This window comes from Saccharospirillum sp. ABV4_185 (assembly GCF_056159245.1).
Map to the genome: position 1 here is coordinate 3,426,680 of NZ_JBSWUW010000001.1, position 115,343 is coordinate 3,542,022.

Sequence of the window (115,343 nt, forward strand, 5' to 3'; positions counted from 1 at the left end):
TGGCGCTGGCCTTTATGGGCTTTTCCGGCCTGGTTGCGGTGGGTTAGGACGATGTGGACAGCGGTTATTACTCTGTTGATCGTGGCAGCCATTCTTGGCGCGGCGCTCGGTTATGCCTCGGTCAGGTTCAAGCCTGAAGGTAATCCCATCGTCGATGAAATCGATAACGTTCTGCCGCAAACCCAATGCGGCCAGTGCGGTTACCCCGGTTGCCGGCCCTATGCCGAAGCCATCGCCGGCGGTGACAAGATCAACAAGTGCCCGCCCGGCGGCGAGGCCACCATACAATCACTCGCCGATCTGCTCGATGTCGAACCCGAGCCGCTGGATGCCGAACACGGCGTCGAGAAAGCCAAGATGGTGGCGGTGATCCGCGAAGACGAATGCATCGGCTGCACCAAGTGCATTCAGGCCTGCCCCGTTGACGCCATTCTCGGTGCCGCCAAACAGATGCACACCGTGATCGAAAGCGAATGCACTGGTTGTGACCTTTGCGTGGAACCCTGTCCGGTCGATTGCATCGATATGGTGGAAGTCGGTACTGACCTCGACCACTGGCATTTAGATAAACCCGCCAACCTGATTGCCACGGACCGGGAGCAGGCCGCATGAATGCTCCGCTGATCATCACCGACCGGCCGCATCGTTTTCACGGCGGCGTGCATCCGGCCGACAACAAGGCGCAATCGAACGGTACCGCCATCGAAACACTGCCGCTGCCGCCCGTGCTGGTGTTGCCGCTGCGCATGCATCTGGGCGCACCCGCCGAACCACGCGTCAGCGTCGGCATGACCGTGCGCAAAGGCGATATTCTGGCCGATGCCGATGGAGCCATCAGCGCCGCCGTCCACGCCCCGACCTCGGGCCGCATAGTCGCCATCGAAGAACGCATCATTGCGCACGAGTCGGGGCTGAGCGCGCCCTGCATTGTGCTCGAAGCCGATGGTGAAGACGCCTGGCGTGAGCGCCAGGGCTACCCGGACTGGCGCCAACGCGATACCAGCGAACTGATTCAACGCCTGCGCGATTGCGGCCTGGCCGGTCTTGGCGGCGCTGGCTTCCCGACCGACGTCAAATACCGCAACACCCACCACGCCATCGATACGCTGATCATCAACGCCGCCGAATGCGAGCCCTATATCACCGCCGACGACCGGCTGATGCGCGAACGCGCCAGTGAGATTCTCGAAGGCGCTGCCATCGCCGCCAGCCTGGTCGGCGCTACCACGATTCGTCTGGGCATCGAAGACAACAAGCCCGAAGCCCTGGCCGCCATGACGACTGCGGCCCAAGCGCTCGAGCTGTCATTAAGAGTCACGGTAGTGCCCACCAAGTACCCCAGTGGCGGTGAAAAACAACTGATACAGTTGATTACTGGCCAGGAAGTGCCGGCCGGAGGCCTGCCTTCCGACCTCGGCATCATCTGTCAGAACGTCGGTACGCTGGCCGCCATTCGCGCCGCCGTGATCGACGATGAACCGCTGATCCGTCGGGTCACCACCGTCACCGGCGCTGCCGCCGATCGGCCCGGCAACTACGAAGTTTTAATCGGCACGCCCATCGAAACACTGCTCAACCAGGCCGGCGTCCATCTGAAAAAAGCCGACCGCGTCATTATGGGTGGTCCGATGATGGGCTTTGCATTGCCTGACATCACCGCGCCGCTGAGCAAAACTACCAACTGCCTGCTGGTACCCAGCAAAAAAGAGTTGCCACCGAGCCAGATTGACAACCCCTGCATTCGCTGTGGTCAGTGCGAACAGGTGTGCCCGGCCGGCCTGCTGCCGCAGCAACTGTTCTGGACCGCCAAAAGCCGCGATCTGGACAGCGCCGAGCTGCATTCCATTGGCGATTGCATCGAATGCGGCGCCTGCGCCTGGGTCTGCCCTAGCCACATTCCGCTGGTGCACTATTACCGCTACGCCAAGGGCGAAATTCGCCAGGAGCGCGAAGAGCAAATTAAGTCCGAACGCGCCCGGGCGCGCTTTGAAGCACGCCAGGCGCGGCTGGAAAAAGAACAGCAGGAAAAAGAAGCTCGCCGGGCAGCACGGGCCAAAGCCGCCGCCGAAGCCCAGGCGCGCAAACAGACCGAAGCCGGTGAAACTAGTTCGGATCCGGTCCAGGCAGCGCTCGAACGCGCCCGTGCCAAGCGCGCCGAACGCCAAACCGGCGCTGGCGATAACAGCCAACCGACGCTGGCAGACCTGGAAAAAGCGCTGGAACTGGCGGCCGCCAAGGTCAAAAAAGCCAACGAACGACTGGTCGCCGCCGAGCAGGAAGCGCCGGATACCGTGCCTGCTTTGCAAAAGGCCATCAGCAAGCTGGAAGAGAAACACCGCCAGGCCCAGCAAGCGCTGGAAACAGCACGCGATCAGGGTAACGTCTCATGATAAACAGCACGCCAACAGCGCCCCATATTCAGGGCCCGGTCTCCGTCAGTCGCGTGATGGCCTTAGTGCTCGCTGCGCTGATTCCAGGCTGGGTGGTGCTGATTGCCTCCTTCGGCTGGGGCTACCTGATCAATCCGCTAGTGGCTGGCGTAACCGCCATCCTTACCGAAGCCGCTCTACTGAAAGCCCGCGGTCGACCAGTATTGTTCTTCCTCAAAGACCTCAGCGCTCTGGTCACCGCTGCTTTGCTGGCTTTGGCGCTGCCACCGCTGTCGCCCTGGTGGATGACGGTGCTGGGCACGGCGTTGGCACTGATTTTTGCCAAGCATCTGTTTGGTGGCCTGGGCAACAATCCGTTTAATCCTGCCATGGTGGCTTACGCTCTGCTGCTGGTGTCGCTGCCGCTCTATATGACCACCCGCTGGGCCAACCCGGATCAGTGGTTGTCATTCGCCGACACGCTGTCGGTGATCTTCGCCGGCGGCATACCGATCGATGCCGCCACAGCCGCAACGCCTTTGGATGTCTACAAGCTCAATATCGCCAACCAGACCGCCAGCGAAGTGCTGCGCGCGCCGATCTTCGGCAGCTTTGTTGCTCAGGGCTGGGACATCGCCAACCTCGCCTTTCTGATCGGTGGCGTCTTGCTGATCTGGCAGCGCATCATCAGCTGGCATATTCCGGTTGCCCTGCTCGGTGCCCTGGCAATGATGAGCCTGCTGTTCGGCTCCGATGCTGATCTACGCGTGCCCTTGTCGCTGCATCTGCTCGGTGGCGCCACCATGCTGGGCGCTTTTTTTATCGCCACCGATCCGGTCAGCGCAGCCACTTCCAACAAAGGCAAGCTGATTTATGGCGCCGGTATTGGTGTGCTGATCTACCTGATTCGTACTTGGGGAAACTACCCGGATGCGGTTGCTTTTGCGGTCTTGCTGATGAACTTTGCCGCGCCCTTGATCGACCATTACAGCCGACCGCGTGTTTATGGCCACCGCAAAGCCGTCAAAGGATTCAAGCGCGATGACTGAGCCGACCGACACCATCACCCTGAGCAGCGCCATTCGCCGGGGCGCCATTGGGCTGGGGCTTTTTGCTGTGTTGACGGCAGGGCTGATCGCGCTCACTCAGCAACTGACTGCCGAGCGCATCGCAGACAACAAACGCGCTTTCGAAGCCCAAACACTGCTGGCGCTGGTACCGGCCGATCAGCACGATAATGAATTGCTGGATACCGCCTACCCCACGGATTTAGCCGGTTTAACCCAAACCGAATTGCTGCGCCTGCCCGAGCCGACACTCTGGTATCAAGCTCAGCAGAACGACGATGTGGTAGCGGTGATTTTGCCGTTAGTCGCGCCGGAAGGTTATACCGAAGCCATCCGCTTAATCATGGCCGTCGATCACGACGGCACCCTGATGGGCGTGCGCGTAGTGCAACATCGCGAAACACCCGGCTTGGGCGATCAGGTTGAGGCCACTAAATCCGACTGGATTCACGGCTTTGATGGTCAATCTCTGGGGCAGCCACCGCTGGAAGACTGGCAAGTGAAAAAAGACGGCGGCGCTCTCGATCAGCTCACCGGCGCCACCATCACCCCAAGAGCCGTGGTGCGCGCCGTCGCCCGGGGTTTGCAGTTCTTTGAACGCAACCGCTCCGTGTTACTGGCCATCAACCCAACGCAGGAGCCCACCGAATGAGCGATGCCCGTGAACTGACCCGCAACGGTCTGTGGAGCAACAACCCGGCGCTGGTGCAGCTACTCGGCCTGTGCCCGCTGCTGGCCGTTACCGGCACGGTGGTTAATGCGCTGGGCCTGGGACTGGCAACCCTGGTGGTTCTGGTGGGCTCCAATACCGCGGTGTCGCTGATTCGCAATTACGTGCCCGATACCGTTCGGCTGCCCGCCTTCGTGATGATCATTGCGTCCTTCGTCACCTGCGCTGAATTGCTGATGCAGGCATTCACCTACGAGCTCTATCAGGTGCTGGGTATCTTTATTCCGTTGATCGTCACCAACTGTGCCATTCTCGGTCGCGCCGATGCCTTTGCGCGCAAGAATCCGGTGCTGCCTTCGATGCTCGATGGCTTGATGATGGGCCTTGGTTTCCTGGCGGTATTGCTGGTGCTCGGCGCACTGCGCGAGATCATCGGCCAGGGCACGCTGCTGACCCATATGGAACTGATCTTCGGGCCAGCTGCGGCCAGCTGGGAACTGACCCTCTTCCCGGACTATCCGGACTTTCTGTTTGCCGTTCTGCCGCCCGGCGCCTTTGTCGGCTTAGGCTTGTTGATTGCGCTGAAAAACCGCATCGACACGGGTATTGAAGCCCGTCGCGCGGCCAAGGCTGATCGGGTTGTGGCCGGTTCCAAAAGAGTTCGGGTCACCGGCCATATCAGTTAACACAACCTGACTCTTCGAGTAGCCTTGCTGATCGACCACCGTTGGAGACGAACGCTTGAACAAAGCCAAACGCATCGAGATTTTCACCCGCCTGCGTGAGGCCAACCCCTCGCCCAAAACCGAGCTCGAATACAGCAGCCCCTTTGAGCTGTTGGTCGCTGTGGTGCTGTCAGCCCAGGCAACCGACAAGGGCGTCAATAAAGCCACCGCCAAACTGTTTCCGGTCGCCAACACGCCCCAGGCGATTTACGACCTGGGCGTCGAGGGTCTGAAGGGCTACATCAAAACCATCGGGCTGTTTAATTCCAAAGCCGAAAACGTCCATAAGCTGTGCCGGCAACTGCTCGATCTGCACGCTGGCGAAGTGCCGCAGACGCGCGAAGCGTTGGAAGCGCTGCCCGGCGTCGGTCGTAAAACCGCCAATGTGGTGCTGAACACCGCCTTCGGCCAACCCACCATGGCGGTCGATACGCACATCTTCCGGGTGGCCAATCGCACCCGCCTTGCCCCGGGCAAGAACGTGGTGGAAGTCGAACAACGGCTGGTCCGGCTGATTCCCAAGGAATTTATGATGGACGCCCATCACTGGCTGATTCTGCACGGTCGCTATACCTGCACCGCTCGCAAGCCCCGTTGCGGCGCCTGCCTGATTGAAGATTTGTGCGAGTACCGCGACAAAACAGAATGAGTGGATAGCCGTGCATGGATTGCTGATTACCGACGCCAACTGCCATCTGCCCAAGGGCGTGCTGAGCCGATTCCCGATCGACCGTTTGACGGGTGCGGACGGCTTTGCTGATCGTCTGATCAATGATTGGCTCTATCAGTGTGACGCCTTGCTGGCGGTGGGCTCGAAGCGACCGGTGGAGCGCTGGCAAAGGCTGGTTGCACAACACCAGACCGAGTTTGCAGACCGGCGTCTCAGTGCCCAGCTAAAACAACCTTTTTATGTGCGGCTGTTTGGCAGTCGGCATGACTACGCGGCCTTGGGCGTTGTGGTCAGCACGGCGGCCGACTTGCTCGAAAGGCAATGGCATCCCGATGCAATAAGAGCGCAGCTGGCGCGGACGGAGACGCTGGTTCAGCACTATCTGGCTTTGCCTGCTGGCTCAGCTCAGTGGCATGAACACAGACCCTCTTGGATTCGGCGCTGGCGTCGCAGCACCGCTGGCGTGATGCAATACCAGCCAGGCCGGACGGGACGCCGCTTATCCAGTGACAACCCGGTTCAGGCCCTGCTGGAACTCAGCAACGACCTGGCGCCGTCGAAGGCTTTATTCAACCTCAGTTACGCCGGGGATCCGGCCTCACTGCAAGCACAGACCACTTTCCGGGACTGGCTTCAGGGAGTTCATGAGCGTGGTAGTCGCTGCTGGTTAAGCGCTATGGATGAGGCCAGTGCCCGGCAGTGCGGGGTCGGCGCTTTGAGTCTGGCCTGGATCAGCGCACCCGCTCGTCGCGAAATGCCTTGAGGTTTTCTTCGTTGCGCAGAAAACGCGCAAAGGCGCGACCCAGCTGGATGTCCGGTTCGCCATTACGCTGGCGGTTAACGCGCAAGTATTGATAGACCGCGACGGTGCGTATCAGACCATCGTCTTCCGGCACTTCCTCTGCTTCCAGGCCCGCTTCCTGACGCATGATCAAAATGGCCGCTTTCATCGCCACCAGATCGACGGCATCGACCGGATAATCCGGCGTGCCCCGGCCAGTGGCCAGCCATTCCAGCGAGCAGCCGGTGATATCAGCAATCTGGTTAGCCCGCGATAAGGTCGGCTCCGAGCCTTTGAGGTATTTGCGAATCAGACTTTCACCCAGATCAACGCGGCGGGCAAAGGCGCTGACAGAACTGGTGCCAATCAGTTCGCGCAAGCGATCAGCAAAGCTCATAGCGGGAAATCGTCATCGCTCGGTGCAAAGGCTGGCAGCGGCCAGTCGGTGCCTTCGACCAGGTTAATCAGTTCCAACAGAATCATGGCGGTCAACCCCCAGATATGGCGTCCCTGGTAATGATAATGCGGAATCTGGAAATCGACGCCATGACGATGCACCAGCATTAGTTCCGGCGCGGTATCGGCAAAGTAGGCCCAGGGGACAATAAACCAGTCAGCAATTTCATCCGGGCTCGGCCGGCAATCATCCAGATGCTCAACCCAGCCAACGTAGGGAAACACCTGGACCCCCGACTTGGACAAACCGGTCGACAGCGGGCCCAGCACTTCGATGCGCGACGGCGGTAAGTTGAGTTCTTCGTGGGTTTCACGCAAGGCAGTCGCAGCGAGATCGCTGTCTTCGACCTCCCACATACCGCCGGGAAAGGCCACCTCGCCAGGATGACTATTGAGATGCGCCGCGCGCACCGTCAGCAATACGCCCACCTCATCGGTTTCAACCAAAGGCACCAGCACACCGGCTTTGGGTGTGGTAAGTGTCAACTGACGTGGGCGATGTGAGCGCAGCGGCTCAATAAAACGGTTTTGATGGGGACTGACAGGCTTCATGGGTACAGCATCTCATATTTCGATAGCCGTGGCTTGACCTCGCCGCCGGGCTTAACCTCGTTGTATCGGCAGCAGACCAGCGTTCTGAATCACAATTTGGCCGTTTAACGTTGATAGAGATTGCCATACGGGTACCCAAATCGGTTTTTCGATGCTAGCTTTATCAGCGGCTGGGAAAGGGAGCACAAGGATTCCAGCCGAAGTAAAGAGCCTCTGAACAACTCGCGCAAGGCTCCTAAATGATCGCGGCGCTGCGGTGTCGCCCGAACAACCCCAAGGAAGTGGGTGAGGAAGTCGCTCATGGCGGAACTCCAAAAAGAACTACCAAACTTTGATACCTTGATGGACTTGGCCAATCGCGATCCAGACGGCCTGGAACACCTTCGTACTTCATTGATTCGCGATTTCATTGATCGCGCTCCGGATAATCAACGCCAGCGTCTGCAAGGCTTGCAGTTCACCATCGATATGGAACGCCGCAAAGCCAAAAACCCGGTCCAAAGCTGCATGCGCATGTCGCAGATGATGCACGAACGCGTCACCGACCTGTGCGACAGCCTGAACGACTTCTCCACTCTGACCGTCGTTTCCGAGCCGGTTGCATCGCGGCCCACCAATGTTATCCCACTGCGCCCGCGTTCTTGGGAAGACGAAGCCGACGAGTCCTGATAGGCTGGTCGTTCCAGCCACCACCGCTTCAATTCAATGAATTTTTGCAGTCATTGCGGCCAACCTCTGCGGTTCGCCATTCCCGATATGGACAACCGCCCGCGCTATCTGTGCGACCATTGCGGCAGCATCCATTACCAGAACCCACGCCTGATCACCGGCACCCTGCCGGTCGCTCCCGATGGTCGTATTCTGTTGTGTCGGCGCGCCATTGAACCGCGTCTGGGCTACTGGACACTGCCTGCCGGCTTTATGGAAAACGGCGAAACCGTGGTGGAAGGCGCACTGCGTGAGACGTTGGAAGAGTCGATGGTTAAGGCGCACAACCCGGTGCTGTTATCGATGATCAGCCTGCCCGAGTTCGATCAGGTGCACGTCTTTTACCGTGTCGATATGCCGGATTTTGAATTTTCCATTACCCAGGAAAGCAGCGAGGTCGCGCTGTTTGAGCTCAACGACCTGCCCTGGCAGGAAATCGCCTTCCGCACCATCACCGCGACTTTAGAGCACTACCTGAAGGTCCGTGACCAGGAAGTACCAGCCGTGCTGACCGGCGCCATTGAGCCGCGCTGAACCTGGTCCTGGAAAAACCCGGCCATAAAAAAACCGGGTAAGATTCCCTACCCGGTCAAAAATTGCTCCCTAACGGAGCACTGACTGTACTCAAGCTTGCTCGCACAGACCGGGCAACACCCGGCCCAGCCTGTTAAACGTTACGCGTCACCGGCGCACTGAAGACGGCGCGGATGGCGTGAGCGGCGCTGCTGCGCCAGGACGCAAACATCTGCGTCAGATATTCGCTGCGCATTTCCACAGCCTTGGCTTCGTAGTGAGCAACGTCGATATTGCCCCAATCATCCAATACCACTCCGGCTTCTTGCAGAGCGAGCGTGGTGCTATCGGTCATCTTGCTATCCATAATATTGACCCCCTTTGGGTTTGGTCATTCGGACAGCACACAGAGTAAGCAGCTGACTGCCGCCTCACAAACGATGCTTTTTCACGCTATGAGTGAATATTTTTCACTCGTTAAAGTACTGAACCTGACCGCGCATCAGCGCAGCAACCCCGTCCTGACCGAGCTCGACGCCCCAACCCGATGAGCCGCGACCACCAAAGCTAACGTCAATGCGACTGCGCATCGGTCGATTAATGGCCAGGTTGGCCGTGTGCAGGCGCAGGCCCAGTTCCGATGCCCGTTGTGGATCGGCATCCCAGACCGAGCCACCGAGCCCGTAGCGGCTGTGATTGGCCCAGGCGACGGCCTGATCCAGGTTGTCGTATGCGGCCAGCTGAATCACCGGACCGAAGACTTCCTCCGGCCACACCTGGCTGGTTAGTGGATTATCCAGCACTGCCCAGGCCGGCGACACAAACTGACCATCGACTACTGGGTCGGCACTGCGACGTCGCGCCTCGCCACAAAGCTGGCGCCACTGGAGCAGCAACTGATCGCGCAAATCGGCACGCGCCAATGGCCCCAGACGTGCGTCCGGATGCTCCGGCGACATCGGTTGATAAAGCGGTAATTTGGCGTCGAGTAACGCCAAAACTGAATCCAGCGATGCTTGCGGCACCAGCCAGCGTTTGGCACACAGACAGCTTTGGCCGCTGTTGTTCAAACGCGAGCTCAGTGCCGCCTCGACAAAAGCGCTAACATCACCGCTGTCAGTCAATAACCAGGCATCATTACCGCCCAGTTCCAGGGTAGTGGGTTTCAGACGCTCACCACAGGCTGCGGCAATCTGCCTGCCAACATCGCGACTGCCGGTAAAGTGCACCTGGCGCAGATGCGGATGATCGTACAGCAACGGCAGTTGGTCGATATCAGCACGCACCAGCCGCAAAGCCGACTCAGGAAAGCCCGACTCGGCAATCCATTGCTCCAACAAAACACTCGATTGCCACACATTGGGCGCTGGCTTTATGGTCACACTGTTACCCACTGCCAGAGCCGGCAGCGCAAATCGCGCCAACTGCCACAGCGGGTAATTCCACGGCATGATGCCCAGCACGCCACCCAAAGCAACGGCTCTGCGCGCCACACCCTGAGTCAACGAGTGCGCTGCAAATGCTTGGGGAACTTCCACGCACAAATAATCGATCAACGCGCGGGTCTTATCGATTTCGGCTTCCGACTGAGCCAGAGGCTTGCCCATTTCCCGGGTCATGCACAGCGCCAGAGTGTGACGTTGCTCAGCCAGACGATCACAGAAAGCGGTTAGCCAGTTAAGGCGTTGTGATAAAGGCGTAGCGGCGAAGCTCGGCCAGTGACCGGCCTGTTCATCGATCACCGCCAGCAGTTGCTTATCTGTCCATATCGGCCATTGCCCCAGTGTTTCACCTGTGGCTGGATTAACCGAATGGAAGACAGTCATGTAGGAACCTTTCATTTTGAGGCAAAAAACGCCCATAAATGAGCGGATTTCACAGATAGGTGGCAGTTTTTTTGTAATTTAACCACAATATAGACTTGGCCCAACTCGAAGGCCGGGCACTGTTAATTATTATAACGCGCCGATTGAGGCTGCACAGGCCGATGGCGCTTCGGCACAACATGCGCACTCCGACTATGCTTGGACGCTGCGGGCCGACTACGCATCCAGAGGGAGCATCCATACCATGACCGTTATCCCAGAAACCCTACGCGACAACGTTCGAATGCTGGGCGAATTGCTGGGCGACACCCTACTCGAGAACCAGGGTCCAGAATTGTTTCGCAAGGTGGAAGACATCCGCCGCCTGGGCAAGGCCGTTAACGCCTCCGAAGATGGCGACCCACAACCGTTAATTGATGAACTGGCGCACCTGGAAGACGACGATATCCTGCCCATCGTGCGGGCGTTCAGCCAGTTTCTAAATCTCGCCAACATTGCTGATGAACAATATTTTTCCAGCGCCGAAGCGCAACAGAAAATCAGCCTGGAATCGACCCTGGACGAACTGGTCGACACCCTGGGCAAAGACGACGTCGCCGGCGCGCTGAAGAACCTCAACATCGAACTGGTGCTGACCGCTCACCCGACCGAAGTCACCCGCCGTACGCTGATCCGCAAATACGAGCGTATTGCTCAGGCACTGGCCGAACTCAAGCGCACTGACTTATTGCCGCACGAACGCAACGAACTGCAATCGGGCCTCAAGCGCACCGTCGATGAAATCTGGCACACCAACGAAATTCGCGATGAGCGCCCGACCGCGGTCGATGAAGCCAAGTGGGGCTTTGCGGTGATCGAGAATTCGCTGTGGCAAGCGGTACCGCAATTTATGCGCGAACTGGACCGCGCCGCGCGTCATCGTCTGGGCCAGGGTCTGCCCGTCGACGCCTCACCTTTCCACTTTTATTCCTGGATGGGTGGCGACCGTGACGGCAACCCCAACGTCACCCACACCGTCACCCGCGAAGTTATTTTGTTGGGTCGCTGGATGGCCGCCGATCTGTACCTCAAAGACATTCACGATCTGGCCGGCGATCTGAGCATGAGCGAAGCGTCCGACGAACTGCTGGCACGCTCCGGTGACGTGCGCACGCCCTATCGCGCCATTCTGCATAGCCTGCGTGACCGCCTGCAGCGCACCCTGGAATGGGCCGATGCCTGTGTGAATGGTGAAACCCCGACGCCACCAGACGACGTCATCACCCGCCGCGATGACCTGCTCGAACCGCTGATGCTGTGTTACCGCTCGCTGACCGACTGCGGCATGAAACGCATCGCCCGTGGCAGCCTGCTCGACACCATTCGCCGCGTGCATTGCTTCGGCATCAACCTGGTGCCACTCGATATCCGCCAGGACAGCGACCGCCACGTCCAGGCGCTGGATGAAATCACCCGTTATCTGGAACTGGGCGAATACGGCGACTGGTATGAAGCCCAGCGTCAGGCCTTCCTGCTCGAACAACTGGCCAGCAAACGACCGCTGTTGCCACGCAACTGGCAACCCAGCGCCGATACCCAGGAAGTGCTCGATACCGCCCGTATTCTGGCCGAAGAACCGCCGGAAACGCTGTCCAGCTACATCATCTCCATGGCCCGTCAGCCGTCCGATGTGCTGGCCGTGGCGCTAATCCTGAAAGAAAGCGGCCTGACCTGGAACGTACCCATCGTGCCGCTGTTTGAAACCCTGGATGACCTGGACCGCAGCTTCGATGTGATGGAGCAACTCTGGTCCATGCCCCCCTATCGTCAGTACTGCGATGCGCGTCAAACCGTGATGATCGGCTATTCCGACTCCGCCAAAGACGCCGGCAAACTGACCGCCACCTGGGCACAGTACAAAGCGCAAGAAAAACTGGTCGCTCTGGCACAACAGAACAACATTCATCTGATGCTGTTCCACGGCCGCGGCGGCACTGTCGGTCGCGGCGGCGGCCCGGTCGAAAAAGCCATGGCATCGCAACCACCCGGTTCCGTCCAAGGCGCGATTCGAGTGACCGAACAAGGCGAGATGATTCGTTATAAGTTTGGTCTGCCCCGCGTTGCGGTGCGCAGCCTGGGCATCTATGTGGCCGCCACCCTGCGCGCCACGCTGGAGCCCAACGCCGCACCGAAACAGGAATGGCGCGACCTGCTCGAACAGATGTCACAGGCCAGCCTGACCGCCTATCGCGATACCGTGCGCCACGATGAACGCTTCGTGCCCTATTTCCGCAGCCTGACACCGGAACAGGAACTCGGCCTGCTGGCGCTGGGCAGTCGGCCGGCCAAACGTAAGGCGACCGGTGGCGTGGAAAGTCTGCGCGCTATTCCCTGGGTGTTCGCCTGGATGCAGGTGCGTTTGAACCTGCCCTCCTGGCTGGGCGCGCGCCAGGCGCTGGAATACGGTTTGGAAGAATCGCCGGATACGCTGCAGGAAATGGTCGATCATTGGCCCTTCTTCAGCGCCTTCCTCGACCTCTTGGAAATGGTTTTGGGCAAAGCCGACCGTTCCATCGCGGCTTACTACGAAAAGCAGCTGGTGCCTGAGGAACTGCACAGCCTGGGCGAGCAACTGCGTGACGACCTGCGCGTCAGCGAAGAACTGATGAACCGCATCAAGCGCCAGAAAGAACTGCTGGCCAGCGATCCACTGCTGGCGCAGTCGATTCAGGTGCGCAACCCTTACACCGACCCGCTCAACTACCTGCAAGCCGAGCTGCTCAAGCGTGAACGCAAGGCCGGTAACTTCGACGCTCAGTTGGAAAGAGCGTTGAAAGTGACCATGGCGGGCATCTCAGCAGGTATGCGCAATACCGGCTAAAAGCGGCGCTTTCGACACCCGAGGGAGCCTATTCGACGGAAGTCGGATAGTGTTGGGCTCCCATTCGGGTTGAGCTTATTCAAACGGGCAGGTATCTTACGGGCTGGCAAAAACAGGCCTCGGGCCTGGCGGCATAAAAGGACAACAGTAACCCGCACGCCAAAGATTCCGGGCCAGCCCAGCATTAGGAGGCTGGCCAATCCCCACTAAGTTAGCCAAGGCCAGAGCCTTTAACATGTTCCGGCTGGCCCCCCATTTGAACCGTTTTTGAATTTCATAGAACTGAGGAGCTTTTCGTCAATGCGCATTATTCTGCTGGGCGCACCTGGTGCCGGTAAGGGTACTCAAGCCCAATACATTACCGAGAAGTACGACATTCCACAGATTTCCACCGGCGACATGCTGCGCGCCGCTGTTAAAGCGGGCAGCCCGCTGGGTTTGAAGGTCAAGGAAGTCATGGCCTCCGGTGGCCTGGTCTCCGATGAAACCATCATCGCGCTGATCAAAGAACGCATCGCCGAGCCGGACTGCGCCAATGGCTGCCTGTTCGACGGCTTCCCGCGCACCATTCCGCAAGCCGAAGCGTTGAAAAACGAAGGCGTGCAGATTGATTTCGTGGTGGACATCGATGTCGACGACAGCGAAATCATCAAGCGCATCAGTGGTCGCCGCGTTCACGAAGCCTCTGGCCGCGTTTACCACGTCGACAACAACCCGCCCAAGGTGGCTGGCAAAGACGATGAGACCGGTGAACCGCTGATCCAGCGCAGCGACGACCAGGAAGAAACCGTCGCCAAACGTCTGGAGGTGTACCACGCCCAGACCAAACCGCTGGTGGGTTACTACAAAGACCTGGCCGAGAAAGAACCGGAAAACGCCCCGAGTTATATCTACATTCCGGGCGTCGGCGGCGTTGAAGATATCCGCGACAGCATTTTTAAAGCCATCGATGGTTAAGCTGCCGTGAAATGAAAAGGGAGGCTAACGCCTCCCTTTTTTTGTGCTCGAGCATAGCGATCAGGCATTACGCAACAGCCTATGCGCCAGCGGCGGCCAACAGCGCAGCAACACTCGCAGCAGCTTGGTATTGGCCACCCAAAGCTGAGGCTGACGTTGCTCAATCGCAGCAACAATGGCCTGCGCCGCTTGCTCCGGCGTCAACTTGCCGCGGCCGCGACCTGCAGTCATCTGGGTTTCCACCAGCGCCATCATCACATCCATCACCGCCACCGACGGCGCGGCGTCCTCACAGCGATAACGCAACGCCCGACTGAACTGACTCAAGCCCGCCTTCGTCGCGCAATACACCGGCGCCGTGCGCTTAGGCGCTAACGCCAAACCGGAAGAGACATTCACAATGCTGGCTTCCGGCTGCTGCGCAAGTCCAGGCAGCAACCCAAAACACAAGGCAATCGGCGCCGCCAAATTCAAGGCCTGCTCAGCACGCATGGCTTGCAGCAAACCGGCATCATCAACACCCTTATGCGGCAAATTGATCTGCACACCGGCGTTATTAATCAGTATCGATAACTGCGGCCACTGCTGCTTAACCTCGGCGACCAACCGATCCTGCTGCTCCGGTTGCGTTAAATCAACCACCCGATAGTGAATACGCTGCGGATATTGCCCGGCGGTTTCGCGCAACCGCTGTTCGTCCCGGCCAACAATAATCACCTCAGCGCCCTGCTCCGCCAGCATCAACGCCAGCGCCCTGCCAATGCCGGCACTGCCGCCGGTCACCAAAGCGGTTTGTCCCTGGATATTCATACGCTCAGCGCTCCACCGGCCAGTTGTTCGTAATAGCGAAAGCCGTCTTGCAGCGCCGGCAGAATCTGCACCAGCTCAAAATAAGGCACGCTGAACAACGGCGAGTCGCGCAAGCGTTCCATCACGCAATAGAAATCGAGCAAACTGTGGGTTTCAAACACCGAGATATCGGAGCAGTAACTGGAAAACGCTTCAGCATCAAAGTGCTGCAAGGTCACCGCCTGGCCGTCAATCGCCGAACTCAGTGACGATTCAGCGATATCGTTACGCTGCTCGCGCGAAAGCCCCAGCCAGGCAGGCAAAGCCCGCAGCAAAACAAAAACAGTAAACATCGGTTCAGCAGTCGTCAGGGTAGACATAGTCATAGCCTCTTGTGTCACTCAGGGAGTAAGACTATGTTATGAGCAATTACTCAGGTTCCGTACTCGCATTCATGAGCCAGCCCCCAAAAGCCATCAACCCTCGCAAAAAGCCACGCCAGGCGCGCTCGGCCGCAACCATCGACGTCATCCTCGAAGCCGCTGCTCGTATTTTGGAAAGTGACGGCCTGGCCGCTTTTAACACCAATGCGGTGGCCGCCAAGGCCGGCGTCAGCATCGGCAGCCTCTATCAGTACTTTCCATCCAAAGAAGCTCTGCTGGCCGAACTGATTCGAATTGAGCGCGCCAAGCTGCGCGACGCCATCAGCGCACACGCCCAGACAATAGAAACCGACGATTTTGCCAAGATGGTCGACGGCTTTATTAACGCCGCCATCCAACACCAACTGGAACGGCCGCGTCTGGCAAGCACCCTGGAATACATCGAAAACAGCCTGCCAATCAGCGAAGAAACCGCCGCCATCAAAGCTGACATTAACAGCCAGGTTGCCGCCACCCTGACCCGTTTTGGCATTGAACAGCCAGAACTGGCCGCTCAGGATTTAAGCGCCCTAACACGCGGCATGGTCGACACCGCAGGTATGTTAGGAGAAACCGACCGAACCTCCCTCGCCAACCGAGTGCGCCGCGCCATCTATGGTTATTTGGGACGGCCGTTACCCGACGCAGAGACTGCGCTTACAGCTGCAGCTAAAAATTGATACTCACAATCCAAAGTCACGCCGACTAAGAACCGGCAATAAATGATGCGCCGGCTCTTCATAAGGATGCGACGCCACAAGCGCCGCCAACACAGCCGGAATCACCTCGTCTTCACAGACCATCTCGACTTTATATTCCGCCACCTGCTCCAACTCTCCAACCGCACCAATATGCGGCTGCGCACCATCCAAAGGCCGAAACTGCCCCTGCCCCAAGGTCGACCAGGCACAGGCTTCATAATCCCCAATGCGACCCGCCCCAGCCTGAGCCAACGCCTCGATCAGCGCGTCTTTATGAGACTGAGGCACATAAACCGCCAACAAATGCATACCGCCTCCAAGTGACTTTTCTCGTTGAATTTCAGCAGCTTAGCAAGATTCCAGTTGACACCCAAAGTCAGTCCGGTAAACTGCGCCGCGTTATGGAGAGTTGGCAGAGCTCGGTTGAATGCAGCTGACTTGAAATCAGCCGTAGGTTTGCGCCTACCGGGGGTTCGAATCCCTCACTCTCCGCCAAATTGAACGAAAAAGGGGACCCAACTGGGTCCCCTTTTTCGTTCAACCTCGCAAAGCGAGGAGGATTGGTTCGTGGCCCCCGCGGGTTCGACTGAACGCTCCGCGTTCAGGGCCGCAAAAGCGCCTGGCAAAGCCAGGTTGCGTGCAAAGCACGCAAGCCTATCCCGAACGGACTAGCCTCTACCACCTTCACATACCAACCCGCACCAGCACTATATTCGCAAAGCAGGGAAGCCGTTCGCGTCCTCCGCCGGGTGATGGCCGCCATCCATGGCAGCCACCCTTCGGGTTCGCTTCGCTCATGCAAAATTGCTCCCGACAATTTTGTCGACTGAACGCTCCGCGTTCAGGGCCGCGAAAGCGCCTGGCAAAGCCAGGTTGCGTGCAAAGCACGCAAGCCCATCCCAAACGGAACTCGCCTCACCAACCGCGCTAACCAATCCAGATTCAGATTCCTACCAAAAATAGCCAGATATCTTGGCTCTATTCTCATAAACTCTCTGGCGGCGAAGGTTGCAACGCTCAGTCGTCACGAATGCCCTAACTGCCCATCTTTGCCAAACAAACCAGAATGTAATTTTAGGATATATTCATGCATCGCTTTTTAGGTTTTATCCTTTGCGCCGCGCTCGCAGGCTGCCAATCCAACGCCACCAACACAGCGTCGGACATACCACCCAAAACTACGTCCACTGTTGAATTAGAGAAGCTAACCAAACTGTCCATTTCGGCTTATGCCGATTGCTTGGAATCGGCGACTAACACTCTGGCGCGCAGCGGTGAAGCCGCTTCGGTCGTTGCAGATAGGGCACATTCAGATTGCGAAACACAGTTCAATGTATTTCACGACACCATTAAAGAACTGTATCGATCTACTGTTCAGCCGTCCGAATATCAACAAGCTGATGATCTGGCAGATTCAGTGGCGTTAGAAACTCAAGAAAGCTTTAAAGCCAGGGTCATAGAGATTGTGAATTACCAGCGGTTTCAATAATTAGAAAGGTATAAATAATAAACTAGGGACGGTATTCACCCGACAACACTCAACCAAGGTTTTCACTTAAAGTCCGAGAAAGCTGACAGATAAACTTACCAGCCTTTCCATTAGGGCTATTTTTTCACAACCACCGCCAAGGTCCCCGATCCAACAACCGCTCCTCCAACATCTCCGCTAAAGCTTCAACCGCCGGCCTGGATAGCTCATCAATATGCGGCGCTAAATGCAGTCGCGCCTGACAGCGTGGCAAGGCTGGTAAGCCATCGTCAGGTTCCAATTCAACCATCGCCGATGTCATCCGCTCCCGATCAATCACACTCACGGCCATCCCGGCTTCTACTGCCTGCTCTATTGCATGAATACTGGTGGAGGTGAAAACGGCGTGCCAGGGACGTTTGGATTTTTCCAAGGCTTCGACGGCCAACTGGCGATAGGGACAGTCGGCGTCGTGCACGGCCAACGGCAAGCTGGCCAGGTCATCAAAGCGGGTGTGACGAGCACCGACCCAGACCGGCTTGGTATGCCATAGCGGCCGTCCGCCGGACAAGGCAACCGGCCGATCCAACACTACGGCAATCGATAACTTCGACGCCTGGATCTGACGCGCCAGGTCACCGCTGTTGGCGGTCACGGCTTCGAGCAAGACGTCTGGGTGACGACTGACGAACTCTGGCATGACGCCCTTGAGCAGTTCTCGGGCATAGTCTTCCGGTAAACCCAGCCGTACTTTGCCGGCCAGACCACGGCCGGTGAAACGCGCCAGGATACCATCGTGCTGACGCAGCAGTTCGCGGCTTTCATGCAACAGCGCCTCGCCCGTTGCAGTCAGGGTGACGCCACGCGGACCGCGCTCCAGCAACTGGCTGTCCAGCACCGCTTCCAGCCGTTTGATCTGCATGCTGATAGCACCCAGCGTTCGATGTCGTTGTTCTGCGGCCGCGGCCAAGGAACCCAACTGTGCCGCCGCCTGAAAGCTGCGCAACAACTCCAGATCCAGTGCTGCCGTCGAGACTTCAGACATATTGAATCCTCAATACATTATATTTCGATTTATTTAATACTCTTCGCAGTGCAACCTCAAGTCCACTCATTCGCCGGCTCAGAGGTTCACCATGTCCCTAGGCTTTTCTTCCGCGCTGATCGCCGCCGGTTTTGTCATCTGCTGGAGTTCCGGTTTTATCGGTGGCGAACTCGCCACTCAGTCACCTGTGCCGGTGCTGGCACTGTTCGCTTGGCGCTTCCTGTTCGCGTTCGCTCTGGCCGCGCTGGGATGGTTGTTATTGTCCAGCCAGCGCCCGCCGCTGGGCGCTCTGTTAAAAGAGGCGGTCATTGGTTGTTTAACCGTGGGCGGTTATCTGCTCGGGGTGATTCTGGCGCTTAATCAGGGTGTGAGCACCAGCCTGACAGCGCTTATCGCGGCGCTTCAACCTTTGCTGGCAGCGGCCCTGGCTGGCCCCGGGCTGGGAGAGCGATTATCGAAACAAGGCTGGTTTGGGATGGGTGTCGCCAGCATCGGCGTTTTGCTTTGTGTTGCCAGTGATATGCAATTGAACCCGGGCACGCCGCTTTGGGCTTACAGCCTGCCGCTGCTCGCCGTGCTCAGTGTCACCCTGGGTAGCTTGCTCGCGAACCATTGGTCGACCGGCACAGCCATGCTGCCGACCCTGACCGTCCAATTGCTCGGCGCTACCTTGTTGTTTACCGCAGCGGCACTCATAGCGGCGCAACCGGGTTCTACTACTGCGCCGTTCGATAACAGCAGCCTGGCTGCGCTCGGTTGGCTGATTGTACTGTCGACCTTTGGCGGTTATGGCTTTTTTGTGAGTAGCTTACGTCGTTTAGGTGTTACCAGAACCTCGACGCTGGTCTATCTGACACCCGCGGTCACCCTGATCTGGGCAGCCTGGTTGTTTGAGGAGTATCCGGGTATCTGGGGTTTAGCAGGCGTTATAGTAGTCAGCACAGGCGTTGGGATTACGCTGCTAAAGCGTATCTCATTGCCCAAGCTAACAACTGGGCGTTTTCCTGGAATCTGGATGACGAAGTAATTTGCAGCAGTTCTTCTCGAAAGAGCTTCGTTTTATCGCTCAAAAACCAGAAGCGGTCCCTCACTCCGCCAAATAAAAGACGGTACCCTAGAGTCCCGTTCTTTTACTGCACCTCTTCCCACAAAAGAGTTTCGTTCGTAATGAGATGATTCTATTGAATAAACCTAACGCCCATTTCCAGAAGTATTTTTCGGCGCAACGTCGCCAGCATTAACAGTAATTAACCTAACATCCTGGATAAAATGGAAGAGAAATCTTTGCAGCTGTTCGGGAAGCAATATCTGAGCTGAATACTCAAACAGGCGATCCAGGTAGCAGTCATAACAGAAAAATGCGCGCATGAAATAGGAGTATTAACCGAATCAGATTACTATTCGGGCCGATCATTTTTGGATGCTGACTATGAACCGAATTTCACTCTTTATGCTGATTACAGTCCTCGCAGGTTGCCAATCCACACCACCGAAAACAGAAGCTGCTAAGACTGATCTACCCGCTACTAATACCCCAGCAACCACCGAACAACTTAAAGTACAAACCCAACAAGCCTTTTCAGACTATGTCGATTGCATGGATTTGGCTGCCTCTACGCTTGACGACACCAGGGCGGAACCCAACTCACTTGCCGACATGGCGCACGCCATCTGTGAGCATAACTTCCAAGACTTTCGTCAACATGCAACGGCGCTCTATTTATCGGTTGCGCCCGAGGGTGAGCAAGAGCGAGCTAAGCAGATGGTCGATGCCGCAGCCCGAGATGCTCAAGAGTTAACTAAACAAAGAGTTGTAGATATCATCACTGGTGATGTGCCCTAACGACTTGCAAAGACGCTGCCCATTGAACAATCCCAAGAATTACCCTTAGCCGTCCAACATCGAAGCCAAGTTGTGAAGTGACGCTTTAGTTTTTCGTTACCCGAACCAGCGGCAGAATAATCTCGTCCACCCATTCCCGGCGCAAAGCCTCGGAAGGCGCTGCAAAGTTCATGATGACGTAATGCCGAAACAGATCTCCCGGCAAAGATGCAACCACGGGCGTCAATCGCCGGGGATCAATTTCCCCCCGTTCGATACCACGTTCAAAAATGAGCGGCAGCACAATGGGCTCTTTTTCGGTCAGGGTGGCGCGGAGTTCGTCGGGTGTGGAGGCGCTTTCTGCAAAGTATTCGCTGGTGATCAGGCTGAACGCTATGGCGATACCCGTTGAGCGTTTGGAAGCACGATCGAGAAACTCAAGCAGTTCAGTGCGCAGGTCACCTCGGTCAGCTACCGTCAGTGGATACTTCTCCATCTGCTGACGGATGGCGGCAACCGACAGTTCCACCTTGGAGCTCCAGCGCCGCGCCAGCACCGGGCGACTGGTACCGGCCCGCAATGCAACCCGCTCCATAGTCAGACCGTTAAAACCCTGCTCAAGCAATTCCAACCAGGCGGCATCCAGGATGGCGCGCACTAATTCCGCGCCGCGACGTCGTTCGCTCATATCATCTCGCTTAAGATGCAATCATGCATCTTGACTCGGTTAGTTTCGCCGATAAGATACAGCAATGTATCTAAATATGCAGTAACAGAATCCCTCAGCTCCCTCACCCTCAGGCACGCCCCGAATGGCTTGGGAACAACCAACCATAGGCAGGAACTCATCGTGATTTCAGAACGATTATCTCGTGAAAAATCTTTTGCCACCGGCATCCAGGCCCGGGGGCTGACCAAGCGCTATCGCAACACTAATGTTGTTGATGACCTCAGTTTTAGCGCCCGCGGCGGAGTGGTGACCGGCTTTCTCGGCCCAAACGGCGCCGGCAAAAGCACAACCCTACGCATGCTGCTCGGCCTCGCCAAACCGACTCGCGGCCATATTACCCTGGGAGGAATCGCGGTGTCTGACCTCCCCCAACCGGCCAGCACCATTGGCGCTTTGCTCGATGCGCGAGCGGTACATCCCGCCCGTACCGCCTATGACCACCTGCTCTGCTTCGCTTACGCGGCCGGTCTCGGCAAAAAACGGGTTCAGGAAATGCTCGAATTTGTCGGCCTTGCCCAATACGCCGATCGACGCGCCGGTGAGTTCTCACTGGGCATGAATCAGCGCCTCGGTATCGCCACGGCTTTGCTGGGTAATCCTCAGGTGGTGGTGCTCGACGAGCCATTGAACGGTCTCGACCCCGAAGGTATCCGTTGGATGCGGCGCTTGATGCGGACCCTGGCCGATGAAGGCAGAACGGTTCTGTTTTCGAGTCATCTGATGTCGGAGATGGAGCTGGCGGCTGACGATGTGGTGATCATCGCCCGAGGTCAATTAATCGCTGAATCACCGCTGCAAGCATTCATCGATACCCATACCAGCAAAGCCATTCGTGTACGCACCCGGGACCGGGAGAAGCTGGCGGCCATCCTCAAGGAGGCCGGCGTATCACTGCAAATTCAGGATGACTCCAGCCTGATAATGACCGGTACGGATATGACCACTATTGGCGAAACAGCCGCCGCTAACGGCATTGTTCTGGAAGAACTGAGTGCCATCCGTGAATCGCTGGAAGACGTCTTCCTGAGGTTGACCCAAACCGCCACCCAAAAGGAGACCATCCCATCATGAACAGCCTGAAATTCGAATGGAAAAAGTTGCTCAGCGTCAAAAGCACCTGGATTGCTGCCCTGTGCACACTGGTCTCCAGCGCTTTGCTCGGCTTGCTGGGCATCTCGGACATGCTGACACTGACGCCTGCCGACCTGCCAGCAGACTGGGACCCGACCGCGGAAAGCCTGAAGGGATTTCTGTTCGCGCAGTTAATCATCGGTATGTTGGGTGCGCTGGCGATCACGCCTGAATACGCCACCGGCATGATCGGCAGCACGGTATTTTCGGTACCGTCGCGTTTTCGTCTGCTGATAAGCAAGACTTTGGTGGTGACCATCTTCGCGTACATCACGGCCCTGATAACCACCTTATTGAGTTTTTGGGTCGTGCAGTTGACCCTTGCAGGTGTCGGCCTGCCATCCGCCCAGATGACCGATCCGCCGGTGTTGACGGCCCTCTTTGCCGGCGCCCTTTACCTGACGTTGTTTGCGCTCATCGGCTTAACGATCGGTGTTTTGACGCGTTCGAGCACGACCAGTCTCTCCGTGCTGATCGGCATTGCTCTAATCATCCCTGCGCTCGCACCCGCCCTGCCTGCCTGGTTCGAACGCTTGTGGCCGATTACTGCCGGCCAGGCTTCTTACCGGGTTGTGCTTATTGACGACGCCCTGTCTCCTGCTCAGGGAATGACCCTGCTAGCAGTCACGGTGCTGATCACCTGGATCATCAGTCAACTGATGTTTCAGCGGCGCGATATCTGATGACCGAACAGCCCGGCCGGGCATGGGTTGGGAAGGCGGAGGAATACTCAGGCAAAAAAAAAGCCCGAACCAAATGATTCGGGCAGCAATGCAACTTAATGCAAGAGAGTCAAAACGCTGCGTATCTTACGATTCCAGATCGCGCTGTAAAGACATCTGTCCTTATGTCTTTGTTTTGACAAACCGCACTTTTCGTAAACTTAGCAATACACATCACTCCTGGATCCGGCCGCCGTCGAGGCGACCATTAAACAAGTCGTCGACCGTTGGCGGCAGGTAAGAATCGTCGTAGTTGTCCATGGTCTGGATGCGAATATCCCAGATACCACTCATACGGCGATCGCGCACCGCATCGCCATTGCCCTCGATAATGGTCGGACGCAGCACCACCAGGAGGTTGGTCTTCTGACGTTCGGTCGAGGTGGAGCGGAACAGCACACCGAGAATCGGGATTCGACCCAGAATCGGCACCCGGCTTTCGCGTTCGATCAGGGTATCGTCGATCAAGCCACCGAGCACAATGGTGCGGCCGTTATCGACCAGCACTTCGGTCTGAACCTGGCGCTTATCGGTGACAATATCGACGGCACCAAAGGCGTTGTTGCCGGAAATCGATTCCACCACCTGATCGACTTCCATACGCACCAGGCCGTCCTGCTGCACATGGGGAATCACCGTCAGGGTGGTGCCGACATCCTGGCGTTCAATCACAAAGGGATTGTCGTCGGTGCCATTACCGCCAGTCTTGAACGGCACCGAGCTGCCGACGGTAATAAAGGCTTCGCTGTTATCCAAGGTCATCACGCTGGGCGTGGACAGGACATTGGTGTTCGACTGTGATTCGATGGCCTGAATGATGGCGCCAAAGTTTGGCGTATCGCCACTGGGATCAACCAGGCCGAGAAAGGCGCCATTGGGCAGTGCACTGACGTTATTGGTGGCGGCCGCCGCAACAATATCCGACAGTGGTGCCCCGGCTTCATTGAAGTTGGTGGCACCGAAGGGCACGCCTTCGCTGACCTGATCGGGATTGGTTGCCCACTGCACACCCAGGGCATCGCTGACGTCGCCACTGACTTCGACAATGGCCGCTTCGATCAAGACCTGCTTACGGCGCACATCCAACTGACGGATGATGCTTTCGATCTCGTTCATCACCGAAGGTTCAGCACGCACCACCAGTGCATTCAACTGCTCATCCGGCAAGATGCTGATCGGACTCGACGGCGGCGCCTGGCCACCCTGGTTTTGTTCCTGCTGCACGGAACCGGCAAGACCTGTCAGCAATTCCGCCATGCGTGCGGCATCAGCATTGTTCAGGAAAATCACTTTAGAGGAGGAGTTTTCCGGTGCTTCGATATCCAGCTCGCGAATCAACGCAATAATCTGAGCGCGGGCGTCGGCTTCGCCACGAACAATGATGCGGTTGGAGCGTTCGTCACCCACCAGATGCACACCCTGACCGCCTCCGCGCCCACCGCTCTGATCACCGGCCGTCACCGGGGTCGGTGAAATGCGTTCCAGCAACTGGATGATGTTACCGACCCAGGCGTATTGCAGCGCCACGACTTCGATTTCTTCACTGCCGGCCTGGTCCAACAGTTCAACGATTTCCGCAACCCGCTCGATATTGGTTGCCCGATCGCTGATGATCAACGCATTGGCGCTATTCACCCCGGCCAGATGACCATAGCTGGCAACCAGCGGACGCAAAATCGGCACCAGTTCCATGGCCGAGGTATTTTGAATCGGGAAGACGCGGGTGATGATGCGCTCGCCCTGTATATTGCCGTCGCTGTCGACCGGCAAACCTGAGGCTTTCACATCGGCCTGAGCGATAATCTTAATAGCGTTATCCGTCTCAACCGCAGAAAAACCATAGACTTCAATGGTCGCCAGAAAGATTTCATAGATGGCGTCAGCACTAAGCTCTTGATCGGAAATGACCGTCACCTGGCCACGCACCCGCGGATCGACAATAAAACTTTCACCGGTAACGCGGGCGACCATATCGATCACATCGCGGATATCGGCGTCTTGCATATTCAGTTGATAAGTTGGCTCCTCGGCATAAAGCGGCCGGCCAAGACCGGCCAGCAACAGTGCGATTGCCAACCAGCGTATCAGTCTATGGTGAACGAAAGGTCCCTTTGTCATCATGCCAACTCTGATCAGAAAGTGGGGATAGATTGATAGATGGTGAAGGTACGTGACCCTCGTTGAATGGCTATTTTCAACTCACCACCGCTTTGCAGTATCTGGTTCAACAATGCCTGATCCTGCGCCAGATTGCCCACCGGGTTGTCATTGACCGCAGTGACAATATCACCCGGCCGCAAACCGGCCATCTGTAACTGGCGCGCGCGACGTGTCACGCGATAGCCATTGTCTGACGCCTCCAGACCAACTTCATTCAGTAAAGCCTGAGGATCGGACGCTGCGCGCTCACGCACATAGCTCACCATCTGCTCGACCTGCTGCTGAATTGCGCTGCTTTGACTGCTGGCCTGACTGGTGTCGACGCTCCGTGATGGCGCGCCATTATCGTTTCGATCCAGCGGTTGCAAGGTAGCGTTGGATTCACTGCGTTCATAGCGCAGCGTTTCCATGCTGCCGTTACGGTTCAGCAAAACCCGATCGCCATAAACCGCGGCCAATTGCGCCTGGCCGAATACCTGATCGCCCACACCGAATGCATCAGACTGGCCATTGCGCTGAGCAATAACCGCAAAGCCCTGACCTTCACCACCCCGGGCGACCACAGCCTGCAGCACCAGCCGTAACTGAGTTTCGGGAGCATCGATGGGCGCTACCGCCACCTGTTCTTCCTCGGCAACGTAACGACCAAAAAGCGGTTTCTCTGCCAGTTGACGACCCAGCGCTTCCAGGTCTGAAGCCTGAGCCGGGGCTGCAGCGCCAGCCGGCTCAATGCGGGGAACCGGAACCGGCGCCGGCCGGTCAATAATGACCCAGCTCAATCGGGCCGCCAGCACCGCACTGATACCGACCAGAATCAGCACCAGCCATTTTTGTGCTTTGGAACCAACGGTCTGTAATCGTGCCAATAAGTGTCTCAAATCCATCACAAAACCTGCTGAGTGATGTCAAACAGCGTCTCACGACCGGCAGGAATAGCAAGGTTCAGCCGTTCCGCCAGGGCGCGTTTGACGCTGAGGCTGCCCAGGCCATCACGACTTAAGGTAGCGTCGATCAAAGGCGTTTCATCCATGGCCTGAATCACAGCCTGCCAGCCCTCGTCATCACTGTTCAACTGGCCCTGCAGCTGCGGTACCTCAAAGGTTTCGCGTCGACTGCCAAAAGGCACGCTAACGGGCCCACCGGACCAACTCAATTGGCCATCCAAAGTGCCCGGCTGAGCATTCCAACCGGCAGACAGGCTGACGTTATCCAGCCGTAGCCGTCCCTGTACCTCGGCACCGTAGGTCGAAGCAATATCAGCAAAGGCGGTATCGTCGATATAACCGTTCACAGTATCGAGACTGACGCCCGTCGGTTTAACGGTAAGACCGCCGTTCAGATCAAGGTCGGTATTGGAAAGTTGCCAGTCGAAGGGCAGGCGTAAGGTCAGCAAATAGAGCGGCTGTGCTTGCCAGGCCAGTTGTAGCTGAGGAATTTGAGGTCCCTGCAAGCGCGCTTCGCCCGACCAGAGGCTGCCATCCAGCTGCTGTACACGGACGCCCGCAGCCTGCAAGGCAGGATCGAAAAAATGGCGTAACCAACTGAGCGGTGTCATAGCGACTAGCGCCAACAGATAAACCGCGAAAAAAAACGCCACCAGGCGCAGATTAATTGTCATGAACAACCTAATGCTGTTTCCCTGCAAAAAGTCGGTCGACAAGTGTATAGGAAGGATTCAGGCGCTAACAATCGCTTTACGCCTTATTCAAACGATAGCGAAGCCGCGATCATCTTTAGCGCAAAAAAAACCCCGGTAAGACCGGGGTTTTTCGTTGGGCGAGGCCCGAGCGTTGCAGCGACTTACATCATGCCGCCCATACCGCCCATGCCACCCATATCCGGCATACCGCCGCCAGCGGCGCCGCCGTTTTCTTCCGGCTTGTCAGTGATCATGGCTTCAGTGGTCACCATCAGACCGGCAACAGAAGCGGCCGCCTGCAGCGCAGAGCGAGTCACTTTGGCCGGGTCGATGATACCCAGTTCCATCAGGTCACCGTATTCACCAGTCGCAGCGTTGTAACCGAAGTTACCCTTGCCGTTCTTGACTTCGTTGACCACGACAGAGGCTTCACCGCCGGCGTTGAACACGATCTGACGCAGCGGAGCTTCCATGGCACGCAGTGCCAGAGCGATACCCGCGTTCTGTTCTTCGTTGTCACCTTTAAGGTCGCCAATAGCCGCCATGGCGCGAACCAGAGCCACACCGCCGCCGGCAACCACGCCTTCTTCGACCGCCGCACGAGTCGCGTGCAGAGCGTCGTCAACGCGGGCTTTCTTCTCTTTCATTTCGAACTCAGTCGCCGCACCGACTTTCAATACCGCAACACCGCCGGCCAGTTTGGCCACGCGTTCTTGCAGTTTTTCTTTGTCGTAGTCGGAAGAAGACTGTTCGATCTCAGCACGGATCTGTTCGACGCGGGCTTTGATGTCAGCTTCGGAACCAGCACCGCCGACCACAGTGGTGTTTTCTTTGGTCAGGGTGACTTTCTTGGCGTTACCCAGATGTTCCAGAGTGGCGCTTTCCAGGTCCAGACCGACTTCTTCAGAGATGACGGTACCGCCAGTCAAAATAGCCAGGTCTTGCAACATGGCTTTACGGCGATCGCCGAAGCCCGGAGCCTTGGCAGCAGATACTTTCACAGTACCGCGCATGTTGTTGACCACCAGAGTCGCCAACGCTTCGCCTTCGATGTCTTCAGCGATGATCATCAACGGACGACCCGCTTTAGACACAGATTCCAGTACCGGAATCAGATCGCGAATGTTGGAGATCTTCTTGTCGACCAACAGGATGTACGGGCTGTCCAGCTCGGCGGACATGGTTTCCTGGTTGGTGATGAAGTAAGGCGACAGGTAACCGCGGTCAAACTGCATACCTTCAACCACTTCCAGCTCGTCGCTGAAACCGCTGCCTTCTTCGACAGTGATCACGCCTTCTTTGCCGACTTTTTCCATGGCATCGGCAATCAACTGACCGATGGTGGCGTCGGAGTTAGCAGACAGTGTGCCGACCTGAGCGATGGCCTTGTAGTCTTCACAGGGAATGGACAGCTTGGCGAGTTCTTCAACAACCGCCGCTGTGGCTTTGTCGATACCGCGCTTCAGATCCATCGGGTTCATGCCCGCAGCAACCGACTTCAGACCTTCGTTAACAAAGGCTTGAGCCAATACAGTGGCGGTAGTAGTACCGTCACCGGCTTCGTCATTGGCCTTGGAAGCAACTTCCTTGACCATCTGCGCGCCCATGTTTTCGAACTTGTCTTCCAGTTCGATTTCTTTGGCAACGGAAACACCGTCTTTAGTCACAGTCGGCGCACCGAAGGACTTGTCCAGAACCACGTTACGGCCTTTAGGACCGAGGGTTACCTTGACGGCATCTGCCAGCAGGTTCACGCCCTTTTGCATTTTCTGGCGGGCGGAATCACCGAATTTAACGTCTTTTGCAGCCATTTAAAGTTACCTTCCTATCAATTCGTTGAACGACTTACGGTCTTATTCGATAACGCCGAAAATGTCGCTTTCGGTCATGATCAGCAGCTCTTCACCTTCCATCTTGACGGTGCTACCTGCGTACTGACCAAAGACAACGGTGTCACCCACCTTCACATCCAGTGGCTTCACTTCGCCGTTGTCGAGGATACGACCATTACCGACAGCCAGGACTTCACCCTGGGACGGTTTTTCCTTGGCAGAACCTGGCAGCACGATACCACCGGCGGTCTTTTCCTCTTGCTCCTTGCGGCGTACCACTACGCGATCATGCAAAGGACGAATTTTCATGGATCCAATCTCCTAAAATCACATGTTGGGAGGTTTTGTTGTTGGGCAGGTCAGTCGTTACCGAGCGACCCTGAATGCCAATGCTCCGGGTAAATGGGGACAGGGCTGTTCATTTCAACACCCGAAAGGAGAGGAATTTTACATTCGACACCGAGATCGGCGGTCGTGAGCATAAATGCGGGTAAAAACACCCTTAACCGCTTGGACAAAGGGAAAGACGTTGGACATTCAGTTCAGAACCACAGATGGCCGATGGGCATAGCGGGGTCATAACGGTGAGCGATTTGTGCCTGCAGCAATTCAGCAGAAGCCAGGGCATCCATCAGCGCATGATGCGGCGGGTAATAAGGCAGATGATAACGTTCGCGACTGTCCGCCAGACGAATCGATACCGGCCGGCGGCCGATCAGGCGACGCCACAGACTGAGCGAACTGGTTCGGTGCCGGTCGGCCTCAATGGCCATGGTATCGACCACTGGAAATTCGATGCCCTTACCCAAACGCACCCGCAAGGCGGCATCGAGAAAACCGCGTTCAATAGCGCGGTGATGCACCACCACAACGCGACCGGCCAAGGCCTGCAACAATTCACCGAGGATATCACTAACATCCGGCGCCTGGGTCAGGTCGGAATCGGTGATGCGATGAAAGGTAACGGACTGTCGCGACAACGGCAGCTGCGGCTGCACCAGCCAATGCCGGCTCTGTGGCAGCGCAATGCGTTGCAGGGTAAAAGGCACAATGCCGATGCTGACGATGGCGTGACGCTGGGGGTTCAGACCGGTGGTCTCGAAATCCATGGCGACAAAGGGCACTTCGCTGATCGGCGTCTGCGGGCTCACCATGCCAGCACCGTAGTAATCACGCAGCCGCGGATCTCGCGCGGTCTGACGCAACTGGGCAAACCGCGCCTGCCAATCCAGCAGTTCGGTTGACGGGACTTGTTGACCCGGTGGCGGCAAAGGTGGCGACATCAGTTAATCCGGTTGACCTGATAACGCATGCGCAAAAACTTCTGCGCATTACTGATCACCTCAAAGGCGTCTTTAAGATTGCGCCGCTCGAACTGCGTCAAATGTTCCGGCTCGACGTTATTATCCGGCTCGCGTCCGGCTTCGATATCGAGCGCCTGATGACGGGCCCGGACCACGGCGATAAATTCCAAGGCATCGCGCATATCGTTGCCATTGCTGTGCCCGAGCACGCGCGATTCAGCGATGTCCTTTAAGCGGTTAAACGAATTCTGCGAGGTTGAACCACAGGCCAGCGCATGCACTCGAATCACGTCTGACAGCGGCGCGGTACCGCGCCGTTTCAGGTTGATCGAGTTGTTGTGTTCACCATCTTTTTCCATCACGAAGGTGCGAAAGAACCCCAGCGGTGGCGTTCGGTTCAGAGCATTGCGCGCCAGCGCTGCCAGGAACAACGGTCGGTGTCGGGCGCGGCCGGCGACCAGGCGTTTCAGGCTTTCAGCAAAAGCAGTTTCGCCATAGACGCCATCGAGATCGAAGAAGATCGACGAGTTCAGCAAGGCGCGCGGGTCGGGTTTGTCGATCCAATCGGTAAAGTACTGCTTCCACACCGACAACGGCTGACGCCACTGCGGGTTGGTCGCCATGATGCCGCCTTTGCAATAGGTGTAACCGCAGGCGGCCAGGCCATCGCTGACGCGGGTCGCCAGCAATTTGAAATACTCATCGTGCAGTTTGGGATCGAAGCGATCATCCAGCACCAGGGCATTGTCCTGATCAGTAATAATGAACTGCTCATCGCGCGCCATCGAACCGGCCGCCAGAAAACAATAAGGCACCGGTGGCGGCCCCAGCTCGGCTTCCGCCAACTCCAGCAATCGACGGGTAAAGCTGCGCCCGATACCCGCCATCGCGCTGCCGATCATATGGGAATTAGCGTCCTCATTAACCATGCGCACAAAAGCCGACTGGGCCTCCGGTGCCAGTTCTGCCAGTTCCTCTGCCGTCTGGCGATGATGAATATGGCTGACGATATAGAGACTGGATTGGGATTCGTAGCGAATGATGTCTGACAAACCGACCACGCCGATGGTTTCGTTATGACGCCGCACCGGCAGATGGTGAATGTTGTGCCGCAACATCAGCAGCATGGCTTCGAACACAAAGGCTTCGCTGGAAATGCTGATCACATCGGTCGACATAATGTCGCTGATCGGGGTGTCATAGCCCAGACCTTCAGCCAACGCCCGGGTGCGCAAATCACGATCGGTAATAATACCGACGGTGTTCTGAGCTGTGTCGTCAGAAGCAATGACCAAGGAGGACACGCCTTCGTTCGTCATGATCTTCGCCGCTTCCGCCAGCGTTGCGGTGATCGGCGCGCGTACCGCTTCGCGTGACAGCAATTTATCCAGCCGCGAGGTCATTAATTCATTGCTTTGTTCGCGCTCAACGACCGCCGAACGCAAGCGCGACGGATCGTCGATTTCGACAAAGTCAGCAAAGACTTCCTGCGCTTCCCAAAGCCGATGAAACAACTCCGCCTTGATGTAATAAATCAGGGTGTCTTCGATCGCCTTGACCGGAAAGCGCACCGGCCGTCCCATCAATAACGCCCACTGACCAAAGATTTCACCTTCGGCCTGGCGATTATAGAAATTGCCATTGCGCCGATAGACCTCCACCGCACCGCTGCGGATGTAGTGCAGATCTTCGATTGACTGACCAAACTCGAGAATGGTGGATCCGGCTTTGAAGTAAGCAATCTCCACCTGACAAGCCACTTCGTCGAGCCATTCGTCTTCCAGACTGTCGAAGGGTGCAAAACGGCGCAGATGTTCGCGTATTTCGATTTGTTCGACTTCCATGGGCCTGTTCGGTGCAGACATTTGAGCGCTGAGACTGGCAATGATTGCCAGGAAAATCAATTGCCCTGCTTCGCTGCGTGGCGATTCACCGACGGGCCGCGCTATCATGCCGCCATGATCAACGCCTTATTCATCGGCCCCGGGGCCATCGGCAGTTTGCTGTGCTGGCAGTGGCAGCAACGCCTGACGCCCTGGGTTTACCCGCATCGACCCGCCCTGACGCTGCCGCGCGAGATAATTGATGGCCGGGAATCGCACCCACTGCGCTGGCAAGTGTGGCCAGACGATAGCCCCGACAAGCGCATCGACCTGGTGCTGGTCTGCTGCAAAGCCAATCAGGTAAGCGACGCCGTGACTCCACTGCTGGGGCGCTTTGCTCATGCCACCTGGCTGCTCACCTGCAATGGCCTGGGCGCGCAGCAATGGTTGGCGGATCAGCTTCCCGGCCAAGTACTCTGGGGCTCCACCACCGAAGGCGCCCGGCCGCTTGGCGATGGTCGTATTCAACGCAGTGGCAGCGGTCAGACCTTGATCGGTCCGGCCGCTGCCCAGCCTCTGAGCGACAGCAGTTTTAGCATAGGACAAAGCCTGATCACGCCAGCGGGCCCGATGCCAGTCAGCTGGCAGGATGATCTGCTGCCCACGCTGTGGATGAAGCTGGCGATCAACGCAGTGATCAATCCCATCACTGCCTGGCATGGCTTGACCAATGGCGAATTGCTGGCGCCCACCTGGCGCGCTGAGATCGAAGCGCTGTGTTCGGAAATCTCCGCCGTCGCAACGGCCTGTCAACAACAACTGCCCGATGACCTGGTTGAACGCGTGCTGAGCGTCGCCCGGCAAACCTCCGCTAATCATTCATCCATGCGCGTCGATGTCGACGCCGGCCGCGCCACCGAAATCGACTTTATTAATGGTTACCTGGTGTGCCAAGGCTACGAAGCCGGCCTCAAAACGCCTAGACTGAGCCACTGGCACCAGCGCTTGCTCAGCCGGCAACCGCCGCTGACCTGATCACCGCCAAAAGGATCGTTCATGGCCCACTCCAATCTTTCTTTGCTCGGTCGTTTGCTCGCCTGGTTACTGGGCACAACGGCAGCGAGCAGTGCCGCCATTGGCGTGGTGGTGGTGTCCGGCCGGCATCTGGATGCGGTCATCGTGATCGCGCTGATCACCGCCATTTCCATGCTCTCTGCTGCGGTGCTGCTGCTGATCATGCGCCGCTACTTTCTCGCGCCGCTCAAGGTGCTGATGCACGTTTCCAATCAGGTCACCAGCACCGACGACATCAAACTACGCGCGCCCAAATACAAGTCCGATGAGCTCGGCCGCGTTGTGGATGCCTTCAATGCCATGCTCGATCGCGTCGAAAAACGCGAGACCGAACTGACCGCCGAGCGCGATCGCGCCACCCAGGCACTGCAGCAGTCCGAAGCCATGACCGAAGAAGCCCAGCGCGCCATGCACAAACTGGAATTTGAAGTGCAGGTTCGGCAGCGCATCGAACGCAAACTGACCGATTTCCAGAACTACCTGAACGCCATCATCAACTCCATGCCGTCGGCGCTGATCGCCGTTGATGCCCAGTTGCTGGTGACGCAATGGAACCAGGAAGCCAGTCGACTCAGTGGCACCCGTGCGGATCAGGCTTTGGGCCTGCCCCTGGCCGACGCCTTTCCGCTGCTGGGTGAACATCACGATCTGGTGCAGCAGGCGCTGTCGGAACAAAGCCTGCAAAGCCGTCATAACCTGCTACTGACGCTGCCCGATGAGCAACGCGTGCGGCTCAATCTGGTGATCTATCCATTGCAGCAAACCGAAGCGCACGGTGCGGTGATTCGTCTCGATGACATCACCGAACAATTCCGGCTCGAAGAAGTGATGGTGCAGACAGAGAAAATGATGTCGGTCGGCGGCCTCGCCGCCGGCATGGCGCATGAGATCAACAACCCACTGGGCGCCATTGTCCAGAACGCCCAAAATGTTCAGCGCCGGCTCGACCCAAGCCTGAAACGTAACCGCGAAACCGCGTCCGAACTGGAACTGGATCTGGAGCGTTTCCAGGCTTATCTGCAAGCCCGCGATGTGCCTCACTTTCTCAACAACATTACTGAATCCGGACTGCGGGCATCGCGCATCGTCACCAACATGCTGCAGTTCAGCCGCGCCAGCGGTCATCAGTTACACCCCTTCCCGATTGGCCAATTGCTGGAGCAGGCCATCAACATTGCGGTGAATGACTACAACCTCAAAGCCGGTTACACCGATCACAATCTGTTCGTCGACCAGGATTTTCGTGCCCCGGAAACCGAAGTGCCCTGCGTGATGACCGAACTGGAACAGGTACTGCTCAACCTGCTGAAGAACGCCGCCCAGGCGATTCGTGAACGCTTTGAAACGCTGAACGACATCGACGAAGGCATTATCCAGATTCACCAATATCTGGATGGTGACGACTGCGTGATCGAAGTCAGCGACAACGGAGCGGGCATGACCGAAGCCACTCGCAAACGTCTGTTCGAGCCGTTTTTTACCACCAAAGAAGTGGGCGTCGGCACTGGCTTGGGCTTATCGGTAAGCTTCTTTATTATCACCGCCCACCACTATGGTCATATGAGTGTCGAGTCCGAGCCTGGCCAGGGCAGTCGTTTTATGTTGCGCCTGCCCTTGCAACTGCCGGAACCGGAAACTGTTGATGCTACCGCCCACTGACACAGGATTTTGTTATGGGACACCGCTTGTCCAAGATTTACACCCGCACCGGCGATGACGGCGATACCGGTCTGGGTTTGTCACAACGCATCGGTAAAGACAGCCTGCGCATCGCCGCCATCGGCGATATCGACGAACTCAATGCGTCAATCGGTTTCCTGGTACAGGCGCTAGCGGTCGATCATCCCGACCAATACCGTTTAAGCCAGATTCAGCACGACCTGTTCGATCTGGGTGGTGAGCTGGCCATGCCTGGCCATGAGTTATTGGATGAGGTGTTAGTGGCCGAGCTGGAAGCCGACATTGACCGCATCAATGCCGGCTTGCCGCCGCTGAAAGAATTTATCCTGCCCGGCGGCAGTGAAGCCGCTGCCCGTGCACATCTGTCGCGCACCGTTTGTCGGCGTGCCGAACGCTCGCTGGTGGCCTTTAACCGCTCCGAGCAACCGGGCCATCGTCTGGCGCAGCATTACCTCAATCGCCTGTCCGATTGGCTGTTTGTATTTTCGCGCCAATTGGCGCGAGCCGAGGGCGGCTCCGAAGTACTCTGGCAAAGCCGACACAAGCGATAATTCGGGTACTCGGTCACAGACCGCAAGACTTTCCTCAACGAAGCTCTAAACCTTAGCGCAGGCCGGTCGATACGGTTTGCAGTATCCCTGATAACGAGAGTCACTGAATGGCGGCCATCATCCTGGGCAAAAACCTTCTCAGCGAAGACGAGCTGATTGAATATGCCTTTAGCAATGACAACAACAGCGACCTGAACCTGGGCCAGTTACGCAGCTTGGCCGGGGAAGCGGCCATGCTGTCGTCGCTGATGCTGATCCGCATTATGAAAGCCGATCGCATCTACATCCCTACCCGCCCGTCTACTACCGGTCAGCCACCGAACCACTGAGTGCATCGGCAAGCCTTCCGTGCAGTAGCCGCTCTCCTGCTCATCATGGTAGATTAGCCGCCAATTACGGCGGCTTATGCCGTCTGTCGTCTGCAGCGACACAACACTGACTCCACTACTGACTCACTGAAGGGTTTTCGCATGAGCAATACGCCTGCCGATCTGAAATACCACGCCTCCCATGAATGGGTTCGCGATGAGGGCGACGATCTGGTCACCATCGGCATTTCCGACTTCGCCCAGCAGCAATTGGGAGATGTCGTCTTTGTTGAACTGCCGGAAGTCGGCACGGCTGTGGTCGCTGGCGAAGCGGCGGCAGTGGTCGAGTCGGTCAAGGCAGCCTCGGATGTGTATGCACCGGTCACCGGCACCGTCGTCGCCGTTAACGAAAGCCTTGAAGAAGCGCCCGAGCAGGTCAACGAAGACCCTTACGAAGACGGCTGGTTCTTCCAGGTAAAGCTCAACGACGCCGGTGAACTGAAGGATCTGATGGACGCCGAATCCTACCAGGATCAGTGCGCCGAGGACTGATCCTCAGCCCGCCGTGGGCCGGACACGCCGCCGGCCCGTCACTGTGAATCATGGACCGTGCCGCCCTATGACAGACCCGCTTTCGCTAGAGCAACTCGAAGCCCAGGACGAATTCATTCAACGCCATATTGGCCCGACGCCGACCGAACAGGCGCAGATGCTGGCCAGCTTGAACGTCGCCAGTCTGGACGAACTGACCGAACAAATCCTGCCACCCGGTTTGCGACTCGAGGGTGAACTGAGCATCGAACGGGCCACCGCCGAAAGCGATGCGCTGGATTACCTCCAAGCCGTGGCACGTCAGAATAAGGTGTTTAAGTCGTACATCGGTCTGGGTTATCACGACACCCGGGTGCCGGCGGTCATTCAACGCAATGTCCTGGAAAACCCGGGCTGGTACACCGCCTACACACCCTACCAACCGGAAATTGCCCAGGGCCGATTGGAAGCGCTGCTGAACTTCCAGCAGACCATTACCGACCTCACCGCCATGGATCTGGCCAACGCATCCTTACTCGACGAAGCCACTGCCGCAGCCGAAGCCATGGCGATGGCCAAACGCTGCGTTAAGAACAACGCTGCCAACGCCTTCTTTGTCGATGAGAATGTGCTGCCGCAGACGCTGGATGTGATCCGCACGCGCGCAAGCTATATGGGTATCGAGGTCATCACCGGCCCGATGGAAAGCGCTGCTGAGCAACCGGTATTCGCCGCCCTGCTGCAATACCCCGGCGCCAACGGTGAAATACGCGATCCCCAACCGGTCATCGAACAACTGCATCAGTGCAATGCGCTGGCGGTGGTAGCCACCGACCTGATGGCGCTGCTGATGCTGACACCGCCGGGTGAAATGGGCGCCGATATCGTGCTCGGCAACAGTCAGCGCTTTGGCGTACCCTTGGGTTTTGGCGGTCCTCACGCCGCCTTCTTTGCCACCCGCGAAGACTATAAACGCTCCATTCCCGGCCGGCTGATCGGCGTTTCCAAAGACGCCCGCGGCCGCACCGCCTTGCGCATGGCGCTGCAAACGCGCGAGCAACATATCCGCCGCGAGAAAGCCAACTCCAACATCTGCACCGCTCAGGTTTTGCTCGCCAATATGGCGGGCTTTTATGCGGTCTACCACGGCCCGACCGGCCTCTCCCGCATCGCCCAGCGCATTCATCGCCTCACTGGAATTCTTGCCGAAGGTCTCGAAGCCAAGGGCATTCATCTGGTCAACAGCCACTTCTTCGATACGCTGACCATCGATCCTCAGGGCAATCGCGAGCTGATTTTAGAACGTGCCGCCCAGCGGCAGATCAACCTGCGCCAGGACGCTGATGGCAAGCTCGGCATCAGCCTGAACGAATGCACCAGCCGCGAAGACGTCGAAGAACTGTTCGATGTATTGATGGGTGATCACGACTTCTCAGTGGCAGAAATCGATCAACAGATCACCGACCAGGGCACCACCTTTATGCCCGAAAACCTGGAACGTGAAAGCGGCTATTTGAGTCATTCGGTGTTCAACAGTCACCACAGTGAAACAGCCATGCTGCGCTATCTGAAGCGCCTGGAAAACCGCGATCTGTCGTTGGCACACGCCATGATCCCGCTCGGTTCCTGCACCATGAAACTTAATGCCAGCACTGAAATGCAGCCCGTTTCATGGCCCGAATTCAACCGTATTCACCCCTTTGCGCCGCGCCCTCAGACCAAGGGCTATCGCACCTTGCTGGAAGAATTGGAAACCATGCTGCGCGCCATTACCGGCTTCGACGCCATCAGCATGCAACCCAATTCCGGAGCTCAAGGCGAATACGCTGGCCTGCTCGCCATTCGACGTTTTCAGCAAGCTCAAGGCGATGAGCAGCGCGATATCTGTTTGATTCCACAATCCGCTCACGGCACCAATCCGGCCTCGGCCCAGATGATGGGTTTGAAAGTGGTGGTGGTGAAAACGGATGCTGAGGGCAATGTCGACCTGGAGGATCTGCAGTCACGCATCGACGCCGCCGGTGAACGCTTAAGCTGCCTGATGATCACTTATCCCTCCACTCACGGCGTTTATGAAGAAGGCATTCGCGATATCTGCGAGCGAATCCACGCGGCCGGCGGGCAGGTCTATATGGACGGCGCCAATCTTAATGCTCAAGTCGGCATCACCCGACCGGCCGACATCGGCGCCGATGTTGCGCACCTGAACCTGCACAAAACCTTCGCCATTCCCCACGGCGGTGGCGGTCCCGGCATGGGGCCAATCGGCGTTGCGGAGCATCTGACGCCCTACCTGCCCGGACACATTCTGGCTACCGAACTGGACTTGGCACCGGATCACGCTGTCTCGGCCGCCCCCTTTGGCAGCGCCTCCATCCTGCCAATCTCCTGGATGTACATTCGCCTGCTCGGCGCTCAGGGTTTGCGTGAATCGACTCAAGTTGCGCTGCTCAACGCCAACTATCTGGCCGAGCGCCTGAAAGCGCACTACCCCGTTTTGTACAGCGGCCGCCAGGGTCGTGTCGCGCACGAGTGCATTCTCGATTTACGTCCATTAAAAGCAGAAACCGGCATCAGCGAAGCCGACATCGCCAAGCGACTGATGGATTATGGTTTTCACGCCCCGACCATGAGCTTCCCGGTGCCCGGCACCTTTATGGTCGAACCCACCGAGAGCGAGAACCTGGCCGAACTCGACCGCTTTATCGATGCGATGATCGCCATCCGCGATGAAATTAATCGGGTTGGTTCCGGCGAATGGCCTGCGGATAACAATCCGCTGGTACGCGCACCTCATACCCAGGCTGATTTGATGGAAGATTGGCAGCGTCCTTACCCGCGTGCCCTGGCGTTCTATCCATTGGATTGGGTTGCTGACGCCAAATTCTGGCCAACGGTAAATCGCATCGATGAAGTCTGGGGCGATCGCAATTTGTTTTGTTCCTGCCCAAGTCCCGATGCTTACCAGGAGGATGAAAGCTGATGGAACTGATTTTAAGTGTTATGGCCGCCGACCGGCCCGGTATTGTCGAACGCATCGCAGACGTGGTGGTAAGTCATGGCGGCAACTGGCAAGAAAGCCGACTGGCCACCATGGCCGGTCGCTTTGCCGGCATTGTGCGAGTCAGCCTGGAACAAGAACGCTATGGTGAACTGCAAACGGCATTGCAAGCGTTGCGCGATGAAGGTCTCAACGTTCAGATCGAAGTCGGCGACAGCGATGCCGAAGCGGTGGAATCGCATTGGATCGAAGTGATTGGCAATGACCGCCCCGGCATCGTGCGCGAAGTCACTCGGGCGCTGGCCGCCGAACAGGTTAATGTCATCGATCTGGCCACCGAAGTTGAACCGGCCTCGATGAGCGGCGGACTCTTGTTTAGAGCTCAACTGGAGCTGGGACTGACACCGGGCCAATCGATGGATGCGGTGATACAGGCGCTGGAAGATTTATCACCGGATTTAATGATCGATCGGCTTAATGATTGATTAGAAAAAAACAGACGCTTAGTCGCGCAGCACCCGGGAGCAGATCGCCGCCCGGACGGGAGACGCAAAAGCGAGTAACGTCGTCGCTAATTAGCGTCTCCCGTTAAGCGTCAAGCGTCTCCCTTATATTTAACCCGGCGACAAGCCACGCAGACGTTCGGAGCGACGACGCAATAGCTCCAGCGTAGTCAGCAACAAAATCGACAGCATCACCATCATCGTTGCCACCGCCAGAATGGTGGGGCTGATTTCTTCTCGGATACCCGACCACATCTGAATCGGAATGGTACGCTGCTCCGGTCCGCTGACGAACAACACCACCACCACTTCGTCGAAAGAAGTGATAAAAGCAAACAAGGCACCGGATACCACACCGGGGGTCACCAACGGCAAAATCACTTTAAAGAAGGTGCGTGTCGGGTTGGCGCCCAGGCTCGCGGCGGCACGGGTCAGACTGTGATCAAAACTGCTCAATGTCGCCGTCACCGTGATCACCACGAAGGGAATACCCAAAGCCGTATGCGCCAGTATTACGCCCAGATAAGTCTGACTCAGACCGACGCGCGAGAAGAAAAAGAACATCGCTGCGCCGGAAATAATCAACGGCACGACCAGGGGTGAAATCATCAGCGCCATGATGGTGTTGCGGAACGGCATAAAGCGACTCGATAACCCCAAGGCCGCTATGGTGCCCAAGACAGTTGCCAGGATGGTCGAGGCGATGGCGATCAGAATGGAGTTTCGAATCGCTCCCAGCCAGGCACTGGAGGTGAAGAAATCCTGATACCAGCGCAATGAATAACCTTCAGGCTGAAAGGTCAGCATGGCTTCGGTGAAGGTAAAATAAGGCTCAGCATTGAAGCTGAGCGGAATGATGACCAACAGAGGACCGACCAAGAACAAAAAGATCAGCGCACAGATCACCCGGAAGACGTAATACCAGACCCGTTCCGGGCCGGTTGCATAAGAAGGCACGGCCATCGGTTTACCCCAGCTTCACGTTATCAACGCCAATCAGGCGGTTGTAGATCAGATAGAAAGCAATGACGACGAACAACAGGATGGAGGCGATCGCGGCCGCCAGACCCCAGTTCAATGACGTCTGCATATGGTAGGCAATAAAGTTGGTAATAAAGATGCCATCCTGACCACCGACCAGTGCCGGCGTGATGTAATAACCAATAGCCAGAATAAACACCAGAATCGAACCCGCCCCAATGCCCGGAATCGTCAACGGGAAATAGACCCGCCGGAACGCCAGGAAAGGTTGCGCGCCCAGTGACCGGGCCGCTCGCATGTAATACGGCGGTATCGTCTTCATCACCGAATACAGCGGCAGGATCATAAAGGGCAACAGAATATGCGTCATGGCGATCAGAGTGCCGGTCTTGTTATAGATCATCGACAACCGACTGTCGTCGTCAATCAGACCCATACCGACAAAGATATCGTTCAAAATCCCCTGCTGCTGGAGAATGGCAATCCAGGTTGTGGTGCGTACCAGCAAAGAGGTCCAGAACGGCAACAACACCAAAATCATTAACAGGTTGGAATAACGCAGCGGAGAGTTGGCCAACAAAAAGGCAATGGGATAGCCCAACAGCAAACACAAACCAGTGATGGCGATACTCATCCAGAAGGTGCGTACAAAGAGTTGCTGATAAATCTGCAAATATTCAGGTTGCTCGACAATATCGCCATTACTGTCGAACTTCATATCCACCGCTGCCAGATAATATGACAGGGTATAAGGATCCGATTCGCGTTTGATCAGACGCCAAATATCAATATCGGCCCAATCTTCATCGATATCCAAAACGGCAGCCTTATAAGGGCCACTGTCAATACGGCCAGCACGACGCGACGTTTTCATAATCAGCGATCGCATGCCGGATATTTCATAATTCAATCGGCTGGCAACCAAACCCAGATTGCGCGCCTCGCTACCCTCAATCAGGTCTTGTACCAAGGCTTCAAAGACGGCTTCATCGGGAACCGATTCACCATCCCAATCTTCCAGCATGGCGGCGGTACGCACCAGTTGGGTATTCACCTCGGGGTTGTCGACACTGCGTTTAAGCATATCCAGGATCGGCATCACAAAGGCGATCAGCAGGAAAAGCAACAGTGGCGCCACCAGTAAAAAGGCACGCATCTGATTGCGGCGATTGGTCCGCATCAGACTGATCTTCAGAGGTACACCATTGGCCGTTGTCAGGCCTTTTCCAGCTCGGCTCACGCTGTTTTCAGTCACGTTACTGTCCTGTTACGGAAGGGAAGGTCGAAAGGTTGGCCGGGTGTATTTCGCCCCGGCCAACAGCCCTTAGCGGGCTAACTGTTAACGAGCCAACTGTTAACGAGCCAACCAGGCATTAAAACGCTGGTTCAGTTCGTCGCCGTAGTCCGCCCAGAACTCATCGTTCTTCTGGATGGCAGTGGCGAAGTTCGGGCCGTAAGTCGGCATATGCGGCTTCATGTCGATACCGGTTGCAGCGTGAGTGCTGACTTCGGCGGCAGACGAGGTACGGGCCGGGCCGTAGGAGATGTACTTGGCTTGATCAGCCAGACGCTGGGTGTCGGTAGCAAAGGCCAGATAGTCTTCAACCTTATCGAGCTTGCCCATCGGCACAACCCAACCATCCAATTCGAAGACCTGTTTGTCCCAGATAATTTCGAACGGCTGGCCTTCGTTTACGGCAGCGTTAAACAGGCGGCCGTTGTAGGCAGAAGCGAACACCACCTCACCATCAGCCAACAGCTGCGGCGGCTGAGCACCTTCTTCCCACCAGATAACGCTGTCTTTGATGGTGTCCAGTTTGGCGAAAGCGCGCTGGATGCCTTCTTCGGTTTCCAGAACGTCATAGACGTCTTCGGTCGGCACGCCGTCAGCCATCAGTGCCCATTCCAGGTTGTTGATCGGTGCCTTTTGCAGCGCACGCATACCCGGGAAGTCTTCCAGGTTAAAGACGTCTTCCATCAGGAATGGCTGGTTGTCAGCCGGGAAGGCTTCGGTGTTGTAGCCGATGACGTTGGAATAAACGATCTGCGGAATAAAGCATTCGGTCAGTGAACCTTCGATGAAGTCTTCACTGGGCAGCGTGCCGTCCGGCGCGGCCGCCAGCAAGGCATCGTGATCGATCGGTTCAACCAGACCTTCATCACAAGCGATGATGGCGTCAGCCGGGAGAATATCGACCAGGTCCCAGGTGACGTTACCGGCCTGAGACTGCGCGCGCAGACCGGCCAGAGCGTTGGCAGATCGGTCGATGTTGACGATCTCGTCACCGGTCATGTCCATCCAGGGTTGATGATAAGCCTGCTGTTGGCTGGCTGTGTAGGCACCGCCCCAGGATACGATGTTCAGTGTATCCGCCTGGGCCCAGGTACCGGCCAGGGACAGTACCGCTAGGCCTGCAAGGGCCTTCGGTACAATTACCGTCTTCGTCTTCATGGTTGAGTCTCCTGCATAGTTACCGGTGAATTCCGGTTTCATGATGCTGTTTATAATTATGGATGCGCTGTTCGATCACGCATCAAGGGCTCGACAATCGGTATGGGACCAGCCCACCCGAATTTTCTGACCACGCTTGAGCGATTGTTGGTTGACTGAGTTCGGTGTTTTCACCACGAACTCATCGTTACCGCAAACCGACACCCGCGTGCGCAGATGATCACCGAGATAAATCACATCTTTCACCTCGGCATCGAAAATATTGGGCAGTGCACCGTTATCCGGATCGATCACGACCCGTTCCGGTCGAATCGATAAGGTGGAATTCTGTCCCGCCTGTTTAATCGCCACCGGCGTCGCAGCCACCACACTGCCATCGGGCAGTCGGACCTGACACTGCTCACCATTCAACTCCGCCACCTCGCCACCAAAGCGGTTGTTCTCGCCGACAAAGGACGCGACAAAGGCGTTTTCCGGGCGCTCGTACAATTCATCCGGCGTCGCCAGCTGTTGCACCACACCGTCATTGAACACAGCGATGCGATCCGACATGGTCAGGGCTTCACCCTGATCGTGGGTCACGTAAATCATGGCCACGTTTAATTCTTCATGAATGCGCTTGATTTCCAGCTGCATTTCTTCGCGCAGGTTTTTATCCAAGGCGCCAAGCGGTTCATCCATCAACACCAACTCCGGCTCGAACACCAAAGCACGAGCCAGGGCCACACGCTGTTGCTGACCACCCGACAACTGCGCCGGACGGCGACCTTCGAAACCCTGCAACTGCACCATGCCCAGCGCTTTGTCGACTTTTTTATCGATCTCGCTCTTGCTGAAACCGCGCACTTCCAACGGGAAAGCGAGGTTCTCAGCGACACTCATATGGGGGAAAAGGGCGTAGTTCTGGAACACCATACCAATGCCGCGTTTGTGCGGAGGCAGGCGGGTGATGGACTCGTTTTTAAGCAGAATCTGACCGTGCGTTGGTGTTTCAAAGCCGGCCATCATCATCAGACAGGTGGTTTTACCAGAACCGGAAGGTCCCAGCAGGGTCACGAATTCACCTGGAGCAACATCCAGATTGAAATCCTTCACGACCAAAGAAACACCGTCATAACTTTTCTGAACGTTCTTGAACTTTGCGAATGGCTCCACGGGTTGATCCTGTCCAGTAAATTAACCTTATAGCTATAATTAACAGCCTTGTGAAACGGCGTCCAGTGTTGCGTTAAAAATCTTGATTGTTACTGATTTTTAACGGTTTTTTTGATTTATTTCGGTTCACAAAAGCACTCAATCGCCCCAGTACGGTGCGAAAATACGGCGCATTACAGCCCTGCCCCAAACAATGGTTCGACCAAGAAAGGTTAGCAATTTCCTTGCCTTTCCAAAGCTTTCGACAACGAAGCTTTTTTGGTCATTTTTCAACCGGCAAGCTCAGGCAGCAGCCCAAAAAAAAAGCGAGCCGACTGGCTCGCTTTTTCTGATCAACTCATTATCCGCTTAAGAACGTGGTTCAGAAGCCAGTCCCTTATAAAGGGTGTAGCAGCCAACCAGCAGCACCAGCGTGAACGGCAAGCCGGTTGATACCGCCATCGCCTGCAAGGCTGCCAGACCACCACCCAGAATCAGAGCGATTGCCAACAGACCTTCGAACGATGCCCAGAACACCCGCTGCGGAGTCGGTGCTTCCATCTTGCCACCGGCGGTAATGGTATCGATCACCAAAGAGCCGGAGTCAGAGGAGGTTACGAAGAACACGATGACCAGGATGATGGCGATGAACGAGGTGATCTCTGACAACGGCATGGCCGCCAGCATCTCGAACAAGCGCAGGTCCAGACCGGCATCAGCAACAGCGGTGTAGCCGTCATTGATGAACTGGTGAATAGCGGTACCACCAAAGGCGCTCATCCAGAAAGCACAGACCAAAGATGGAATCAGCAACACGCAGATGATGAATTCACGCACCGTGCGGCCACGCGAAACACGCGCGATGAACATGCCGACGAAGGGTGACCAGGAAATCCACCAGGCCCAATAGAAGGACGTCCAGCCCTGGCTGAAGTTGGCGTCATCACGCCCGAACGGCATGGACAGACCACCGAAGTTCTTGGCGTAGTTAAAGAGGTCACCGAAGAAGCCGGAAATGATCGCCAGCGTCGGGCCAACCAAAACCACGAACAGCAGCAACAGAATGGCCAGACCCATGTTGATCTCGGACAGACGCTTAACGCCTTTCTCTAAACCGGCAACCACGGAAAACAGAGCAACAGAAGTAATACCCAGCACCAAAACCACCTGAGTGGTGGTGCCTAGCGGAATGCCGAATAAGGCGTTCAGCCCGGCCGCTGCCTGAGCAGAACCCAGACCCAGCGACGTCGCCAGACCAAAGATGGTGGAGAACACCGCCAGGATGTCGATGATGTGACCCGGCCAGCCCCAAACGCGTTCACCCAGAATCGGGTAGAAGATGGAACGCACGGTCAGCGGCAGACCCTTGTTGTAGGAGAACAGCGCCAGGCCCAGCGCCAAAATGGCGTAGATGGCCCAAGGGTGCAGACTCCAGTGATAGATGGCTGCGGACATACCCAGATCAGCGGCGGCCAGTTGGTCACCGGCGGCTGCGCCTAATGGTGCCCAGTCAGAACGAACGCCCCCGTCACCCAGGCTGGTGCCACCCAAAGCGGCCTGGAAGTGGCCCATTGGTTCGGACACACCGTAGAACATCAAACCGATGCCCATACCGGCGGCAAACAACATGGCAAACCAGCCCGCGTAGGAATAGTCGGGTTTGGCTTCGGTGCCACCTAATCGAACCTTGCCCAAGGGTGACAACACCAGGAGCACACACACCAGCACGAAGATGTTACCGCTGAGTAAGAAGAACCAATCGAAGTTGGTGTACAACAACGACAGCAGGTTCTCAAACATCGGACCCACACTGCTTTGGAACGCCAGTGTCAGGAACACAAAAGCTACGATGACGAGACCGGAAATCATGAACACCCGGTTATGGATGTCGAGGCCAAACGGACCAATATTCATCTTAATATTGTCCTGACCTACCTGATAATCGGTATCGATCGGATTCGCCTCTCCTTCAGGAGGGATCATATCCGTGTTATCTGTCATTACAGTCCCCTACTCTAATCATCATGACGGAGTTTTATACGGCGGGATCCACCAGCCGTTGTCTCACGCGATGCGCTCAATTGCCGCAGCAAAAACCGACCGCATCGACAGTGATGACTTTTTATTTCGAGGTCTAAACACTACGGCATTGACAGAGTACTTACAACCCGACTCCCCCGCATTTCCTGCCTGCAAGCGACATGGAATGCGGGGTTAACGACGACGGAGCCGGGCCATAAAGGGCTCAGGGAAGGGACGAGGTCAGTTGAGCGTCAGCGAATTGAAGGTCCGCCAAACGGCGATACAAGGGCGAGGATTGCAACAGTTCTGAATGACGACCGACCGCCTGAATTTTACCCTGGTCGAGCACCAGGATGCGATCCGCTTCCAGCACCGTGGCCAAACGGTGAGCGATAATCACCGTGGTACGATCGCGCATCAATACATTCAATGCCTGTCGCACCTGGTATTCACTTTCAGCGTCCAGCGCGCTGGTCGCTTCATCCAATAACAGGATGGCGGGGTCTTTCAAAATCGCCCGGGCGATCACCAGACGTTGCTTCTGACCGCCACTCAAACGCACCCCATTTTCGCCCAGGTGACTGTCAAATCCCTGTGGCAATGCCATGATGAAATCGTAGGCATGGGCGGCTTTGGCGGCGGCGATCACCTCTGCATCGCTGGCATCAGGACGGCCGTAACGAATGTTGTGCCAGACATCCTGACTGAACAGCACCGGCTGCTGTGGCACCAGGCCAAATTGATCGCGCAGATCTTCCAGCGCCAGCTCGCGCACATCCTGCCCTTGAACAAAAACCCGGCCCTGCTGTGGATCGTAAAAACGCAGCAACAATTCGAACAGCGTGGATTTGCCGGCGCCACTGGGTCCGACCAAAGCAATGGTTTCACCACGCTGTACACTGAGCGATAGCTGCTCCAGGGCGGGTTTATCGGGCCGGCTGGGATAGCTAAAACTGACGTCCTCTAAACGCATGGCTTCGGCTTGGTCGAGATTGGACATCACCGGCTTATCCGGACTGGTAATCAAGGAGGGTTCAGCGAGCAACTCCATCAAGCGTTCGGTGGCGCCAGCGGCGCGTTGCACTTCGCCATAGACTTCAGATACCCCGGCCACACCGAAGGCGACCATAACGGCATAAAACACAAAAGCCGCCAGTTCACCGCCGCTCATCTGTCCGGTCATGACATCGTAACCACCTACCCAGATCATGGCGGCGATAGCAGTGAAGGCGAGCAGAATCACCACCGCCATTAAGAAAGAACGTTGACGAATGCGTTGCCGGGCCACCGCCAGGGCTTCGTCCACCTCAACCTGAAAGGCCTGACGTTCAAAATTTTCCCGGCCATAACTCTGGACGGTTTTAATCTGGCGGATAATTTCGCCCGCGTAAGTACCCACATCGGCCACGCTGTCCTGGCTGCGCCGACTCAGCACTCTTAATTGCCGCCCCATCAGCATGACTGGAATCAACACCGCCGGAACACCAAGCAACACCACTGCCGCCAGTTTAAGATTGGTCACCACCAGCATGATCAAACCGCCGGTCACCGTCAGCATATTGCGCAACGCAAAGGACAGACTCGAGCCGATGATGGATTGCAGCAAGGTGGTATCGGTGGTCAACCGCGACATGATGTCGCCGCTTTGATTCTCTTCGAAGTAACTGGGATGCAAACGCACCAACTGAGCAAAGACATCAGCGCGTAAATCGGCCGAAACTTTCTCGCCCAGCCAGGTCACCAGATAGAAACGGGTAAAGGTACCGACAGCCATGGCGACAACCAGCACCATCATCAGACCTAAGGTTTTATTCAGCGCATCGAGTGAGGCCGCCAGCAATCCCTGATCGATGACCAGACGCACGCCCTGCCCCATCAATAAGGTCAGACCGGCGGTTAGCACCAGCGCCAGAATGGCCCCGATTAAAATGCCACGATATCGACTTAAATAAGGCCAGAGCTGAGCCAGAAAACCAAAGGGCAGTGAGGATGGGACGGTGGGTTGGCTGGACATGAGGATCCCCTTTCATAGATGCTGCCACCATCTGGGCCCGACCCGGGCAATACAAGCACAGGCGGGCCGAAAGTGACTTCTGGACAGCATCCCAACGGAGCCCTTTTTATGGCTAAATCCCCGCTAGCCTTGCTCAGCAAAGAGCAACGCGAACACCTCAATCATCATTGCCAACAGTGGTTTAACAAGGAATTGAACGTCGAGCTGGGGCAGTTCGAGGTCGAGTCTGTGATCGACTATTTTATCGAACAACTGACACCGGCCATTCATAACCGGGCAATTGCCGAAGCCTCGACGCTGGTGCGTGAATACCACGCTCGAATCGAAGACGACCTCTATGCGTTGGAGCAGGCTGAACTCGGCTAGGCGTCGCTCAGACTGGGCCATCCAGCAAGGCAGCCGGAGCCTGCTGACAATCGGCTTCAGCAAAGGCTGCTTTGAGGCTGGGGTAGGCGTTGATCAATTGTTTCAATCGAGCCGGATCGCCGGTCGTCAGCAAGGTGGTTTGAGGCGCCTGTCCCGGTGCCGGTTGGTAACGCCGGCCGACTTCAGCGGCGATGGCCTCGCCGGTATCAATCAGACGAACCCCGGAACCAATCAAATCCTGAATGCGTTCACGCGCCAGCGGATAATGCGTGCAGCCCAGCACCAGCCGGTCGATACCCGCCTCCACCAGACCCGGCACGTATTGGTACAATAACCGATCGATATCCGGGTTATCCGGGCCACGCTCAATGGCTTCAGCCAGATGCGGACAGGACTGATTAAGAATGCGGGTATTGGGGTTAAAGCGCGCCGCCAGGTCCTGATAGCGCGTCGAAGCCAGAGTGTTCTCGGTCGCCAGAATACCGATAGTGCCGGTGCGACTGCCCAGCGCCGCGGGTTTGATGCCGGGCTCAACACCAACGATCACCACCGGTAAGCGATTGCGCAGTGTTTCAATGCAATGCGCCGTGGCGGTGTTGCACGCCACCACCAACAGGGTCGCACCCTGGCGCAACAACCAGTCGGCGATGGCATCGCAACGCTGCTGCAACAACCAACTGGGCTTGGCGCCGTAAGGTGACCAACGCTGATCGGCGACATACAACAAAGGGGCCTGCGGTAATTGCTGGCGAATCCAGCGTAATACCGTCAGTCCCCCTATACCTGAGTCGAAAACCCCGATCACAGCTGCTACTCCCGTTCAATCGAGGCAGCAAGCCTAAGGTCTGACCGAGGCGAAGTAAACTCAGATAAGTTGCAAGGCTTCCTCGGCACTCAGGTATTCCAAACCGAGGTCTTCGGCAACGCTCTTATATGTCAGTTTACCGCGACACACATTCAGCCCCGCCAGCAGATGCGCATCATCCATCATGGCTTGTTTGATACCTTTATTGGCCAGTGCCAGCGTAAACGGCAAGGTGGCATTATTCAGTGCCATGGTGGACGTCCGGGCAACCGCGCCAGGCATATTGGCAACGCAATAATGCACCACTTCATCGACCACATAAGTCGGCTCAGCGTGCGTCGTTGCTTTGGAGGTTTCAAAACAACCGCCCTGATCGATAGCAACATCGACCACCACTGCACCCGGCTTCATGCGTTTAATCAACTCGGCGGTCACCAACTTGGGCGCTGCGGCACCAGGAATTAACACAGCGCCGATCACCAAGTCAGCTTCCAGAACCTGCTGCTCCAAAGCTTCGCGGGTGGAATAGAGGGTGCACAGACGATTGCCATACTGACGATCCAGGACGCGCAAGGCATCGATATTTTTATCCAGAACCACCACTTCGGCGCCCATACCAACCGCCATGGCGATGGCATTCTGACCAACAACGCCACCGCCGATAACGACAACTTTGGCAGGCGCCACACCCGGCACACCACCGAGCAACAAACCACGGCCACCCTGAGCTTTTTCCAGACAGTGAGCGCCAGCCTGAATCGACATACGGCCGGCGACTTCGGACATCGGCGCCAGCAATGGCAATCTACCAGCCGCATCGGTGACGGTTTCATAAGCGATGCAGACCGCACCGGATTCGAGCAGATCGTGAGTTTGCTCCGGGTCCGGAGCCAAATGCAGATAGGTAAAGAGGGTCTGGTGGGGTTTCAGTTTCTTGCGTTCAATCGCCTGGGGCTCTTTCACCTTGACGATCATCTCGGCCCAGTCGAAGACGGCATCGGCATCGGGCAAAATCTCAACACCGGCGGCCTGGTATTCCTCGTCGCTAAAACCGATGGCGCTGCCCGCTGCGGTTTCAACGCCAACCTGATGGCCGTGGTGGATCAACTCGCGTGCAGCTGAAGGGGTCAGCCCCACGCGGTATTCATGGTTTTTAATTTCCTTGGGAACGCCAACTTTCATCGCAGCCCTTCTCCTGTTGAATGGATTTGGCCAGGCCCGGTTTGGGCTCAGGCAACCATTTCAGTATAGAAAGTCCACCTCAAAAAGGGGTTCTGTATTGAACCGAACAAACAGAAAAAAACCAGGATTAAACAAGGTAAGGCAAATCATTTCTCTGCAAAATACAGATAAACCAGCAATAAAACCTGCTTAATCCAAGCCCGGGCTGAGCTGACGCACCGAATGACGCTCGATCAAACGCGGCGTAAAACGACGCGGTTGCTCCACCGCAGGAAATCGCTCATCCAGATCATGCAGCACCAGACGCGCCGCCAGCGCGCCCATCTCACCAATCGGATAACGCACCGTGGTTAAACGCGGCGACAGCAGGCGAGCCAGAATAACGTCATCGAAGCCGACCACCGAAATCTGTTCCGGCACCGCACAGCCACTGTCTTTGAGCATATTGATCGCGCCGCCGGCCATGGCATCGTTATAGGCAAAAACAGCGGTCAGGTCGGGACTGCGCCTCAGCACTTCCGCCATCGCATCGTGTCCGCCGGCCTCATCGGGAAAGGCCCGAACCTGATCACGCCGATTTACCTCAAGCCCAAATTCAGCCAAAGCCCGTTGATAACCGCGCTCACGATCGGCGCCATCTTCGATGCCTCGGTTGGAACCAATGTAACCAATGCGTCGATGGCCACGCGCCAACAGATGACGGGTCGCCAGATAAGCGCCCTCTTCGTTGTCCAGATAAACACACCGCTCTTCGAACTCGGGCAACAGATGGTTGATCAGCACCACCGGCGTTGAGCCTTTTAACAGCGTCGCCAACTCCTCTTCCGGCAGGGCTTTGGCGTGAACGATCAAAGCATCACAGCGACGCTCGAGCAAAAACCGGATGGATTCCCGTTCCTGTTCGGCCTGGTGATAGCCCGCCGTCACGATGACGTGCTTGCCGGCATCCAACAGCACCCGGTGCACACCGGCCATTAATTGCGCAAAAAACGGCGAGTCGATTTCACCGACCACCAGACCCACGCAATCGGAACGCTGACTGACCAGCGCCCGCGCCAACGAATTGGGTCGATAGTCGAGCGCCTGCATGGCGGCCAACACCGCCTGGCGTTTATCGGGAACGACGGAATCGGGGTGATTGATAACCCGTGAAACCGTGGAAATCGAGACTCCTGCCTGAGCGGCAACGTCTTTAATGGTCGACAAACAGCCGTCCTCTGTTGATAAAACCGAGCCACAGTCTGACCGCTTTCCAAGGGCGACACAACGGCTGGCATTCGAGCCACTTGAAAACGTTTTCAAATGACTTAGACTGAGCCAAAAATAATATCGGAGGCCTTCATGACGGCGCCACAGTTCGATGCACAGGATCATCCGCATCGCCGCTACAACCCTTTGACTGATGACTGGATACTGGTCTCACCCCACCGTGCCAAGCGCCCTTGGCAAGGTCAGACCGAAGTTCCAGACAACGCCGTCCAGCCGAGCTACGAGCCGAACTGTTATTTGTGTCCGGGTAATGAACGCATCAGTGGAGAAACCAATCCCCACTATCAGGATACCTACGTATTCGAAAACGATTTCGGCGCCCTGATGCCCGAGTCAACCAGCGAATCAGACAACGCCGACGACCCGCTAATGCGTGCCCGTCCTGAAGCCGGTGTTGCCCGCGTCTTGTGTTACAGCCCAGATCACAGCCTTACCTTGCCAGAATTGCCGCTGCCTGCCATACGTGCACTGGTCGATACCTGGATCGACCAGTTGACCGATCTGGGTCAACGCTACCGCTGGGTGCAGCTGTTCGAAAACAAGGGCACGCTGATGGGTTGCTCCCAGCCGCACCCGCACGGTCAGGTCTGGGCCAACGCCAGCTTGCCATCACTGCCGGCACGCGAAGATCAATGCCAGCGCAGCTATAGCGACGAACATCAACGACCCATGCTGCTCGACTATGCCTTGCGTGAAGCCAAAGACGGCGCCCGAACCCTGGTGCAGAACGACCACTGGATCGCTGTCGTGCCCTACTGGGCCAGTTGGCCATTCGAAAGCCTGGTGCTGCCGCTGACTCATCGTCGTCATCTGGACGAACTGAGCGATGCTGAAAAAGACAGCCTGGCCGACCTGCTCAAACGCCTGACCAGTCGTTACGACAACCTCTTTCAAACCAGCTTTCCCTATTCCATGGGCTGGCACGGCGCGCCTTGCGACGACGAAGACAACGACCACTGGCAAGTCCACGCTCATTTCTTTCCACCCTTATTGCGCAGCGCCACGGTGCGCAAATTTATGGTGGGCTATGAAATGCTGGCCGAAGCCCAGCGTGACCTGACACCTGAGCAGGCGGCCGAACGTTTACGCGCGGTTAGCGACCGTCATTTCCGGGAGCGCAGTGCATGAATCCTTTGGCTATCGAAACCCGAACTGCCTTCGAGCGACTGTTCCAAATGCCGGCCGAAGCCAGCTTTCTGGCGCCCGGCCGAGTGAATCTGATCGGCGAACATACCGATTACAATGATGGCTTCGCGCTGCCGGCGGCGATCGATTTTTACACCTGCCTGGCCGGGCGGGCGCGCAAGGATCGGATTATTCGCCTCTGCGCGCTGGATCAGGGTGAAAGCTGGTCACAATTCAGTCTTGACGAACCCATCGAACGCGATCCCAAAGCGCCTTGGTCCAATTACCTGCGCGGCGTCTGCAAGGTGATGCTCAGTTCTGGTTACCAACTCAGCGGCGCCGATCTGCTTATACATGGCAACATTCCTCAAGGCACCGGCCTAAGCTCCTCGGCTTCTTTGGAAGTGGCGACCGCCCGCGCCTTAACCGGTTTCAGTGGCGAGTCGCTCGATGGCCCAGGCGCCGCCCGATTCGGCCAGCGGGCGGAAAACGAATTCGTCGGCATTCAATGCGGCATCATGGACCAGCTGGTGTCAGCCTGTGGTCTGGATGGACACGCCACGTTAATCGACTGCCGCTCACTGGATATCCGCCCGGTTCGACTGCCCGCCGACGCGGCCATCGTGGTGATCAATTCGCGCATTCAGCGCGGTCTGGTCGACAGCGAATACAACAGCCGTCGCCAGCAGTGCGAACAGGCGGCTCATATTCTCGGTGTGGCCAGTCTGCGCGATGCCCGTCCGGAAGATCTGATCAGCCATCACGCCGAATTGCCGGCGGTTACCGCTCGTCGGGCGCGTCATATTCTGACCGACAATGAGCGCACTCTGTCGATGGTCGAAGCGCTGGAAAACAGTGACTGGCAAGCCATCGGTGAACTGATGGCCGCCAGCCACGCCTCCATGCGTTACGACTTTGAAATCACGTTGCCGGCCATCGATGAACTGGTCGATGCCGTCGCCCAGGCACTGCAAGGTGTCGGTGGCGTACGCATGACCGGTGGTGGCTTTGGTGGTTGCATGGTGGCTGTGGTGCCGCGCGCCAAGGTCGATACCGTCTTGGCGGTGGTTGAGCGCGGCTATCCAGATGGCCGCAAGCCGGCGCCGGTCGCCTATGTTTGTCAGCCGGTCGATGGCGCTTTCTAGTCTGGCTGGACTTGGTTAAAGCCAGCTTACACAATGCGCCTTCAGTCATTCTCAGGAGCCGATCTTGTCTGACAACACGCTGATTGCCGAAGAAGTTTGGGGCCAACTCGACGATGGCCAGGACGTGCTGGAATACCATCTGCGCAACGGTGCCGGCGCGCACGCGCGGTTCACCAACTACGGCGCGGCGCTGATTGGCTTCTCTCTGCCCTGGCAGGGTGAACGAACGGAGCTGGTGCTCGGTTGCGATACCCTCGAGGCGTTTCTCGAACAACGCGCCAGCCTGGGTGCCACCGTGGGTCGGGTCGCCAACCGCATCGGCCATGGCCGAACCGAAGTCGATGGTAAAGCACTGCAACTGGAAACCAACGGCGCACCCCACCACCTGCACGGCGGTAGCCAGGGTTTTGGACAACGGCTGTGGGATTCGCGCCTGTCTTTGGAAGACGGCATTCCAACCCTGGTGCTAAGGCTGCACTCGCCCGATGGCGATGCCGGTTATCCCGGTGCCGTCGACATTGTGCAAAGCATTCAGTTATTGCCGGACAACCGGTTATCGATCGACCTTAAAGCACAAACCGATCAGCCAACACTGCTGAACCTGACCAACCATGCCTACTTTAATCTCGGCGGCGATCTTTCCGGCGAACTGAAAAACCACGAATTCCGCATCCACGCCGATCGCTATGCCGAAGCCGACGAAACTGCGCTGCCAACCGGGCAGATTCTGCCGGTCGACAACAGTGTGATGGATCTGCGTCATTGGACCGATGTCAGCCCCAGACTGGCAACGCTCGAAGACGAATCCTTATTGCGCGCCGGCGGCTATGACCACAATTTCATCATCGCCGATGCCACGCTGGATGAAGCCGTGCTGCAAGCCGAAGCGCGCAATAACGTCACCGGTTTCTGGCTGAAATGTTTTTCCAACCAGCCGGGCGTGCAGTTTTACAGCGGCAATTTTCTCGGCGGTACGCCGAAGAATGCTCATCAGCGTTATTTACGTCATGGCGCTTTTTGTTTTGAACCGGGCCAATGGCCGGACAGCAATAATCACGAGCATTTCCCGAATGCTATTTTGCGTCCGGGCGAAACCTATCACTCGGTGATTGTTTATCAGTTCGGTCAGGACGACCCGGCAAACTGGTACGCTTGATCGAACAGTGGAAGAAGGCGCCCAGCCTTCTTTCACCCAAGCTTTCAGTTAAGCGCTCAAGACTGTTCGCGTTGCGCTAGCCGGGCCGCTTCTTTTTCCGCCTTACGCTGGGCAATATCGCGACGCGCATCTTCACCGATATGATGTTCACCGCGCGCCCGCGCCAATTGCACCTGGCGTTCGCGTTCGATAAAGCGCTGGCGACGTTCCTCGGTCACCTCGTCATAACAATGCGGGCAACTGACGCCCGCCTCGAAATGCGCATGGGCTTTGTCGATCGCTGAAATGGGTCGGCGGCAGGCGTGACATTGATCGTAATTGCCCGGTTTCAAACCATGGCCAACGGTCACTCTGTTATCGAAGACAAAACATTCACCGCGCCACATCGACTGAGCTTCGGGCACTTCTTCCAGATATTTCAGGATGCCACCTTCGAGGTGATAGACCTCATCGAAGCCTTTTTCCTTCAAAAAAGCGGTCGACTTTTCGCAGCGAATGCCGCCGGTGCAGAACATCGCAACCTTGGTATGACGTTGCGGATCCAGCTCACGCTCAACGTAATCGGGAAACTCGCGGAAGGTCTGGGTATTGGGATTAACCGCGCCTTCAAAAGTACCGATGCCCACTTCGTAATCGTTACGGGTATCGATCAGCAAAACCTCCGGATCGCTGATCAATGCATTCCAGTCTTGGGGTTTCACATAGGTGCCGACAATATGACGAGGATCGATACCTTCCACGCCCATGGTGACGATTTCTTTTTTCAGCTTCACCTTGGTGCGATAGAACGGCATCTCAGCGCAACGCGATTCTTTATGGCTGAGCCCGGCAAAGGGCGGCTGCGACTTTAACCAGTCGAGCAGTTCGGTGATCGCCGTTTCAGTACCGGCGACGGTGCCGTTGATGCCTTCACTGGCCAACAGCAAGGTGCCACGAATTTCGCGGGCTTCCATCAGCTCCAGTAAGGGTTGACGGTATTGGGTGTGATCGTCCAGGCGCACAAAATGGTACAGCGCCGTCACGACAATAGGTGCGGTCATCGATTTTTCTCCAGCGGACTGAACCGTAAATTCAGAGCCAAAGTGAGGGGTTTAAATTAAGGACGCGGATTTTAAGCAAGACGTAAAGGTCTCGCAAGCATCAGGAACTTGTTCTCATCCCAGCGGTTACGGGCTTCAACCTGTCGGTAAAGGTGTCTAGACTTGTTGCTTCGTTCTTGATTCTTATCGTTAAGGAGTCGCAACATGAAGAAACTGGCATTTACCGCAGTACTGACAACCCTCACGCTGGCCGGCACCGCCCAGGCTGGTGGTGGCGGTACCGAACTGGGTGTCGCCAGTTACGATGGCGCCCTGGGTGTTAACGGTGCCATGGGGTTCCCGATCAACATCCCTGCCCTGTCTGGCAACGGCCTGAACACCTACGGTGAACTGGAATTGGGTGCGGGCTTTTCCGACAACCCTGCTGTCGGTGCCGACCTGTCTATGGGCGTATTGATCGACATCGAGTATGGCCTGGGTCTGTATGGCAGCTTAGGTCCAGGTATCAGCTTCGAAAATGATGGTGAGTTTGGTCTGGCCGCAGAAGTGGGTCTGAATATTCTGATCAACAACACCACCCTCTTCCTGGAAGGCGGTGCTCACCCGAACAGTCCTTACTTCACCGTCGGCATGCAATTCTAATAGTCTGACGCATTAAAAAGACGGCCCTTCGGGGCCGTTTTTTTTGCCATGAAAAACCTAACCGCGAATACCCTGACGCGCTAAAAACGCCAGAATTTCCTGTCGGGTTTTGGCGGTGTTTTCCGGTGCCAGTAAATCTCCTGCGATCACATGATTGGAATGTCCAACCAGTTCTTCCACCTTGATGCGCTCGCGCTTGGCACCCCAGCGCTGATACACCTTATCGGTATAGCGACTGTCCACAACCTGGTCAAAATCGCTGTAAATAAAAAGTGTTGGAGCGGTCACTTTTTGCATATCGCTGCGCTGAATAGCCTGCACCAACGCCTGCAATTCGTGCAGCACCTTGGTTGGATAGCGCAGTGTCCAATAACGGGCAACAAACTCATTGGGCGCTTCTACCTCACGATAACTGCCAGCGACATAGGGCAGCCAATGACGCGACCAGGGCCAGGTGAACATTCTGGCCGCCCAGAGCCGGATCTTAAAATTCGGCGATACCAGAACCAGGGCAGCCAGTTTGTCCTGGGCGCTGGGTTGTTGCGCCAACCAGGTCGCCAGGGTACCGCCGGTCGAACAACTGAGAATGATCACCTTACGCCCTAACCGGGACGCAATCTGCCAGGCTTCAGCCGCATCTTTCAACCAGTCACCAGCCGTGGCCTCGCCCAAGGCATCACCACCAACACCGTGACCGCTTAAACGGGCGCCATAGCAATTGGCGCCCAGTGACTGTGCCACCTGTTGTGGAATCGGCGCCAGCTCCTGACGTGTGGCGGAAAAACCATGAATATAGAGCACCACATATTCGGTCTGTGCCGGATGATCGGGATCGGCAAAGTCGATGGTCTTTTCGCCACCTGGTACAACATTAAAGGCGGCCTCACTGCGTTTTAACCAGGCCGGCAGTTGATCCAGCTCGATCGGCAGCTCTTCAATCAGCCACTCCAATACGACCTTGGGCCGTGGGCCCAGAAACCAGAGCAGGGCCAACGCCACTATGACCAGGATTATCACGATGGTAGTCACGTTTCAGACTCCAACCTGCATTCGAATGCATTCTAGCAGAGTATTTATATTTAATTCCTTTTGCCGTAACTCTCATTCAAAAGAATATCCATTTGATACCCTATTGTTGAGATCAACGCCGTGAATTGCTCCACCTCGGCTTCATTGAGCGACCGCTTCATCAGCCGGCGCACCCAATACAGCCATTGCACCTGCTGCTTGCGCTCCAGGCCGCTGAGCCAGGTATTAAAGTCAGCCTCGGCCAGGCTGAGCGCATCGCGCCGGGCATGATTGCGCTGGCGCAGTTGATACCAACAGCGCAAGGCACGTCCGATCATCGCCAGCGCAAAGTCCAGATTAGCAATCGGCCCCAACTGCCAGTGCTCGTAACCCGGAACACGAGAAACCCACTGGAAAGTAACGCCATCGCGACCGGCAAAACCACCGGCCAGTCCGCCCAGAACACCGCCACTGATCGCGCCCAGCAACAAAGAGGAGCCACCGACCGCCGCATCGACCGCCAAACCCGACATAGCACCGGCAGCGCCACTGAGCGATGCCAAGCGCGCGCGTGACAAGCCCCAGACGCGCCACTCGCGAGCATCGGTTAAATCCTCTTGCGCCAGCGCCGGCCATTCACTGCGCCAGTCCAGGTCGTGATGACCATAGATGTCCGCCAGACGTTGGCGCAGTCCCTGCTCCAGCCGCTGCAAAGCCTGGTTGTACTGCGCCAGACCCGCCGCGCGAATCTGCTCGCGAGGCCCGGCCATGGGCAGTTGCAATTGCAACCGAAACAGTCGCTCGAAATACAATAGCAAAGCCTCGGCCGCCTGATCGTGGCGCTGTTGGCGTTGCTCAGCCAGCGCATCAACGCCCTGAAGCAGGGCTTCGCGCCAGGGTGGATGCACCTCGGCCAGCGACCGCAGTAACGCCAGATGCTGATCAAAAGGCGCCACCAGCGGATCAAAGCGACGCACCAGAGAAAAATACTGGCTTAACGCTCGTTGCCACTGATCGGCATGACGATCATTGCCAATGGGATTGAGCAACGCCAAACGTGGCTGGGCAGTCCAGGACAATAACTGAAGCTCGGCATCAAAGAGCGCACTGAACGGCTGGCTGACATCGACCACATAGACGATACCGGCGCCCTTTAAGATCGGTTCCAGCAACGCACAATCATCACTAAAACGCGGATCATCCCGATGCTGGTCAACAAAAGCAGCCAGCAAGGCCGGACGTTCGGACGCATCCGCTGCGCGTTCGTTGCACCAATCCAGGATTTGCCGCGCACGCTGAAAGCCGGGCGTATCGACCAGCTCATACAGCGTCCGATCACCGAGCAATAACCGATAGCGATGCGCACTCAGGGTGGTGCCACTGACCGGACTCACCTCAATATGATCGTCCTGCACCAGGGTCGACACCAGACTGGACTTGCCCTGATTGGGATGACCCACCACGGCAAAACGGGGTGCTTTGACGTCAGTCATGGCCCGCCCCCGTCCAGCACAGAGTCACTGGCAAATCGGCCAATTGATGCCGCTCAATAAAGCTACGCCAGTTAAGCGCCAGGTTTAGCGGCTCAAATGACTCGCCGCGCCGGGCCAGCAAATACAGCCGGGGCCTCCCGCCAGCCTGACGATGTTGCAGCAACAGATCCGCCAGATCACCGGTCGGCACCAAGCCTGCCGGACAGTACCAGGCCGACAACGACTGCGCCCGTTCGGCCACCAGGCGTTCATCCTCACGTTGCGACACTGAGCCCAGACGAATGCAGCCGTTGGCGGGTTCAGGACCCGCTACCAGCTGCCAGATAAATCCCGGCTGGTCCGGGACGAAATGCTGTTCTTCAAGCGGCGTTACCGGCGGAGTCGCCACGACGTCAGCGGCATCCAGCGCCTGATAACGCACCGCCTGGTCGGACGGCATCTGGAAGCGGGCACGTAATTGATGATTATGCTGCGGCCAGTGCCGCAAGGCGGTGTTGAAGCGCAGTTGAAAGACCAGCAGCAATAAAACCACCGGTAACAACACCCAGAGCGCCACCACCTGACTAAGCCAGGCGGCCCAGTAATAGGAAAAATCCAGCAGGGATTGTTGCCAGCCAGAGACACTTCCGGCCTGAGAGGCACTGATGATCAACGGGTCCGGTGCGTCCAGCCAGCCCAGCGTCAGCAGTGCCAATCCCTCATCCATAAAGCCACTGACCGCCGGAACAGAGGTGCTCCAATAAAACACAACTTCACGGCTGAGCAGCATTAGCCACAGGGTCGCCAAAGCAGCGAGGGTAAAGGTCAGCTGAGCCAGCAGTGACTGACGCGCGCACCACAAGCCGATCACCCGGTCCTGATGACGAGTCAGCAAAGGCCGCCACCAGGGCGCCCGATTGGCGCTCAACAGCGCGGTGGATTGCCAACACCACAGCAACAGCGGTAACAACCAAAACAGCGCCAAAAATCCGAGCAGATGAATACCGCCACTGGGCCAGACATTCACACCGATCATCGCCAGCACGCCATTAACAGCCGCCAGGACAGGCCAGTAGCGCACCAACCGCAGACGCCTTTGACTGGGTAACGCCCGCGCCTGCTGCAAAAAAGTGGACCAGTCAGTGACTGGTCCAGGCTGAAAATCGGGGTCGGCATCGAGCCAACGCAAGCCGAGGTCGAGTTGATCACTAGCCTTGATGGCGAGGCTCCTTAAAGCGCAGCTAATGGTTATTCAGAAGCTGCTTAAGTGTCGGGCTCAGCGCCACCCAGTTCAAGCCTGATCGGCGGCCTTGGCTTCCTGATCCAGTAATTTTCGCTTGCGCTCAACGCCCCAGCGATAGCCGCTGATCGAACCATCGGCACGAGTGATTCGATGGCAGGGCACCGCCACCGCCAGCTTGTTGGCAGCGCAGGCACCGGCGACGGCGCGACTGGCCTCGGGCCGGCCTAAACGCGCTGCCAACTCGGCATAACTCAATGTCTGACCGGCTGGTACAGTGCGCAGCGCCTGCCAGACCTGGCACTGAAAGGCCGTGCCCTGAATATCCAGCGGCAAGTCCAGATCCAGTTCCGGCTGCGCCAGAAAGGCCACCACCTGCGCCAACAAGTCATCGAAGGCATCACCGGCGGCAATCAACTCGGCCTTGGCAAAGGTGTGCTGCAAACGCTCAAGCAGACTGTCGGCGTCATCGGCCAGCTCGATGCCACAAACGCCTCGTTCGCTGGCGACCACACCCACCCAGCCCAGATGACAAGGCGCCAGCCCATAATGCAATCGCTGCCCCGGTGCACCACGGCGGTAATCGGAGGGTGACATCGACAGCCGCGCCCGTGCCGCCTCGAACAAACGACTGCTGGAACCGTAGCCCGCGGCATAGCTGGCCTCGGTAACGCTGGCGGCGGTCTTCAAAGCGCTTTTCAGACGACCGGCGCGGAACTCCGTCGCATACTGATGCGGGGTTACGCCCATCAGCCGGCGAAACAGCCGCTGAAAATGCCATTGGCTCAGCTCCAGATCGGCAGCCAGATCAGCCAGCGTCGGTGTTGGATCTTCATTTTCCAGCCGCCGGCAGATGGCTACCAAGGCCTGGCGCTGCTGCTGTTCGGGTGTCAGGGCATCCGGCCGACAGCGCTTGCAGGGACGAAAACCCGCGGCTTCGGCAGCCGCCAGCGAATCGAAAAAGCGTACATTCTCGCGCAGTGGCCGGCGCGATGAGCAGCCCGGTCGGCACACCACACCGGTGGTGATGACGGCATAAAAAAATGGCGCCAGGCTATCGAAACGGCGTTCAACGATGGCCGTCCAGCGTTGGTCATCGAGCGAGTCAGCGGTAACAGTCATCATCCTATCTCCTGAGTTCAGCGATCTTGACCCAGACTAATGCGACCAGCAAGCGCCCTCACTCCGAGCCTTGCGCCGCAATTTTTCAAGCTGTCGTCGGCGGCAGTGATTTGCTCTAATACCGCCATCTGTTTACCGATCAGGATCCTCGATGCGCTACGACTGGATCGTCTTCGACGCCGACGACACCCTCTTTGACTTCGGCCAGGCTGAACAGCACGCCATTGGTCGCCTGCTCACCGGCATCGGCCTGGCCGATACCGCCGAACACCGCGAACTCTACTCGGGCATCAACCGACACCTCTGGCAGGAAATGGAACGCGGTGCCATTCGCCCCGACGCCATCAAGCTGATGCGCATTCGCCGGCTGTTCGATGAAGTCGGTGTCGATGAAGCAGCCGAGCCCTGGGCCGAGCGTTTCCTCGACTTTCTGGCCGAAGGTTCCACCTTACTGCCCGGCACCTTGGACACGCTGCAACGCTTGGCCGAACACGCCAGCCTGGCGGTGCTGACCAACGGCCTGACCCGGGTCCAGCGACCTCGGTTGGAACACTCCGGTTTGGCGCCCTTGATCAGTGCACTGGTGGTGTCCGAAGACGTCGGCGTCGGTAAACCTGATCCACGCATCTTCGAAGCCATGAGCCTGTCCATGGGTTCACCGGCACGCGACCGAGTTTTGATGGTCGGCGACCGTTACGAAACCGATATCCAGGGCGGCCGCAATTACGGCTGGGATACCGCCTGGCTAACCCCCACGGTACCGGCCGATCTGGAACCACCAACGCGCCAGATTCAACGTATCGAAGACCTGGCCAGCTGGCTGCTGAATGACTGATCGACTGCGCCTGGCCAGCTATAACGTGGCGCTGAATCGACGCTCAGCCACAGCGCTCACCTCCGAACTCAAAGGCGCCGGCAGTGCGCAATTGCGCGCGCTGGTTAAGGTAATACAGGCGCTCCAAGCCGATGTGCTGGTGCTCAACGAAGTTGATCGCGACAGCGATGCAACCAACCTGGATTTGTTAGCCGAACGCTGGCTGCGACCGGCCGGCCTGGATTACCCGCATCGCTATTTCGCAGCGGTCAATACCGGCGTCGATTCCGGCCGTGATCTGGTCAAAGACGGCCAACAAGAAACCACCCCTTTGGGCTTCGGCGACTTCCCCGGCCAATATGGCATGGCGGTGTTATCGCGCTGGCCCATCGACTTATCTGCCAGCCGGACCTTTCAGCATTTTTTGTGGCGCGACCTGCCGGGCGCCAGCCTGCCCAAACAAGCCGACGGCTCGGATTTTTACCGCAACGATGATCTCGCCGTGCTGCGACTGTCGAGCAAGTCGCATTGGGATTTGGTGATTCAGGCGCCGGGCAGGCCTTTCCATCTATTAGTCAGCCATCCAACGCCACCAGCGTTCGACGGGCCGGAGCGACGCAACGCCCATCGCAACAACGAGGAAATTCGTTTCTGGGTGGAATATCTGAATACCAAGACTGATTCGAAAACCCTGACCGACGATCAAGGTGGTAACGGCGGGCTGGCGGATAACGCGGCCTTTGTTATTGCCGGCGATCTGAACGCCGACCCGGAAGCCGGCGACAGCCTGGGTGCCATTCAAGAATTGCTCAACCACGCCCGACTGCAAGACCCAAAACCGCGAAGCCCAGGCGCGCAACAACGCTGGCCCAAAGGCAATGGCCGACAAACCGCCGACTGGGGACTCAGAGCCGACTATGTATTGCCCTCAACGGAATTCCAGCTGGAACAGGCCGGCGTCTTTTGGCCCACCGATGGCGAACTGGCCGAGGCGGTTCGCACCGCCTCGGATCATCGACCCGTCTGGGCCGATCTAAGCCTCAGCCTTTTTTGACGTGTTCGGCCAAATACAGCCAGGTATCGAGCACCGAATCCGGGTTCAGTGAGACTGATTCAATGCCTTCGTTCATCAGCCACTCGGCAAAGTCGGGATAATCCGACGGGCCCTGGCCACAAATACCGATGTATTTTCCCTGCTTGCGACAGGCCTGAATCGCCATACTCATCAAGCTTTTTACCGCTGCATCGCGCTCGTCAAAGCTGCCCGCCACCAGGCCGGAATCGCGATCCAAACCCAGGGTCAACTGAGTTAAATCGTTGGAGCCGATGGAAAAGCCATCGAAGTATTTTAGGTAGTCGTCGGCCAACAAAGCATTGGTCGGCAGCTCGCACATCATGATGACTTTCAAGCCAGCCTCGCCCGACTTCAGCCCATTATGCGCCAACAACTCAACCACCTGACGGCCCTCTTCGACGGTGCGCACAAAGGGCACCATCAACTGGACGTTATCCAGACCGAGCTGCTCACGCACCCGCTTCATGGCGCGACATTCCAGCTCAAAACAATCGCGGAAACTGTCGGCAACATAGCGTGAGGCACCGCGGAAACCGATCATCGGATTTTCTTCCGCCGGTTCATACAGCGAGCCACCGACCAGATGCGCATACTCATTCGATTTGAAATCGGACAAGCGTACGATCACCGGTTTCGGGTAAAAGGCAGCAGCAATCGACGCCACGCCTTCGACGATTTTCTCGACGTAGAATTCCACCGGGCTGGGATAACCGGCCATACGATGATCAATGCTTTCACGCACCTCCACCGGCACATCTTCGTAGTTCAGCAAAGCTTTGGGATGCACACCGATCATCCGATTGATGATGAATTCCAAGCGCGCCAAACCCACGCCCGCATTGGGCAGCGAGCGGAAATCGAAAGCGCGATCCGGGTTACCCACATTCATCATCACCTTGAACGGCAATTCCGGCATCGCCGATAAATCACTCTCGTCGACGTTGTAATCCAGCAAGCCGGCATAGACCCGACCGGTATCACCTTCAGCACAGGAAACCGTCGCTTCAATGCCGCTGCTCAGCCGCTCGGTGGCATCACCACAACCGACCACCGCCGGTATGCCCAACTCACGCGCAATGATCGCCGCATGACAGGTGCGACCGCCACGATTGGTGACGATGGCGGAAGCCCGTTTCATGATCGGCTCCCAATCCGGGTCGGTCATATCGGTGACCAGCACATCGCCGGCCTGCACCTTATGCATTTCACCGAGGTCATGTATCACCTTAACCGGGCCGCTGCCGATGCGCTGCCCAATGGCACGACCTTCAATCAGCACCTTGCCGTGCTCTTTCAGCGCATAGCGTTCGATCACCGTTGCCGAACCCTGACTTTTCACCGTTTCCGGCCGGGCCTGGACGATATACAACTGGCCATCGCTGCCATCGAGCACCCATTCGATATCCATCGGGCGGCCGTAATGCTGCTCAATGGTCATCGCCTGGCGCGCCAGTTCCTGTACTTCGTCGTCGCTGATGGCAAAGCGCATGCGCTCGTCTTCCGGCACCTCAACGGTCTCAACGGAACGACCGGTTTCAGTGGCTTCGCCGTAGATCATCTTGATCAGTTTGGAGCCTAAATTGCGCCGCAAAATGGCGTCATGGCCGGCTTTGAGTCCTGGCTTGTGGACATAAAATTCGTCCGGGTTAACCGCGCCCTGCACTACGGTTTCGCCCAAGCCGTAGGCTGCGGTGATAAACACCACCTGATCGAAACCGGATTCGGTATCGATGGTGAACATCACACCCGAAGCGCCAATGTCAGACCGCACCATGCGCTGCACACCGGCAGAGAGCGCGACCAGACTGTGATCAAAACCTTTATGCACGCGGTAAGCGATGGCACGGTCGTTAAACAGCGAGGCAAAGACTTCCTTGATCGCCTGCAACACCGCCTCGATACCGCTGATGTTCAAAAAGGTTTCCTGCTGGCCGGCAAAGGAGGCATCGGGTAAATCTTCGGCGGTGGCAGAGGAGCGCACCGCGACCGAAACGTTCGGATTTGCCTCGCTCAGTTCGGCGTAAGCGGCGCGCACTGCGGCTTCCAGTTTCTCCGGGAACGGCGCTTCCATCACTTCAGCGCGTATCTGCTTGCCGGCGCGCGCCAGGGCTTCAACGTCGTCGACATCCAGCGCTGCCAGAGTGGCGTCGATGCGTCCTTTCAGGCCTTCATATTGCAGAAATTCACGATAGGCATCGGCCGTTGTCGCAAAGCCGCCGGGTACTGAGACACCGGCATCCGCCAGGTTACTGATCATCTCGCCCAGGGACGCATTCTTGCCGCCGACCTGACCGACATCACCAATACCGAGATGTTTGAAATCAATGACAAAATCCATCTGCTTACCCTCCCGCCTGGATGGCCGTGTTGTTCTTATAGTGCACTACTCTAGCGGTCAGCCCGATCAATCCAGGCATTTTTTCGTTGAATGTTCGCCATTCGTCATTCGAATAACGATGGTAACTTTCTATAGATGACAATAGCTCAGCAAGAGCGCTACTGTCTGATCTGCGTCAGTCAATGGAAGGATTTGTCATGGTCGCCCGTTCTATTTACTTCATTTCCGACAGCACCGGCATTACCGCCGAGACCGTTGGTTACAGTTTGTTATCGCATTTCGACGGAGTGGAATTTAACGAAACGGTCATGTCCTTTATCGACACCGAAACCAAAGCGCGTAATGCGGTCGATCGCATCGCCCGCAATGCCCGTAACAGTGGCCTGCAACCGATCATCGTGGAAACCATTATCGACCCCAAAGTACGGGCGGTGATCCATGCCAGCGATGCTCATGTGGTGGATGTCATCTCTACCTTTCTGTCACCGCTCGAAAAGCTGCTCGGCCAACCGGCCAATATTCGCATTGGACGACCCCAGGTATCGGCGCATCAGGGGCGTTATCAAAGACGCATCGATGCCATGCAGTTTGCGCTGGAGAACGACGATGGCCGGCGCACTCAGCATTACGATCAGGCCGATATAATTCTGGTCGGCGTATCGCGTTCCGGTAAGACACCCACCAGTATTTACCTGGCCTTACAGGCCAATGTTTATGCGGCCAATTACCCGCTGACGATGGATGACTTTGATCACCCCAAATTGCCACCGGTGCTGCAAAGCCATCGCGATAAACTCTATGGATTGACCATTGCGCCACGCCGGCTGCATCAAATCCGGCATGGCCGCAAAGCCGACAGTGATTATGCTTCATTAAGACAATGCGAAGATGAGGTGCGAATGACCGAAGCGCTGTTTAAGCGCTTCGGCATTCCCTTTATCGATACCACTCAATTATCGATCGAAGAAATTTCCACTCGCATTCTGGTAGACAAACGTCTGCGTGAAAGGACCAGAAACTAGCGCACGCTGCGATACTCACTCCAGTCATTTAACTGGGTAAATACCAGTTGCCACAGCTGACCCTGGCGCGAACGAAAATAGCCGGCACAGGCATGCAAATAATATCGCCACATACGCCGGAAACGTTCGTCGTACTCGGGCAAATCATCCCAGGCTGCATCGATATTTTTTGCCCATGCCATCAACGTTTTATCGTAATCAGGCCCGAAATTATGCCAGTCTTCCAGACGTAAAAGATCAAGACTATTTTTGGTTATTTCTTTACGCGAGGGCACTTTTCCATTGGGGAAAATATACTTATGAATAAAGGGTTCAGGCGCCTTGGTCGTGTATTCGTCGCCGATGGTGTGCAACAAAAAGATGCCGTTATCACTCAATAATTCAGTCACTTTATTAAAGAAGGTGCGATAATTTTTTACACCCACGTGCTCAAACATCCCCACTGAAACAATGCGATCATAATGCCCAGTCAGCATACGATAGTCTTGGAGGATGATTTCCACCGGCAGCCCCTGAACGTTCTCACACGCCAACTTCTGCTGTTCGCGGGAAATGGTTACACCGGTGACTTCTACGCCGTAATTCTCTGCAGCATAAGCAGCCAGGCCACCCCAACCACAACCGATGTCGAGCAACTTCATGCCCGGCTCCAGCTTGAGCTTGCGACAGATCAGGTCGAGTTTGTGCGTCTGAGCATCGGCCAGGTTGTCGGCCTGTGCCCAATAGCCGCAGCTATAGATCATGCGCGGATCAAGCATACGTCGATAGAGGTCGTTGCCAATATCGTAATGAGCCTCACCAACATGAAAGGCGCGTTTAATACTCTGGAAATTGAACAGTTTGAAAGCCACCGCACTGAACACCAACTTCAATTTGGCCAGCCCAGGAACACGCTCATCCAAATGAGCCCCCAATATATGAGTGAACATTTCATCAAGCTGCGCACAATCCCACCAGCCATCCATATAAGATTCTCCCAGGCCAACAGAGCCATCGCGGAGAATGCGTTTATAGAAGTTGGTGTTGTATATCTGGATATCCCATGGCCGGTCGCCATTGATTTTTATATCGGCCAGGGCCAGAAATTGGACAAAATAATCGGGAGGGGTGTGTTCGATGCCGCGTTGCACATTCTGTTGCATCATTGCAACGGTGTCGGCTGTCCCTGCCGGTCTGGTGGTATCAGTATTAGTATCCATTCCGTACTCCTGTATAAATAATTGATACAAGAGCCTCGGTACTGCTAACGACATTCACTCCTTGAACATCGCAAACCGGGGCGTTTCCCCAAGAAAGTTATTCCCTAAAACCCCGCTATTCGAATTAATTCGAGCAATACTGTCAATAGCTGAATCGTACAGCGGTTTAAGAGCCGCTGTTATCCTGCCCGTCCTGTGACTTCAATCGCAATACCAGCGTCTCAATTTCGGCATCGCGGATATTATTTTCCGCTAAATGCCGCGCCATATTCAGCAAATAATCCCGGCTGGAGCCACGGCCACCAGTGGCATGGCGAATCATCTCCACCTTGTTATCCAGACTTGGTTGCACAACCTGCGGATGGCCTTCATTCACCACCATGGTCAGAGCTGCAACGCTGCGTCCATCAGATAGATCAATAGATAACCACATCGGGATATAACAGTCAGTGACCAATTCGCGTGCAATCAAACGCTGCAAGGATGCCTGCAACTGCTGTTCGTCGAGCCGAAAAGCGTGGCCTTCACAACTGCCACCAGGCTGATGGCGAATCCCCAAAACCAGGCCAGGGCGCTCAGGTGACCCACGATGTACCGTTGCTTTGATGCACATTTCGCGACGGTAATGCGCCAGGCTGGCGGGTTGATCTTCGACCACCGCCATCTCCGGATTCCAGATCAACGAACCATAACCAAAGACCCAGACCGGACCGTCATCGGGTTTGTGCTGCAGTACAAAACGTTCAATGGCGGCCAGATCGGTTAAATCCGCCTGCGCCAGAAACGCCTTGGCTCGATGCATCATGATTCAAACTCCAGCCAGTACCCAGGCCAACACCAGCGGCATCACCACCAGACTGGCGGCATTGGCAAACAACACCATGGCAGCAACCTGGTCCGGTTGCTGGTTATAGCGTTCAGCAACCAGATAATTTAACACCGCCGGCGGCAAAGCGCCGAACAGCAATAACATGCCGGCCTGCACCGGCGGCAGGTCGAACATCAACACCAGCGGCCAGGCAATCAGCAGGCCCAATATCGGCGCGGCGATGGCACTGATCATACCAATGCGCCAGCCACTCAAATCGAGTTTGACCAGGCGAACACCGAGCGAAAACAACATTAAAGGCACTGCTATATCGCCCAGCAATTGCAGTGAGCGTACCAACCAGTCCGGCAGGCTGATGTCGAAACCGGCGATCAATAAGCCGCCCACCGCGGCCAGAATCATGGGGTTTTTCAGTACCGCCAGCAAATGAGTACGCGGGTTTAGCAGCCACATCCCAACGGTGAAATGCAGGGTGTTTTCAACGATGAATAAGATCACCGCCACCGGCATATATTGCTCACCAAAGGTAAAGAGGAACAACGGCAACCCCATATTGCCGCTGTTACGAAACATCATCGGCGGCACAAAGGTCTTCCACTGGGCACCGATCATGCGTCCTACAGGCCAGGCCAGCAGGCCGGGTAACAAGGTCACCAGAATAGCCGCCAATGCCAAAGGGCCGAACTGACCCAACTCCAAGGGCCGGGAAGCGAACACACTCAGAATCAGGAAGGGCGTAAACACATCCATATTGATGCGGTTGGCCGCTTCCATATCCGGCGCATGGCGTCGCCCGTACAGATAACCCACCAAAACCACCAGAAAAATCGGTACAACGATGGCGGCAATACGTTCGATCATTGATGAGCCTTAGCGCTTGCAGCGCGTCCCAGGTCATGCACCCAGATCACCCACAACACGGCGAAACTCGCTTCATAGCCTCGCTGCCACAGCCCCGGCCACCAGTCGCGGTGCCAGAACGCCCATTGCAACAGCACAAAGCAGGCCAGCAGAAGACCTTTCAGCAAGACGACCGTTAGATTCAGATTCGGCAAGCGCCAACCGACAATCAGCGCACCGGCGTAGAGCACCCACACCAGGGTGTTGTGCACTAATTGAGTGACTGAGCCATCCAGCGGACAGTTCAGATCACAGGGAAAAACCATGCGGCCAATCAGGCTGGCAGCAAAGGCAATGGTGCCAAAACGCAACCAGGCATCCAGACGTTGTGGTTCCAGCTGTTTGCGCACGGCTTCGACCGTACCCATCCAAAAAGCACCACTGAGCAGGAAGATGCCATTGGCCAGAGAGCGCCCGCTGTGCTCCAGCGCGCCCAGTTCATTAATCAGCTGCGTCGGCACCACTGAGCCCAATGACCAGGGCAACACCACCAATGCCAGTGCCGATAGCCAGCTTAAAAAGATTGCTTTGGTCACAACCACTCCCAGCGCGAAAAGGCAGTAGCTTACCGGCGGGTTGGAGACAGGGAAAGCCAACTCTGCCCAACGCATCATTGCCGCCGGTGCAACGCTTTGACACAGTTCAGCGGAGTGATTTCCACCCGCGCCTTGCGTATAATCCGCGCGCCTTATCCTCTCTTGGTTATCGGCACAGCACCGCGGTATTCGCCGACGGCCGCTGGCAAACGGCGTTGTTTGCCTTCTGGACTTCTTCATCGTGACCTCTGGAATGCCATTCGACTCTGGCTGCCAAGCGCCGCCTTCAGCACGGCACTGTGTCGGTTTAATGTTGCTAGCAGGACCGTCACCTTATGCCTGAATTATTATCACCTGTGTTAATTGCCCTGGCCGTTCTGGCTTTGTTGGGCGTCATTCTGGAAGAAGTCACGCACGTCAATAAAGCCAAGGTCACCTTGTTTTTCGGTACCGTCGCCTGGGTGTTGTTGTACGTCTTTGCCGACACACCGGCGGCCGTTGCCGACGTCACGCGGAACTTCAGCGAGAACCTGGGCGAGATCGCCAACCTCTGGTTATTCCTGGTGGCAACCATGACCTTCGTTGCCTACCTGAACAAAAAAGGCATGATCGAAAACCTGATCTACCTGTTCATGCCCAAGGAAGTCAGCGAAAAAGCGCTGCTGTTTCTCACCGCCATTTTCTGCTTCGTGTTCAGTTCTCTGGCCGACAATATCACCGCCACCCTGGTATCGATGACGCTGGTGTTGTCGTTAAAACTGGAACCGAAAAAGACTGTGCGTTTTGCCACCCTGGTGATCTTCGCGGTCAACTCCGGCGGTGTCGCCTTGATTACCGGCGATGTCACCACCTTGATGATTTTCCTGGCCGGTAAAATTGGTATCGCCGACTTGCTGTCGCTGAGCGCACCGGCATTTATTGCTGTGATGGCGCTGGCCTTTATGCTGTCGTTTGGTCTGAGCGGTCGCGTAGTGATCGAACAAAACCGCCACGATGTGCGCCGTGTCGACATGATCATCGCCGCCATCTTCTTGCTGACCATTTTCGCCACCATCATCGGCAACGCGCTCTATCAATTACCACCGGCGCTGACCTTTTTGTGCGGCCTGTCGGTAATGTTTTTGGTGTCGCGCTTTTTCAACGACGACGAAGATCAGATTCTCGAATTTATTCGCACCATCGAGTTCGAAACGCTGCTGTTCTTCCTGGGTATCTTGTTGCTGGTGGGCATGCTCAAGGAAATTGCTGTGCTGGAAATGATCGCGCATCAGTACAGCGAAGCGCCGTCCTTTATTGCTAACTACGTCATCGGTTTTGTTTCGGCTCTGGTCGACAACGTCCCGCTGACAGCCGCCTTGCTGAAGTCCGATATCGATATGGACGCTACCGCCTGGATGGGCCTGACCTACGCCGTAGGCGCCGGTGGTTCGCTGCTGGTCATCGGTTCAGCCGCGGGTATCGTCGCCATGAGCAAGGTCAAAGAACTGACCTTCAAATCGCACCTGGCATCCATCTGGTTGCTTATTCCGGCTTATACGCTGGGTTATTATCTGGTGTATTTGCTGGGCAGCTGGATGCACGGCAGCGCATAAATTCCGCACTAGAAACCATAAAAAAGGGCGCCGAAGCGCCCTTTTGTTTGGCTGAAAACATCAGCCGGTCATAAAGATATCAGCCATTCACTTCTTTAAAAGTCGCGGCCATTTCTTTGGACGGTTCTGCCGTCATCTGGCTAACAATGACAATAGCCAGGGTCGACAGAATAAAGCCCGGTACGATTTCGTACATATCGAACAAACCGCCAGACAGTTGCTTCCAGATCACCACGGTCAAACCACCAACGATGATGCCGGTCAGGCAGCCAGCGCGGTTCATGCGTGGCCAGTACAGCGACAGAATTACCGCCGGACCGAAGGCCGCACCAAAGCCAGCCCAGGCATAAGACACCAGACTCAGCACGCTGCTGTCCGGGTTCAGCGCAAACAGCCAGGCGACGATGGCAATCACCACCACAGCCGCACGACCGATCTTGACCAGCAACTGCGGGTCAGCGTCTTTATTGAACAGCGACTTGTAGAAATCTTCGGTCAAGGCTGACGAAGAAACCAGCAGCTGGGAATCGGCGGTGGACATAATGGCCGCCAGAATAGCCGCCAACAAAATACCCGCCACCAGTGGGTGGAAGATGCCCTGCACCAGGCTGATAAAGACGGTTTCAGCGTCGGCCAGCGGGGTTTCAAAATAGCCATTACCAGCGATACCCACCAGCAGTGCGCCGGCCATACCGATAAAGGTCCAGGTTACGGCAATGCGCCGCGCGGTCGGCACTTCTGCGCGGCTTTTAATGCCTTTGAAACGCGCCAGAATGTGCGGCTGACCGAAATAACCCAGGCCCCAGGCCAGTGACGAGATAATCGCCATGGCACCCAAAGTGCTGCCATCCGGAGTGGTAAACATGCTGAGCATATTGGGGTTGGTATCGGTCAGTACGCCAACCGGACCCTGACCGACGGCAATCAGCGCGGCAATCGGTACCAGAATCAGCGCCGCGGCCATCAGCAGACCTTGCACCAGGTCCGTCCAGGAAACCGCCAGATAACCACCGAACAGGGTGTAGGAAACCACCGCCAGCGTACCGATGGTGACGGCCAGGGTGTAGTCGAGACCGAAGACGCTCTCGAACAGCTTGCCGCCGGCCACCAGACCGGAGCTGGTGTAGAACAGGAAGAACAGCAAAATGAAGAAGGCGGCGATAACGCGAATCCACACCGTGTCTTCAAAGCGATTGCTGAAATACTGCGGCAAGGTCAGGCTGTCGGACGCGGCTTGGGAATAAGCGCGCAGACGCGGTGCCACCACCAACCAGTTCAGGTAGGTACCGACCAACAGGCCGATGGCGATCCAGGAAGCACCCAAGCCCGAGGCATAGACAGCGCCGGGCAAGCCCAGCAACAGCCAGCCGGACATATCCGAAGCACCGGCAGACAGTGCCGATGGCCAAGGCCCCAGGGAACGACCACCAATGATGTAGTCTGACAAGTTGGTGGTACGGCGATACGCCCAGACACCAATCCATAGCATCACCGCCAGATAGGCGATAAAGGTCAAACTGATCGCAAACATATTGCTCATAGTTGACTCCAGGTTGTAGTTGTTTTGATCAATGCTGATTCGAGCATGACGTTATTGTTATCCGGCAACAGCCGGCTTACTCAGCTTTGTTGCGCTCACCCGCAACAAAGCTGAGCAGTGGCCGCCAACACGCAGCGGCAACTTCGATCACCACTCAGTCGTCGGTTTCCAGCGACAACAGAGTGGCATTACCGCCCACGGCAGTGGTGTTGATGGTGCGCACCCGCTCGGTAGCGAAGCGCTTGATGTAGTTCGGCCCGCCGGCTTTCGGACCGGTGCCAGACAGACCACGGCCGCCGAACGGCTGCACACCGACCACAGCACCAATCTGGTTACGGTTCACGTAGCAATTACCGACGCGCGCCCGCGCTTCGATATAAGCCGCCGTGGCTTCGTTGCGACTGTGAATGCCCAGTGTCAGGCCGTAACCGGTGTTGTTGATGTCTTCGATGACCTGATCCAGTTCACGACCTTTAAAGCGGTGGATGTGCAGAATGGGACCAAACTGTTCGCGGCCGATCTCGTGAAAGCCGTCGATGGTCAGCGCCATCGGCGCCAGGAAGTGGCCGTGCTCAGTGCCCTCGCCCAGTTCGGCTTGCGCCACCACTCGATCTTTGGCCCGCCAGCTTTCGACGTATTCGGACAACGCCTGATGCGCCTTGGCATCGATCACCGGGCCGGAATCGGTGGCATAAAACTGCGGATTGCCGATCTTCAAGCGACCCAAAGCACCGCCAATCAGTTCGATAATTCGATCGGCAATATCTTCCTGCACACAGAGCACGCGCAGCGCCGAACAACGCTGACCGGCACTGGCGAAAGCCGACTGCATCACGTCAGCCACGACCTGTTCCGGCAAGGCCGTTGAATCGACAATCATCGCGTTCTGACCACCGGTTTCGGCGATCAAAGTAGGAATGGCACCGTCACGCTGCGCCAGGGTGCGATTGATGCGATGGGCGGTTTCGGTTGAACCGGTAAAAGCCACGCCGACCAACCTTTCATCCGGTAACAAGGCGTCACCCAGGGTGGCGCCAGCGCCCGGCAAATAATGCAATACATCGGTCGGCACACCGGCCTGATGGAACAACTCAATGGTACGGCCAGCAATCAACGAAGTTTGCTCGGCCGGTTTGGCCAACACCGTATTACCGGCCACCAGCGCCGCACAAATCTGGCCGGTAAAAATCGCCAGCGGGAAGTTCCACGGGCTGATGCACAAAAACACGCCGCGACCTTCGTAATAGTGCTCGTTGCTTTCGCCGGTCGGCCCTGGCAACAGCGTCGGCTCGCTCATATTGGCGCGCGCCTCGTTGGCGTAGTAACGGCAGAAATCGACGGCTTCACGCACTTCATCGATGCTGTCCTGCAGTGTTTTACCGGCTTCACGCGCACAGAGCGACATCAGCTCGGCGGTGTTGGCTTCCATTAAATCGGCCAGCTTATCCAGGCAGGCAGCACGCTTAACGGCAGGCGTACGGTTCCAGCCGGACCAGGCCTGATGCGCCGAGGCCAGCGCTTCGCTGGCCAGCTCGGCGGTGGTCCAATCCAACTGACCAACGCTTTGACGAGTGTCGTAAGGCGAAACAATAGTCTGGGTGTCTCCGGTCGCTACCGCCTTGCCGGCCACCAGCGGTTTCAGCTTCCATTGGGTTTGATCGAAACCGGCGATGTCTTCCAACAAGGGTTCACGCTCGAACGCCACCGCCAGGTTATAGCCTTGAGAATTGCGTCGGCTGTCGCCGAACATTTCACTGGGGCGAGGAATTTTCGGGTTACGAAAGACCGGATGACGCAACGCCACTTCAACCGGCGATTGCACCAGATCACCCACCGGAGTTTCGGCGTCGACCAGCCGATGCACAAAGGAAGAGTTGGCACCGTTCTCCAGCAGACGACGCACCAAATACGGCAGCAGATCTTTATGCGCACCGACGGGCGCATAAATACGCACCGTGGGTTTATCGGATTCCAGCAAACTGTCGTAGAGCGCATCGCCCATGCCGTGCAGACGCTGGAACTCGAACTCGCGCTGGGGGTTCAGCCGTGCCAGTTCGGCAATGGATGCCACGGTGTGAGCATTGTGCGTCGCAAACTGCGGATAGAGCACGCCACCGACGGCATCGCTCATCAGAAAACGCGCACACACCAGGTAAGACACATCGGTGTTTTCTTTGCGCGTATAAACCGGGTAATCAGCCAGACCCAACTGCTGGGCGTGCTTCACTTCGGTGTCCCAGTAAGCGCCTTTCACCAGACGAATCGGAATGATGTCGCCCTGCTGCTGCGCCAGCTTGGTCAGATAACCGAGCACCGCCAGAGCGCGTTTGGAATAGGCCTGAATCACCAGACCGAAATGCCCCCAACCGCGCGCGTCTTCGCTGTTAAATACCTGCTTAAATAAACGCAGCGATAATTCCAGACGATCCATTTCTTCGGCATCGATGGTGATGCCAACACCCAGAGCACGGGCTTCCTTAACCAACTGGCTGACACGATCCGCAAGCTCGGTCATCACATCATCCTGATGCGCTTCTTCGTAACGCGGATGCAGTGCGGAGAGTTTGATGGAAATGGTCGGACGCGGCAGTTCGCCCCACTCGTCTTTGCGCTCACCGAGGGTGCGCACCGCTTCGAGATAGGACTGGAAATAACGCTCGGCATCGTGATCGGTAAAGGCCGCTTCGCCGAGCATATCGAACGAATAGGTGTAGCCTTTTTTGCGGTAATCACGGCCATTTTTGATGGCTTCGCCGATGCTGCGACCGAGCACAAACTGCTTGCCCATAATGCGCATCGCCTGGTTCATGGCGGCGCGAATCACCGGTTCACCGGCGCGGTTGATCAGTTTGGACAGTAAGTTGGCAGGTGAGGTTTCGCGGCTGTCGAGCGAGGTGACTTTGCCGGTCAGCATCAAACCCCAGGTCGAGGCGTTGACCAGCAGTGAATCGGACTTGCCCATATGTTCTTTCCAATCCGCGACTGAGAGTTTGTCGCGAATCAGATCATCGGCGGTATCGGCATCCGGCACCCGCATCAACGCTTCGGCCAGACACATCAGGATGACGCCCTCTTCGTTATCGAGGCTGTACTGCTGCAGCAGTTTATCGACCGCGTGAGCGACGTCGCCCTGATCGCGCACCTGTTCGACAATACGGCGCGCCGTGCTTTCTACGTTGGCGCGGCTGCCGTCGGACGGTTCAGCCAGCTCAACCATTTGCGCCATGTATTCATCTTCATCGACGGCGTACTGATCACAGATATAGCGGAACCATTGGTCCTCGTCCGCAGAACGGTATTCGCCGGAGAGCGCCCGGGCCGGATCAAACTGAGTCATAGCGGTCGTACCTGTCGGTTTTGTGAATCACTGACCGACCACAGTAGAGCGCCGCTGTTATCGCTGGCTTGTCAAAAAAACCGATTCTTTTGCAAAAAAATCCGCTGTTGCGAACCGAGGTCACAGCTTGGAGCGACTGATCTTGACGTCGGGAAAAGGCTTAGCTGGATTGCTGACGGCGCACCTGACCAGGCGATAAACCCAGTTCGTTCTTGATGGCGTGAGTCAGCGCGCTTTGGCTGGAAAAGCCGGTTTCGACAGCGATGTCGGCGATGGGATGGGACGAGCAGCGCAGCAGCCAGACGGCCTGGTCGAGACGGTGCTTCATCACATATTGGTAGGGTGTCATGCCAGTGGTCTGGCGAAAACGCAGATGGAATTGACTGAGGCTGAGATGGCAGGTTTGGGCCAGTTCGGCGACCGAGACTTTGTCTTGCAGGCGCTGTTTGATCAGTTGATCGATGCGCTCCATATCGAGCCGGCCCGGGCTCTCTTGCGGCCGCAGCGTTCGGCCGGTCAGACGCTGGTAGAGACTGTGCAACAGCAAGGCGCTGATGTGTTGCTGCATCTGCGGATCCTGGCCGTGCAAGTCCAGTTCGTGCGCCATGGCTTTCAGTAGCGTGTTGAAATGGTCGTCCAGTTGGAAATAGTGCGGTCGATCGAACAGCCGATCGAGCATTTCCCGGTCGATGCGACTGTCGATAGCGCTGTCCAGATCGAAATCCAGCACCAGCATGCGGTTGTCACCCAGGCCCTGAAAGGCATGGCCGCACTCGGTCGGCACCAGACAACCGCCGCCTATGCGCAGTTGCTCACCGCCGGTGCCGTCCAGCTCAAAATCGGCAGCGCCTTCAAAGCCTAGCACGACCTGATGATGACGGTGATGATGGCGGTCGCCGCTTTGCGGCATTTGCGCCAACCGACTCACTCCACCCAGCCACATCCTGCCTCCTATCACCGACTAAAGTCGGACCCCGTCTCAGTGGGTGACACCTTAAGCCGCGCCAGCCCCGTTGCCAATAGCCAGGCCGGCATCCCTACAAAACGACACCGGAAATCTTTGCAGAGCGCTTTTCTTTCAATTAATATCCGACCGGTTGGTTATTAATGGAGAAACAGCATGGCTCGAACCCGCAGCATTGATCAGCAAGGCATCCTCGATGCCGCCGAAGCCGTGGTCGCCCGCGATGGCGCGACCCGTTTAACACTCGATGCCGTGGCGACCCAGGCCGGCGTCAGCAAGGCATCGGTGCTTTATGACTACAAAAACAAACAGGCGCTGATTGCGGCGGTGGTGCAACGCGCGACCGACAGAGACAACGCCTTTAACCAAAGCCAGATCGACGCACTGGGCGACGTCGACAGCCCGACCATTCGCGGCCGCATCAACGCCGCCAGCCAGCCGTTTCCCGAAGAGTTTGGTGCCGTGGCGCTGCAGTTATGCGCAGCGCTGGCGCAAGACCAGACACTGCGCGGCATTGTGCAGACCAACCAGCAACAAACCCTGGCGTCGGTGCTCGATACCGCCAGCAACCCACGCGGTGCGCGTCTGGCTTATCTGGCTTTGGAAGGCCTGAAACTGCTGGAGTCGTTTGACTACCTGCACTGGTCCGACGATGAGCGCCGCGAAATTATCAGCGACATTGAATGGCTGGTTAACAGCCAGCCCGGCAAGGCTGCCAAACCCAACTGAACCCAATATTTAGAGCATTGATTGATGACAACAACGTCTTATTTTTTAACCGGCGGCAGTGGTTACATCGGCCGCAATTTGATTCGTTTTTTAATCGCACAGGGCCACTCGGTAGTTGCCCTGGCACGCAGCGATAAATCCGCAGCCAGTGTCGAAGCGCTCGGCGCCCAAGCCGTCCGTGGTGATTTACTCGACACCAATCTGGCCGAGGTTATGGCCGGCTGCCAGGTACTGATTCATGCCGCGGCCGATACCGATCACGACAACCGATCCAAAGCGCAATACCAGACCAATGTTGAAGGCACCCGCAATGTGCTCGACAACGCCCGTCGCGCGGACATTAACAAAGCGCTTTATATCAGCACCGAATCGGTATTGCTGACCGGCAAAGCATTGCGCAACGTTAATGAAGATCAGCCGATTCCAGCAAAAGCCATTGGCGAATACAGCCGCAGCAAAGCAGCCGCCGAACGTCAGGCTTTGGCTTTTGCCAGTGAGGATTTTCAGGTCATCGTCGTGCGGCCGAGGTTTGTCTGGGGACGCGACGACACCACCGCCCTGCCGCATTTGGTGGATGCCGCTGTGTCAGGACAGTTGGCCTGGATCGACGGTGGTCACTACCGCACGTCCACCACTCATATTCACAATCTCTGTGTCGGTATCGAGCGCGCCTTAGCGCATGGAAAGAATGGCGAGGTGTATTTTATTGCCGACGACGAACCCGTTGAGTTTCGTCAATTCGCCACCGACCTGCTGGCCAGCCAAGGCATCAGCGCCCCGGACAAAAGTGTGCCCTTTTGGCTACTGAAAACGCTGGCGGCCGGAGGTGATTTTCTCAGCCGGATAAGCGGCGGTGTGATTCGTGGCCCGGTGACCCGGCAGTCGCTGGCGACCTCTGCTGTTGAGGTCACACTCGACATCAGCAAGGCAAAAACTGAGCTGGGTTATCAACCAGTTATCAGCCGCGCTGAGGGTCTGGCTGAGTTAAAAAACAAAGCCTGGTAAACACTGCGGGTAAGCACTAGCCGTCGGCTCGATAACCATTGACCGACGGCGCTTGCCAACCTGCTAGGTCCGCAACATCCGGCCGATAAATTTCCACCAGCAACGGATAGCAGGCGGCCGCGTCACTGGAATGACTGGCGCTGCAATCGCCACCCGGACAGGCCGACAGCGCACCGAGCAGATCCACTTCAGCAAAAAACTCTAAATAGTCGCCCGGCCGCACCGGACTGGCTTTCATAATGTACTGATGGGTATCGAGGCTGAAGCCGGTGCACATAAAGACGTTTAACACATCGTGCACATAAGGCTCAGCCTGCTCAAACGACCAACCTTTATATTTCGCCAAGGCGCGCGTCAGGTTGGAATGACAACAATGATGATAATGCCGACCCGTTAATTGATGCTCGGTGTAAGGGTCGCAACGCGTGCCAATCACATCGTGCACGCTGCAACCTTCATCGTCCCAACCGTACCAGTCGAGCGTATCGGCGCTGATGGTTGCCAGTGGGCGCAAATAAGGAAAGCGACTCCATAACCGATCGCCAGTACTCAGATGAGTGCCCTGCAAAGCGCGCGTTTTACCGCTGTAAAAGGCTTCTTTTAAATCCTCTTGATGCCAGAGATTCAGATCACCGACCTGCGGCCCTTCGGTTGAAACGATGCGGAAAAAATGCCCGGCCGGTACCTCAAAGGTGCCCGCCGTTCTTGGCTCAATCTGCACGCTTTCCACTAACCTCATGTTATTGCGTGCCGCTGCCATCAGTGACTGGCTGGCCGTCTGATCGTCATTGGGATAGGCAACAACCGCCGCTACCGAGCGACGTTCACTGGCGTCAGCAGGGGCGGGAAATTGGGCTGGGTATTTCATTAATCATCCGCGGTAATCCGTTTAAACCAGAGCATGGGATAAAGGCCTCGGCTTGCCAAGCGCTCTGTTGTTCAGATTCACTTCCTGGTGCACAGGCTTAACTGACAGCACGTTCTTGGTGCGACATTGTCGATAACGGCCAGGCTGATCGACGCGCCTTCTGGTTATTAATCTCCTGCAAAACAAGCAGTTGGCCATCCATTGAACTGAGTTGGCACAGGCTTCGCTTAACAGCCTTAGAAGCTGAGACATCGGCGGGGTGAACAGGTTGAACCCAAAGATGTCCAGGTCTTCGATAGAAAACCTAAGGTTGTTTTCTCAGGATTCCGGCGAGCGTTTTTGACTTCGACGCCACGGTGTTGTCACCGTCGTCTTTGCATACGACCCCGACCCCAACGCTCCCCGACATCCTGCATTGCAACGACTGGCAACGGCGCCATTACCGCTCACGCGGTGAAGGCGCCGTTTTTTTTTGCCCGAAAAAAATCGGACCCGAGGGAGAGATTCATGACACTGCTGTTCGCACGACGTTGGCAAGCTGGATTGTTCGCCGCCATCACCGCGCTACTTATCACTACCAGCGCTCAGGCCGAACTCGGCTGGCCAGAAAAACCCGCGCTGAAGCTCGGCTTTATCAAGCTGACCGATATGGCGCCGCTGGCCATCGCTTATGAAAAAGGCTTCTTCGAAGACGAAGGCCTGTACGTCACCCTGGAGGCCCAAGCCAACTGGAAGGTGTTGCTCGACGGTGTTATTACCGGCGAGCTGGATGGCGCTCATATGCTCGCCGGTCAGCCCTTGGCCGCGACCATCGGTTACGGCACCCAGGCCAATATCATCACGCCCTTTTCCATGGACCTGAATGGCAACGGCATTACCGTTTCCAACAGCGTCTGGGAGCAAATGAAGCAACACATACCACACGAGGACGGCCGTCCGGTTCATCCGATCAGCGCCAGCGCGCTCGAGCCAGTAGTGCGCGATTACCAACAACGTGGTCAGGCATTCAACATGGGCATGGTGTTCCCGGTATCGACGCACAACTATGAACTGCGTTACTGGCTGGCCGCCGGCGGCCTGCACCCGGGTTATTACGACCCCGACAACGGCGATACCTCCGGCCAGATCGACGCCGATGTGATGCTCAGCGTCACACCGCCGCCGCAGATGCCCTCCACCATGGAAGCCGGCACCATTCTCGGTTACTGCGTTGGCGAACCCTGGAACCAGCAGGCGGTGTTCAAAGGCATCGGCGTGCCGGTGATTACCGATTACGAAATCTGGAAGAACAATCCGGAGAAGGTGTTTGGCATTACCGAGGCATTCGCCGAGGAAAACCCCAATACCACGGTGCGTCTGGTCAGAGCTCTGATTCGAGCGGCGCAGTGGCTGGATGCCGACGACAACGCTAACCGCGCCGAAGCAGTAGAAATTCTGTCACGCCCGGCCTATGTCGGCGCCGATGCTGAAGTCATCGCCAACTCCATGACCGGCACCTTCGAATATGAAGCCGGTGACACCCGCTCCGTGCCCGATTTCAACGTCTTCTTCCGCTACAACGCCACCTACCCCTACTACTCGGATGCGATCTGGTATCTGACCCAGATGCGCCGCTGGGGCCAGATCGCTCAGCCGCAGAGCGACCAGTGGTACCAGGACACCGCCGCCCAGGTGTACCGCCCGGACCTCTATCAACAGGCCGCCGAATCGCTGATTAATGAGGGCCTGCTCAGTGCCGATCAGTTCCCCGATTTCGCGGCTGAGACGGGCTACAAACCGCCGCAGTCAGAGTTTATCGACAACATCACTTACGACGGTCGCCAGCCCAACGCCTATCTGGACCAGTTCCCGATTGGCCTGGGCAGCGACCAGACTCTTTAAGCGAGCCAAGCGAGGCGCGTCATGACGATACAATTGCGAATCAAACCCTGGCTGCGCTGGCTTGATCGGCTGCCCGCCTGGAATCCAATGGCCGCCGTCGCGGCCGCTACCCTGCCGATATTAGGCCTCACCGTCTTTATCATGCTGTGGCACTTCGGTGCCGCCCAGGTCAACACCTCTCTGGGCCAGTTTCCCGGCCCGGCAACGGTGTTCGAGCAGTCGGTCGCGCTGTGGCAGGAACACGAAACAGCGCGGGAAAAAGAAGCCGCCTTCTATGAGCGTCTGGCCGAGCAAAACGCCGCCCGTCAGGCCGACAATCCCGACTTCGAGCCATTGAAGATCGATTATCCGGGCAAGCCGACCTTTCTCGATCAGATCGGCACCAGCCTGGTCACCGTGCTGGCCGGTTTTACGCTGGGCAGTCTGCTGGCGATACCGGCGGGCATTCTGGTCGGGCTATCGCACCGGGTGCATCAGGCGGTGAATCCCATCATCCAACTGTTCAAGCCGGTGTCACCCTTGGCCTGGCTGCCGCTGGTGACCATGGTGGTCTCGGCGGTCTATGTGACTGACGACCCGCTGTTCGATAAGTCGTTTATCACTTCTATGTTCACCGTCACGCTGTGCTGTTTGTGGCCGACGCTGATCAACACCGCCGTTGGTGTTGCCAACATCGACCAGGACTTGCGCAACGTCAGCCAGGTGCTGCGCCTGCCGGCGCTGACGCATATTCGCCGCATCGTCATTCCCTCGGCTATTCCGATGATCTTTACCGGTCTGCGGGTGTCGCTGGGCATCGCCTGGATGGTGTTGATCGCCGCCGAGATGCTGGCGCAAAACCCGGGTCTCGGAAAATTCGTCTGGGATGAATTCCAAAACGGCAGTTCCAATTCGCTGGGGCGCATCATGGTGGCGGTGCTGGTGATCGGCCTGATCGGTTACGGCCTCGATCGCATCATGCTGCAACTGCAAGCTTGGGTGGATTGGGATAAATCCAGCCAGCAACGCTGAACACAACCGGAGCATCGCTATGACACAGACACATCTCGAATTGAGCGGCGTCGGCATCGACTTTGCGACGCCCAAAGGACCCTTCAAAGCCCTCGATAACGTTAATCTAAAAGTGCAGCAAGGCGAGTTCGTCTCGCTGATCGGCCATTCCGGTTGCGGAAAAAGCACCGTTTTAAACATCATCGCCGGACTGCATCAGGCGACTGATGGCGGCGTGCTGCTGGGCAACCGGGAAGTCACCGAGCCCGGCCCGGAACGCGCCGTGGTGTTCCAAAACCACAGCCTGCTGCCCTGGCTGACGGTGTGGCAGAACGTCGAGCTGGCCGTTAAGCAGGTGTTTCGCAAACACAAAAGCCGCGCCGAGATGCGCGACTGGATTGCCCATAATCTCGACCTGGTGCAGATGACCCACGCCGCCCACAAAAGGCCCGGCGAAATTTCCGGCGGTATGAAACAACGAGTGGGCATTGCCCGGGCGCTGTCGATGCAACCCGAAGTGCTGCTGATGGATGAACCCTTTGGCGCGCTCGACGCCCTGACCCGCGCCCACCTCCAGGATTCACTGATGGAGATTCAGGCGCGGCTCGGTAACAGCGTCATTATGATTACTCATGACGTCGACGAAGCGGTGTTGCTCTCCGACCGCATCGTCATGATGACCAACGGTCCCGCCGCCACCATTGGCGAAATTCTGAACGTGCCACTGCCGCGCCCGCGCAATCGTTTGGAACTGGCGTCCAACGCCGACTACAACCGCTTACGCTCGGAAGTGCTCAGCTTTCTGTATGAAAAGCAGCGCAAGGTGGAGCCGATGCGCAGCGGCACCAAGCCATCGGCAAAAACCAGCGCAGTGGCCTGAGCTGCCTTGCAGCGTTATCCTCGACGCATCACCGAGGGTAACGTTGTGCAGCAACTGGAATTTTTCGACATTCCCAGCCCCTGCATCGGGGTCTGCGAATCCGGGCCACGTGGCTATTGCCGCGGCTGCCTGCGCTCGCGCCCCGAACGTCAGCAATGGCATCAACTCGATGCCGCTACCAAACGTCAGGTGATTCGCAACTGTCAGATTCGCAAACTGCGCCTGGCCCGCGGTGCCCAACTGGAAGAGGCGGACGAGCTTGATCCCGCCATCCAGGTCCCGCTGTTTAACGCCGACGAGGCGGACTGAATATGGCCAACGACCTTTTCACTGATCTCACCGCTCTGTCGTGCCCTTACTGCGGCGCCAGTATTCAACTGATTACCGAACCCCTCGACGAAGCCCAGGACTACATCGAAGACTGCGAAGTCTGCTGCCAGCCGATGCGCGTCCTGGTCAGTGCCGAAGGCGACATTCAACTGCTGCGCGAAGACGACTAACCAGCTGCCAATTCGCCCTCTTTTTGCACACCCCGGCCCAACCCCTGTGCATCCTTGGTGCGCCAACCGGGGGTAAAACCGACCAGTGTTAAGCGTCAAAATCCCCGGAAAGCCCCTGTTTAGGCGGTTTCTAAAAGTTGGCACAGCCTTCGCTTTGTAGAACCCAGTCATGGCAGAACGCCGCTGAATTCGTCAGAGGCGGGCTGTAATGGCCTTACACTGTGATTTGCGTATCGAGCATTGGCGCTCTTGGGGAAACCCAAGAGCGTCTTTTTTTTGCGTGGAAGAAAAAGATGGCTGCACCGCAACTCTTGATCATTGGCAACGGCATGGCCGCGACCCGACTGGTGCGCGAACTGGTCGAGCGTGGCTATAAAGGGCGCATCACCCTGGTGGGTGACGAACCCGGCGTCGGCTACAACCGCATCCAGTTAACGCCCTGGCTTGCCGGTGAAACCAGTGAAACAGCCTTGGATCTGGTCGAGCACGACTGGTATCGCCAGCACTCTATTCGCTGCCTCGATAACGAGGCGGTTACCGAGTTGAACCTTAACGGCCAGGCCACGACGGCCTCGGGCCGACAGCTTCAGTTCGACCACTGCGTGCTGGCCACCGGTGCCCAACCGCGTCTGCCCGACATCGACTTCCCCACCCAACCAGCCATCCGAGCGTTCCGCACCAAGGCTGATGGTCACTGGTTAAAAGCATTGCCGACGGGCAGCAAAGTGGTGGTGCTCGGCGGTGGCCTGCTCGGGTTGGAAGCCGCCTGGGGCTTGCGTCAGCGCGGCCACAGCGTCGCCCTGGTGCATCGCAACAGCCATCTGATGAACCGCCAACTGTCGGATGCGCCGGCGCGTTATTTGTCGGATGCCTTCAGCGCCGCAGGAATCGCGCTGCATCTGCAACGCTCGCTGTGCGCTATCGATGCCAGTCCCAACTTGAACGGCATCATCTTGGATGACGGCCGCACTCTCGCAGCCGATGCGCTGATCACTGCCGCCGGCATCCAGCCCAGAATCGAGTTGGCCGAGCGCGCTGGTCTGGCGGTAAAGCGCGGCATTCTGGTCGATGATCGTCTGGCCACCAGCCAGGCCAATATTTCCGCGCTGGGCGAGTGCGCCGAGTGCGACGGCCGCACCATCGGCCTGGTCAATCCGGCCTATCACCAGGCTGCGGTGCTGGCCGCGCGGCTGTGCGGTGACACCGAAGCCGCGCCCTATAGACCCAGCCAGGACAGCACCCGTCTGAAAATTTCCGGTCTCGATGTGGTCTCCATCGGCCGCATCGACCACCCCAGTGCGCGGCGGCTGACGCTGGACCAGCCCGGCGAACGCCGCTGCCGTCGCTTGCATCTGGTGGACGACCGTCTGGTCGGCGCGGAAATGATCGGTTGTGTCGATCACGCCGACCAGGACCAGCAACTGATTCGAACCCAGACCCCGATATCCGACGCCCGCCTCGCCCTGCTGGGTGAAGCGAGCGCTGCCTGAGGAGGAAACCCCATGAGCCAACGCAAAGACCTGATCATCATTGGCAACGGCATGGTCGGCCACCACTTCGCCGACACCTTTCGCAAGCTCGATGGCGCCGAGCAATGGCGCATCCACATCATCGGCGAAGAACGACATTCGGCTTACGACAGAGTGCATCTGTCGGAATATTTTCAGGGCCGCGAGCACTGCGACCTGGCGCTGGGCACCGCCGCAAGCTATCAACAAGCCGGCATCGCCGCCCACCTCGGCACCCGGGTAGAGCGCATCGACCGCGCCGCTCACACGGTGTTGCTCAGCGATGGCGAAGAACTCAGCTACGACAAACTGGTGCTCGCCACCGGTTCCTATCCATTCGTGCCGCCGATTCCCGGCCACGACGCCGAGCGTTGTTTTGTCTACCGTACGCTCGATGATCTGGACGCCATTCGCAACGCCGCCGCCAACGGCAAAAGCGGTGTGGTGATCGGCGGTGGCCTGCTCGGCCTGGAAGCGGCCAACGCGTTAAAATCGCTGGGGCTGGCGACTGAAGTAATTGAATTCGCGCCGCGCCTGATGCCGGTGCAACTCGATGCCACCGCCGGCACGGTGTTAAAAGACAAAATCGAAGCGCTCGGTGTGACCGTCCATACCGACACCGCGACCCAGAAAATTGAAAGCCTCGACGACGGTCGCCTGCGTTTGCACTTTGCCGATGGCGAGCCGCTGGAAACCGATGTGCTGGTGTTCTCTGCGGGCATTCGCCCACGTGATGAACTGGCGCGCCAGTGTGGCCTGACGATCGGCGAGCGCGGCGGTGTGCGCATCGACAACCATGGCCTCACCTCCGACCCCGACATCTACGCCATCGGCGAAGTCGCACTCTGGGATGAACGTATTTTTGGTCTGGTCGCGCCCGGTTATCGCATGGCCGAAACGGTGGCGGCGCATCTGGAAGGCGGCGACAGTCCCTTCCTCGGTGCCGACATGAGCACCAAACTGAAACTGCTGGGCGTCGATGTCGGCGCCATTGGTGACGCCCACGGCAGCACGCCCGGCGCCATCAGTTATCGTTACCACAACGAAGCCAAAGGCCAGTACAAAAAGATCGTCACCAGCGCCGATGGCAAACATCTGCTCGGTGCCATCCTGGTCGGCGACAACAGCGTTTACGACAGCCTGTTGCAGTACTACCTGAACGACATAGACCTGCCGGCTGAACCCGACAGCCTGATTTTACCCAGCGCCGGTGCCGCTCCAGCCTTAGGCCCGGACGCCCTGCCCGACTCGGCCACCATCTGCTCATGCATGAACGTCACCAAGGGCGCAATCGTCGAGGCGATTGATGGCGGTTGTTGCAGCGTCGGCGAGGTCAAAGCCGAAACCCGCGCCAGTACCAGTTGCGGCGGTTGCGCGGCCATGCTGAAAAACCTGGTCGATGCCACCTTGGAAGCGCGCGGTGTCGAGGTCGATCATTCGCTGTGCGAACACTTTGCGCACACCCGCCAGGAGCTGTATCACCTGGTGCAGGTTGAAGAAATCAAAACCTTTGATGAACTGATTGCCAAACATGGCTGTGGTCATGGCTGCGATATTTGCAAACCAACAGTGGCATCCATTCTTGCCAGCCACTGGAACGAAGGCGTGCACGAAGCGCCGCACGTTAAGCTGCAAGACACTAACGACACCTTCCTGGCGAACATGCAAAAAGACGGTACCTATTCGATTGTGCCGCGCATCGCCGGTGGGGAAATTACGCCGGATAAACTTTTGGTGATCGGTCAGGTCGCCAAGGATTATCGGTTGTATACCAAGATCACTGGCGGCCAGCGTATCGATCTGTTTGGTGCGCAATTGCATCAGTTGCCGGACATCTGGAAACGCTTAATCGACGCCGGTTTTGAAACCGGCCACGCCTACGGCAAAGCGCTGCGCACTGTTAAATCCTGCGTCGGCAGCACCTGGTGTCGCTATGGCCAGCAGGATTCAGTGGGCATGGCGATCCTGCTGGAGAACCGCTACAAGGGCTTGCGCGCACCGCACAAAATTAAATTCGCGGTGTCCGGTTGCACCCGCGAATGCGCCGAAGCCCAGAGCAAAGATATTGGCGTTATCGCCACCGAAAACGGCTGGAATTTATACGTCTGTGGCAACGGCGGTATGAAACCGCGTCACGCCGATCTGTTTGCCACCGATCTCGACGATGTGACGCTGATTCGCACCGTCGATCGGCTGCTGATGTTCTACGTGCGCACCGCCGACCGATTGCAACGCACCGCTCGTTGGCTGGAGAGTCTCGACGGCGGTTTGGAATATCTGACCGACGTCATCCTCAACGACAGCCTGAAACTGGGTGAAGAACTCGACCAACAGATGGCGCGCATCGTCGATACCTATCAGTGCGAATGGAAAGCCACGCTCGAAGACGAGCAAAAACTGAAGCGCTTCCGCACCTTTGTGAACAGCCCAGAGCCCGACGACAACGTCGTCTTCGTCGAAGAGCGCGACCAGATTCGACCGGCCACAGCTGACGAAAAAAGCCAGTTGATTGCATCTGCCTGAGGAGATCGAGATGACCGCACAACCCAAAACACTCAACTGGCAGGCCGTGTGTCAGCGCGACGATCTGGTGCCCGAATCCGGCGTGGCGGTGCGTTTGCAAGGTCGCCAGATCGCGCTGTTTTATCTGCCCGACCACGGCGCCGTCTACGCGCTCGATAATCACGACCCCTTCAGTTCCGCCAATGTGCTGGCCAGAGGCATTGTCGGCGATATTGGCGGTGACTGGGCCGTCGCAGGACCACTCTATAAGCAGCACTTTCGACTTGAAGACGGCCAGTGCATCGAGGATGCGGCGGTGCGTATCAGCACCTGGCCCGCCCGCCTGGTCGACGATCGCGTCGAAATCGCGCTGAGTTGATTGTGCTATGACGGTTGCTACCACCTGCGCTTACTGCGGTGTCGGTTGCGGCGTGGCGGTGCCGCGCAGCGGCGATCGCACCATTCAGGTCAGCGGCCTTAAATCTCATCCGGCCAATGGCGGTCGGCTCTGTGTCAAAGGCACTCATCTGGGCGACGTTCTGCCACTGCGCAATCGGTTGTTGCAGCCCATGATGGACGGCCAGTTTGCAGACTGGGACAGCGCCTTAACGCGCATCGCCAGGACACTGGCGGAGACGCCGCCCCAGCGCATCGGTTTTTACCTGTCCGGCCAGTTGCTGACCGAGGACTATTACGTCGCCAACAAGCTGGCCAAAGGTTTTTTGGGCACCGCCAACGTCGATACCAACTCAAGGCTGTGTATGTCGTCCGCCGTGGCCGCCTACCAGCGCGCTTTCGGTGAAGACGCCGTGCCCGGTTGCTACGACGACCTGGAAGCGGCCGAACTGGTGGTGCTCATCGGCTCCAACCTGGCCTGGGCGCATCCGGTACTGTTTCAGCGCTTGCAAGCTGCCCGCGAGCAGGACCCGAGCAAAAAGCTGGTGGTGATCGATCCGCGCCAGACCGATACCAGCGACGCCGCCGACCTGCATTTACCGATCCGTCCCGGCGCCGATGGTCGCTTGCTGAATGGCCTGCTGGCCTGGCTGGCAGAACGCGATGCGCTCGATACCGACTACATCGCCGCCCATACCTCAGGTTTCGAGGAAACGCTAAATAAAGCGCGCCAGCACGCCGGTACCGATTGGAACCAACTGGCTGCTGACTGCGGCCTGAAGCGCGACGATCTTGATAGTTTTTTCGCCTGGTTCGAGGCCTGTCCACGTACCGTGACTGCCTGGTCGATGGGCATCAATCAGAGCCGGTCCGGGGTCGATAAAGGCCAGGCCATCATCAATCTGCATCTGGCCACCGGCCGGATTGGCAAGCTGGGGGCAACGCCCTTTTCCATCACCGGCCAACCCAACGCCATGGGTGGCCGTGAGGTCGGTGGGCTTGCTAATCAGTTGGCCAGCCATCGCGGTTTTACGCCGGCTGATATCGACGCCGTTCAGCGTTTCTGGCAAGCGCCGGCCATGGCGACGACGCCCGGATTAAAAGCGGTGGACCTGTTCAACGCCGCCGAGCGCGGCGACATGGATGTGCTCTGGATCATGGCGACTAACCCGGTCAGCAGCCTGCCAGATGCAGACCGGGTTCGGCGCGCGCTAAAACGAGTCAAAACCGTCATCGTTTCCGATGTGGTCACCGATACCGACACCCTGGCGCTGGCCGATATCCATTTGCCCGCCCTGGCCTGGGGTGAAAAGGACGGCACCGTCACCAACTCTGAACGCTGCATTTCCCGTCAACGCGGCTTTGTCGAGGCTCCGGGCGAGGCCAGACCGGACTGGTGGGCTTTGGCTGAGGTCGGTAAACGACTGGGCTACAACCAGGCCTTCCACTACGCAGGCCCGGCGGCCATTTTTAACGAACACGCCCGGCTCAGCAGTTTTGAGGCAGACCCAAAGCGTCAGTTTAATCTCAGTGGTTTAACCGAGCTGACAGCAGCGCAATACCAGGAGTTGACACCCATTCAATGGCCGTTGAATGACAGCCACCAGGGTCAGCCCAGGCTGTTCAGCGACGGTCGTTTTGCCACCCCGGACCGACGGGCGCGTTTTCATCCGGTGGCACCAGCCGAGCCTGAACCTGCGGATAAAAAGCTGCGCCTGAATACCGGCCGGTTGCGCGATCAATGGCATTCGATGAGCCGTACCGGCTACGCCCCTCGCCTTAACCAACACCGGCGCGACTTCCAGGTGCAACTCAATCCACAGGATGCCGCCGCACGTCAAATCAAAGCCGGCGATCTGGTTCGCCTCTACAGCGACTGCGGCGAATGCCATGCCTGGGCGGACATTACGGGAAGCCAGCCCAGGGGTCAGTTATTTGCGCCCATCCACTGGAATCGACAATTCGCCGGGAATGGCGGCGTGGCAAGACTGATCGACAGCCTGGTTGATCCCATCTCCGGTCAGCCGGAATCCAAGCACGCCCTGGTGGAAGTCGAACCTCAACCTTTGACCAGCTACGGCTATTATCTGGGCAGCGATTTACCAGGGGAACTGGCCGAGGGCGCGATCTGGTTTCGCACTGAAATGCAGCAGCTCAGTTGTTGGCAGTTAGTCTATCCACAGCGTCGCGTGGCGGATCTTGCTCTGGCCGTAACGACCCGTTCAGACCTGCAACTGACCGATGATGCCCAAGCCTGCTATCAACAGATTTGCTATACGGGACCGTTACCGCAGCGCGCCTGGCTGGCGCTAAGCGACGTTCCAATATCAGCACCCGACCTGGAATGGCTGGAAGGTGCACTGCAGCAACCTGACCCAATGCTGTCCGCCAGCGCCTGGTTACTTGGCCGCGCCGGATCAGCGACAGCCGGGCGTTTGGTCTGTACCTGCTTTTCGGTACACGACCAGGATATTGAAGCCTACCTCGCAGAACATCCGCACGCCGATCTCAACACCGTCCAGCAGGCACTCAAGTGCAGTACTTCCTGTGGCAGTTGTTTGTCCGAAGTGAAACGATTAATTACCGTCAATAGCAATGAACCGGAACGACAAATGGCCTAATGAACAACCATGGCCAGTCAGACTATTTAAAACCACGTAATGCCTGTTCAACATCAACACCGCCAACCAAAACACCCAATAATTCACCGTCGGCGGCACGCACTGGCACACTGATTTTTACCTGAAAAGTACGGCTCGATTCATCGTATTCCAACTCACCAATATAATAGCGCGCCTGACTGTCACCGAAGTGCTGAAAGATCGCCTCATCACCCTGAAAATAATCACTGGTGGGCTCACTGGCACCGGCGTTCAAACCGAACTTATCGGTGATAAATAACTCGCTGAAAATACCGTCTTGCTGTGCCTGAATATAGGATAGTCGGATCGATAATTCCGCTTCCATTAATGATTTAATCAACTCGCCATCCGATTGATCCACCTCATCACGCCACTGTTGATCCAAGCGGTCAATATCCGTTGGCGTCAGCCGCTGGTTTACCCGGTTTTGGTGTCGCAGTGCCTGGCGCATCCAGTCCGCTTGTTGCCACTGCGACAAGCGCTCTACCAGTTCCAGCAATTGTTCGCGGTCGGATTCGGTCAGTTGGGGATTGGTTGAACGGCAATCGTGAGCAGCTTCATTAAACCGCTGCATAAAATCCGCGTTGTTAGCAAGGAAGGTGTCAGTGACGTAAAGGCCCAATTGAATATAGCCAACAAAGCGTCGGTCAATATTTGCTGGCGCTCCATTAAAACTTGCCAGGGTTTCGTCAAAGACCGAATCGCTGATCAACAGATGGTCGGCACGACGTGCTAAAAAGGCACGCATCAAACTTTCATTACTTTGCACCGTTAAAAACTGATTAAAGCCGCGCGCTTCCAGCCAGAGTTTCTGATAGGTCCCGCTTAACACCAATATGCTTTGGTCACGAAAATCTTCCAGCCTGGCATCGCTGATGGCCTGATGGCTGTACCAATACCAGGTTTCCAATTGCAAGGGTTCAGACAGTTTTGCGAAGCGATCGCTGGTGGCGTTTTTGACGTACAAAAACCAGCCATCGATGCCACCTTGATCGGCTAAACGCACCACACGCGGCCAGGGTGCGACCGAGGTTTCATAGCGGTACTCCGGCAGCGCATCAAAGACACAATTAAGCGTCGCCGTTGCCTCGCCACTCAACTGACGATTTTCGGTGATCAGGGTATAGGGCGGCATGATGTTGGTGCCCAGGCGCATCGTTGTTGTGGTTTGCGCCGAAGCACCAGTGATCATCACGCACAGGAGGAAAGCGGTGGCATACCGCATAGCCAGCCTCCAAACAGCGGTTCCCTATAGTGTAGCCGGGGAATTCCAAACTGCTCGGCGGCTGGACGATACAGCCTTACTGAGCGGCTGGCTCAGCCCTGCTTCGGGCCGACCCAAACCTGCTTGGCGTTGACAAATTCGCGGATGCCATGCGGGCCCAATTCACGACCCATGCCAGAGCGTTTAATGCCGCCACTGGGCAGTCGCGGATCGGTTTTAACGATGCCGTTCACCGCCACCTGGCCGGTTTCCAGTTGCGCAGCAATTGCTTCACCACGTTTGGCGTCGCTCCACACCGCAGCGGCCAAACCGTAAGGGGTGTTATTGGCAATGCGAATGGCGTCGGCTTCATCCTGCGCTTTCATCACCACGGCCACCGGGCCAAAGGTTTCTTCGCGGGCACCACACATCGACTCGGTGACATTGGTCAACAAGGTCACCGGATAATAAAAGCCGGGACCTGCTGGCAGTTCGCCACCGAGCACACAGCGGGCGCCGGCAGAGATGGTGTCGTTAACCTGGCGATGCAGGTTGTCACGCAGATCGGCACGCGCGATAGGACCGATATCGGTGCTCTCCTCACGCGGGTCGCCCAGCTTGAGTTTGGCCAGACGTTCGGTCAGTAACTCGACCATCTGATCGTAAACCGGCGCCTCAACAATGATGCGTTTGGCGGCAATGCAGCTCTGACCCGCGTTAATGATGCGCGACAAAGTGAGTACGTCAGCGGCGGTTTCCAGGTCGGCATCGGCCAGCACAATCGCCGGGTCCGAACCACCCAGCTCCAACACCGAATGTTTGATTTCCGAGGCAGCAATGGAGGCCACGGCAGCACCGCCTTTTTCCGAACCGGTGAACGACACCGCCTGGACGCGCGGATCACGAATCACCGCTTCTACCGCGGGCGTTTCCAATGGCAGGTTCTGGAAAATATGTTCCGGTGCACCAGCGCGCACAAAGACATCGGCAATGGCCTGGGCGCAGGCGGGCACGTGTGGATCATGTTTCATTACACAGACGTTGCCGGCCATCAGCGTAGGCGCGCAATAGCGAAACGCCAGCCAGAACGGCGCATTCCACGGCAAAATGCCGAGAATCACACCTAAAGGTTCATAGCTCACGTAAGAGTGATGTGCATCCGACGCTAAAGTCTCGGTGGCCAGATACTGTTCGGCGTGTTCAGCGTAATGCTCAGCACACCAGGCGGCTTTTTCCACTTCGGCGCGGGCTTCCTTAATCGGCTTACCCATCTCTTCGGTCATCAGGATGGCCAGGCGGTCAACGTCGTCACGCATCACCTTGGCGGCCTTGTGCAATACCTCGGCGCGTTGCGCAAAGCTGGTTTGGCGCCAGCTGTGATAAGCCGTTTCGCCATCGGCCAGAATGCGTTCCACCTGCTCGCTGGTGGCCGGCGCAAACTCATTCAGGGTTACGCCGTTGCTGGGATCGATTGCTGTCAGCATGGGGGTTCCTCTTACTAAAACAGTGGCCAGAGCCACTGTGTTGAATTCGATTAACAGGCCATGACAGCGTGCCGGCCTCAGCGCCGACACGCTGCGCTCATCAGGCGGCCTTCATCACCGACTTGATGGTGGTTTCCAGAATGCCCAGACCTTCGCTCAGGTCGGCATCAGGAATGGTCAGCGGCGGAATCAGTTTCAATACCCGACCACCAGAGCCACAGGTGCCCAGCAACAGACCGCTTTCAAAGCACTGCTGGGCAACCGCCTTGGCTTTGGCGCCATCACCTAGATCGATGCCCTGCATCATACCTTTGCCACGCACGCTGACGCCGTTGAAGCCACTAGCAATGCCTTCGAGGTGCTCTTTCATCTGCGCACCTTTGCGAGCGACGTCTTTCATCAGCGCATCGTCGTCGAAATATTTCAGCGCTTCGACACCGGCGACAAAGGAGAAACCCTGACCCCGGAAAGTGCCGGTGTGTTCGCCCGGATTCCAGTGTTTGTCGTGCTCGGGTTTGACCAGGTTCATCGCCAAGGGTGTACCAAAACCACCGATGCCTTTGGCCAGGGTGATGATGTCCGGATCCAGACCCAGACCGTCGAAGCTGAAATAGCTGCCTGTGCGGCCACAGCCCGCCTGGATATCATCGAGGATCACCAGCGCGCCCAGATCTTTGGCCAGTTTCTGCACCGCTTGCAGCCATTCACGGGTGGCAACATGAACACCACCTTCGGCCTGAATCGGTTCAATCAAAAAGGCCGCTGGCGCTTCCAGACCACTGGATGGATCAGCGAACAGCGCGCGTAATTCCTCAACCCGATCGACGCCCAAAGACGGATCGCCACCTTCGGCACCAAAGGGTTCACGAATGACATTTTCCAGCGGCACGCCGGCGGCGTTACGGAAGGCCGCGTTAGCAGTACAGGCCAGAGCGCCCAGCGTCATGCCGTGGAAACCGTTGGCATAGGCGACAATATTGCGACGGCCGGTTACGCGGCGCGCCAGCTTCAATGCCGCTTCAACAGCGTTGGTACCGGTCGGCCCCATAAACTGCAGCTTGTGGTTCATGCCGCGCGGCTTGAGCACGGTGTCGACAAACTTGTCGATAAAGGCGCGCTTGGGCGTGGTGTGCATATCCAGGCTGTGCGCCACACCATCGTTCTGAATAAACTCGATCAACGCCGCTTTCATGCGTTCGTTGTTGTGACCAAAATTCAGTACGCCGGCACCGGCAAAAAAGTCGATATAAGACTTGCCGTTTTCGTCCACCTGCCTGGCGTTAGAGGCCGATGTAAAAACCGTCGGGTACAGACGGCAGTATCCGCGAACATCGGATTCCCACTGTTCAAATGTGCTCAAATCCATAACAGCCTCTCCTCTCTTAAGCCGTGAAGTTCGACGCTGGTTTGACTCGTTTTACCAGCGTCCAGAGTGAAAAATTCAGTGGCGCGACGTTGTTACTTCGACGTCGGCAAGGGCGCACCCACCAGGCGTGCATAGACCCGCGCCACATGGGGGATCAACGCATCGTTAAAATCGTATTTCGGGCTGTGGCAAGGAAAGTCATGCCCCTTGCCATCGTCTGAGCCAATCAAGGCAAAAGCGCCCGGTATCTGTTGAAGGTAGTAACTGAAGTCCTCGGACGCCATGATCGGCACGGCAACTTTGGTTGCCAGCGCCTGTTCACCAAACTCTTCGACCAGTGCCTGGCGGTACTCGCCCGCCTCGTCAGCGTGATTGATGGTGGCGTCATAACGCGGGTAAACCGTCACATCGCAGCTTACGCCGTAGGCTTCGGCGGTGGATTTAGCGACCGATTCAATCAGTTCGCTCAACACCGCCCGGGTGCTGGGGTCGGCCAACCGAAAGCTGCCTTCCAGCACAACGCGATCGGGAATCACTGTCACGCCGGAACGACCGTCAAAGGACGTCACACTCAGCACGGTTGCCTGCTGTGGCGGCAAACGCCGCGCTACTACTTGTTGCAAGGCAACGATCAACGCAGAACCGGCCAGCACCGGATCGCGACAGAGTTCAGGCTGGCTGGCATGACCGCCCTGACCAATCACTTCAATGCGAAAGGTGCCGTTGCCGGCCATCACAGTGCCGTCCGGGCAGACCGCCTGACCATAAGGAATCGCCGGCCAGTTGTGCCAACCGAAAATCGCATCGACGCCTTCGAGCGCGCCGTCTTCAATCATCTTCTTAGCGCCGTGACCGCCTTCTTCAGCCGGCTGAAACAACAAGGTCACCGGGCCTGGCAATTCCGCTTCGTGCTGCTTTAACCATCGAGCCGTGGCAAACAGGGCGGCAGTATGACCATCGTGACCGCAGGCGTGCATACAACCCTGCGCTTCCGACGACCAGGCAACGCCGCTGTCTTCTACGATGGGCAAGGCATCGATATCAGCGCGCAGCGCTATGTGCCGACCTTTGGCTTCGGGGTTCAGCGTCGCCACCGTGCCGGTTTCGGCGCAGACCCGCCAGTCGATATCCAGCTGCGTCAGACGCTCGCGGATGGTGGCGGCTGTCTGCTGTTCTGCCCAGGTCAGCTCGGGCTGGCGATGTAAATCGCGACGCAATTCCACGGCGTCCTTTACCAGGGCTTTCCAGCTTGTCATTGCAGACTGAGACACGAGGGACTCCATTTAACCGACGGAATTAATCGATGGGCTGAGGTTGCAATATTTTGGACATTGACAGGTCCGAATCGATTCACCCGTCTATAAAATCGAACATCAATGATTAGGCTTGAGTAATAACCCAGGCCGAAGGTCAAACTACCCTAGGTTTTTTAACCGAGGGCTTGCAAGTTTTTTTTGTTTTTTTGCGCATAAGAGCAGGTAGCGAACTTACAGTCGTTGTTAAAAAACCCTTTCTCAATAGCAAGAAAATTTAGTTTATTTTCTTTTTTTTCAATAAGTTAAAAGAATAAATCCGGTTTCACCACTATTAAGAATTTAGCGGCCATCCGCAACGATTGGAATTTATATCGATCAGGGGTTAAGTGTATTTGATAACTCAAAATCGCTTTGGGCCAGGCCAACTATTTTTAAGGGGAATAATGGTTAGGTCCCTAAAAATTACGCCCCTGAGCATCACTATTGGCGCACAAAATCGTCGTCAGGCGCTAATTTTGTGCATTTTATTGAACACTCGCTACCAGGGTAGCCAACCAAAGTGGTCGGCGATCTGACTGAGCGACATCAGTAAACAGATGGTGATGACTAAGGGTCGTATCAAGCGGGCGCCACCGGCCAGCATGGTATGACTGCCGATATAGGCACCCACCACCTGCCCCGCCATCATGGCGCCGCCAAGCACCCAGACTACCTGACCACCAGCGGCAAAGAGCGCCAGGGAGGTGACATTGGTGGTGAAGTTCAACAACTTGGCGCGAATGGTGGCGGTCAATAAGGTCTGGCCGCGAAAGGCCACGCCGCTGGCCGCGAAGAGTGACCCGGTGCCCGGTCCAAAGACGCCGTCATAAAAACCCAACAGTGGCACAATGAAGCCTGCCCAACGACCCTCACTCATCCGCGCCTCGGCTTCCATCTCACCGAGCTTGGGTGTCAGCAGAAAATACAGCGCCACCAGTATCAACAAGACGGGAATAAACCAACTGAGCCAGTCGGTATCGATATGCTGCACCAGGACGGTTCCAAGCGCTGAACCGATGGCCGCCATCAGCATCAACCCCAGCAAATGCCGGCCCCGTAAATGACCTTTAAAGAAGAGCGTCAAGGTAGAGGTTAAAGTGCCAACAACGCCCTGGCTTTTGTTAGTCGCCAGAGCATTCACCGGCGGCACACCCGCCAGCAACAAAGCCGGCAAAGCAATCAAACCGCCACCACCGGCAAGCGTGTCCACCCAGCCGGCGACAAAGGCCACACAGAAAAAAATCAGCAATACAGAAACAGACCAATCCACTTCGACCACGCCGGTCTCCAACAACAATAGAAGCCGGTTATTGTGCCTGAGCCACTAACGATAAGGCACTGATACTGCGTTCTTCCGCCCAATAAAAAAGCGCCACTAAGGTGGCGCTTTTGCGTTCACGGCTCACCGTCTGAATTATTCCAGTGACGGCATCACCCCGACGCTGCTCAAACTCTGCCAGGCGCGGCGGGCATCGGCTTCATCATCAAAACCGGTGGCGAGTAACTGATAGCTTTGATCGTTATCGGACCAGTTAACCACCAGTTCCAAGGGCCGGTCGTTGATCGATTGATAGGCCTGGAACCAAAGCACTTCCGGCGAGACCAATCTGGCCAGTACAGCGTCGGCGGCGGTCTCGCTGTCCAGCGACAGGCTGTAAGCGTCCGGTGTTTTACCCAACGTATAGACGTAGATATCACCGACCGGCAGGCGTGGATTATCGCGATGCTGAGCGTCGAGTTCGCGGCTTTCCAGCCAGGCGCGCCAGCGATCCAACTGGGTCGCATCAGCGAAGCCATCAAGATAGAGCCAACCCTGTTTTTGCGCCGCATTCCACACCAGACGATGCCGACCCGGCAAGGTGGTGTTGCTCGGGTTAAGCACCGGCGTTCTGAAATCCGGGTCCGACAACCAGGCTTCAACACGTTCGGCATTTACCGGTCCAACCACCAAGGTATCGGTCATCATTGGCACCGGCTTTTCTTCAACGCGGTTCATGGCTTGTCGATCCGGAGCCGGTTCAGCATTTTCTGGTAATTGATTCATCGCCGACACATCCGGTGCAGGCGGACGCTGACCCGGCAGTGAATTCATGCGCGCAATTTCTTCCGGCGTATAGGTCGGTTCGGTGCTGCGCTCGATGGTTTCGGTAGCAAAATTTTCCTGCTCCATGGCCTGACCATTGCTGCCGGGAACGACTCGTTTAACACGAGCTTGAATACCAGAACGACGCAACTGCCGACGCCAGTGGTCGGTTGCTTCCAAAGACGCATATTCGCCCAGATAAAAACCGACTGCCCCGCCTTGGCTGCTTTGGCCCAAAAAGACGGCCTGCGGATCCCGCTCATAAGCGACGGTATTAAAGAACTGACGCAAGCCGCGATATTCCATGGCGCGAACCGCCTGCGACATGGATGAAAATTCACCCAGCTGCAGCGTATAGGGACCTTCGGGATAGCACTTGCACAGCTGTGATAATTCGATAATCGGTGGCAGCGATTGCGAACTGTGGCGCGGAATATATTGCGGCACCTGCGGATCAATCTGCACCGGCGGATCTTCCGGTGCCTGCTCAGTACCCGCCTGTTGGCGTTGCTGTTCGGCCATGGCCTGACTTTCCAGCGCTGTCGGCTGGGTACCAAAGGTCAGCCGAAAACCATAACGCCAACGCCACTGATCGGGAATGTCGCCATCGAAAAAGCCCTGGTAACCACCGTTGGCAAAGACGCGAAAATGATCAAAAACCGGCACCGAAATATCGGCATCAACACGATAACCGGGCGTGAACGGGTCAATAACGGATTGGCCCAGATTATTTTCTACACCGACGGTCGACATAATCAGTCCACCGATGGCCTGAAAACGTGGACCCAGATTTCCCTGTTGCAGAATCAGCCCGGTTTCAGCCTGAGCAAAACTGCTTTCCAGAGTGTCGCCCTGGAAATCGTATTCCAGGCTGCTGAGGTAACGATAACCAAGATCGAGCCCGACATGAGGATTAAACATCCACTGGCCGTGACTGGCGATACCCCAGCCGGTGGTGTGATCACTGCTGGCCGCGCCCAGGTCCAGACTCAGTTCGTCGGCATGGGCCGGCACCAGGCTGACGACCAGCCCGGCCAGTACATTTATCATCCCACGGTGAGCCAACCGCCACCTGTGAATCCGGCTTGCACGCATTGATTTTTAACCTTTGTCTTGACCAAGCAGCCGGTGTGACCAGTACACAGGCTCCCCAAGGTTATCGCCCGCCAGCGCAGAAAGTTTAGGGAGCGCTGCATAACTCACACCAGGCTCTGCGCAGTTGTTCAGCGGCGCTTTAGTCTGCTTCGTCCGGATTGAGGTTGACCTCCAGCACATAGCGGCTGGCTTTGATCGGCTTGCGGATATCGTGTTCCCACAATTCGGCGTCGTAACGCGACTTGGCCCATTCCGCCAGGTCGTAAAAGGGTTGCCGGCCGGGGTCTGCTATCAATATTTGACGCACACCGGCTTTGTCGGCGCGTTTGATCAACTTCATCCAGTCATCACGCAGACTGTCCCAAAAACAGATATCGCCGCCGACGATGGTGTCGGCCATCGATAAATCGTCGCGGCTCAATTGATGCAGTTTGCGTTGCCAGAAAACCGGTTTGAAACCATTCAGTTCGCCATGCAATTGCAGATAGGGTTTGACGCTTTTATCGGCGTCGATCGACATGACTTTGGACTGGAAATGTTTCTGCAGGAAAAAGGTTGTTGGCCCCCAACCACAGCCGATATCGAAAACGACTCTATGGCTGGGAATGGGATCGAGCAACAGATAATCCATCAGCACAAAGCTGGAATCCCAGACTTTGGTACCGTGAATATTGGCTTCACCATGTTCATCGCGAATGGCTTTGACGGATTTATGACCGGGTTTGAGAAAGGTCAGACCATGAGCTTCGATATGCTGTTTGGGCAAGGACTGCTCCGCTGGTTGTAACGCGAAAGCAGCAGCATAGCGGTTGCGGTCGGCGCCGCCAACCGCTGTATTAATTGCGACTCTATTGTTATGCGATTACCCGCGAACCGGAATACCCAGGCGCTGATAAATAAAACTCAACAACCAGGCCGGACCGATCAACAGAAACTGAATATCCTGAAAGAAACTCGGTTTCTTGCCTTCAATTTTGTGGCCGACAAACTGACCAATCCACGCCAACACAAACAGCACCAACGCAAAGACCCACAATGGCAGTGCAAAGCCGGCATTTTGATACGCCAGTATTAAGCCAATCGAAAGCGCTGTAATCACACCCATACCCAGGGTCAGCGTCCAGGACAGGCGCGCGTAAAACAGCAGACTGATCAAGATCAGCACACTGGCACCATTCAACCAGGGATGGCCGGCCAGACTGACCTGCCACAGCAAGGCCAGCACGCACCACAAAATAACGGGGACACAGACCCAGTGAATGCGTTTGTTGGTTCGGTTCTGGTGGCTTTCGCCATATTCGCAAAGCCATTGATCAACAGATTTGTTCAGCATAGCGACATCCTCTTTTGTATTTATTGGTCGCACTGAATCATCTTGCCACCGGCGCCCTGCGAGCTCAATTGGGCGCCCATCATTACCAATAATTGGACACCGCCGGCAGACTCGGCAAGCGACATTGATGCCATTGCGGCTCAATTTGCGGATCGGCAAAGCCATTGGCCTGATCAAGGTTCAATACCGGCGATTCATCTTCCGGTACGCACAGGCGCAGATGGATCGGTGTTTGACCATTCACCTGTTTGGTCACATCCAATTGGCCATCCCAGAGCACCGGCGGCAGGCGGCCACCAAAACCAAACAAGGTCCAGCGCAGCCACTTGAGTTGAAGGCCATCCGGCTGAGTACCGCTGTCGCCGTATTGGTTGTCATGCACGTAGATGGATTCTGGATAGGGGTCGAGTGCCGACGGTTGCCGCGTCACTTCATCGACGGAAACCGAGCGTACATAGATATCTGCGGTGCCATTATCGGTGAGCCGATTATCGAATACCTCGATCGCATCGCCGCCTTCAATCTGCACGCCAACGCCCTGCCACAACCCAGCCAGCTCACTGGTCTCGGCGGCGGTATTAGCCTTGTTGTTGCGCTGAATGTCGTTGTCGAACAGGCGAATGGCATAGCCCGACATCGATGAATTCAAAGCATTAATAATGCGCACACCCTGAGTGTTGTCGACCAGCATATTGCCGTACAAATCGCTGTGCTGGGAATTACGTACATCAATACCAATCAGGCTGTCGCTGACACGGGCATTGCGAACGACGACGGCGGCGCTGTTGTGCAGCAAAATACCGGCCTGCGTAGCACTGCGAACAGCAACCTCATCAAGCAATATGCGTCGGCTATCGGTTACCTCTATGCCGGTGCTGGCAGCAACGTCCTTATCCAGCCACTGAACTCTTAGGCCAATCAGCTGGGCTCGCTGGACACCCTTTATCGAAACCGCCACGCCATGGCTGTCTTCAATACTGAAATTGCGCAGGCTAATGCCATTGGCCAACAATTGAACACTAGCCTCATCCGTTGCCTGATTGGCAAAGGACAACACCGTCTTGCCCTCATCGGAACCGGCGAGAATCAAACCTTCGGTCGTCAGTTGTATGGCCTGATCGAATGGAAAACGGCCGGCTGGTAAATCAATCTGGTCGCCTGGCTGTGCATCAGCCAGTTGTTGAGTCAGTTGCTGTTGCAGCAATTGTGTGGGTCGCGCCGCTTCATCGCCCTGACAACCCATCAACAGGGTGGTCACCAACATCAACACAGCAAGACGAACCAGGCGCAGACACAGCAAAACAACTTCTCCTATGAGCGGGGCAACGCGATCGAGCTTATTCAACGCTTTATAATCGGCGGCAGTCTAACGAAAAAAGGACGCCGATGCGTCCTTCGATACCAATGGATAACTCAGTTGAGTTTTCAAAATAAATAACAGCCCGACCAGGCGAAGATAGAAGATATTAACCCATCCGGCCCAGCCGCAACTCTTTGGGAAGAACTGTCGAATTATGGCGACTGTCCGAGCGTCCCGAGCCCGGATATCTAACTTCGACAGGGCCAGCGATCAGTTGTCGCTGAGAACCGCTACACCTGCATAGGTCAGTTCCTCACGTACTTCCGGTCGCGCCAGCTGACTTAGGGTATTGTAGTTACCGCGACGACGTGACTTATGCTTATTAACCGCACCGAGGAACGCCAGTAAGGATTTCTTAGCGGGTTCTTTCTTCTCCATTTCCGTTTCACCTTGGGATAAATGCTCTGAAGGCTGTACCCCTCACCATCAGATGACTATTGATCATTGGGTACGCTTACTACTTTAGTCCCCTTGACGGTAGACATCTGCACAAATATTAGACAAACATTATTAACCTTAATTTCACAATAGAGTCCAGACACCTAAAAACCGTGAAATACATCACGTTTTTCAGGCCGATCAATAAAAGCAGTTCTCGTTATGGCTAGTTAGGCCGGTGCCTTCAGCAGCACCGGCGCTTCCTTACCGATTGTTGACTTAAAGTCACTGAAAAATAGAACACCTTCCGCTATTGCTCATCTTATGAACAGTAATTGATCAGCGAAGCAAGAGTTAAACCGCCGGCTGCGGTGTTCTTATCGGCCAGTGCACCAGCAGGCTCGCCCCCACCAGCAAGATGGCGCCCAGGCATTGCAGCGGCGTTAGCGCAAAACCGAGAAAGACCCAGTTAACCAGGCCAGCGGCCACCGGAAAACACATCTCCGCCAGGGCGCTGTGACGTGACGCTATGCGCTTAAGACCACGATAATAAAACGCCATACCCAGCAAACCGGAAATGGACACCATCAGCGCCACCCAACCCAACTGCGGCGCTGTGATCACCAGCGCATCGGGTTGTAATGCCAGGACCCAGGGCAACAGACACAATAGGCCGACGGCAAAACGCCCAGTCATCAAGGCACCGGTACCGTAACCACTTTGAGTCAGTTGTTTACCGAACACCGTGCTGGCGCCCCAACTCACCACTGCCAGCAGCGTTAAACCATAGCCGGCCAGACGCGCTTGCAGTCCCGGCTGATAAAACCAGTCCTGGCCACCGATAAAGGGCAGGAGATCTTCCCACATCAACAGCAGACTGCCAGACAGACAAACGGCCAGATAGGCGAGAAAACCACGACTGATGCGCTCGCCCAACACCCAGGCTGACAAACTAACCGCCACGATCGGCTGCAATTTCTGCAACAGAATAACCAACGTCGGATTCATCAGGTTAAAGGCTTGGGTAAAAGCCAGGGTACCGAGCGCCGAACCGAGCCCGCCGATAATGAACAGCGGCAAACTATCGCGCCGGTTGAACGGCCAGAGGCGAACGCCGGCGACACGACACACCACCAACATCATTAACAGCAGCAGCGCGTGTTCAAGAAACACCAGCTGCAAACTGCTGATGCCGGCGCTGAGCAGGGGGTAACGTATTAAGGTATCAAGAGCCCACAGAACGCAGGCCAGCAAAACGTACAGAGTTCCTGTCACAACACTTCTCCGAGGTGACAGGGCTTGGCTTTTCGAAAGCATAAGAACGCAGACTGCAGCACCCACAAAACACCGCTTTTACCGGTGCAGCAGTAACCACAGCCACCATCGCCTGTTGGCGATGTTGCGATCAACTTCTTTCATCCGGACTATCACCGTCGGCTCAGGAATAAGTGATTGGATCACCGCACCTGATCTGCTGACCCTGCTTTGCATAACACAAAACAAGCGCTCGTGGGCTCTGCACATCGGGCACCCGCCCTAGCGCACTACCACCGGTGGGGACTTTCACCCCGCCCTGAAGTTGAAAAACGACGTTATGGTACGCCGCGCTCTGAGCTCAGACAATGCAGGAAATTCGAACGAGTCGTTCACAGCCAGGCGACATCGCCGTGGTTATCCCAGGCCAGATCCAGCTGACCGCGACCATGAGCGGCACCATCGTCCGTGGCACGAGTGCGCCACTGCCCCAAGCCATTGGCCGCCCAAAGGTCACCATCGGCTGCGGCAATCATGGCAATGTCGCGCATCGGTTCGGCCTCAACAGCGGCATCGCCGCGCCAATGCAGCAGATGATGGCCTTTGGGTGAACTGACGGTCACACCACCGGGATAAGCCACCACACTGGCGATGTAATTATTCATCTGTAACCAATGCCAGGGTTCGGCCGGCAGCGGCTGCCAGGTCGGTTGCTGCCAGCTGACCTTATAAACCAACGGCAGATCGGTGCGACCGGAACCATAGTATTGCAGCCCTACATAAACCCAGTCGGCATCGACATCCAGATGCCGCACCGAAAACCCAGGCCCCGGCGATGGCAGTTCAGCGCGCACCTCACCGCGCTCATCCAGTAACAACAGCGCACTGGCAAAGGAGGTATCACCCTGGCGCACGCCATTGCCCAAACCACCCACGGCCAGCGCGGCACCGCCGGAAGGATGCGCCATGATCTGATGTGCACCCATGCCCGGCAGAGCGTCATCGGCGACCCAATCGCCCTCCGTTGCCGACCACTTACCCAGATGCACCGCGCTGGTGTCGGCGTGGCCCAGGGGTATCCAGCAGTTATCGCCCTGCCAGCAGCCATGACCGACAAAGATGCGATCCTGGGGCGGCGTCAGTTGTTGTTGCAACTGACCATCAGCAGGATCAAACAGCCCCGCCCATTGGCCCGGACGACGCGCAAACACCAAAGCGCGAGCCTGGCTGGAATCGACGGCAAAACCATGAGCCCGGCCGGGCAAGACAGTGCGATAGCGCAATTGGCCATCGGCATTAAGCGCCGCCAGATAATAACGACCGTCCAAACCATGAGCGCTGCCGAGCCACAATCGCTGCCGGCCCTGAGCTCGCACCCAGGGCGACATGGCGGTTAAACCCGCCAGCGTCAGAAAGGTGCGTCGATCAATCGCCATCTTGATTGTTAAATCCGATCAGCAATGAATAACGCTCGGCGACTTCATCACTAAGCCAGCTTTCGACCGCCACATTGGCCGCGCGAATACGCAGACTCAATTGCCAGGCCGCTTCGGCATCATCGTCCGGCCAGCCGTCAGGCAGTTGCTTTGCCAGTTGCTGCAAATCGGTACTGAGCGCTTGCGCCGCCTGGTCCTGGGAATCATCCGGGAAGGCATCGGTAACCAGCACGATGCGCGCGGCCAGATTGTTCAAAGCGGCTTTCACAAAGGTCAACGACTGGCCGGTCTCTGACACATCGCCCATAAAGGGACGGTAACGACCGTCTGCTTCAGGAAGCACTTCGCGCAGGCGCTGATTGATGCGGCTGGCCTGGGCGTACAGATCGTTGGTCGCCAGCGTCAGGGCACGATCGGCTGGTGTCAGTTGCAGCGGCAGTTGTTCGGTAATCTGCGACAGATAGCCCTGATAAACGGTCGCCCAGTCGGTTAACAGCACACAATCAGGCTGCGGCTGAGCCAGCAGCCAATCGACACCTTGAATGCCATGACCGGCCAACTGCAACGACTGATAAGTGCCGTCGGCCCGCTCCTGCTGATGCGTCTGCATCTGCCGGGCAACAATGCCACGACTGTCGGGCCAGAAGGCCACCCGGTAACCCAGACCAAGCTCATCGATAACGGCCGGAGACTGAGTGGCGATGACGCCCCACTGCGCCACCAAATTCTGCCAGGCCGGCTGCACCGCTTGACGCTGAGCAGTCGACAAGAAGTCACTGCCGCTACAGCTTTGCTGCAATTGCTGCGCTAACTCAGCAGCGGCCTGTTGCCAATCCAAGACAGCCTGATTCTGGGCCGCTTCCCATTCATCCAACCAGGCCGCCTTAACCGGTAACACCACGGCCACTATCAACATACTCAGATAACGCATGACTAAAGACTCCTAAAGGGAGTTAACAAACTCAACCAACGCCGCCCGCTCTTCGGCCGACAAACGTTCAAAGGCTTCACGACTGGCTTTGGCTTCACCGTCGTGCCACAAAATGGCTGCAAATACCGAATCCGCACGACCATCGTGCAGCAGTTGCTGATGACCATTGACCGTCGGTATCAAACCGATGCCCCAGAGCGGTGGCGTACGCCATTCCTGTCCACTGGCAGCAAATTCCGCACGATTATCCGCCAGGCCCGGTCCCATATCGTGCAATAACAAATCGGTAAAGGGATGAAAGGTCTGGTTCGACAACGCCGGCCGATCCGGCAACGAAGCCGTGGTCATGGTCGGCCGATGACAGGCAGCACAGCCACTGTCGTCGAATAATATTTCGCCATGCTGTACGGCAGGGCTGTCATGATTGCGCTGCGCCGGTACCGCCAGATGACCCGAGTAAAAGGTCACCGCATCGAGCAGTTCGGTGCGCACTTCCGGATCGCCACCATTAACGCTCTGCGCGCAAACCGGTTGGCGTGGCGAGCAGTTTTCAGTGCGGAACAAATCGCTGGTCAGACCCAGATCACCATTGAACGCCGCAGCATTTTGCTGACGCAGACTGGGCTGACCGGCCTTCCAGCCAAAGCGGCCCAGCGCCTGGCTTTGGGTTTGCACATCCCAGACCCGGTTGGCGCGGCCGGAAATGCCATCGCCGTCGGCGTCATCGGCATCTGCCCAGGCCAGAACCTGCTCTTCGGCGACCGCTTCAAGCAGGCCCAGACCGATCATGGCAGGCGCCACACGCACCGAGACCCGGGTGTCCGGATGCATATCACCCGAGGTTAACTGGCTGAATACCGGCCGAGGCTGACGCAGAACAACCTCGCTGCCATCGACCAGACGGTGGGTGTAGTCGGTGAATTGGATGGTCACGCGACCCTCCGGCTGAGTACCAGGAATGCTGGCATCCTGGAACTGACCGCCATAGCTCGGTTCCGGTACCACGCCATGGCGGGCGATCCAATCGTCGGCCACGGAATCATCGGCGGGAATACTCAGGCGCACTAACATCGACACCGCATTGTCGGCATCGCTTTCCGGCAAATGACCGCGACCATCTTTGATATGGCAACTCTGGCAGGCGTTGGTGTTGAACAGTGGGCCCAGACCATCGCGCGCTGTGGTCGTCGCCGGTGCCGGTATCCAGGGATTGCGGAAAAACGAATTGCCGACGCTGAAATCCAGCCGTTGCTCGAACGACAGATTGGCCGCAGGCAATGAAAAAGCGTTAACGCCGGTACTGTGCACCGTAGTGTCGCCGCCGGTCATCGGCAGATCAGCCGCCGACGGCAAGGCCAGCAAGATAGCAATAACGAAGCCGCCCAACCGAAAACGGTGGCGGCAAAAGGTGACGAGATTCATGCGATCTCACTTCATGGTTGATGCAGCAAAACAGTGTCGGGGCCGGTGCAACCGACCCCAACACCCGATTAGAACTGATGGTCAGCATTATCCGGATTGAGGCGATCGATATCCATCGCCAGGGCCATCTCCTCGATGATGCGCGCTTCAGCAACCAAGGCATCGATAGCCGATTGAACCAGGGCATGACCTTCGCTGTTATCCATGGCGATCAGTTGATCGAAGTGCACATTGTCCTGCTCCGCCGAAGCCACCAGCTTGTTCATCGCCGCATCGACATCGGCGAAAGCAGCATCGGCACGCTCTGCCAGTTGCGGATCGTTGGCCTGCAGATAATCGCGGATGGAACTGCCGCTTTCGCTGCCGAACTCACCGCGATACACATTGCGAATACCGCGGGCGTTATAGAAGTGCGAGTTATGAGTGTTGTCGGAGAAGCAGTCGTGCTCGTCTTCGGTAGAGAACGCCGACAGCGCTACTTTCATCCGCTCACCGGCCAGTTCACCCAAAGCCAGGCTGCCCATACCATAGAACACACGACGCAGGGCGTTATCGGTCGGCTCACTGAGCAAGGCAGCGCGGTAGTTATCGGACTGGTTCGGTGACCATTGATCGACCATGTATTCCAGATCGGCGATCAACAGATCCATAGTCGCCTGCAAATAAGCACGACGGCGATGGCAATTGTCGTTGGTGCAGTCAGCACCCACAACAAAATCGGTATAAGGACGCTCACCGGCACCGGCATTGGTACCGTTCAGATCCTGGCCCCAAAGCAGAAATTCCACAGCGTGATAACCGGTCGCGACGTTCGCTTCCGAGCCGCCCAGTTCATTCAATGACGCCAACAGTTCCGGTGACAGCTTGGACACATCCAACTGTTCGGAGCCGACCTGAACGCTGTCGGAAGCGATCAGATTGGCGGTCGCGCCCGGGTTACCCAATTCATGCACGTAGCTGTTGTCAACGTAGTCGATCAGACCTTCGTCCAGCGGCCAGGCATTCAACTGACCTTCCCAATCGTCGACCACCGGGTTGCCAAAACGGAACACTTCCGATTGCTGATAGTCTTCACGCGCTTCAATCCAGGCGTCCTTGGCGGCCTGCAGACCGGCTTCAGAAGGCGCACCGACAAAGCGCTCAATAGCGCGCTCCAGTGCCTTGGCAGAGGTCAGCGAGGCTTGATAAGTGGTGAAAGCGACATCGGCGTATTGTTCAACGATGGCGTCCTTGCTCGGTGCAGCGGCATGAGCGGCGCCCACCACCAAAGAACAGGCGGTCAGAGGGACGATAAACAGACGATGCATGGGTTACTCCTTGTCTATGAATAAGTCTTATGAATAAGGGTTGTTAGAGGCACAGCGATACGAACAGCAATAAATGTCAAAGAATGGTCAATAATGATAATGACTTGCATTTATAAGTACAACCCATCTTCTATCTATAAGTACAAACCATCTTCGGACGTTACCCTTTGAAACTTGCAGCCAACGGCTCGACTTCGGCCTAATAGGCGTCTCGATATTGCTAAGGAATTAACATGACCAGTGGCCCTATTCGTACTGGACTGATCGGCTATGGCCTGTCCGGTCGCGTGTTTCATGCGCCCTTTATCGAAGCACTCGATGCGTTTGCGTTGACCGCAGTAGCCAGCCGCCAGAGCGAGACCGTCCTGACGCGCTACCCACACAGCCAGGTGGTGGCCGATGCCCGCGACCTGATCGCCATGGCTGATCTCGACCTGATCGTGATCACCGCCCCCAACGATCAACATTATCCACTGGCGATGGCCGCGCTCGATGCCGGCAAAGACGTGCTGCTGGAAAAGCCGGCAGTCACCCGGTTGGCGCAAATGGAAACCTTGGCTGAGCAAGCTGAGCGCGCAGGCCGGACACTGTGCGTCTATCAGAACCGGCGTTTTGATGGCGACTTTCTGCAGCTCAAAAGTCTGCTTAACGAAGCACCGCTGGGCCAACTGAAACACCTGGATTCGCGCTTCGATCGCTTTCGTCCGCAGCCGCAAGCACGCTGGCGCGAACAGCCCGGCGAAGGCAGTGGTATTTTCTGGGATCTGGGGCCGCACCTGCTTGATCAGGCGCTGCACCTGCTCGGCGCGCCCGAGGCGTTAACCGCCAACCTGCGCACACTGCGCGCTGGCAGCCAGACCACCGACTGGTTTGAACTGCAGTTGCATTATGGCGAGTGCGAAGTTGTGCTCGGTTCTACGCCCTTTGAAGCAGGCGCCATGCGTCGTTTTAACGCTCGTTTTGAAGGCGGTAGCTGGCAATGCTGGGGCCTGGATCCACAAGAAGAGGCACTGCGCGCCGACCAGGGGCCGAACGATTCGGCTTATCCTGACCTTGGCGCCCGACAAAGCGGTGAATTGGCGACTGCCGATGGCAGCCAGCCGGCGACGCCGGCGCACGGCGACTATCGTCAGTTTTACCAACAGCTGGCCAAGACCGTGACTGGTCGCGGCCCCGCTCCGGTCAGCCTCGACGACGCCTGCGCCCTGCTCTACACCCTGGAACGTGCCGAGGAATCCGCGCGCCTGGGACAGCGACTGACGTGGCGTTACCAACGACCGACATCCCGGGCTTAAGGCGTTGCAGCACTGCTGTGCTGGCGTTGCCACTGCTCCAGCCCGGTCGACAGCAGGCGCTGAGCGGTGCCATCTTCAATGACTTCAGTCAGGATGCGCGCCAACTGACCGCGCAATTCGCCGCTGTTGCAGGGCGAACGATGCGACAAGGTTAAAAACAGCTGTTCCTGACTGATCGGCGGCTCCAGCGCGCGCAATTCGTCGGCAAAACCCAATCGTTCGGCATAGGCTGCCGCGGGAAACTCTTCATAGAGCAGATAATCGACCCGGCCCTGAACCAACATGCGCATGGCCTGATCCAGCGTTGCCACACTGTCGATGCTCAGGTGATGCTGAGCGTAGTTGTCAAAGTCCTGGCCCAGACTGTTGTTGATCAGGTTGATGCCCTGCCATTGCCCCAGATCGGCCCAATCCTGGTACGCCAGCATTTGATCCTGGCGTGTCCAGACCAGACTGCGGGTGGTGTAAAAGGCGGGATGAATGTAATCCATGTATTCCAGGCGGGATTTGGTCAAAAAGGCGCCGGCGATCAGGTCGACCCGGCCAGCGCGAACTTCCTCCTGCGCCCGCGACCAGGCGCCGGTGTACACCACTTCGATGGGAATCCCCAGACGCTGGCCAACCTCTTCGAGCAACAACTGATTGGCGCCGATCAAGGCATTTTCATGCTGCGGCGAACGCCACAGATACGGTGGATAATCCGGATTACCCGTCGCCACCAGCCGATCACAGCTCAGGCTCACCGATTCAGCTTGCGCCGTCACCGACCACAGCACCAGAGAGAACAGCAAACATTGCCCCAGAACACCCTTCATGACGTCACTCCCGAGCAAGAAGACTTGGAGACGCTCCTTGTCTCGACAGTATGAACACCATACTAGAAGTGCACTGAGGCAATCACAACTGCGGCGAAAGGTTCAGCGACGTTGCGCCAACCACTCGGTGAACACCGCCGAACTGCGCTTGGGGGTACGCACCAGGGTGTCGTAATCAACATGCACAATGCCAAAGCGCTGACTGTAGCCTTCGGCCCATTCAAAGTTGTCCATCAAACTCCAGGCGAAGTAACCGCGCACATCAACACCGGCTTCGATGGCATTGTGGACTGCTTGCAAATGCTGGTCGTAATAACCCACGCGCAATTGGTCATCGACCGCGCCATCGACAATACCGGTGTTATCCGCCGCGCCGTTTTCACTGATGTAAATCGGCGGCAGGTTGTCGTAGCGGGCATTAAAACCGGTCATCAGATCGGTCAGCGCCTGCGGATAAATTTCCCAGCCGATATCGGTCTTGGGCGCGTCCTGCGCAATGGATTCGTAATCGCTGTTATCACCAGCGCGAACCACCGACCGGGTATAGAAATTGATGCCGAGGAAATCGATCGGCCGTGCCAGTATCTCCATATCGCCCGGATAGACTGTCGGCATCCATTCCGGATGACGTTCGCGCACCGCCTGTGGGTATTCCCCGGTCAACAACGGCTGCAGATACCAGTGGCTGTTCTCTTCGTCGGAATAATCCGCCGCTGCCTTATCCGCTGCGCTGTCGGTAGCCGGATAGGCCGGCGTGAAGTTGAGCACAATACCGTGATCAGCCTTGGGCGCGTTGGCGCGCATCGCCGGCAACGCCAGACCGTGACCAAGCAGCAGATGATGTGCCGCCTGGAAACCGAGCCGATCATCTTTCAGACCCGGCGCATGAATGCCCAGACGATAGCTGAGAAAACCGGCGCACCAGGGTTCGTTCAAAGTGGCGTAACTTTCCACCCGATCACCCAGCACACGGGTAATCTGATCTGCATAATCGGCAAAGCGATAAGCGGTGTCGCGGTTCACCCAACCACCGCGATCACCCAGATACTGCGGCAAATCCCAATGGTATAACGTCGCCACCGGACGGATGCCACGGTCGAGCATGCCATCGACCAGACGGTCGTAAAAATCAAAACCAGCCTGATTCCACACACCCGGCTGCGGCTCAATACGCGGCCAGGCAATGGAAAAACGGTAGGCATCGAAGCCCAGAGTTTTGATCAAATCCAGATCTTCCGGCCAGCGATGATAGTGATCACAGGCCACATCGCCGTTATCACCACCCAGCACCTTGCCCGGCGTGGCACAGAAACGATCCCAGATACTTTCAGCACGACCATCTTCATGGGCCGCCCCTTCAATCTGGAACGACGCCGTCGCTACGCCAAACAAAAAATCTTTGCGCGCCAGGGGTGAATTGGCGGGTAAATTAAAACTCATAACAATCTCCAACAAAGAGCGGCCTCACGGCCTGAAAAAATCAGTTCTTAACAGCGCCATTAGTCAGGCCATGAATCATTTGTCGACTGGCGAGCATGTAGATCGACACCAGCGGCAGAATGGAAATAAAAGTGCCCAGCATCAAAGCACCCCAGGGCGTATTCGGCACGCCCTGCACACTGCGCAGCATCTGAGTGATGACCATTTTATCACTGCTGGTCAGCACCACCAGCGGTTGTAAAAAGTTATTCCACAGAAAGACGAACTGCACGATCGCCAGCGTCGCCAGACCCGGACGCAACAACGGCAGCGCCACACTCCAATAGGTCCGAAACGCATTGGCCCCATCAAGACGCGCCGCTTCCAGTAAATCCTTGGGCACCGAGGCGACCACATACTGACGCATCAAAAAGATACCGAATGGATTGATCGAAAACGGTAACCAGACCGCCAGATGAGTGTTGGTCAAACCAATCGTATCGATCACCATATAGTAGGGAATCAACGTCAGAATCGGCGGCAACATCATCGAGCAGATCATCATGGTGAACAGCACATTGCGACCGCGAAATTTGAACACCGCCAAGGCATAACCACACATGCTGCAAAACAACAAAGAGGCGGCGGTGCCGACAATCGATACCGAGAAGGAATTCAACATTCCAACCCAGAAATCCATGGTATCGAGCAGCCGCTGATAGTTGTTCACCAACTGATCACCAATGGCCAGATTCAGGCCACTGCCGAACATAGTGCTGCGATCGTGCGTGGCCATCAGCAACGACCAGAAGAACGGAAACACCGTCATAAATACCGCGCTCAACAAGGCCGCCCACAGGGCGGCACGCGACAATAATTTCACAGCGCGTCGAGCCAGTTCGGACTTGCTGGTTTGGTGCCAATCATCGGCAAAGGTATCGATAGCCATCTCAGTCGCCTCCCAGGCCGCGACGGCCAAAGAACCAGAAATACAAACCGGTAAAAATCCCGATTATCACAAAAAGAATCCAGGAAATGGCCGCTGCACCACCCATATCAAGCCACTCCCAGGCAACGCGATAGAGGTAGTTGGAAATGGTCATACCATTGGTCGACGCAAACTGCAGACCACGCGTCAGGACGTAAGGTTCATCGAACAAATTCATATTGCCGATGATGGTTAAGGTCACAGCGAAAAAGATAAAAGGTCGCAGCAACGGCAAGGCAATATGGCGAAACCGCTGCCAGGCAGAAGCGCCATCCATGGTGGCGGCTTCGTACAATTCTTCGGAGATCGTCGCCAGACCGGCGCTGTAAATCACGGTGTTAAAACCGACGTATTTCCAGAACACCACGAAGGACACTGAGTAGCGAATCATGGAGTTTTCCTGCACCCAGCCAATGGGCAGGAAATTGTTTAACCAGCCGAAAGCCCAGCCGGTTACCGGCCAGTTAGCCAGTCCCATCAACGCCTGGTTAATAATGCCGCTGTCGCGCGAATACATGATGTAGAAAATCATCGACACAGCGATGGTCGAGGTGACGTAAGGCAAAAAATAGGCAGTCGTCAGCCAATGCCGGGCGCGCTTGCCCAGCTGCACCAGTAAGAACGCCAAGGGCAAGGCAATCAGGTGTTGAGGAATACCCGAATACAGGGCCATGAGGATGGTATTCCACAGTGTATGCCAGAGCGTCGGATCGGTCAGACCCAAGGCATAATTTTCCAGCCCGACAAACTCCATCGACCCCAAACCCTGCACCGGGTTCCAGGTGTGAAAGGACAGAAAAATCATAAAAAAGACAGGAAAAATTCCGAACACACCAAAGATCAGAATGTACGGCGACATAAACCAGTAGGGTGTGCTTTTTGACCAAAACCGGCGCCAGCGCTGATCCGGTTCTGATGTCACAGAAGACGGTTGGGTTGTACTCATAACACGAACCTGACAAGGCCTGCCAGGCGGCAGGCCATTAGTTATTCAGAGCCGGCGAACCGGCTCGGCTCAATCAACGCACGCGACGACGAATCTGCCGTTCGGCGTTGGCCAGGGCGGTATCGATATCAACACCGTCGTTGAGTACTTGTTCCAGCGCCGTGGTCATCAACGACTCGGCAATCTGGTCGCCTTCGTGCGGTTGCACCGGTTCAATGTTCTGAGCGATGTCGGCAAACAACAGCCGTGCCTGCTGACCGCGCAGGAATTCGATCGACTCATCAAACATCGGATCATCATAGGTACCGGTATGCGCCGGG

The 115,343-nt window shown here is 56.8% G+C and carries 105 protein-coding genes, 1 tRNA gene and 1 riboswitch (2 of these 107 running past the window's edge); of the genes, 47 read left to right on the top strand and 59 right to left on the bottom strand.

Annotation, left to right across the window (positions count from 1 at the left end):
- The 8 genes in view from rsxA to ACXAE6_RS16325 are tightly spaced (at most 55 nt apart) and all read left to right on the top strand, a layout consistent with a single transcriptional unit that may run on beyond the window.
- Positions 1-47: the 3' portion of an electron transport complex subunit RsxA gene (rsxA, locus tag ACXAE6_RS16290; protein ID WP_475151064.1), read on the top strand. The gene continues 538 nt to the left of window position 1, outside the view; 47 of the gene's 585 nt are visible here — the last part of the coding sequence; its start codon lies off the left edge, out of view; the stop codon is at positions 45-47.
- 4 nt (positions 48-51) lie between these two features.
- Positions 52-612 (top strand): electron transport complex subunit RsxB, encoded by a 561-nt coding sequence (gene rsxB, locus ACXAE6_RS16295; protein WP_392803518.1) that lies wholly within the window; start codon positions 52-54, stop codon positions 610-612.
- The gene (gene rsxC / locus ACXAE6_RS16300; RefSeq protein WP_475151066.1) at positions 609-2,390 is read left to right on the top strand and encodes an electron transport complex subunit RsxC; all 1,782 of its coding nucleotides are present in this window, start codon (positions 609-611) and stop codon (positions 2,388-2,390) included. The genes rsxB and rsxC overlap by 4 nt, the downstream gene beginning before the upstream one ends.
- Positions 2,387-3,418, top strand: a complete 1,032-nt coding sequence (locus ACXAE6_RS16305) for an RnfABCDGE type electron transport complex subunit D (protein ID WP_475151069.1) — start codon at positions 2,387-2,389, stop codon at positions 3,416-3,418. Before rsxC ends, ACXAE6_RS16305 begins: the two co-directional genes overlap by 4 nt.
- A complete protein-coding gene (gene rsxG, locus ACXAE6_RS16310; RefSeq protein WP_475151071.1) occupies positions 3,411-4,088 on the top strand; it encodes an electron transport complex subunit RsxG in 678 nt (225 codons plus the stop codon). Before ACXAE6_RS16305 ends, rsxG begins: the two co-directional genes overlap by 8 nt.
- Positions 4,085-4,792, top strand: coding sequence for an electron transport complex subunit E (locus ACXAE6_RS16315; protein ID WP_475151074.1), 708 nt, complete (start codon positions 4,085-4,087; stop codon positions 4,790-4,792). The genes rsxG and ACXAE6_RS16315 overlap by 4 nt, the downstream gene beginning before the upstream one ends.
- 55 nt (positions 4,793-4,847) lie before the next feature.
- Entirely contained in the window at positions 4,848-5,480 is a 633-nt protein-coding gene (nth, locus tag ACXAE6_RS16320) for an endonuclease III (protein WP_475151076.1), read from the top strand.
- Positions 5,481-5,490: 10 nt separating this feature from the next.
- Entirely contained in the window at positions 5,491-6,264 is a 774-nt protein-coding gene (locus ACXAE6_RS16325; RefSeq protein ID WP_475151078.1) for a hypothetical protein, read from the top strand.
- Here ACXAE6_RS16325 and ACXAE6_RS16330 read toward each other — a convergent pair.
- Both ACXAE6_RS16330 and ACXAE6_RS16335 read right to left on the bottom strand, forming a co-directional pair.
- Complete coding sequence (locus ACXAE6_RS16330; RefSeq protein ID WP_475151081.1) at positions 6,233-6,679, bottom strand: helix-turn-helix domain-containing protein; 447 nt, start codon at positions 6,677-6,679, stop codon at positions 6,233-6,235. The genes ACXAE6_RS16325 and ACXAE6_RS16330 overlap by 32 nt on opposite strands.
- Complete coding sequence (locus ACXAE6_RS16335; protein WP_475151083.1) at positions 6,676-7,290, bottom strand: NUDIX hydrolase; 615 nt, start codon at positions 7,288-7,290, stop codon at positions 6,676-6,678. Before ACXAE6_RS16335 ends, ACXAE6_RS16330 begins: the two co-directional genes overlap by 4 nt.
- Positions 7,291-7,590: 300 nt before the next feature.
- Here ACXAE6_RS16335 and ACXAE6_RS16340 point away from each other — a divergent pair, with 300 nt between their 5' ends.
- Both ACXAE6_RS16340 and ACXAE6_RS16345 read left to right on the top strand, forming a co-directional pair.
- Positions 7,591-7,959 (top strand): DUF3135 domain-containing protein, encoded by a 369-nt coding sequence (locus ACXAE6_RS16340; RefSeq protein ID WP_392803500.1) that lies wholly within the window; start codon positions 7,591-7,593, stop codon positions 7,957-7,959.
- 36 nt (positions 7,960-7,995) lie between these two features.
- Entirely contained in the window at positions 7,996-8,532 is a 537-nt protein-coding gene (locus tag ACXAE6_RS16345; protein WP_392803498.1) for an NUDIX hydrolase, read from the top strand.
- Between the two features lie 133 nt (positions 8,533-8,665).
- Here ACXAE6_RS16345 and ACXAE6_RS16350 read toward each other — a convergent pair whose 3' ends face one another.
- Both ACXAE6_RS16350 and ACXAE6_RS16355 read right to left on the bottom strand, forming a co-directional pair.
- On the bottom strand, positions 8,666-8,866 hold the full coding sequence (locus ACXAE6_RS16350; RefSeq protein ID WP_392803496.1) for an RSP_7527 family protein: 201 nt from the start codon (positions 8,864-8,866) through the stop codon (positions 8,666-8,668).
- A 115-nt stretch (positions 8,867-8,981) separates the two neighbouring features.
- Complete coding sequence (locus ACXAE6_RS16355) at positions 8,982-10,337, bottom strand: aldehyde dehydrogenase family protein (protein WP_475151095.1); 1,356 nt, start codon at positions 10,335-10,337, stop codon at positions 8,982-8,984.
- A gap of 244 nt (positions 10,338-10,581) precedes the next feature.
- On the opposite strand from ACXAE6_RS16355, the gene ppc reads away from it, so the two are divergent.
- Together ppc and adk are read left to right on the top strand one after the other, a co-directional pair.
- Positions 10,582-13,197 (top strand): phosphoenolpyruvate carboxylase, encoded by a 2,616-nt coding sequence (gene ppc, locus ACXAE6_RS16360; protein WP_475151104.1) that lies wholly within the window; start codon positions 10,582-10,584, stop codon positions 13,195-13,197.
- A gap of 300 nt (positions 13,198-13,497) precedes the next feature.
- Complete coding sequence (gene adk / locus ACXAE6_RS16365; protein WP_475151111.1) at positions 13,498-14,154, top strand: adenylate kinase; 657 nt, start codon at positions 13,498-13,500, stop codon at positions 14,152-14,154.
- Positions 14,155-14,214: 60 nt separating this feature from the next.
- On the opposite strand, the gene ACXAE6_RS16370 is transcribed toward adk, so the two are convergent.
- Both ACXAE6_RS16370 and ACXAE6_RS16375 read right to left on the bottom strand, forming a co-directional pair.
- On the bottom strand, positions 14,215-14,964 hold the full coding sequence (locus ACXAE6_RS16370; protein WP_475151121.1) for an SDR family oxidoreductase: 750 nt from the start codon (positions 14,962-14,964) through the stop codon (positions 14,215-14,217).
- On the bottom strand, positions 14,961-15,323 hold the full coding sequence (locus tag ACXAE6_RS16375; RefSeq protein WP_475151126.1) for a darcynin family protein: 363 nt from the start codon (positions 15,321-15,323) through the stop codon (positions 14,961-14,963). Before ACXAE6_RS16375 ends, ACXAE6_RS16370 begins: the two co-directional genes overlap by 4 nt.
- Positions 15,324-15,397: 74 nt before the next feature.
- Here ACXAE6_RS16375 and ACXAE6_RS16380 point away from each other — a divergent pair, with 74 nt between their 5' ends.
- Positions 15,398-16,045, top strand: coding sequence for a TetR/AcrR family transcriptional regulator (locus ACXAE6_RS16380; RefSeq protein ID WP_475151133.1), 648 nt, complete (start codon positions 15,398-15,400; stop codon positions 16,043-16,045).
- Positions 16,046-16,048: 3 nt separating this feature from the next.
- Here ACXAE6_RS16380 and ACXAE6_RS16385 read toward each other — a convergent pair whose 3' ends face one another.
- A complete protein-coding gene (locus tag ACXAE6_RS16385; RefSeq protein ID WP_475151136.1) occupies positions 16,049-16,375 on the bottom strand; it encodes a hypothetical protein in 327 nt (108 codons plus the stop codon).
- Between the two features lie 94 nt (positions 16,376-16,469).
- On the opposite strand from ACXAE6_RS16385, the gene ACXAE6_RS16390 reads away from it, so the two are divergent.
- A tRNA-Ser gene (locus ACXAE6_RS16390) sits at positions 16,470-16,561 on the top strand.
- 592 nt (positions 16,562-17,153) lie between these two features.
- Positions 17,154-17,555, top strand: a complete 402-nt coding sequence (locus tag ACXAE6_RS16395) for a hypothetical protein (RefSeq protein WP_475151146.1) — start codon at positions 17,154-17,156, stop codon at positions 17,553-17,555.
- A 124-nt stretch (positions 17,556-17,679) separates the two neighbouring features.
- Here ACXAE6_RS16395 and ACXAE6_RS16400 read toward each other — a convergent pair whose 3' ends face one another.
- Entirely contained in the window at positions 17,680-18,579 is a 900-nt protein-coding gene (locus ACXAE6_RS16400; protein ID WP_475151150.1) for a LysR family transcriptional regulator, read from the bottom strand.
- Between the two features lie 91 nt (positions 18,580-18,670).
- On the opposite strand from ACXAE6_RS16400, the gene ACXAE6_RS16405 reads away from it, so the two are divergent.
- Both ACXAE6_RS16405 and ACXAE6_RS16410 read left to right on the top strand, forming a co-directional pair.
- Positions 18,671-19,606, top strand: a complete 936-nt coding sequence (locus tag ACXAE6_RS16405) for a DMT family transporter (protein ID WP_475151157.1) — start codon at positions 18,671-18,673, stop codon at positions 19,604-19,606.
- A gap of 402 nt (positions 19,607-20,008) precedes the next feature.
- Positions 20,009-20,422, top strand: coding sequence for a hypothetical protein (locus ACXAE6_RS16410; RefSeq protein ID WP_475151160.1), 414 nt, complete (start codon positions 20,009-20,011; stop codon positions 20,420-20,422).
- Positions 20,423-20,507: 85 nt separating this feature from the next.
- Here the strand turns inward: ACXAE6_RS16410 and ACXAE6_RS16415 are convergent, their stop codons facing one another.
- The gene (locus ACXAE6_RS16415) at positions 20,508-21,089 is read right to left on the bottom strand and encodes a TetR/AcrR family transcriptional regulator (protein ID WP_475151163.1); all 582 of its coding nucleotides are present in this window, start codon (positions 21,087-21,089) and stop codon (positions 20,508-20,510) included.
- 162 nt (positions 21,090-21,251) lie between these two features.
- Between ACXAE6_RS16415 and ACXAE6_RS16420 the strand changes: the two genes are divergently transcribed.
- Together ACXAE6_RS16420 and ACXAE6_RS16425 are read left to right on the top strand one after the other, a co-directional pair.
- Positions 21,252-22,202 carry an ATP-binding cassette domain-containing protein gene (locus tag ACXAE6_RS16420; RefSeq protein WP_475151165.1) on the top strand — a complete coding sequence of 317 codons (951 nt, stop codon included), beginning with the start codon at positions 21,252-21,254 and terminating at the stop codon, positions 22,200-22,202.
- Entirely contained in the window at positions 22,199-22,945 is a 747-nt protein-coding gene (locus ACXAE6_RS16425; protein WP_475151169.1) for an ABC transporter permease, read from the top strand. Before ACXAE6_RS16420 ends, ACXAE6_RS16425 begins: the two co-directional genes overlap by 4 nt.
- Positions 22,946-23,158: 213 nt before the next feature.
- Here the strand turns inward: ACXAE6_RS16425 and gspD are convergent, their stop codons facing one another.
- From gspD to ACXAE6_RS16460, 7 genes are all read right to left on the bottom strand, one after another.
- Positions 23,159-25,060: a type II secretion system secretin GspD gene (gene gspD, locus ACXAE6_RS16430; protein ID WP_475151175.1), complete on the bottom strand. Its 1,902-nt coding sequence runs from the start codon at positions 25,058-25,060 to the stop codon at positions 23,159-23,161.
- A gap of 56 nt (positions 25,061-25,116) precedes the next feature.
- Entirely contained in the window at positions 25,117-26,028 is a 912-nt protein-coding gene (locus ACXAE6_RS16435) for a type II secretion system protein N (protein WP_475151178.1), read from the bottom strand.
- Positions 26,028-26,762, bottom strand: coding sequence for a type II secretion system protein N (gspN, locus tag ACXAE6_RS16440; protein ID WP_475151180.1), 735 nt, complete (start codon positions 26,760-26,762; stop codon positions 26,028-26,030). Before gspN ends, ACXAE6_RS16435 begins: the two co-directional genes overlap by 1 nt.
- Positions 26,763-26,944: 182 nt before the next feature.
- Positions 26,945-28,594: a chaperonin GroEL gene (gene groL / locus ACXAE6_RS16445; protein ID WP_392803455.1), complete on the bottom strand. Its 1,650-nt coding sequence runs from the start codon at positions 28,592-28,594 to the stop codon at positions 26,945-26,947.
- A 42-nt stretch (positions 28,595-28,636) separates the two neighbouring features.
- On the bottom strand, positions 28,637-28,924 hold the full coding sequence (groES, locus tag ACXAE6_RS16450) for a co-chaperone GroES (protein ID WP_108164956.1): 288 nt from the start codon (positions 28,922-28,924) through the stop codon (positions 28,637-28,639).
- 233 nt (positions 28,925-29,157) lie between these two features.
- Positions 29,158-29,898, bottom strand: coding sequence for a 3'-5' exonuclease (locus tag ACXAE6_RS16455; protein WP_475151184.1), 741 nt, complete (start codon positions 29,896-29,898; stop codon positions 29,158-29,160).
- Complete coding sequence (locus tag ACXAE6_RS16460; protein WP_475151187.1) at positions 29,898-31,763, bottom strand: DUF294 nucleotidyltransferase-like domain-containing protein; 1,866 nt, start codon at positions 31,761-31,763, stop codon at positions 29,898-29,900. The genes ACXAE6_RS16455 and ACXAE6_RS16460 overlap by 1 nt, the downstream gene beginning before the upstream one ends.
- 21 nt (positions 31,764-31,784) lie before the next feature.
- On the opposite strand from ACXAE6_RS16460, the gene ACXAE6_RS16465 reads away from it, so the two are divergent.
- From ACXAE6_RS16465 to ACXAE6_RS16495, 7 genes are all read left to right on the top strand, one after another.
- A complete protein-coding gene (locus ACXAE6_RS16465; RefSeq protein WP_475151189.1) occupies positions 31,785-32,777 on the top strand; it encodes a ketopantoate reductase family protein in 993 nt (330 codons plus the stop codon).
- Positions 32,778-32,798: 21 nt separating this feature from the next.
- A complete protein-coding gene (locus ACXAE6_RS16470; protein WP_475151194.1) occupies positions 32,799-34,475 on the top strand; it encodes an ATP-binding protein in 1,677 nt (558 codons plus the stop codon).
- A 14-nt stretch (positions 34,476-34,489) separates the two neighbouring features.
- The gene (locus ACXAE6_RS16475) at positions 34,490-35,047 is read left to right on the top strand and encodes a cob(I)yrinic acid a,c-diamide adenosyltransferase (protein WP_475151201.1); all 558 of its coding nucleotides are present in this window, start codon (positions 34,490-34,492) and stop codon (positions 35,045-35,047) included.
- Between the two features lie 107 nt (positions 35,048-35,154).
- Complete coding sequence (locus ACXAE6_RS16480; protein ID WP_392803441.1) at positions 35,155-35,376, top strand: hypothetical protein; 222 nt, start codon at positions 35,155-35,157, stop codon at positions 35,374-35,376.
- A 141-nt stretch (positions 35,377-35,517) separates the two neighbouring features.
- Positions 35,518-35,907 carry a glycine cleavage system protein GcvH gene (gene gcvH / locus ACXAE6_RS16485; RefSeq protein ID WP_392803439.1) on the top strand — a complete coding sequence of 130 codons (390 nt, stop codon included), beginning with the start codon at positions 35,518-35,520 and terminating at the stop codon, positions 35,905-35,907.
- 67 nt (positions 35,908-35,974) lie between these two features.
- Entirely contained in the window at positions 35,975-38,869 is a 2,895-nt protein-coding gene (gene gcvP, locus ACXAE6_RS16490) for an aminomethyl-transferring glycine dehydrogenase (protein ID WP_475151204.1), read from the top strand.
- Complete coding sequence (locus ACXAE6_RS16495) at positions 38,869-39,372, top strand: glycine cleavage system transcriptional repressor (protein WP_475151207.1); 504 nt, start codon at positions 38,869-38,871, stop codon at positions 39,370-39,372. The genes gcvP and ACXAE6_RS16495 overlap by 1 nt, the downstream gene beginning before the upstream one ends.
- Positions 39,373-39,501: 129 nt before the next feature.
- Here the strand turns inward: ACXAE6_RS16495 and ACXAE6_RS16500 are convergent, their stop codons facing one another.
- From ACXAE6_RS16500 to ACXAE6_RS16525, 6 genes are all read right to left on the bottom strand, one after another.
- On the bottom strand, positions 39,502-40,353 hold the full coding sequence (locus ACXAE6_RS16500) for an ABC transporter permease (RefSeq protein ID WP_475151211.1): 852 nt from the start codon (positions 40,351-40,353) through the stop codon (positions 39,502-39,504).
- A 4-nt stretch (positions 40,354-40,357) separates the two neighbouring features.
- Positions 40,358-41,611: an ABC transporter permease gene (locus tag ACXAE6_RS16505; protein WP_475151215.1), complete on the bottom strand. Its 1,254-nt coding sequence runs from the start codon at positions 41,609-41,611 to the stop codon at positions 40,358-40,360.
- A gap of 114 nt (positions 41,612-41,725) precedes the next feature.
- Entirely contained in the window at positions 41,726-42,823 is a 1,098-nt protein-coding gene (locus ACXAE6_RS16510) for an extracellular solute-binding protein (protein ID WP_475151219.1), read from the bottom strand.
- A gap of 75 nt (positions 42,824-42,898) precedes the next feature.
- Positions 42,899-43,978 (bottom strand): ABC transporter ATP-binding protein, encoded by a 1,080-nt coding sequence (locus ACXAE6_RS16515; RefSeq protein WP_475151221.1) that lies wholly within the window; start codon positions 43,976-43,978, stop codon positions 42,899-42,901.
- Between the two features lie 348 nt (positions 43,979-44,326).
- Positions 44,327-45,958: a BCCT family transporter gene (locus ACXAE6_RS16520; RefSeq protein WP_475151223.1), complete on the bottom strand. Its 1,632-nt coding sequence runs from the start codon at positions 45,956-45,958 to the stop codon at positions 44,327-44,329.
- A gap of 244 nt (positions 45,959-46,202) precedes the next feature.
- A complete protein-coding gene (locus ACXAE6_RS16525; RefSeq protein WP_475151226.1) occupies positions 46,203-47,993 on the bottom strand; it encodes an ABC transporter transmembrane domain-containing protein in 1,791 nt (596 codons plus the stop codon).
- 108 nt (positions 47,994-48,101) lie between these two features.
- Here ACXAE6_RS16525 and ACXAE6_RS16530 point away from each other — a divergent pair, with 108 nt between their 5' ends.
- The gene (locus tag ACXAE6_RS16530) at positions 48,102-48,359 is read left to right on the top strand and encodes a DUF2164 domain-containing protein (RefSeq protein WP_392803421.1); all 258 of its coding nucleotides are present in this window, start codon (positions 48,102-48,104) and stop codon (positions 48,357-48,359) included.
- A gap of 7 nt (positions 48,360-48,366) precedes the next feature.
- On the opposite strand, the gene murI is transcribed toward ACXAE6_RS16530, so the two are convergent.
- From murI to ACXAE6_RS16545, 3 genes are all read right to left on the bottom strand, one after another.
- A complete protein-coding gene (gene murI / locus ACXAE6_RS16535; RefSeq protein WP_475151229.1) occupies positions 48,367-49,164 on the bottom strand; it encodes a glutamate racemase in 798 nt (265 codons plus the stop codon).
- A 60-nt stretch (positions 49,165-49,224) separates the two neighbouring features.
- A complete protein-coding gene (ald, locus tag ACXAE6_RS16540; protein WP_475151231.1) occupies positions 49,225-50,346 on the bottom strand; it encodes an alanine dehydrogenase in 1,122 nt (373 codons plus the stop codon).
- A gap of 189 nt (positions 50,347-50,535) precedes the next feature.
- Positions 50,536-51,552: a LacI family DNA-binding transcriptional regulator gene (locus ACXAE6_RS16545; RefSeq protein ID WP_475151234.1), complete on the bottom strand. Its 1,017-nt coding sequence runs from the start codon at positions 51,550-51,552 to the stop codon at positions 50,536-50,538.
- 135 nt (positions 51,553-51,687) lie between these two features.
- Between ACXAE6_RS16545 and ACXAE6_RS16550 the strand changes: the two genes are divergently transcribed.
- From ACXAE6_RS16550 to ACXAE6_RS16560, 3 genes are all read left to right on the top strand, one after another.
- On the top strand, positions 51,688-52,743 hold the full coding sequence (locus ACXAE6_RS16550; RefSeq protein ID WP_475151238.1) for a UDP-glucose--hexose-1-phosphate uridylyltransferase: 1,056 nt from the start codon (positions 51,688-51,690) through the stop codon (positions 52,741-52,743).
- Positions 52,740-53,885, top strand: a complete 1,146-nt coding sequence (gene galK / locus ACXAE6_RS16555; protein WP_475151241.1) for a galactokinase — start codon at positions 52,740-52,742, stop codon at positions 53,883-53,885. The genes ACXAE6_RS16550 and galK overlap by 4 nt, the downstream gene beginning before the upstream one ends.
- A 64-nt stretch (positions 53,886-53,949) precedes the next feature.
- Positions 53,950-55,041 (top strand): aldose epimerase family protein, encoded by a 1,092-nt coding sequence (locus ACXAE6_RS16560; protein WP_475151244.1) that lies wholly within the window; start codon positions 53,950-53,952, stop codon positions 55,039-55,041.
- Positions 55,042-55,097: 56 nt separating this feature from the next.
- Here the strand turns inward: ACXAE6_RS16560 and trhO are convergent, their stop codons facing one another.
- A complete protein-coding gene (gene trhO / locus ACXAE6_RS16565) occupies positions 55,098-56,081 on the bottom strand; it encodes an oxygen-dependent tRNA uridine(34) hydroxylase TrhO (protein WP_475151248.1) in 984 nt (327 codons plus the stop codon).
- 204 nt (positions 56,082-56,285) lie between these two features.
- Here trhO and ACXAE6_RS16570 point away from each other — a divergent pair, with 204 nt between their 5' ends.
- Entirely contained in the window at positions 56,286-56,723 is a 438-nt protein-coding gene (locus ACXAE6_RS16570; RefSeq protein WP_392803404.1) for a hypothetical protein, read from the top strand.
- Between the two features lie 57 nt (positions 56,724-56,780).
- Here ACXAE6_RS16570 and ACXAE6_RS16575 read toward each other — a convergent pair whose 3' ends face one another.
- From ACXAE6_RS16575 to ada, 4 genes are all read right to left on the bottom strand, one after another.
- Entirely contained in the window at positions 56,781-57,752 is a 972-nt protein-coding gene (locus ACXAE6_RS16575; protein ID WP_475151251.1) for an alpha/beta hydrolase, read from the bottom strand.
- A 50-nt stretch (positions 57,753-57,802) separates the two neighbouring features.
- Positions 57,803-59,224: a GTPase/DUF3482 domain-containing protein gene (locus ACXAE6_RS16580; protein WP_475151255.1), complete on the bottom strand. Its 1,422-nt coding sequence runs from the start codon at positions 59,222-59,224 to the stop codon at positions 57,803-57,805.
- The gene (locus ACXAE6_RS16585; RefSeq protein WP_475151257.1) at positions 59,217-60,284 is read right to left on the bottom strand and encodes a DUF2868 domain-containing protein; all 1,068 of its coding nucleotides are present in this window, start codon (positions 60,282-60,284) and stop codon (positions 59,217-59,219) included. Before ACXAE6_RS16585 ends, ACXAE6_RS16580 begins: the two co-directional genes overlap by 8 nt.
- A gap of 210 nt (positions 60,285-60,494) precedes the next feature.
- A complete protein-coding gene (gene ada / locus ACXAE6_RS16590; RefSeq protein ID WP_475151259.1) occupies positions 60,495-61,568 on the bottom strand; it encodes a bifunctional DNA-binding transcriptional regulator/O6-methylguanine-DNA methyltransferase Ada in 1,074 nt (357 codons plus the stop codon).
- 148 nt (positions 61,569-61,716) lie between these two features.
- Here ada and ACXAE6_RS16595 point away from each other — a divergent pair, with 148 nt between their 5' ends.
- Both ACXAE6_RS16595 and ACXAE6_RS16600 read left to right on the top strand, forming a co-directional pair.
- A complete protein-coding gene (locus ACXAE6_RS16595; RefSeq protein ID WP_475151263.1) occupies positions 61,717-62,400 on the top strand; it encodes a YjjG family noncanonical pyrimidine nucleotidase in 684 nt (227 codons plus the stop codon).
- Positions 62,393-63,433, top strand: a complete 1,041-nt coding sequence (locus ACXAE6_RS16600) for an endonuclease/exonuclease/phosphatase family protein (protein ID WP_475151266.1) — start codon at positions 62,393-62,395, stop codon at positions 63,431-63,433. The genes ACXAE6_RS16595 and ACXAE6_RS16600 overlap by 8 nt, the downstream gene beginning before the upstream one ends.
- Here the strand turns inward: ACXAE6_RS16600 and ppsA are convergent.
- Positions 63,420-65,792 (bottom strand): phosphoenolpyruvate synthase, encoded by a 2,373-nt coding sequence (gene ppsA / locus ACXAE6_RS16605; RefSeq protein WP_475151270.1) that lies wholly within the window; start codon positions 65,790-65,792, stop codon positions 63,420-63,422. The genes ACXAE6_RS16600 and ppsA overlap by 14 nt on opposite strands.
- A 197-nt stretch (positions 65,793-65,989) precedes the next feature.
- On the opposite strand from ppsA, the gene ppsR reads away from it, so the two are divergent.
- The gene (gene ppsR / locus ACXAE6_RS16610; protein ID WP_475151272.1) at positions 65,990-66,814 is read left to right on the top strand and encodes a posphoenolpyruvate synthetase regulatory kinase/phosphorylase PpsR; all 825 of its coding nucleotides are present in this window, start codon (positions 65,990-65,992) and stop codon (positions 66,812-66,814) included.
- Here the strand turns inward: ppsR and cfa are convergent.
- The 4 genes from cfa to ACXAE6_RS16630 form a co-directional block, all read right to left on the bottom strand.
- Positions 66,811-68,013: a cyclopropane fatty acyl phospholipid synthase gene (cfa, locus tag ACXAE6_RS16615; protein WP_475151276.1), complete on the bottom strand. Its 1,203-nt coding sequence runs from the start codon at positions 68,011-68,013 to the stop codon at positions 66,811-66,813. The genes ppsR and cfa overlap by 4 nt on opposite strands.
- Positions 68,014-68,179: 166 nt before the next feature.
- Complete coding sequence (locus tag ACXAE6_RS16620) at positions 68,180-68,818, bottom strand: gamma-glutamylcyclotransferase (protein ID WP_475151280.1); 639 nt, start codon at positions 68,816-68,818, stop codon at positions 68,180-68,182.
- A gap of 3 nt (positions 68,819-68,821) precedes the next feature.
- Complete coding sequence (locus ACXAE6_RS16625; protein ID WP_475151284.1) at positions 68,822-69,703, bottom strand: AEC family transporter; 882 nt, start codon at positions 69,701-69,703, stop codon at positions 68,822-68,824.
- Positions 69,700-70,278 carry a hypothetical protein gene (locus tag ACXAE6_RS16630; RefSeq protein WP_475151286.1) on the bottom strand — a complete coding sequence of 193 codons (579 nt, stop codon included), beginning with the start codon at positions 70,276-70,278 and terminating at the stop codon, positions 69,700-69,702. The genes ACXAE6_RS16625 and ACXAE6_RS16630 overlap by 4 nt, the downstream gene beginning before the upstream one ends.
- A 335-nt stretch (positions 70,279-70,613) precedes the next feature.
- Between ACXAE6_RS16630 and nhaD the strand changes: the two genes are divergently transcribed.
- Entirely contained in the window at positions 70,614-71,870 is a 1,257-nt protein-coding gene (nhaD, locus tag ACXAE6_RS16635) for a sodium:proton antiporter NhaD (protein ID WP_475151288.1), read from the top strand.
- 79 nt (positions 71,871-71,949) lie between these two features.
- Here nhaD and putP read toward each other — a convergent pair whose 3' ends face one another.
- The 3 genes from putP to ACXAE6_RS16650 all read right to left on the bottom strand — a co-directional run bounded on the left by putP (position 71,950) and on the right by ACXAE6_RS16650 (position 77,690).
- Positions 71,950-73,410 carry a sodium/proline symporter PutP gene (gene putP, locus ACXAE6_RS16640; RefSeq protein ID WP_475151291.1) on the bottom strand — a complete coding sequence of 487 codons (1,461 nt, stop codon included), beginning with the start codon at positions 73,408-73,410 and terminating at the stop codon, positions 71,950-71,952.
- A gap of 154 nt (positions 73,411-73,564) precedes the next feature.
- Positions 73,565-76,747, bottom strand: a complete 3,183-nt coding sequence (putA, locus tag ACXAE6_RS16645; protein ID WP_475151293.1) for a bifunctional proline dehydrogenase/L-glutamate gamma-semialdehyde dehydrogenase PutA — start codon at positions 76,745-76,747, stop codon at positions 73,565-73,567.
- A gap of 160 nt (positions 76,748-76,907) precedes the next feature.
- Positions 76,908-77,690, bottom strand: coding sequence for a helix-turn-helix domain-containing protein (locus tag ACXAE6_RS16650; RefSeq protein WP_475151296.1), 783 nt, complete (start codon positions 77,688-77,690; stop codon positions 76,908-76,910).
- Positions 77,691-77,867: 177 nt separating this feature from the next.
- Between ACXAE6_RS16650 and ACXAE6_RS16655 the strand changes: the two genes are divergently transcribed.
- Together ACXAE6_RS16655 and ACXAE6_RS16660 are read left to right on the top strand one after the other, a co-directional pair.
- Positions 77,868-78,440, top strand: a complete 573-nt coding sequence (locus ACXAE6_RS16655; RefSeq protein ID WP_475151300.1) for a TetR family transcriptional regulator — start codon at positions 77,868-77,870, stop codon at positions 78,438-78,440.
- 24 nt (positions 78,441-78,464) lie between these two features.
- Positions 78,465-79,445 (top strand): NAD-dependent epimerase/dehydratase family protein, encoded by a 981-nt coding sequence (locus tag ACXAE6_RS16660; RefSeq protein ID WP_475151304.1) that lies wholly within the window; start codon positions 78,465-78,467, stop codon positions 79,443-79,445.
- 16 nt (positions 79,446-79,461) lie between these two features.
- Here the strand turns inward: ACXAE6_RS16660 and ACXAE6_RS16665 are convergent, their stop codons facing one another.
- The gene (locus ACXAE6_RS16665; RefSeq protein WP_475151309.1) at positions 79,462-80,313 is read right to left on the bottom strand and encodes an urea carboxylase-associated family protein; all 852 of its coding nucleotides are present in this window, start codon (positions 80,311-80,313) and stop codon (positions 79,462-79,464) included.
- A gap of 507 nt (positions 80,314-80,820) precedes the next feature.
- Between ACXAE6_RS16665 and ACXAE6_RS16670 the strand changes: the two genes are divergently transcribed.
- The 9 genes from ACXAE6_RS16670 to ACXAE6_RS16710 all read left to right on the top strand — a co-directional run bounded on the left by ACXAE6_RS16670 (position 80,821) and on the right by ACXAE6_RS16710 (position 91,591).
- The gene (locus tag ACXAE6_RS16670; RefSeq protein ID WP_475151314.1) at positions 80,821-82,194 is read left to right on the top strand and encodes a CmpA/NrtA family ABC transporter substrate-binding protein; all 1,374 of its coding nucleotides are present in this window, start codon (positions 80,821-80,823) and stop codon (positions 82,192-82,194) included.
- An 87-nt stretch (positions 82,195-82,281) separates the two neighbouring features.
- Positions 82,282-83,205, top strand: a complete 924-nt coding sequence (locus tag ACXAE6_RS16675; protein WP_475151773.1) for an ABC transporter permease — start codon at positions 82,282-82,284, stop codon at positions 83,203-83,205.
- A gap of 19 nt (positions 83,206-83,224) precedes the next feature.
- The gene (locus ACXAE6_RS16680) at positions 83,225-84,064 is read left to right on the top strand and encodes an ABC transporter ATP-binding protein (RefSeq protein ID WP_475151319.1); all 840 of its coding nucleotides are present in this window, start codon (positions 83,225-83,227) and stop codon (positions 84,062-84,064) included.
- Between the two features lie 6 nt (positions 84,065-84,070).
- Positions 84,071-84,373: a DUF1289 domain-containing protein gene (locus ACXAE6_RS16685; RefSeq protein ID WP_475151322.1), complete on the top strand. Its 303-nt coding sequence runs from the start codon at positions 84,071-84,073 to the stop codon at positions 84,371-84,373.
- A 2-nt stretch (positions 84,374-84,375) separates the two neighbouring features.
- On the top strand, positions 84,376-84,564 hold the full coding sequence (locus tag ACXAE6_RS16690; RefSeq protein ID WP_475151324.1) for a zinc ribbon domain-containing protein: 189 nt from the start codon (positions 84,376-84,378) through the stop codon (positions 84,562-84,564).
- Between the two features lie 293 nt (positions 84,565-84,857).
- Positions 84,858-86,054, top strand: a complete 1,197-nt coding sequence (locus tag ACXAE6_RS16695) for an NAD(P)/FAD-dependent oxidoreductase (protein WP_475151328.1) — start codon at positions 84,858-84,860, stop codon at positions 86,052-86,054.
- Between the two features lie 12 nt (positions 86,055-86,066).
- Complete coding sequence (gene nirB / locus ACXAE6_RS16700) at positions 86,067-88,595, top strand: nitrite reductase large subunit NirB (RefSeq protein ID WP_475151331.1); 2,529 nt, start codon at positions 86,067-86,069, stop codon at positions 88,593-88,595.
- 10 nt (positions 88,596-88,605) lie between these two features.
- Positions 88,606-88,953 carry a nitrite reductase small subunit NirD gene (gene nirD, locus ACXAE6_RS16705; protein ID WP_475151335.1) on the top strand — a complete coding sequence of 116 codons (348 nt, stop codon included), beginning with the start codon at positions 88,606-88,608 and terminating at the stop codon, positions 88,951-88,953.
- 7 nt (positions 88,954-88,960) lie between these two features.
- The gene (locus tag ACXAE6_RS16710) at positions 88,961-91,591 is read left to right on the top strand and encodes a nitrate reductase (RefSeq protein ID WP_475151340.1); all 2,631 of its coding nucleotides are present in this window, start codon (positions 88,961-88,963) and stop codon (positions 91,589-91,591) included.
- A 22-nt stretch (positions 91,592-91,613) separates the two neighbouring features.
- Here ACXAE6_RS16710 and ACXAE6_RS16715 read toward each other — a convergent pair whose 3' ends face one another.
- The 15 genes from ACXAE6_RS16715 to ACXAE6_RS16785 form a co-directional block, all read right to left on the bottom strand.
- Entirely contained in the window at positions 91,614-92,837 is a 1,224-nt protein-coding gene (locus ACXAE6_RS16715; RefSeq protein WP_475151343.1) for a hypothetical protein, read from the bottom strand.
- A 92-nt stretch (positions 92,838-92,929) separates the two neighbouring features.
- Complete coding sequence (locus tag ACXAE6_RS16720) at positions 92,930-94,300, bottom strand: NAD-dependent succinate-semialdehyde dehydrogenase (RefSeq protein WP_475151347.1); 1,371 nt, start codon at positions 94,298-94,300, stop codon at positions 92,930-92,932.
- Between the two features lie 100 nt (positions 94,301-94,400).
- The gene (locus tag ACXAE6_RS16725) at positions 94,401-95,660 is read right to left on the bottom strand and encodes a diaminobutyrate--2-oxoglutarate transaminase (RefSeq protein ID WP_475151775.1); all 1,260 of its coding nucleotides are present in this window, start codon (positions 95,658-95,660) and stop codon (positions 94,401-94,403) included.
- A 98-nt stretch (positions 95,661-95,758) separates the two neighbouring features.
- On the bottom strand, positions 95,759-96,937 hold the full coding sequence (doeB2, locus tag ACXAE6_RS16730) for a N(2)-acetyl-L-2,4-diaminobutanoate deacetylase DoeB2 (protein ID WP_475151352.1): 1,179 nt from the start codon (positions 96,935-96,937) through the stop codon (positions 95,759-95,761).
- A gap of 523 nt (positions 96,938-97,460) precedes the next feature.
- The gene (locus ACXAE6_RS16735) at positions 97,461-98,240 is read right to left on the bottom strand and encodes a TSUP family transporter (protein ID WP_475151355.1); all 780 of its coding nucleotides are present in this window, start codon (positions 98,238-98,240) and stop codon (positions 97,461-97,463) included.
- A gap of 135 nt (positions 98,241-98,375) precedes the next feature.
- On the bottom strand, positions 98,376-100,094 hold the full coding sequence (locus ACXAE6_RS16740) for a hypothetical protein (RefSeq protein WP_475151358.1): 1,719 nt from the start codon (positions 100,092-100,094) through the stop codon (positions 98,376-98,378).
- 184 nt (positions 100,095-100,278) lie between these two features.
- Positions 100,279-100,905: a class I SAM-dependent methyltransferase gene (locus ACXAE6_RS16745; RefSeq protein WP_475151364.1), complete on the bottom strand. Its 627-nt coding sequence runs from the start codon at positions 100,903-100,905 to the stop codon at positions 100,279-100,281.
- A 96-nt stretch (positions 100,906-101,001) separates the two neighbouring features.
- Entirely contained in the window at positions 101,002-101,472 is a 471-nt protein-coding gene (locus ACXAE6_RS16750; protein WP_475151367.1) for an Mpo1 family 2-hydroxy fatty acid dioxygenase, read from the bottom strand.
- Between the two features lie 82 nt (positions 101,473-101,554).
- A complete protein-coding gene (locus ACXAE6_RS16755; RefSeq protein WP_475151370.1) occupies positions 101,555-102,772 on the bottom strand; it encodes a parallel beta-helix domain-containing protein in 1,218 nt (405 codons plus the stop codon).
- A 270-nt stretch (positions 102,773-103,042) separates the two neighbouring features.
- Complete coding sequence (locus ACXAE6_RS16760; protein ID WP_392803328.1) at positions 103,043-103,210, bottom strand: hypothetical protein; 168 nt, start codon at positions 103,208-103,210, stop codon at positions 103,043-103,045.
- Positions 103,211-103,564: 354 nt separating this feature from the next.
- On the bottom strand, positions 103,565-104,485 hold the full coding sequence (locus ACXAE6_RS16765; RefSeq protein ID WP_475151380.1) for a DMT family transporter: 921 nt from the start codon (positions 104,483-104,485) through the stop codon (positions 103,565-103,567).
- 128 nt (positions 104,486-104,613) lie between these two features.
- A riboswitch (FMN riboswitch) is annotated at positions 104,614-104,795 on the bottom strand.
- 61 nt (positions 104,796-104,856) lie between these two features.
- On the bottom strand, positions 104,857-105,900 hold the full coding sequence (locus ACXAE6_RS16770) for a DUF1513 domain-containing protein (protein WP_475151382.1): 1,044 nt from the start codon (positions 105,898-105,900) through the stop codon (positions 104,857-104,859).
- Positions 105,890-106,831 (bottom strand): hypothetical protein, encoded by a 942-nt coding sequence (locus tag ACXAE6_RS16775; protein ID WP_475151386.1) that lies wholly within the window; start codon positions 106,829-106,831, stop codon positions 105,890-105,892. Before ACXAE6_RS16775 ends, ACXAE6_RS16770 begins: the two co-directional genes overlap by 11 nt.
- 12 nt (positions 106,832-106,843) lie before the next feature.
- The gene (locus tag ACXAE6_RS16780; protein ID WP_475151390.1) at positions 106,844-108,253 is read right to left on the bottom strand and encodes a di-heme oxidoreductase family protein; all 1,410 of its coding nucleotides are present in this window, start codon (positions 108,251-108,253) and stop codon (positions 106,844-106,846) included.
- A gap of 68 nt (positions 108,254-108,321) precedes the next feature.
- Complete coding sequence (locus ACXAE6_RS16785) at positions 108,322-109,560, bottom strand: imelysin family protein (protein ID WP_475151394.1); 1,239 nt, start codon at positions 109,558-109,560, stop codon at positions 108,322-108,324.
- A 233-nt stretch (positions 109,561-109,793) separates the two neighbouring features.
- Between ACXAE6_RS16785 and ACXAE6_RS16790 the strand changes: the two genes are divergently transcribed.
- The gene (locus tag ACXAE6_RS16790) at positions 109,794-110,855 is read left to right on the top strand and encodes a Gfo/Idh/MocA family oxidoreductase (RefSeq protein WP_475151396.1); all 1,062 of its coding nucleotides are present in this window, start codon (positions 109,794-109,796) and stop codon (positions 110,853-110,855) included.
- Here the strand turns inward: ACXAE6_RS16790 and ACXAE6_RS16795 are convergent.
- The 5 genes from ACXAE6_RS16795 to ACXAE6_RS16815 form a co-directional block, all read right to left on the bottom strand.
- Positions 110,852-111,670, bottom strand: a complete 819-nt coding sequence (locus tag ACXAE6_RS16795) for a substrate-binding periplasmic protein (protein ID WP_475151398.1) — start codon at positions 111,668-111,670, stop codon at positions 110,852-110,854. The two genes, ACXAE6_RS16790 and ACXAE6_RS16795, sit on opposite strands and share 4 nt — an antisense overlap.
- A gap of 102 nt (positions 111,671-111,772) precedes the next feature.
- Positions 111,773-113,110: a GH1 family beta-glucosidase gene (locus ACXAE6_RS16800; RefSeq protein ID WP_475151402.1), complete on the bottom strand. Its 1,338-nt coding sequence runs from the start codon at positions 113,108-113,110 to the stop codon at positions 111,773-111,775.
- Between the two features lie 40 nt (positions 113,111-113,150).
- Positions 113,151-114,038 (bottom strand): carbohydrate ABC transporter permease, encoded by an 888-nt coding sequence (locus ACXAE6_RS16805; protein WP_475151408.1) that lies wholly within the window; start codon positions 114,036-114,038, stop codon positions 113,151-113,153.
- A 1-nt stretch (position 114,039) separates the two neighbouring features.
- Positions 114,040-115,023: a carbohydrate ABC transporter permease gene (locus tag ACXAE6_RS16810; protein WP_475151412.1), complete on the bottom strand. Its 984-nt coding sequence runs from the start codon at positions 115,021-115,023 to the stop codon at positions 114,040-114,042.
- Positions 115,024-115,096: 73 nt separating this feature from the next.
- Positions 115,097-115,343, bottom strand: partial view of an ABC transporter substrate-binding protein gene (locus ACXAE6_RS16815; RefSeq protein ID WP_475151415.1) — the end only. It continues 965 nt past the right edge of the window; the window shows 247 of its 1,212 coding nt (coding positions 966-1,212); its start codon lies beyond the right edge, outside the window; the stop codon is at positions 115,097-115,099.

Excerpts from the sequence above, each read along its gene's own strand:
- ACXAE6_RS16695 (WP_475151328.1), top strand. The coding sequence starts at position 84,858 with ATGGCTGCACCGCAACTCTTGATCATTGGCAACGGCATGGCCGCGACC.
- putA (WP_475151293.1), bottom strand. The coding sequence starts at position 76,747 with ATGACTCAGTTTGATCCGGCCCGGGCGCTCTCCGGCGAATACCGTTCT.
- ACXAE6_RS16475 (WP_475151201.1), top strand. The coding sequence starts at position 34,490 with ATGGGACACCGCTTGTCCAAGATTTACACCCGCACCGGCGATGACGGC.
- ACXAE6_RS16780 (WP_475151390.1), bottom strand. The coding sequence starts at position 108,253 with ATGAATCTCGTCACCTTTTGCCGCCACCGTTTTCGGTTGGGCGGCTTC.
- ACXAE6_RS16770 (WP_475151382.1), bottom strand. The coding sequence starts at position 105,900 with ATGGCGATTGATCGACGCACCTTTCTGACGCTGGCGGGTTTAACCGCC.
- ACXAE6_RS16415 (WP_475151163.1), bottom strand. The coding sequence starts at position 21,089 with ATGAGCGAACGACGTCGCGGCGCGGAATTAGTGCGCGCCATCCTGGAT.
- ACXAE6_RS16345 (WP_392803498.1), top strand. The coding sequence starts at position 7,996 with ATGAATTTTTGCAGTCATTGCGGCCAACCTCTGCGGTTCGCCATTCCC.
- ACXAE6_RS16380 (WP_475151133.1), top strand. The coding sequence starts at position 15,398 with ATGAGCCAGCCCCCAAAAGCCATCAACCCTCGCAAAAAGCCACGCCAG.
- ACXAE6_RS16720 (WP_475151347.1), bottom strand. The coding sequence starts at position 94,300 with ATGCTGACAGCAATCGATCCCAGCAACGGCGTAACCCTGAATGAGTTT.
- ACXAE6_RS16460 (WP_475151187.1), bottom strand. The coding sequence starts at position 31,763 with ATGGAAGTCGAACAAATCGAAATACGCGAACATCTGCGCCGTTTTGCA.
- ACXAE6_RS16525 (WP_475151226.1), bottom strand. The coding sequence starts at position 47,993 with ATGTCCAGCCAACCCACCGTCCCATCCTCACTGCCCTTTGGTTTTCTG.
- ACXAE6_RS16750 (WP_475151367.1), bottom strand. The coding sequence starts at position 101,472 with ATGCTGAACAAATCTGTTGATCAATGGCTTTGCGAATATGGCGAAAGC.
- ppsA (WP_475151270.1), bottom strand. The coding sequence starts at position 65,792 with ATGGATTTTGTCATTGATTTCAAACATCTCGGTATTGGTGATGTCGGT.
- ACXAE6_RS16520 (WP_475151223.1), bottom strand. The coding sequence starts at position 45,958 with ATGACAGATAACACGGATATGATCCCTCCTGAAGGAGAGGCGAATCCG.
- ACXAE6_RS16315 (WP_475151074.1), top strand. The coding sequence starts at position 4,085 with ATGAGCGATGCCCGTGAACTGACCCGCAACGGTCTGTGGAGCAACAAC.
- ACXAE6_RS16570 (WP_392803404.1), top strand. The coding sequence starts at position 56,286 with ATGAAGAAACTGGCATTTACCGCAGTACTGACAACCCTCACGCTGGCC.
- ACXAE6_RS16375 (WP_475151126.1), bottom strand. The coding sequence starts at position 15,323 with ATGTCTACCCTGACGACTGCTGAACCGATGTTTACTGTTTTTGTTTTG.
- ppc (WP_475151104.1), top strand. The coding sequence starts at position 10,582 with ATGACCGTTATCCCAGAAACCCTACGCGACAACGTTCGAATGCTGGGC.
- ACXAE6_RS16530 (WP_392803421.1), top strand. The coding sequence starts at position 48,102 with ATGGCTAAATCCCCGCTAGCCTTGCTCAGCAAAGAGCAACGCGAACAC.
- ACXAE6_RS16580 (WP_475151255.1), bottom strand. The coding sequence starts at position 59,224 with ATGACTGACGTCAAAGCACCCCGTTTTGCCGTGGTGGGTCATCCCAAT.
- ACXAE6_RS16650 (WP_475151296.1), bottom strand. The coding sequence starts at position 77,690 with ATGTGGCTGGGTGGAGTGAGTCGGTTGGCGCAAATGCCGCAAAGCGGC.
- ACXAE6_RS16690 (WP_475151324.1), top strand. The coding sequence starts at position 84,376 with ATGGCCAACGACCTTTTCACTGATCTCACCGCTCTGTCGTGCCCTTAC.
- ACXAE6_RS16715 (WP_475151343.1), bottom strand. The coding sequence starts at position 92,837 with ATGCGGTATGCCACCGCTTTCCTCCTGTGCGTGATGATCACTGGTGCT.
- ACXAE6_RS16795 (WP_475151398.1), bottom strand. The coding sequence starts at position 111,670 with ATGAAGGGTGTTCTGGGGCAATGTTTGCTGTTCTCTCTGGTGCTGTGG.
- ACXAE6_RS16595 (WP_475151263.1), top strand. The coding sequence starts at position 61,717 with ATGCGCTACGACTGGATCGTCTTCGACGCCGACGACACCCTCTTTGAC.
- ACXAE6_RS16805 (WP_475151408.1), bottom strand. The coding sequence starts at position 114,038 with ATGGCTATCGATACCTTTGCCGATGATTGGCACCAAACCAGCAAGTCC.
- ACXAE6_RS16655 (WP_475151300.1), top strand. The coding sequence starts at position 77,868 with ATGGCTCGAACCCGCAGCATTGATCAGCAAGGCATCCTCGATGCCGCC.
- ACXAE6_RS16395 (WP_475151146.1), top strand. The coding sequence starts at position 17,154 with ATGCATCGCTTTTTAGGTTTTATCCTTTGCGCCGCGCTCGCAGGCTGC.
- cfa (WP_475151276.1), bottom strand. The coding sequence starts at position 68,013 with ATGGATACTAATACTGATACCACCAGACCGGCAGGGACAGCCGACACC.
- nhaD (WP_475151288.1), top strand. The coding sequence starts at position 70,614 with ATGCCTGAATTATTATCACCTGTGTTAATTGCCCTGGCCGTTCTGGCT.
- galK (WP_475151241.1), top strand. The coding sequence starts at position 52,740 with ATGAATCCTTTGGCTATCGAAACCCGAACTGCCTTCGAGCGACTGTTC.
- ACXAE6_RS16385 (WP_475151136.1), bottom strand. The coding sequence starts at position 16,375 with ATGCATTTGTTGGCGGTTTATGTGCCTCAGTCTCATAAAGACGCGCTG.
- ACXAE6_RS16405 (WP_475151157.1), top strand. The coding sequence starts at position 18,671 with ATGTCCCTAGGCTTTTCTTCCGCGCTGATCGCCGCCGGTTTTGTCATC.
- ACXAE6_RS16800 (WP_475151402.1), bottom strand. The coding sequence starts at position 113,110 with ATGAGTTTTAATTTACCCGCCAATTCACCCCTGGCGCGCAAAGATTTT.
- gcvP (WP_475151204.1), top strand. The coding sequence starts at position 35,975 with ATGACAGACCCGCTTTCGCTAGAGCAACTCGAAGCCCAGGACGAATTC.
- ald (WP_475151231.1), bottom strand. The coding sequence starts at position 50,346 with ATGAAAGTTGGCGTTCCCAAGGAAATTAAAAACCATGAATACCGCGTG.
- ACXAE6_RS16425 (WP_475151169.1), top strand. The coding sequence starts at position 22,199 with ATGAACAGCCTGAAATTCGAATGGAAAAAGTTGCTCAGCGTCAAAAGC.
- nirB (WP_475151331.1), top strand. The coding sequence starts at position 86,067 with ATGAGCCAACGCAAAGACCTGATCATCATTGGCAACGGCATGGTCGGC.
- rsxC (WP_475151066.1), top strand. The coding sequence starts at position 609 with ATGAATGCTCCGCTGATCATCACCGACCGGCCGCATCGTTTTCACGGC.
- ACXAE6_RS16355 (WP_475151095.1), bottom strand. The coding sequence starts at position 10,337 with ATGACTGTCTTCCATTCGGTTAATCCAGCCACAGGTGAAACACTGGGG.
- ppsR (WP_475151272.1), top strand. The coding sequence starts at position 65,990 with ATGGTCGCCCGTTCTATTTACTTCATTTCCGACAGCACCGGCATTACC.
- gspN (WP_475151180.1), bottom strand. The coding sequence starts at position 26,762 with ATGACAATTAATCTGCGCCTGGTGGCGTTTTTTTTCGCGGTTTATCTG.
- groL (WP_392803455.1), bottom strand. The coding sequence starts at position 28,594 with ATGGCTGCAAAAGACGTTAAATTCGGTGATTCCGCCCGCCAGAAAATG.
- ACXAE6_RS16480 (WP_392803441.1), top strand. The coding sequence starts at position 35,155 with ATGGCGGCCATCATCCTGGGCAAAAACCTTCTCAGCGAAGACGAGCTG.
- ACXAE6_RS16435 (WP_475151178.1), bottom strand. The coding sequence starts at position 26,028 with ATGGATTTGAGACACTTATTGGCACGATTACAGACCGTTGGTTCCAAA.
- rsxG (WP_475151071.1), top strand. The coding sequence starts at position 3,411 with ATGACTGAGCCGACCGACACCATCACCCTGAGCAGCGCCATTCGCCGG.
- trhO (WP_475151248.1), bottom strand. The coding sequence starts at position 56,081 with ATGACCGCACCTATTGTCGTGACGGCGCTGTACCATTTTGTGCGCCTG.
- ACXAE6_RS16335 (WP_475151083.1), bottom strand. The coding sequence starts at position 7,290 with ATGAAGCCTGTCAGTCCCCATCAAAACCGTTTTATTGAGCCGCTGCGC.
- ACXAE6_RS16400 (WP_475151150.1), bottom strand. The coding sequence starts at position 18,579 with ATGTCTGAAGTCTCGACGGCAGCACTGGATCTGGAGTTGTTGCGCAGC.
- ACXAE6_RS16350 (WP_392803496.1), bottom strand. The coding sequence starts at position 8,866 with ATGACCGATAGCACCACGCTCGCTCTGCAAGAAGCCGGAGTGGTATTG.
- ada (WP_475151259.1), bottom strand. The coding sequence starts at position 61,568 with ATGATGACTGTTACCGCTGACTCGCTCGATGACCAACGCTGGACGGCC.
- ACXAE6_RS16625 (WP_475151284.1), bottom strand. The coding sequence starts at position 69,703 with ATGATCGAACGTATTGCCGCCATCGTTGTACCGATTTTTCTGGTGGTT.
- adk (WP_475151111.1), top strand. The coding sequence starts at position 13,498 with ATGCGCATTATTCTGCTGGGCGCACCTGGTGCCGGTAAGGGTACTCAA.
- ACXAE6_RS16410 (WP_475151160.1), top strand. The coding sequence starts at position 20,009 with ATGAACCGAATTTCACTCTTTATGCTGATTACAGTCCTCGCAGGTTGC.
- ACXAE6_RS16740 (WP_475151358.1), bottom strand. The coding sequence starts at position 100,094 with ATGATAAATGTACTGGCCGGGCTGGTCGTCAGCCTGGTGCCGGCCCAT.
- ACXAE6_RS16810 (WP_475151412.1), bottom strand. The coding sequence starts at position 115,023 with ATGAGTACAACCCAACCGTCTTCTGTGACATCAGAACCGGATCAGCGC.
- ACXAE6_RS16510 (WP_475151219.1), bottom strand. The coding sequence starts at position 42,823 with ATGAAGACGAAGACGGTAATTGTACCGAAGGCCCTTGCAGGCCTAGCG.
- ACXAE6_RS16495 (WP_475151207.1), top strand. The coding sequence starts at position 38,869 with ATGGAACTGATTTTAAGTGTTATGGCCGCCGACCGGCCCGGTATTGTC.
- gcvH (WP_392803439.1), top strand. The coding sequence starts at position 35,518 with ATGAGCAATACGCCTGCCGATCTGAAATACCACGCCTCCCATGAATGG.
- ACXAE6_RS16660 (WP_475151304.1), top strand. The coding sequence starts at position 78,465 with ATGACAACAACGTCTTATTTTTTAACCGGCGGCAGTGGTTACATCGGC.
- ACXAE6_RS16455 (WP_475151184.1), bottom strand. The coding sequence starts at position 29,898 with ATGTCGCCACCTTTGCCGCCACCGGGTCAACAAGTCCCGTCAACCGAA.
- ACXAE6_RS16680 (WP_475151319.1), top strand. The coding sequence starts at position 83,225 with ATGACACAGACACATCTCGAATTGAGCGGCGTCGGCATCGACTTTGCG.
- putP (WP_475151291.1), bottom strand. The coding sequence starts at position 73,410 with ATGAGCAATATGTTTGCGATCAGTTTGACCTTTATCGCCTATCTGGCG.
- ACXAE6_RS16760 (WP_392803328.1), bottom strand. The coding sequence starts at position 103,210 with ATGGAGAAGAAAGAACCCGCTAAGAAATCCTTACTGGCGTTCCTCGGT.
- ACXAE6_RS16785 (WP_475151394.1), bottom strand. The coding sequence starts at position 109,560 with ATGCATCGTCTGTTTATCGTCCCTCTGACCGCCTGTTCTTTGGTGGTG.
- ACXAE6_RS16305 (WP_475151069.1), top strand. The coding sequence starts at position 2,387 with ATGATAAACAGCACGCCAACAGCGCCCCATATTCAGGGCCCGGTCTCC.
- ACXAE6_RS16600 (WP_475151266.1), top strand. The coding sequence starts at position 62,393 with ATGACTGATCGACTGCGCCTGGCCAGCTATAACGTGGCGCTGAATCGA.
- ACXAE6_RS16620 (WP_475151280.1), bottom strand. The coding sequence starts at position 68,818 with ATGATGCATCGAGCCAAGGCGTTTCTGGCGCAGGCGGATTTAACCGAT.
- groES (WP_108164956.1), bottom strand. The coding sequence starts at position 28,924 with ATGAAAATTCGTCCTTTGCATGATCGCGTAGTGGTACGCCGCAAGGAG.
- rsxB (WP_392803518.1), top strand. The coding sequence starts at position 52 with ATGTGGACAGCGGTTATTACTCTGTTGATCGTGGCAGCCATTCTTGGC.
- ACXAE6_RS16710 (WP_475151340.1), top strand. The coding sequence starts at position 88,961 with ATGACGGTTGCTACCACCTGCGCTTACTGCGGTGTCGGTTGCGGCGTG.
- ACXAE6_RS16330 (WP_475151081.1), bottom strand. The coding sequence starts at position 6,679 with ATGAGCTTTGCTGATCGCTTGCGCGAACTGATTGGCACCAGTTCTGTC.
- ACXAE6_RS16775 (WP_475151386.1), bottom strand. The coding sequence starts at position 106,831 with ATGCGTTATCTGAGTATGTTGATAGTGGCCGTGGTGTTACCGGTTAAG.
- ACXAE6_RS16675 (WP_475151773.1), top strand. The coding sequence starts at position 82,282 with ATGGCCGCCGTCGCGGCCGCTACCCTGCCGATATTAGGCCTCACCGTC.
- ACXAE6_RS16370 (WP_475151121.1), bottom strand. The coding sequence starts at position 14,964 with ATGAATATCCAGGGACAAACCGCTTTGGTGACCGGCGGCAGTGCCGGC.
- ACXAE6_RS16500 (WP_475151211.1), bottom strand. The coding sequence starts at position 40,353 with ATGGCCGTGCCTTCTTATGCAACCGGCCCGGAACGGGTCTGGTATTAC.
- ACXAE6_RS16670 (WP_475151314.1), top strand. The coding sequence starts at position 80,821 with ATGACACTGCTGTTCGCACGACGTTGGCAAGCTGGATTGTTCGCCGCC.
- ACXAE6_RS16470 (WP_475151194.1), top strand. The coding sequence starts at position 32,799 with ATGGCCCACTCCAATCTTTCTTTGCTCGGTCGTTTGCTCGCCTGGTTA.
- nirD (WP_475151335.1), top strand. The coding sequence starts at position 88,606 with ATGACCGCACAACCCAAAACACTCAACTGGCAGGCCGTGTGTCAGCGC.
- ACXAE6_RS16340 (WP_392803500.1), top strand. The coding sequence starts at position 7,591 with ATGGCGGAACTCCAAAAAGAACTACCAAACTTTGATACCTTGATGGAC.
- ACXAE6_RS16550 (WP_475151238.1), top strand. The coding sequence starts at position 51,688 with ATGACGGCGCCACAGTTCGATGCACAGGATCATCCGCATCGCCGCTAC.
- ACXAE6_RS16790 (WP_475151396.1), top strand. The coding sequence starts at position 109,794 with ATGACCAGTGGCCCTATTCGTACTGGACTGATCGGCTATGGCCTGTCC.
- ACXAE6_RS16665 (WP_475151309.1), bottom strand. The coding sequence starts at position 80,313 with ATGAAATACCCAGCCCAATTTCCCGCCCCTGCTGACGCCAGTGAACGT.